Here is a 110,674-nt window from a genome sequence, read left to right on the forward strand (position 1 = left end):
CGATCATCAGCAGCGAGGACAGGCCGCTGGCCAGCGCGCCGCCGATTCCGAAGTGGCTGAACAGGGCGCCCAGGCCCAGGCCAAGCAGCGCGCCGCCAAGCACGTTTTTCCACATGCTCGGACGCGGCTGGGGAATCTGCTGCTGCGGCGCCGGCGCCGGACGGTATTGCGGGCTCTGCTGCGGCGTCTGGGCAGGCGCCGGGGCCGGGGCCGGGCGCGGCATCTGGCGCACCGATTGCGACTGGCGGCCGAACGAGCGGCCACCGCCCATCGGGCGCGCCAGCACATCCGCCATCATCGACAGCGCGGTGATCGCCAACATCAGCGTGACCAAGAATTTTTTCATCGATCTTCCTAGAGTTTGATGCCGGTATGCAGTGCCGCCACACCAGCGGTCAGGTTAAAGTACTGCACGCGTTCCAGCCCCGCCGTTTCCATCATCCCCTTCAGCGTTTCCTGGTCCGGATGCATCCGGATCGATTCGGCCAGGTAGCGATAGCTGTCGGCATCGTCGGCGATCTGCTTGCCCAGCCACGGCAGCACCGAGAACGAATACACGTCATACGGCTTCTGCAGCGGCGCGGCCACCTTCGAGAACTCCAGCACCAGCAACTTGCCGCCCGGCTTCAGCACGCGGCGCATTTCCGCCAGTGCCTGGTCCTTGTGCGTCATGTTGCGCAGGCCAAAGGCCACGCTTACCCGGTCGAAATAGTTGTCAGGGAACGGCAACTTTTCCGCGTCACACAGCAATGTTGGGGTGACAAGGCCCTTGTTCAAGAGGCGGTCGCGGCCAACCCGCAGCATCGACTCGTTGATGTCGGTGAGCCACACTTCGCCGCTGGGGCCGGCCTGCCTGGCGAAGGCCTTGGCCAGGTCGCCGGTGCCGCCGGCGATGTCGAGCACCTTGAAGCCGGGACGAATGCCGGCCTGGGCGATGGTGAACATCTTCCAGACGCGGTGCAGGCCGGCCGACATCAGGTCGTTCATGATGTCGTACTTGGCGGCCACGGAGTGGAAGACCTTGGCGACCTCGTGGACCTTCTGGTCCTCGGAAACGGTCTTGTAGCCGAAATGGGTGGTGTTGGTCATGATGCGGCAAGCCGGATTGATGTTGCCGCATTATACAAGCCGGGCGTCCGCGCTGGCGCGGGCCCGGCCTGTGAGACTTCCTTACAGCATGTCGAGTGCGTCGTACGAGAAGCCCGGGCTCAGGAAAGCCGTCCCGGACGAGCCGGAGATCGCATTGATCGTCAGGGTATTGGTCCCGACGACAAAGGCGGTCGAGGGCACCGGGAAGGTGAAGGTCGTGTTGTTGCCGCGGTAGGTGCCGATGGTCAGGCTGCGCGAACTCGGCTGGGTGGACGCGGCCGGGTTGGACGAGCTCCAGCTGTTGACCTGGATCTGCGGCCGGCCGCTGGCATACGCGGCGGTGATGCCGATGCGGATCGTGTGGGCGGCGATCTGGGCCGCGGTCAGGTTGAAGGTCACCGTGGTCGGGTTGTTGACCCCGGTCTTCCACTGGGCGGCCGGGAAGGTGGTGAAGGCCGAGCCGACGCTGTAGCTGACCGGTCCCCACGCTGCATTGCGCACGTCGGACGGGTGCATGACGTTGATGCTGGTTCCGTTCATGAACTCGAGCGGCGTGCCGTCCCAATCGCCGATGCGCCACAGGGCGGTCGTGGCCGACGGATCGTTATTGATGGCGCGCGACGGCAGCGAAGTGGTCGAGCCGGCGGTCACCGTGACCTGCTCCGTATAGACCGCCAGCTGGCCCTTGTACACGGTCATCGTGTACGTGCCCGCCTTCATGTCCGACAGCGAGAACGCGCCGCTCGACGTGGCCGTGGCCCAGTATTGCGCGGCCGAGTTGGCGAAGCCGACCGTGTAGCTGTAGCTCGCGTCCATGCCGGTCAGCCCGGCGCCGCTGGCGCCGCCGCGGCCAGTCGCATCGACCCAGCCCTGCAGGCCCTGCGTGCTCATCCAGCTCATGTCGGGCACCGCCGGCGTCGTGCTGCCGTCATTGAAGACCAGCGCATACGGGCCGTGGAAGCCGGTGCGGAAGGCTTCGGTCTGGTTGTGGCCGGAATTCATGTAGTTGTAGACGTGGACGTCCCCGCCCGGATTGTTGGTTTCCGGGAAGCCGGTCTGGTTCTGGATGTCGTGGAAGAAGGGGCCGCCGGAACTGCTCTCGCGGTTGCCGTAGGCCATGAAGACGCCGATGCCGCTCCCGGTCACGCCGCGGATGGCCAGGTCCTTGGCTGCCTGGTTGCCGTAGTACTTGGAACGCGTGGTGCCGTCGGCCATGCCATAGATGTCGGTGCTTTCGATGGCGCCGGTGTTGCCGGTCAGGTTGGATTCGGCCGGCACGCCGGTGAAGACCGACTTGGCCAGGCGGGTTACCCAGCGCAGTTCGCCGACCGTGGGCTCGGCCGAAATGTAGGTGCCCATGTAGATGGCGTTGTCGTTCTGGCGCACCAGCATGTAGTGGGTCAGCGTCGAGGTCGGGATGGTGATCTTGGCCACCGTGCCGTTCACCGAGTAGCTGGCCGCCGCGCCGAGGCCGGAACTGATCTGCGAGAACTTGTCCTGGGCCTGCAGTTCCGGTCCGCAGTTGTAGGTGATCGAGGTGATGTCCCCGCTCGACTGGTTCACCTTGAACACCAGCCCCGCGCCGCTCGATACGGTGAGATAACCGCTTGCCGCCGTCACGCCGAACGCGGGCGTCGTACATGATGTTGCGGTGCTCGTTGCCAACAGCTGCGGCGCCGACGACGCGCTCGTCGAGCCGCCGCCTCCGCATGCCGTCAATCCTGCCAAGATCAATGCGCTACCTGAAACAGTCTTCCAAATCGACTTCAACATAGCTCCTCCTGTGGGTGGGACAACAGGAAAAATGTACATATCTGTCAATTACGAAAGACATAACGCCGGCCCGTGCACTGTCAATACTCATCAAATTGAGCGGAGGACGCGACCCAGGACGAAATCGGGCGAAATTAAGTTTCAATCTGTGTAATATTGTTGTCTTTCCGTATCTTCCGGCCTGTCGCCCGATGCGCATTCGCACCCGCCTCCTGATCCTGGTGCTGTCCGTGCTGGTCCCGTCCTTCATCGCGGCGGGGCTGGCGATCCTGTTCGTGTTCGAAGAACAGCGGCAGGCCCAGGCCAGCAGCGTGGCGGAAACCACGCGGGCCTTCGCCCTGCTGGTCGACAGCGAGCTGCAGAGCAAGGCCGCGCTGCTGCGGGCGCTGGCGGCGGCGCCCGCGCTGGCGCGCACCGACCTGGCCGAGTTCTACGTGCACGCGCGCCAGGTCACGCCGACCTCCGACGAAGCCGTCGTGCTGTTCAGCCTGGAGGGCAGGCAGCTGCTCAACACGCGCTTGCCGCTAGGCAGCCCGCTGCCGCTGCGCCACTACTCGAACCTGGCCGACCTGATGCGCGAGAGCGGCGATGAGGACGCGCTGGTGTCCGACCTGTTCCTGGCGCCGGTCACGCACAAGCACGAATTCTCGATCCAGGTGCCGGTGACCGATGGCGTGCAGGTCCGCTATCACCTCGCACTGGGGCTGGATGCAGGCATGATGGAGCGGCTGATCACGCGCCAGCACCTGCGCGACGATCCCGTCATCACGATCCTGGACCGCAACGGCATGGTGGTCGCGCGCTCGGTCAACGGCGCCAGATACACCGGCACGCTGGCGCGCGAACGGACCCGCCGGGCGGTCCGCGCCGCGACTGAAGGCAGCTACGACATCGTCAATATGGAAAACGTGCCGGTGCAGGTGTTCTTCAACACCGTGCCCAGTTCCGGCTGGAAGGTCCTGATCAGCGTGCCCAAGCGCGACATCCAGCGCGCGCCGGCCCATGCGGCCGCGATGCTCGGCGTGGCGATGGCCGTGCTGCTGGCGCTCGGCACGCTGGCGGCGCGCTGGCTGTCAAACCGCGCGCTGGAACCGATCGACTACCTGGGCCGCGCCGCGCGCAAGCTGGGCCAGGGCGAGGAACTGCTGCACGAGCCGCAAGGCCTGCCCGAAATCGACACGGTGGCGCAACAGATGGCCCACGCCAGCACCCTGATCCGCCACGCCAAGCACGACCTGGAACAGCGCGTGGCCGAAGCGGTGGCCGCCACCGAACACGCGCAGGGCGCCCTGCTCAAGAGCCAGAAGCTGGAAGCGCTGGGGCGGCTCACCGGCGGCATCGCGCACGAGTTCAACAACCTGCTGCAAACGCTGACCACGGCGCTGCAGGCGATCGAGCTGATGTCCACGCAGGCGCCGATCAAGAACCTGGTCCAGACCAGCATGCGCACCGTGCGCCGCGCCGCCGCGCTGACCGGCCAGCTCGGCTCCTTCGGCCGGCTGCAGGAGGCGCGGCTGGTCACGATCGACGTGGAGGCGCAGATCGGCAGCGCCGCGCAGCTGATACAAGGGGCGCTCGGTCCGGGCATCCGGCTGGAGGTGGCGTGCGCGCCGGGACTGTGGCCGGTCACCACAGAGCCGCTCCAGTTCGACCTCGCGCTGCTGAACCTGGCCATCAATGCGCGCGACGCGATGCCCGGCGGCGGCCTGCTGCGCATCGAGGCGCAGAATGTCGCACCCTTTGATGGGGCCGGGCGCGGGGAGGTGCGCATCCGCGTGGCGGACAGCGGCGCCGGCATGGCGCCGGAGGTGCTGGCGCGCGCGCTCGATCCCTTCTTCACCACCAAGCCGCAGGGCCAGGGCAGCGGCCTTGGCCTCGCGCAGGCCTATGCTTTCGCGACCCAGTCACAGGGACGGCTGCAGCTCGACAGCGCGCCGGGCGCAGGTACCCGCGTCGACATCTTCCTGCCGCGCGCACTGGACGCCGTGGCGCCGCGCCAGGCCGACGACGCGCACGCGGTGCCGGCCAAGGGCGGCGGCACGGTGCTGTTCGTGGAAGACGACCCGCTGGTGCGCGAAGCGGTCGCGCCGGCCCTGCGCAGTTGCGGCTTCGAGGTGCTGGTGGCGGAGGATGGCGATACGGCGCTGCGCATGCTGGAACAGGGCGCGCGGCCGGATGTGGTGTTCTCGGACATCGTCATGCCGGGCACGGTCGGCGGGATCGAACTGGCCGGCATCGTGCGCGAACGCTTCCCCGGTTTGCGGGTGGTGCTGGCAAGCGGCTACACCGAACGGCAGGCCGCGATCCCCGGCGTGCGGGTGCTGGCCAAGCCGTATGCGATCGAGCAGGTGGTGGAGCTGCTGCGCTAGCCGCTCTTGATCAGTGGTGGTGGCCGCAGCCTTTTGGTGCGGGTGCGCCGGGAAGCACGGTGCCGGTCGCGCGGCCGGTTTCTTCATCAAAGCCGGCGGCCTGCAGGCGGCGCACATAATCCTGCCACAGGGCTTGCTGTTCGCTGCCCAGCTTGTACAGGTAGTCCCAGGTGAAGATGCCGGTGGTGTGGCCGTCGGTGAACAGCGGGCGCACGGCGTAGTTACCGACCGGTTCGATGCCGTCGATGGTGACCTCGCGCTTGCCGACCTGGAGCACTTCCTGGCCGGGGCCGTGGCCCTTCACTTCGGCCGAGGGCGAGTAGACGCGCATCAGTTCGAAGGGGATCGAGAAGGCGGCGCCGTCGTCGAAGGCGATGTCGAGCAGGCGGGATTTCTGGTGGACGGTCAGGGAGGTTGGGTTAGCCATACTGTTTATACCGTTTAGTTTCCCCGTCGTTCCCGCGCAGGCGGGAGCCCATGGACCGCGTGACTGCACGCTCAGCATGGGTCCCCGCCAGCGCGGGGACGACGGTATTGGGGTTAGCGGCTATTCAAGCGCTCTGCGATCAGCTGCGCAAGCCGTGGCAACTTCTCGCGCCGCGGCGCCAGCGACTCCTCGTCCGGCTCGCGCACGGCCGCAGCCCACACCGGATTCGGGAAGTGCACATCATCCACATAGCGCGGAATGACGTGCCAGTGCAGGTGCGGCACCACATTGCCCAGGCTGGCGAGATTGACCTTGTCCGGGTCCATCACTTCGCGCACCGCCATCTCGACCTGGTGCACCGTTTCGTTCAGCAGCGCGCGGTCTTGCGCCGACAAATCGCTCATCTCGCGCACATGCTCGTTCCAGATCACCCGGCAGAAGCCCGGGTAATTCGCATCGTTCACCGCGATCACCGACAGCTTGGCATCGCGGTACAGCGCCGGCCCGGTCAGGCCGCACAGTTCGCACACCGTCATACCAGCACCCTTTCGATGCCGCCGTTGTTGGCGCGCGCCACGTACTCGGGCATCCAGTCCTCGCCCAGCAGGTGCCGCGCAATCTCGACCACGATGTAGTCCGCATCCGTGCCAGCATCTTCATTGTAGCGGTGCAGGCCCTGCAGGCAGGACGGGCAGCTGGTCAGGATCTTGACCTTGCCGTCGAAGCCGTCCTCGCGCAGCTTGTCCGCGCCCTTCTCCATCTCCTGCGCCTTGCGGAACTTGACCTGGGTCGAGATATCCGGGCGCGACACCGCGAAGGTGCCCGACTCGCCGCAGCAGCGGTCATTCTTCTCGATCTTCACGTTGTCGACCGTGGTCACCAGCGCGTTGACGGTCTTGACCGAGTCCTGCAGCTTCATCGGATTGTGGCACGGCTCGTGGTACATGTAACGGGTGCCGGTCACGCCTTCGAGCTTGACGCCCTTCTCGAGCAGGTACTCATGGATGTCCATGATGCGGCAGCCCGGGAAGATCTTTTCGAATTCATAGGTCGCGAGCTGGTCGTAGCAGGTGCCGCAGGAGACCAGCACGGTCTTGATGTCGAGGTAGTTCAGCGTGTTGGCCATGCGGTGGAACAGCACGCGGTTATCCGTCATCATCTTGTCGGCCTTGTCGTACTGGCCGGCGCCGCGTTGCGGATAGCCGCAGCACAGGTAGCCCGGCGGCAGCACGGTCTGCACGCCCACTTCCCACAGCATCGCCTGGGTCGCGAGGCCGACCTGCGAGAACAGGCGCTCGGAGCCGCAGCCCGGGAAGTAGAACACCGCTTCCGTATCGGCGTTGGTGGTCTTCGGGTTGCGGATGATCGGGATGACCTTGTCGTCCTCGATATCCAGCAGCGCGCGCGCCGTTTTCTTGGGCAGGTTGCCCGGCATCTTGCGGTTGATGAAGTGGATCACCTGCTCGCGCACCGGCGCCTTGCCGGTGGTCGGCGGCGGCGCCTTCTTCTGCGGCGCGGCCACTTTCTTGAGCACGCTGGCGCCGAGGCGCTGGGCCTTGAAGCCCCAGTCGATCATCGTCTTGCGCGTCGCGTTGATGGTGGTCGGGTCGGTCGCGTTCAGGAAGAACATGGCGGCGCGGTTGGCCGGCTTGAAGCTGCGCTTGTCCATCTTGCGCAGCAGGTTACGCATGTTCATCGAGACGTCGCCGAAGTCGATGTTGACCGGGCACGGCGTCACGCACTTGTGGCACACGGTGCAGTGGTCGGACACGTCCTCGAACTCTTCCCAGTGGCGGATCGACACGCCGCGGCGGGTCTGCTCTTCGTACAGGAAGGCTTCGATCAGCGCCGAGGTGGCGAGGATCTTGTCGCGCGGCGAGTACAGCAGGTTCGCGCGCGGCACGTGGGTGGTGCACACCGGCTTGCACTTCCCGCAGCGCAGGCAATCCTTGACGCTGTTGGCGATGGCGCCGATGTCGCTCTGCTGCATGATCAGCGATTCGTGGCCCATCAGGCCGAACGACGGCGTATAGGCGTTGCGCAGGTCGGCGTAGGAAGTCTCGCTGTTGAGCAGCTTGCCCTTGTTGAAGCGCCCTTCCGGGTCGATGCGCAGCTTGTATTCGCGGAAATCGCGGATCTCGTCTTCGGTCAGGAATTCGAGCTTGGTGATGCCGATGCCGTGCTCGCCCGAGATCACGCCGTCCAGCGAACGCGCCAGCTTCATGATGCGCTCGACGGCCTTGTGCGCGTCCTGCAGCATCGCGTAGTCGTCCGAGTTCACCGGGATGTTGGTGTGGACGTTGCCGTCGCCGGCGTGCATGTGCAGCGCGACAAACACGCGCGAACGCAGTATCTGCTTGTGGATCTCGGTGCAGGCTTCCAGGATCGGCGTGAACGCGGCGCCGGAGAACAGCTGGCGCAGCGGCGCGCGCAGTTCCTGCTTCCACGAGACGCGCACGGTGTGGTCCTGCACGACGTCGAACAGCTTCGCATCCGGCTGCTTGTCGAGGCGCGCGGCGAAGGCGGCGTCGTGCTGCGCCAGCCCGAATTGTTCGAGCTGGGCGCGGGCGGCGGCCAGCGGCAGGTCCAGGTTGTCGCGCAGCCAGCGCCAGCGCGCGGCCACGCCGGCCAGCAGGTCGAGCGCCTGCGCCGGGCGGTCGCCCAGGATCTCGTCGGCGTCCACGCCTTCGCTGCCGGTGTCGTCGCTCTTCGCGACCGGCAGCGCGCCGGCGGTGAACCAGGCGTGCAGCTCGTCCAGCAGCTGCAGCTTGTTCTTGATCGACAGCTCGATGTTGATGCGCTCGATGCCGTCGGTGTACTCGCCCATGCGGTTCAGCGGGATGACCACGTCCTCGTTGATCTTGAAGGCGTTGGTGTGCTTGGCGATGGCGGCGGTGCGGGCGCGGTCGAGCCAGAACTTCTTGCGCGCTTCGGCCGAGACGGCGATGAAGCCCTCGCCCACGCGGGTGTTCGCGAGGCGCACCACTTCGGAGGCGGCCTGCGCGACCGCGTTCTCGTCGTCGCCGACGATGTCGCCGAACAACGCCATCTTGGGCAGCGTGCCGCGCTTCGATTTGGTGGCGTAGCCGACCGCGCGCAGGTAGCGTTCGTCGAGGTGCTCCAGGCCCGCCAGGCGCAGGGTCTCGAAGCCCGGCTTGCCGCTGGCCGGCAGGCTGTCGAGGTAGTCCTTGATCTCGACGATCGAGGGAATCGCATCGCGCGCCTGGCCGAAGAATTCCAGCGCCACGGTGCGGGTGTGCTTGGGCATCTTGTGCAGGATCCAGCGCGCGGAGGTGATCAGGCCGTCCGTGCCTTCTTTCTGGATGCCCGGCAGGCCGGCCAGGAATTTGTCGGTGACGTCCTTGCCCAGGCCCTCCTTGCGGAAGCGGCGCCCCTCGATGCTCAGGGTCTCGGTGCGGAACGGCGCGTCCTTGGCGGCGCCTTTCGGCGTCGGGTGCGTCCATTCGAGCTGGAACACGGCCACCGGCGTATCGTGGATCTTGCCGAGGTTGTGGTCGATGCGGGTCACTTCGAGCCAGTCGCCGTTCGGGTCGACCATGCGCCACGAGGCCAGGTTGTCGAGCGCGGTGCCCCACAACACGGCCTTCTTGCCGCCGGCGTTCATCGCGATGTTCCCGCCGATGCAGGAGGCGTGCGCCGAGGTCGGGTCGACCGCGAACACGAAGCCGGCTTTTTCGGCGGCCTGCGACACGCGCTGGGTGACCACGCCGGCGCCGGTGAAGATGGTCGCGTAGTCACGCTCCACGCCGGGCAGACGCGACATCTCGACGTCGCCGAGGTCGATCAGCTTTTCGGTGTTGATCACGGCCGACAGCGGCGTGAGCGGGATCGCGCCGCCGGTGTAGCCGGTGCCGCCGCCGCGCGGGATGATGGTCAGCCCAAGCTCGATGCAGCCCTTCACCAGGCCGGCCATTTCGTCCTCGCCGTCCGGCATCAGCACCACGAAGGGATACTCGACGCGCCAGTCGGTGGCGTCGGTCACGTGCGAGGTGCGGTGCATGCCGTCGAAACGGATGTTGTGCTTGTCGGTGTAGCGGCCCAGCACCTTGAGCGCGCGCTTGCGCAGGTCATAGGTCGACTGGAACTCGCGCGCGAAATCGTCGACGGCGCGGCGTGCGGCGGTGAGCAGCTGCTCGACCGCGGCGCTGCGGGCGCTGGCGGCCGCCGGGTCGGCCTCGCCGGCATCGACCATCAGGCGCCGCTTGTCCACTTCGCCGAGGCGGTGGTGCAGGGCGTCGATCAGCTTCTGGCGGCGCTTGGGATTGTCCAGCAGGTCATCCTGCAGGTAGGGATTACGCCGCACCACCCAGATATCGCCCAGCACCTCGTACAGCATGCGCGCGGAGCGGCCGGTCTGGCGTGCGTCGCGCAGTTCGTCGAGCAGGCGCCACGAGGGCTCGCCCAGCAGGCGGATCACGATCTCGCGGTCGGAAAAAGAGGTGTAGTTGTACGGGATCTCGCGCAGACGCGCGGGATTGGCGGTGTCTTCGAGCAGGGCGTTGAGGTTTGCGGGGGCGTTCATGAATGGGAATCGACAGTCGGACAGGCCCGGTGAGACCGTCCATTCTAGCTTATTGCGCTGCACCACGCATGGCTATAGTTATTTCATTGGAAGGGTTGGCGCAATAAAATCATGCAACTGAACGGCCTGAGCGAATACCATTCGACAAGCATGGGTTTATTTCGGCTTTTATCTGGCAGCAAATAGCCACAAGCAAAGACTCTACCGTTAGCCGGTGGCCTGGGAGAGGAACTGGCCGATGCTTTGCCAGATGCCGTCCGGGACGTAGAGCAAGGCCGCCGTCATGGTCACATACCTTGCGAACTTGCCAATCGCCATATACGTGATGCTCGGCCAGAACGGCAGGTGCAGCCAGCCCGCCAGCGTGCACAGCGGATCGCCGATCCCCGGCACCCAGGACAGCAGCATGGTCTTCGGCCCGAAGCGCTCTAGCCAGTGGAACCAGCGGGTCTTGCGTTCCTTGGCGAAGGTGGTCTTGGCGCGGTGCCCCAGCACATAGTCGAAGGCGCCGCCCAGGGTGTTGCCCAGCGTGCCGACCAGGATCACCGGCCAGAACATGGCCGGATTCGCCTTCACCACCGCGAACACGGCCGGCTCCGATCCCAAGGGCAGCAAGGTCGCGGAAACAAAACTGACGATGAACACCGAGGTCAGGCCGACGGCGGGCGCGGCAAGGATCTTCAGGAGCCAGACGATGGCGGTTTCGATCATGGGGAAAGCAATGCAGGCAGAGGCGCGAGGCCTCCATTATAATGATCCAACGCATCAGGCCTCGACACGGTTCAGCTGGCTGCAACCCAGCCCGGCTCTACCGCACTGCACGCCTCGGCCAACAGCCAAGCAGGACAGTCTCGCGTCGTCCCCGCAATCTCTCTGGGCATTTGTCCAGCATACCTTGTTGCAGACCATGACTACCGACTACCTCAAGAAAATCCTGACCGCCCGCGTCTACGACGTGGCCCAGGAAACCCCGCTGGACCTGGCTCCCACCCTGTCGCAACGGATGGACAACCACATCTATTTCAAGCGCGAGGACATGCAAAGCGTGTTCAGCTTCAAGCTGCGCGGGGCCTACAACAAGATGGCGAACCTGTCCCCGGAACAACTGAAGCGCGGCGTGATTTGCGCCTCGGCCGGCAACCACGCGCAAGGCGTCGCGCTGTCCGCGGCCAAGCTCGGCTGCCGGGCGCTGATCGTGATGCCGACCACCACCCCGCTGGTGAAGATCGAGGCGGTCAAGGCGCGCGGCGGCGCGGCGGTGGAAGTGGTGCTGCATGGCGAGTCCTACACCGACGCCTACAACCATGCGCTGACGCTGGAACAGGAACAGCGCCTGACCTTCGTGCATCCCTTCGACGACCCGGACGTGATCGCCGGCCAGGGCACGATCGGCATGGAGATCCTGCGCCAGCATTCGGGCCCGATCCACGCGGTGTTCGTGGCGATCGGCGGCGGCGGCCTGGTGGCCGGCATCGGCGCCTACATCAAGGCGGTGCGCCCGGACATCAAGGTGATCGGCGTGCAGACCGTCGATTCGGACGCGATGGCGAGGAGCCTGAAGGCGGGCGAGCGCGTGGCGCTGTCCGACGTCGGCCTGTTCTCGGACGGCACCGCGGTCAAGCTGGTGGGCGCCGAGACCTTCCGCGTCGCCCAGAAGGTGGTGGACGAGATCGTGATCGTCGACACCGACGCGATCTGCGCCGCGATCCAGGACGTGTTCCAGGACACCCGCAGCATCCTCGAACCGGCTGGCGCGCTGGCGATCGCGGGCGCCAAGGCCTACGTCGAGCGTTCGCAGCTGACGCGCGAGCCGATCAAGGGCGAGACCCTGGTGGCGGTGGCCTGCGGCGCCAACATGAACTTCGACCGCCTGCGCTTCGTGGCCGAGCGCGCCGAAGTGGGCGAATCGCGCGAGGCGGTGCTTGCGGTGACGATCCCCGAGCAGCGCGGCAGCTTCAAGCGCTTCTGCGCGGTGGTCGGCCCGCGCAACGTCACCGAGTTCAACTACCGCGTCAGCGACGAACGCCAGGCCCACGTGTTCGTGGGCGTGCAGGTGGGCAGCCGCGACGAGCCGGTGCAGCTGGTGCGCGAGTTCGAGAGCAATGGCTTCGCCGCGCTCGACCTGACGCATGACGAGCTGGCCAAGCTGCACATCCGCCACCTGGTCGGCGGCAAGAGCACGCTGGCGCATGATGAATTGCTGTATCGTTTCGAGTTCCCCGAGCGCCCGGGCGCTCTGATGCGCTTCCTCGACAGCATGGCGCCAAACTGGAATATCTCCCTGTTCCACTACCGGAACCAGGGCGGCGACGTGGGCCGCATCCTGGTCGGCTTGCAGGTACCGAAGGACGAGATGGACGAGTTCCGCGCCTTCCTCGCGGGGCTGGGCTACCGCCACTGGGATGAGAGCGCGAATCCGGTGTACAAGCTGTTTTTAGGTTAAAGTCCGCCTAACCCCGTCGTCCCCGCGCAGGCGGGGACCCATAGAACGCTTGCAAGTGGCGCTAGCCGCAGTACTGCAAGCTCAGCATGGGTCCCCGCCTGCGCGGGGACGACGTTTTGAAGGGGCGGATATTTTTGATGACGATGATGACCAACACACCTGACCAATCCCCGCTCGGCAAGAGCTCCGCCTACCGCACCGATTACGCGCCAGAGCTGCTGTTCCCGATCCCGCGCCAGCAAAAGCGCGAGGAGCTGGGCATTGCCGGCACCCTGCCCTTTTTCGGCGTCGACCTCTGGAACGCCTACGAAATCTCGTGGCTGAACATGCGCGGCAAGCCGCAGGTGGCGATCGCGACGATGTCGGTGCCGGCCGATTCGCCCAACATCATCGAATCGAAATCCTTCAAGCTCTACCTGAACTCCTTCAACCAGACCCGCCTCGCCAACACCGATGCCCTGCTGGCCCTGCTGCGCGAGGACCTGTCCACCGCGGTCGGCGCGCCGGTGCACATCGCGCTGTCCACGCCGGAAGCCTTCGGCCAGGTGAAAATGGGCGAGCTCGACGGCCTGCTGCTGGACCGCCTCGACATCGAGGTCGACAGCTATACCCCGGCGCCGCAACTGCTGAAGGCCAATTTTGACGAGGCGATAATCGAGGAGACCCTGGTGTCGCACCTGCTCAAGTCGAACTGCCTGGTCACCGGCCAGCCGGACTGGGCCAGCGTGCAGATCCACTACGCCGGTCCCCAGATCGACCAGGAAGGCCTGCTGCGCTACCTGATCGGCTTCCGCGAACACAACGAATTCCACGAGCAATGTGTCGAGCGCATCTTCATGGACGTGCTGCGCCAGTGCAAACCGACCAAGCTCGCCGTCTACGCCCGCTACACCCGCCGCGGCGGCCTTGACATCAATCCCTGGCGCAGCAACTACAGCGGCCCGCCGCCGCGCAACTTGCGCACCGCGCGCCAGTAAGCCTTGATCTCGCGCAAAGCCCGGCCGCGCCGCGCTTGACGGGTGTTTCCATAGGGGAATACTGTGGCGCGGCGCACGATGCCCACCTGCTGCCGAAGCGTGTCGACATCGGTCGCGCGGGCGCGAAAACAACAAGCCGCATCCGTGCGATGATTGACTAAAGTTTTGGCAGAACTGGTGTAAAACATGGCCAAACAGCGCCACTCATGGTCTTTCGTGCGTGGGACATTGATTTATGTGAGGTAAATTGCGTCGGCCGCGACGGGCTCGCCCCCTGGGGGAGTCGAACAGTTTTGTCGGTTCCGAAACACCCGCTCGCCGGCGCGATGCGGGCGCATCGAAATCGAATTACACAGGCGAAAAACCGGCCTATAATTCTGGCTCGCAAGGACCGTTGTGCACCGCACCATCAGTAAAATGACGAACTTAAGCAAAATCCTGGCACCCGAGAACGTACTCCTCGACATCGAGGTGTCCAGCAAGAAGCGCGCCTTCGAACAAGCGGGTCTGATCTTCGAGAACAACTGCGGCATCGCCCGTTCCACGGTCTCGGACAACCTGTTCGCGCGCGAGCGCCTCGGTTCGACCGGCCTCGGTCACGGCGTCGCCGTCCCGCACGGGCGCATCAAGGGCAGCAAGAGCCTGAAAGCGCCGCTGGCCGCCTTCGTGCGCCTGAAGGACCCGATCCCGTTCGAGTCGCCCGACGGCGAGCCGGTCAGCCTGCTGTTCTTCCTGCTGATCCCGGACCACGTCACCCAGCAGCACCTCGAAATCCTGTCCGAGATTGCCGAACTGTTCTCCGACGAAGCGGTCCGCACGGCGTTGGCCACCGACCCGGATCCGAAGTCGGTGCACGAGCGCATCATCAACTGGCAACCCAGCCTGCAGGCCTTGGGATAAACTTGGCAGGCTGCCAAGCCGGCAGCCGCCACCTCCAGACAAACATGCTCCAGACCCCGCTGACGATACAACGCCTGTTCGACGACAACCGCGAGTCCCTGCAACTGGGATGGTTCGCAGGCTTTCCCGGCGGGGAGCGGCTGATTTCCGGCGACGCCGTCTCGGCCGCCGACCAGGTCGGCCACCTGAACCTGATCCACCCGGGCCGCATCCAGGTGTTCGGCCACCAGGAGCTGAACTATTACCACCGGCTCAAGTCGAGCACGCGCAGCCACGTCATCGGCGAGCTGATCGCGGGCGGCCCGCCGGCGCTGATCATCGCGCAGGGGCTGGAGACGCCGCCCGACATCCTCGCCATCTGCGACGAGCAGAACATCCCGCTGTTCTCGACCCCGCTGCCGGCGGCGCAGGTGATCGACTTCCTGCGCGTCTACCTGTCCAAGAAGCTGGCGCAGCGCGTGATCATGCATGGCGTGTTCATGGACGTGCTGGGCGTGGGCGTGCTGATCACCGGCGACTCGGGCCTCGGCAAGAGCGAGCTGGGCCTGGAACTGATCTCGCGCTCGCACGGCCTGGTGGCCGACGACGCCGTCGAATTCTCGCGCATCGCGCCCAACATGATCGAGGGCCGCTGCCCGCCGCTGCTGCAGAACCTGCTCGAAGTGCGCGGCCTGGGCCTGCTGGACATCAAGGCGATCTTCGGCGAGACCGCGGTGCGCCGCAAGATGCGCCTGAAACTGATCGTCCACCTCGTGCGGCGCGGCGCGATGGAAGAGGAAGTGGAGCGCCTGCCCTTCCACGTGCCGACCCAGGAAGTGCTGGGACTGCCGATCCGCAAGGTCGTGATCCCGGTCGCGGCCGGCCGCAACATCGCGGTGCTGCTGGAGGCCGCGGTGCGTAACACCATCCTGCAGCTGCGCGGTATCGACACGCTGCAGGAGTTCACCGAGCGCCAACGTCAGGCAATGTCAGGAGACTAGGCCTGAATCAGGAGTTCGCCCTTGCAAGGCGAACCGTTCCGCAGGCAATGTTTGGAGACTAGGCGTGGCCCCCTGCTCCGCCGGGCGAATCTCCGGTGACTAAAGTTCAATAACGCAGAACAATGAGTGGTAGCTAAGCGACAAATCGCGTATTGATGCGGTATCATCGCCGCATCATGCGCATTGTCCTTATCACCGGCATTTCGGGCTCCGGTAAATCGGTCGCCCTGAACGTCCTGGAAGACGCAGGCTATTACTGCGTCGACAACCTCCCCCCGCCCCTGCTGCCACCGCTGGTCCAGGCCGTCGACCGCGACGGCACCGACAAGCTGGCGGTCGCGGTCGACGCCCGCAGCGCCGAGTCGCTGGTCGACCTGCCGGGCAATATCGCCAAGCTCAAGGAGCAAGGGCACGACGTGCGCGTCATGTTCCTGACGTCGAACACCCATTCGCTGGTGGCGCGTTTTTCGGAGACCCGGCGCAGCCATCCGCTGTCGCACGAGCTGCATCCGGGCGAGAACCCGGCCTCGCGCCGCACCCTGATCGAATGCATCGCGGAAGAACGCGAGCGGCTGTCGGAGATCGAGAACCTCGGGCATCTGATCGACACCTCCGAGCTGTCGGCCAACAAGCTGCGCTCCTGGGTGCGCGAGCTGGCGGAAGTCGAGCGCGCGCCGCTGACCTTGTACTTCGAATCGTTCGCGTTCAAGGTGGGCGTGCCGCTGGATGCGGACTTCGTGTTCGACGTGCGCGCGATTCCGAATCCCTACTACGACCTGACCCTGCGCCCGCTGACGGGCAAGGATGCGCCGGTGATCGCCTTCCTCGAAGCGCAGCCTAGCGCGAACGAGATGCTGCAGGATATCCGCAACTTCATCGCGAAGTGGCTGCCCTCATTCAAGACGGATAACCGGAGTTACCTGACCGTGGCGGTCGGGTGCACGGGCGGGCAGCACCGGTCGGTATATATGGCGGAGCGGCTGGCGTCCTACTTCAGCGCGACGGAGCGGGTGGTGGTGCGGCATCGCGAGCAGGCATAATCCCTTCCAGCATCGCTACCGCCCCTCTTTTACCTTAAGCGAGATGGCGCAGCGGATGCGCGTAGTCCGGCCACACCGGCTCGAAGAAGCGCTCCACCATCTCCGGCGTCACCTCCTCCACGGTCGCCGGATTCCACTTCGGCGCATTGTCCTTGTCGATCACCAGCGCGCGCACGCCCTCCAGCACTTCGCCATTCTCGAAATTGCGCCGCACCACCGAACGCTCCATGCGCAGGCAGTCCGCCACGCCCAGCTTCGCGCCGCGTGCCAGCAGCTCGCCGGTCACGCACATCATCAGGGGCGAACGCTGGCGCATCGCCGACAGCGCCTTCTGCGCGAACACGCTGTCGTCCTTCTCCAGCGATGCCATCACCTCAGCCACGGTGGGTAACACGAAGTGCGTATCGATCGCCTCGCGGTTCTCCGCCAGGTCGCTCTCCCCCACCCGGTCCATGTAGGGCTGCGCGAAACCACGGACCGATTCGTCCAGCGTATCGCCCGGCGAATTGTCGATCACGCGGTTGAGCGCTTCCAGCTGGTCGGCCGGCACGAACACATCGGCCAGTCCCGCGTACAGCGCATCGGCAGCCCCGATGGTCAGCCCGGTCAAGCCGAGGTAGCGGCCCAGCTGCCCCGGCGCGTGCGACAGGAAATGGCTGCCGCCGACGTCCGGGAACAGGCCGATGTTCACCTCCGGCATGGCCATCTTGGTGCGGTCCGTGACGATGCGCAGCCCGCATTCCGGGCCGCCCTGCGCGATGCCCATGCCGCCGCCCATCACCACGCCATCCATCAGCGCGATGTAGGGCTTCGGGTAGAAATGGATCAGGTGGTTGAGCGCGTATTCTTCGGTGAAGAAGTCTTCCAGCAGCGCGCTGCCGCCGGTCGGGGTCGCGCGGCCGACGTCGTAGAAGAAGCGGATGTCGCCGCCTGCGCACAATGCCTTCTCGCTGCTGCTGCGGATGAGCACCGCGGCCACGCCCGCATCGTCGCGCCATGCCAGCAGGGTACGGGTGAGCGTGCGCACCATGTCGAGCGACAGCGAATTGAGGGCCTTGGGACGGTCGAGCGTGATGATGCCGGTGCGGTTCGATACGCGAGTCTGGACGTGGTCGCTCATGATGAAAACGAGTGTAGAAAAGACATCCATTCTACCGCGCCCGCCACCCGGCCCGCCAATTGAAAAGGGCGCCAAAAGCGCCCTCAGCTTGGTCCGGCCTTGCAGCCTTATGCGGTAGCGGTGGCTCCGCCCTCAGGCATTCGCTTGTGGCCTTCGTGCGCGTGACTGCGCACAATCGTCTTGTGTTTCACAACCTGGCGGTCCAGCCGGTCCATCAGTAGGTCGATGGCAGCGTACAGGTCTTGCGCGACACTTTCGAGATGCAAAGTCTTGCCCGGCACCTGAATATTGATTTCAGCTTTCTGCCGTTTCTCTTTTTCTGTGAGGTTGTCGATGGCGAGGATGACGTGGGTGGCAATCACCTGGTCGAAATGGCGGGTAATGCGTTCGAGCTTGTTCTGTACGTAGTCACGGATGGAGGGAGTTACATCGAGATGATGTCCACTGATTGTGAGATTCATACACACTCCTTAAGTCAATTGCGACACGTTCTCACGCAATGCGGAGGGGAACGGTGCTGTTACAAGGATTTGCGGAGGGCGACGGGGGGGATTTTGAGTGCTTCGCGGTATTTCGCAACGGTGCGACGCGCAACAACCATTCCTTGTTCCCCTAGCATTTCCGCGATCTTGCTGTCGGATAATGGATTCTTAGGGTCTTCTGCTCCTGTCAGTTGCGCTATCAGTGCCCGGATCGCCGTCGACGATGCTTCTCCTCCCGCTTCCGTCGCGACGTGGCTACCGAAAAAGTACTTCAGCTCGAACATGCCGTGCGGGGTCAGCATGAACTTCTGCGTTGTAACACGAGAAATTGTGCTCTCGTGTAGACCTAGTGTATCAGCAATCTCGCGCAAAACAAGGGGTCGCATGGCAACCGCGCCGTGGGAGAAAAAATTGCGCTGCCGTTCCACGATGGCCTGGGACACGCGCAGGATGGTGTCGAAGCGCTGGCGCATATTCTTGATGAGCCACTTGGCTTCCTGCAGCTGGCTTCCCATGCCGGCCTCGCCCTTCGACTGCTTCAGCATGGAACTGTATAAACTGTTTATACGAAGCTTGGGGATCACTTCCTGGTTCAGGCTCACGCTCCAGCCGCCCTTGGCGCGCCGCACGATCACGTCCGGCACCACGTAGTCCGACGCGTTGGTGGCGAACGCCGCGCCGGGATGCGGATTGCAGCGCCGGATCGCGGCCTGGGCCTCGCGCAGGTCCTCGTCGTCGCAGTCGAGCGTCTTCTTGAGCTTGTTGAATTCGCGCTGGGCGAACCAGGCCAGGTGGTGCTCGACGATGGTCAGCGCCAGCCGCCGCGTCACCAGCGGCACCCCCGGCAGGCGGCGCAGCTGCAGCGCCAGGCATTCGGAGGCGCTGCGCGCGCCCACGCCGGCCGGCTCCAGGCTCCGTACCAGCGCCAGCGCGCAGCGCATCTCGTCCTCCTCGATCTCCAGCTCTTCCGGCAGGCGCGCGTGGATCTCTTCCAGCGGCTCTTCCAGATAGCCGTTGTCGTCCAGCGCGTCGATCACCAGCTCGGCCAGGGCGCGGTCGCGCGCCGACAGGCTGGTCATGCGCACCTGCTCCATCAGATGCTCGCGCAGGGTGGCGCCGCAGGCTTCCAGCTGCGGACGGCCGTCCTCGCCTTCCTCGCCCTGGCGCGCGCCGCCGCCCTCGCCCCAGTCGGCGTCGGCCTGCACCTCGCCGCGCTCGTCGGCAGGCTCGAACGGTTCCGGCTCGCCGCCCTCTTCCGCGGGCGCGGCGGGCGTCTCCGACGGCTGGCCGGGCGCGCTGTTGATGGCGCCATCGGCCAGCAGCCGCACCGAGCGGTCGAGCGGATCGTCGAGCCGTTCCAGCAGCGGGTTGTCGGTCAGGATCTGCTCCAGCTCCTGATGCAGCTCGAGCGTCGACAGCTGCAGCAGCCGGATCGACTGCTGCAGCTGCGGCGTGAGCGCCAGGTGCTGCGACGTGCGAAGTTGGAGCGATTGCTTCATGGCCGCCGCTTACATGCGGAAGTGTTCACCAAGGTAGACGCGGCGCACCGACTCGTTGGCGATGATGTCGTCCGGGCGGCCGGACGCGAGCACCGCGCCCTGGTTGATGATGTAGGCGCGGTCGCAGATGCCGAGCGTCTCGCGCACATTGTGGTCGGTGATCAGCACGCCGATGCCGCGCTCCTTCAGGAAGCGCACGATGCGCTGGATCTCGATCACCGCGATCGGGTCGACGCCGGCGAAGGGCTCGTCCAGCAGCACGAAGCGCGGGTTGGTGGCCAGCGCGCGCGCGATCTCCACGCGGCGGCGCTCGCCGCCCGACAGCGACAGCGCCGGGTTCTCGCGCAGCTTCTCGATCTGCAGCTCGGCCAGCAGGGTGTCGAGGCGTTCGTTGATCTCGTTCCTGGACAGCGGCTTGCCCTGCTCGTTGTGCTGCAGTTCGAGCACGGCGCGGATGTTCTCTTCCACCGTCAGCTTGCGGAACACCGAGGCTTCCTGCGGCAGGTAGGACAGGCCCAGCACGGCGCGCCGGTGGATCGGCAGGCTGGAGATGTCGGTGCCGTCGATGTCGATCTCGCCCGCGTCCGACGGCACCAGGCCGACGATCATGTAGAACGAGGTGGTCTTGCCGGCGCCGTTGGGGCCGAGCAGGCCGACCACCTCGCCGCAGTCCACGTGCAGCGACACGTCGCGCACCACCAGGCGCTTGCCGTAGCTCTTTTGCAGTCCCTTGACGACCAGGGTGCTGGCGTTTGCGCACACTTCCATTATTGCTTCCCTGCCGGCGCCGGCGCGGCTGCCGCCGCGGTGCGGCGCGGTTCAAAGATCACCGTGGTACGGCCGTTGCCCTGTTTCGATTCGCCGCTGGCGTCATTGCGCAGCGCCGCCACTTCCTTGCGGTTGTCGTAGGAGATGAACTGGCCGTCCATCTCGTTGGTCAGCTTGCCGTTCTCGAGCTGCTTGACCACGGCGTTGTTGAACAGCTTGACGATCTCGGTGCGCTCGTCGTATTCGATGCGCGAGGCCTGCCCCTCGACCCACAGGTCGGGACCGCCGTCGCGCTTCTGGCGGAAGGTGGCGAACTTGCCGGGCGCCGAGGTCAGCACCACGGCCATATAGCCTTCCGGCGTTTGCGACACCACCGCCTTGTCGGACTTGATCAAGAGCGTGCCGCGGGTGATCACCACGTCGCCCACCGCGACGGTGTTGCCGGAGACTTGATCGGAATCGACCGTCACGGCCGACACCTTGGCCTGCTTGAGCGAGTCGGCCCGCTCGGCATGGGCCGCCAGCGCGATCAGCGACAGCATGGCGGCAGCGATAATTGTTTTCATATTTTGCTCGTCCTCTGTGGGTGGCCGTCAGCGCTTGTCGCGCGGCGGGAACTCGATGTACGACTGGCTGGACAGGTGCACCTGCTGCGTCGCGTTGTTGGCGACCATGCCGGTGCCGCGAACCAGCATGCCGCCCAGCTTCATCTCGACCGGCAGGTCGGTCTTCATGATTTCCTCGTCCGGCAGCACGGTCATGCGCTGGGTCTTGAGCGACAGCGCCTTGGTGGTCGCATTGCCGGGCCGCTCGACGTCGACATTGCCGATCAACTCGACCTGGTCCTGCTCGTGCAGGATGCGGGCGCGGTCGGCGTGCATGGTCATGCGCGGATGCTCGGTGGTCATGCCCTGCACCACCGGCTTGTCGACATACGAGACGTCCTCGATCGGCCGGTGCGTCAGGCGGTCGCCCGACACCACGTACTTCGGCTGCCCCGCCTTGTCCATGCGCACAAAGCTGAAGTTGTCGACGATGTAGTCCGGCTCGTTGCTGCGCTCCAGCTGCACCTGCAGGCCCTGTTCGTTCACCAGCTGCAGCAGCCAGAAGCTGCCGGACGCCGCGAACAGGCCGCCCAGCATGATCGCCAGCAGGCGCCAGCGGTGCGCGGTTCGCTTGTAGACGTGAGTGGCCATTGGATCCGTCGATCAGCCGAAGTAAGGCGCGAGCGCCTTTTCGTAAGTGCCCTGCGCGCGCATCACCATATCGCACACCTCGCGCACCGCGCCGCGGCCGCCGGGCGCCTTGGTCACGTAGTGGGCGCGATGCTGCACGTCGGGGTGGCCGCTCGGCACGGTGACCGCGAAGCCGACCTTCATCAGGAGCGGCAGGTCGATGACATCGTCGCCGATGTAGCCGCACTGCTCGATCGTGGCGCCGGTCGCGTCCAGCAGCTTGGCGAAGGCCACGCGCTTGTCGTGGATGCCCTGGTAGACGTGGTTGATGCCCAGGTCGGCCGCGCGCCTGACCACGATCGGCGACTGGCGCGCGCTGATGATCGCGGTCTGCACGCCGGTCTTCTGCAGCAGCTGGATGCCCAGGCCGTCGAGCACGAAGAAGGTCTTGGTGATCTCGCCGTCGGCGCCGTAGGTCAGGCTGCCGTCGGTCAGCACGCCGTCGACGTCGAAGATCATCACCTTCACGCGCGAGGCGCGCTGCATGTGGTCGTAGGGCGTCATCAGATCACCTTGGCGCGGGTCAGGTCGTGGATGTGCAGCGCGCCGACCAGTTTATCGTCGGCGTCGGTCACCAGCATCTGGTTGATGCGGAATTCCTCCATGACGGCGACGGCGTCCACCGCCAGCTGGTCCGGATGCACGCGGCGCGGATTCGGATGCATCACGTCGCTGATGGTCAGCCTGGAGAAGTCCTGCACGCGCTCGATCAGGCGGCGCAGGTCGCCGTCGGTGAACACGCCGACCGGGCGGCGCTCCTCGTCGACCACGGCGGTCATGCCCATGCCCTTCTGGGTGATCTCCAGCAGCGCCTTCGCCAGCGGCACGCCAGGCGACACGGCGGGGATCGCGTCGCCGCTGCGCATCACGTCGCGCACATGGGTCAGCAGGCGGCGGCCGAGCGCCCCGCCCGGGTGCGAGCGCGCGAAGTCTTCCTCGCGGAAGCCGCGCGCATCCAGCAGCGCCACGGCCAGGGCGTCGCCCAGCGCCAGCGTCACGGTGGTGCTGGCGGTCGGCGCCAGGTTCAGCGGGCAGGCTTCCTTGGCCACCGAAATGTCGAGGTGAACGTCGGCCAGCTGGGCCAGGCGCGATTGCGGCTTGCCGGTCATGGCGATCAGCGGCGTGCCCATGCGCTTGACCACCGGCAGGATCTCCAGCAGCTCGGACGACTCGCCCGAGTACGAGATCGCGATGAAGGCGTCCTGCGCCGTCACCATGCCGAGGTCGCCGTGCGCGGCTTCGCCCGGATGCACGAACATGGCCGGGGTGCCGGTCGAGGCCAGCGTGGCCGCGATCTTGCGCGCGATGTGGCCGGACTTGCCCATGCCCGAAACCACCACGCGGCCGGTGCACGCGAACAGGATGGCGGCGGCGCGGGCGACGCTGTCGTCCGATTCCAGCCGGGTGTGCAGCGCGCGGATCGCGTCGGCCTCGATATCGAGGGTCTCGCGGGCCAGCTCCATCACGCGCCGTGCCTGCTTGTCATCGAAAACTTTCAGCATTGATTTTTCATGGGTTACACTCAATGCCGGAAGTATAGCCGAATTGGGAAAGCAAGAAACTTGCCAGACACAGAAACGTATCGACGATAAGGAACTAGCCACACTGCATGGAATCGGGACTTGAGCTGACACTATTACTTCTCGGGAGCGCCGTGCTGGGCGTGGTTGCGTTCCGCCTCCTGCACCTGCCGCCGATGCTGGGCTACCTGGCGGTCGGCGTATTGATCGGCCCGCACGCCCTCGGCCTGGCCGAGGACAGCCCGGCCACCCACTCGCTGGCCGAATTCGGCGTGGTATTCCTGATGTTCTCGATCGGCCTCGAATTCTCGCTGGCCCAGCTCAAGGCGATGCGGCGCATCGTGTTCGGGCTCGGGATGGCGCAGGTGGTGCTGACGGTGGCCGCCACCGTGGCCTTCGGGATGGTGGTCGCGCACGTCGCGCCGAAGCTGCACATCGGCTGGCAGGCCGCGTTCGCGCTGGGCGGCGCGCTGGCCATGTCCTCCACCGCGATCGTGGTCAAGCTGCTCACCGAGCGGCTGGAGCTGGAAAGCGCGCACGGGCGCCTGATCATCGGCATCCTGCTGTTCCAGGACCTGGCGGTGGTGCCGCTGCTGATCCTGATTCCCTCGCTGGCCAATCCCGAGGACCTGGCCGGCAACCTGGCCTGGGCCGGGGTCAAGGCCGCGGCGGTGCTGGTGCTGCTGCTGTTCCTCGGCCAGAAGCTGATGCGCAACTGGTTCAACGTGGTGGCCAAGCGGCGCTCGCAGGAACTGTTCATGCTCAACCTGCTGCTGGTGACGCTGGGCGCGGCCTGGATCACCGAGCGCGCCGGGCTGTCGCTGGCGCTGGGCGCGTTCGTGGCCGGCATGCTGATCTCCGAGACCCAGTACAAGCACCAGGTGGAAGAGGACATCAAGCCCTTCCGCGACGTGCTGCTGGGACTGTTCTTCATCACGGTCGGCATGCTGCTCAACGTGCCGCTGGTGATCGCCAACTGGTGGCTGGTGCTGCTCCTGCTGGTGCTGCCGGTGCTGCTGAAATTCGCGCTGATCGCGCTCCTGGCCAAGGTGTTCGGCTCGTCCGACGGCGTGGCGATGCGCACCGGCCTGGCGCTGGCGCAGGCCGGCGAATTCGGCTTCGTGCTGCTGACGCTGGCCTCGCAATCGAAACTGATCGATCCGTTCCTGATCCAGCTGGTGCTGGCCGCGATGGTGCTGTCGATGCTGGTGGCGCCGTTCGTGATCGCCAAGTCGGACCAGATCGTGATGAAGGTCGCGTCCAACGAATGGATGCAGCAGTCGCTGCAGCTGACCCAGCTGGCCAGCCGCACGATGGCGGCGCAGAAGCACGTGGTGATCGCCGGCTTCGGGCGCAGCGGCCAGAGCCTGGGCACGCTGCTGTCGGACGAGAAGCTGCCGTGGTACGCGCTGGACCTCGATCCGGAGCGGGTGCAGGAGGCGCAGTCGGCCGGCTCCAGCGTGTCGTATGGCGACGCCGGGCGGCGCGAGGCGCTGATCGCGGCCGGCATCAAGCGCGCCAGCGCGCTGGTGATCACGTTTGCCGACACGCGCGCGGCGCTGAAGGTGCTCGCGCTGGTGCACGAGCTGGCGCCGACGCTGCCGGTGATCGTGCGCAGCCACGACGACACCGACCTCGACATCCTCAAGCGGGCCGGCGCGACCGAGGTGGTGCCGGAGGCGCTCGAGAGCAGCCTGATGCTGGCATCGCACGCGCTGGTGGTGGTCGGCGTGCCGCTGCGGCGCGTGGTGCACCGGGTGCAGAGCGCGCGCGACGAGCGCTACGCCTCGCTGCGCGGCTACTTCCCGGGCGCGGGGGATGTGTCGGAGGATCCCGAGCACACCTTCGTGCGGCTGCATTCGGTGACCCTGCGCGAGGATGCGGCCGCCGTCGGCAAGGCGCTGGCGGAGTTTGCGCTGGGCGAGGTCGGGGCCGAGGTGACCATCATCCGGCGCGGGCGCGAGCGGGTGGAAGCGAAGCCGGAGACCGTGATGCAGGCGGGAGATGTGGTGGTGCTCAGGGGGTCGGCGGATGCGGTGGGCAAGGCGGAGGGAAGGCTGGCGTGAAATAATATTTCAAAATTTGCCACATTTTGAAATATTAAAACCGCCGTCGTTCCCGCGCAGGCGGGAACCCATGCTGAGCTAACAGGCTTGCGGCTATCGCTTCGACTGCTCACACGGCCTATGGGTCCCCGCCTGCGCGGGGACGACGGTTTGTAGCTTGGTGGTGGAGTCAAGCTGCGCGCGCAGCGCACACACTTAAGCCGTACACGTCACCACCCGGTTCCGCCCCGCCTGCTTCGCGCGGTACAGTGCGCTGTCGGCCAGCGCCAGCAGCTGCAGGGCGAGGTCCTCGACCGGGCGCTTGACGTCGACGTGCTCCAGCCCCGCCACCCCGATCGACACCGTGACATTCACCGGCGTCCCGTCGGCCAGCTCCACTGCCGTATGCGCCATCCGCGCCCGGATGCGCTCCGCCACCACCGCCGCGCTGCGCTGGTCGGCATCGACCAGCAGCACCACGAATTCCTCGCCGCCGAAGCGGGCCAGCGCGTCCGACAAGCGCAGCTCGGCCTTGATGCGCGCCGCGGCCTCGCGCAGCACCTCGTCGCCGCCCTGGTGCCCGACGCTGTCGTTGACCCGCTTGAAGTGGTCGAGATCGATGAACATCAGCGACAGCGCGCCGCCCGCGCGCCGCGCCCGCGAGATCTCCTCGGCCAGCCGGCGGTCGATGTAGCGCCGGTTGTAGGCGCCGGTCAGGGCGTCGGTCAGGCCGATGTACTTCAGCATCTCGTTGCTGATCACGTTCTCCAGGCAGATCGCGATGATCGAGGCCATGTGCTCGATGAAGTCGGTGCCCATGCCGGCCGTGAAGCGCTGCGGATCGCTGCTCCCGAGGTTCAGGCTGCCGATCAGGCGCCGGTTGCGCAGCAGCGGCACCAGCCCCACGCTGGCCGGCCGCTGCGGCTGGTCGGGGAAGGCGGCGCCGTGGCGCGCAGGGTCGAACGGTCCCAGCACGGGCCGCGGCGGTTCGCCCAGCGCCAGCCCGGCGCCGTCCTCGGTCCAGATCAAATTGGGGAAGCCGCCGAAATCCACGCCCAGCCGCTCCATCACCATGTAGATGTCGGCGCCGGGATCGACCAGGGTCAGGGTGACCACGTCGAGGCCGCAGATGGCGGGCAGCGCGCGGAAGATGGTGCCGACCAGCTGCGCGAAGCTGGACGCGGCCACGATCTCGAGGTCGAAAGCCTGGTGCCGGGACATGATTTCCTGGTTGCGCGAGGCCTGTTCGAGCAAGTCGGCCAGGCGCGCGCGCAAGGCTTCATTCTCGGCAATCAGCTCGCGCTTGGCAGCGCCTTCCATATCATGTTCCCGTTCTGCAATAGACGATACATTACGCCAACTTCGCCCGATTGGAAACAAAAAGACATTACTGTTGGTTAATGTTTAATTTTTTCTTGACCTTTTCGAAGCCTCAAGCGTGGCCGAACTGGCGCTCGAACTCGTCGATGGCGAGCGGCCGCCCGAACAGATAGCCCTGGAACCGGTCGCAGCCCTCGTCGGACAGGAAGCGCCGCTGCGCCTCCTCCTCGACGCCCTCGGCCACCACCTTCAGCCCCAGCTTGCGCGCCAGCGTGATGATCACCTCGACGATGGCGGCGGCGTCGGGATCGATGTGGATGTCGTGCACGAAGGAGCGGTCGATCTTGAGCGTCTCCAGCGGAAAGCGCTTCAGGTAGCTGAGCGAGGAATAGCCGGTGCCGAAATCGTCGATCGAAAACGTGACGCCGCCGCGCCGCAGGCGCTCCATCTTGGCGATCACCTCCTCCAGGTTCTCGGCCATCACGCTTTCGGTCAACTCGAGCGCCAGCAGGTGCGCGTCGGCGCCGGTGTCGCGCACGGCGCCCAGCACCTGCTCGGGAAAATCGGTGCAGCGCAGCTGTTGGGCGCTGACATTGACCGACAGCGGCACCTGCGCCAGGCGCGGATTGTGGCGCCATCCGGCCAGCCGCTTGCAGGTCTCGCGCAGCACCCATCGCCCGAGCGGCAGCACCAGCCCGGTGCCTTCGGCCAGCTCGATGAATTCGTTCGGGCTGACCAGCTCCCCGTCGGGTCGGCGCCAGCGCAGCAGGACTTCGCCGCCGGCGAGCGCGCCATCGGCGTCGAACTGGGGCTGGCAGTACAGCAGGAACTCGTCGCGCAGCAGGCCCTCGCGCAGGTCGTGTTCGAGCGCGTAGCGGCGGTCGATCGCGGCCTGCATTGCCGGGTCGAAGAAGCGCAGCGTGTTGCGCCCGGCGGCCTTGGCCTGGTACATCGCGAGGTCGGCGCGCCGCATCACCACATCGGCCGGGTGGGCGCCGTCGAACATCACCACGCCGATGCTGGGCGTGCTGCGGTACATCCGCGCCGGCAGCACGTAGGGCTCGTCGCACACGGCCAGGATCTTGCTGGCCACCTGCCCCGCCTCGGCTCCCGCCGCGTTGCGGTCCTTGCCCAGGCTGTCGAGCAGGATCACGAATTCGTCGCCGCCCAGGCGCGCGACCACGTCGGTGTCGCGCACCGCATGGCGCAGCCGCCACGCGACCTGGCGCAGCAGCATGTCGCCGATGTCGTGGCCCAGCGTATCGTTGAGCAGCTTGAAGTTGTCGAGGTCGATGAACAGCAGCGCGCCCCACTGGCCGCTGCGGCTGGCGCGGCTGATCTGGCGGTGCAGCTGGTCCATCAGCATGCGCCGGTTGGGCAGCTCGGTCAGGTAATCGAAATAGGCCAGCTGGTGGATGTTCTGTTCGGCGCGCTTGCGCTCGGTGAGGTCGGTGTTGGTGCCGCAGATGCGCACCGGCCGGCCCTGCTCGTCGCGCAGGATCAGGCCGCGCGCCAGCACCGGCACCCAATGCCCTTCCTTGTGGCGCAGCTGGAACTCGACCTCGTAGGAATGGGCGTCGCCGGACAGGGCCTGCTCGAACACTTCGCGTGCCCGCGCCGCGTCGTCCGGATGCGCGAGGCGCAGCCACAGCTCGGCATTGGTCGGCAGCTCGCCCGGTTCCAGCCCGACCATCTCCCACCAGCGCGGCGAATAATACAGCTCGCCAGTGCGCAGGTTCCAGTCCCACGGGGCGTCGGTCGAGCCCTGCAGCACCAGGCGCAGGCGCTCTTCCGACTTCTGCAACGACTGCTGGGCGCGCTTCAGTTCGGAAAAGTCGGTGAAGCAGACCACCGCTTCCGAGATCTCGCCGCCGTCGTCGCACACGAGGTAGGTATTGCACAGCACCCAGGCGGCCTCGCCGCGCTGGCTGCCGACCACGCCGACCACCAGGTTGGACAGGTTGCGCCGCTCCGACAGCGTGCGGCACACCGGGTAGCCGCTGCTGTCCATCGGGCTGCCGTCGTCGTTCAGGAAGCGCCAGCCGCCATGCGCGCCCTTGCCCAGCAGGGCTTCCGGACTGGAGCCGAGCAGCTCGGCCGCGCGCGCGTTGACGGCGATGATGCGCGAGTCGCGGCCATGGACAATCACGCCCGCCGGCAGGTGGTCGAGCAGGCGCTGCAGGCGCTGGGTGGTGGCGTCGAGCAGGGCCTCGACCTCGTCGCCTGGCGCGCGCGGGCGCAGCACGGCGAGGAAATGCTGAAGCACGCCGTGCTCGCTGACCGGGACCACAGCCAGCTCGGCCGGGAAGGCGCCGTCCGGGCCACGCCAGCGCACGCTGCCGGTGAACTCGCGGTGCGCGGCCAAGGCCTCGACCACGCTGCGGGCACAGGCGCTGTCGGCGGATTCGTGTAGGAAGGCAATGATGGGCTGGCCGCTGCCATCGCCCTTGTGCTCGGACAGGTCAAGGAAGGCCTGGTTGGCCGAGCGCAAGGCGAGGTCCGCGCCGATCACGGCCATGCCCAGCGACACCGGCGCGACGGCCGACAGCGCGCTGCCGAGCGCGATGTCGGGAACCACTTGCTGGCTCATGTTGCCTCCCCTGGTGCCGACCCCATTGCGGCACCTGTGAAGGCTCAACTTTGCCCCTGCCGCCGGCCCGTGTCAAACGCGGCCGTCGGCAAGCGAACGCGTCAGAAAGCGATGCTGGTATCGATGGGCTGGCCGCGGCGCAGCACGGCCGGGGCGCCGGCCACCACGATGCAGTTCATGCCGAAACACACCGCGCCATCCATGCGCGGGTTGGCGCGGTAGCTCAGCATGATGTCGAGCGGATCGGGGCCGGCACTGCCGGTGGCCTGGTCGATCGAGGGGATCGGGCAGCGCGCGCATGGCTTCACCGGTTTCAGCACGAGGCCATCGGCCGCCAGCGATGCGAGGAAGTCTTCTTCGTAGGCGTCGATGCCGTCGACCACGAGGTTGGGACGGAAGCGGTCCATCGGCAGCGGCGCACGGCCGGCCGCGGCCAGGCGCCGGTTGAGGTCGGCCAGCGAGGCGGCGCCGATCAGCAGCAGCGGGTAGCCGTCGGCGAAGCGGGTGTCGGCGGGCACGCCGCCGGTCCACTTGGTGCTGGTCGGGCGCACCACGTCGCGGCGGAAGCGCACCAGCCGGCAAGGGCTGTCCAGCACCGCGCTGAACCAGGCCGCGGCCTGGTCGCCGCAATCCGCCGCGGGCACCACGTCGTCCCAGATGCGCACCATGCGCGGCGCGCCGTCTTCGGCGTCCAGCGGCAGCGCGAGCGGCGCCATGCCCGGCCCCTGCACCACCAGCGCCCCGCCTTCCGGACGCGGCACGATGCGCGCCATGCGCGGATGCTCGCGCTGGGTGAGGAACTGGCCGTCCTCCGTCACCAGCATCCATTCGCGGTCATGGATGCCGTGCGCGGATAGGCCGGCGCTGGTCACGGTCGCCGCGTCGACCGGCATGCCGGCGCAGGACTTGATCGGATACAGGACGAGTTCGGTGAGGATGGCCATCTGTGCTGGCGCGCGTCAGCGGCGCTTGGCCTTGTCGGCGCGCTCGGTGGCGATGCGTTTGTCGAGATTGCGGCTGGATTCTTCCGCCAGCGCCTTGCAGCCGCCGGGTTCGACGAAGGTGTTGTGCGACGGCGTGCGCTTTGCGAGCTTGTCGAAGGTGTCGGTGAAACCCGGGTGGGTCGACACGATCACATCGCAGGGCAGCGCCCCCAGCTTAGCCACGCTGGCGCGGAACGAGGCGGTGATGTCGGGATGGGTGGCGTCGCCGGTGAAGTAAAAGCCGTCGCTGGACACCGGCGTCAGGCTGTCGGCGTAGACGATGTTGCGGCAGGCGCCCTGCTCGCACGACTGCCAGGTCCAGGCGGTGGAACCCGGCGTATGGCCCGGCGTCAGGTGCGCGGTGAGCTTGAGCGGGCCGACGCTGACGGTCTCGCCATCGGCCACGATCTTCACCTTGGCGATCTTCTCGACGTGGATGGCGGCGGCCGGATCGTACTGCGGGTCGCCCTCGATGTTGGCGCCGGCCGCCATCTCTTTCGCGCTCCAGGCGCTGGCCGCGACCTGCGCCCCGCTGGCGCGCTGCAGCGCCGGGATACCGCCGGAATGGTCCCAGTGCGAATGCGAGTTGAGGATCAGCTTGACGTCCTCGATGCGAAAGCCGAGCGCTTCGATGTTCTTGCGGATCTGCGGCGCCGATTGGGGCAAGCCGCCGTCGAGCAGGATGTGGCCCTGCGGCCCGGTCACCAGCAGCGCGGACAGGCCGTGCACGCCGACATACCAGGTATTGCCATAGACCTGGAACGGGGCCTGCGGCTTGTTCCAGTCATCGCATGCATCGCAATGCACCGCGCCCTCCTGCGCGTGCGCCGCGCCGGCCGCTGCCGCCATCCCCAGCAAGAATGCCGCCCATCGTTTCATCGCTGCTCCTGCTAATTGTCGAGAGGCTGACATCATAGGCGATGCCGGCCCGGCTTGCCGAGATCGTCGGGAATTTTTTGCGCGCCGGTTTCGACGTCCCACGCCTGGGCCGCGATGCGCCAGGCGCCCTCCTCGCGCGAGTTCCAATGTAACGCGGACGGCCCGCTTCAGGCGGTGGCGCGATCGGTGAAGTCGGACATCGGCAGCATGAAGTCCGGATAGCGCTCGCGCAGGTTGTCCAGCTCTGCCAGGGTACCGGACAGGTGGCGCCGCACCCAGGCCTGGGCGCCGGCCGCGTCGCCTTCGCTGATCGCGCGTGCGATGCCGGCGTGCTCCTCCAGCACCGACTTGGCTTTGCCATTGATCGGCACGTGCAGGCGGCGCAGCCGGTCGAGGTTGCCGCTGGCGCTGCGGATCATGTCCCATACGCCCAGCAGCTGCGCCGCGCCGTACATGGTTTTGTGGAATTCCTGGTCGAACAGGATGAAGCCGCCGAGGTCGCCCGCTGCGAGGCAGGCGCGCTGCTTGGTCAGCGCCGCCTGCAGGGCCTTGGCTACTGCCGGATCGGGCGACGTGGCCAGCCCGTGCACGATTTCCAGCTCGACGGACAGGCGCAGCACGTGCATCTGGCGCGCCGAATCGAGGTCGATGGCGCGCACCCGCGTCAGGTGCTGCGGGAAGATTTCGACCAGCCCTTCCTTCTCCAGCCGCGACAACGCGTCGCGCACCGGCATCGGCGACAGGTCGAGGCATTCGGCGACCTGGGTCCGCGACAGGGTGGCGCCGGGCTCCAGCGCCAGCGTCACGATCAGCTCGCGCAGGAATTCATAGACCTGCGAAGCCGCGCTGCGCGTGCGGTCAAGGCGGAACGAGGCGGACAGGCGCTCCAGACTCATGGGACAAGTGAAAAAGTGACAAGGCGGATTGTTGATTCTAGCATCCATGCCAGGCGCGGAGTTGTCGAACGTTTCCGTCACCATCTTGAGCGGATGTCGATGGCGCATTAGGCCAGGATCGTCTACACTCAACAAAAATACTAGGATCCCAGCGCAAAATGAACTCCTCCCCGATTATTGTTGACATGCAGGTGATCCCCGTTGCGGGCCACGACAGCATGCTGCTGAACCTGTGCGGGGCGCATGCGCCTTATTTCACCCGCATCCTGGTGCTGCTCAAGGACAGCGCCGGCAATACCGGCATGGGCGAGGTGCCCGGCTCGACCGGCATCCTGCGCGCGCTGGAGATGGCGGCGCCGCTCGTGACCGGTACCGGGATCGCGCGCTCCAACCACACGCTCAATGCGATGCGCGCCGCGGTCGCGGGCAAGGACAGCCACCAGGTGACCAATGCCGCCGAGGCGGCGGTGCTCAAGCAGCCGCACGAGATCAACCTGCGCCTGGAAAACGTGGTGACCGCGGTCGAAGCGGCGCTGCTCGACCTGCTCGGCCAGCACCTCGGGGTGCCGGTGTGCGAGCTGCTCGGCGCCGGCCAGCAGCGCAGCCATGTGCCGATGCTCGCCTACCTGTTCTACATCGGCGACCGCAAGCGTACCGACCTGCCCTACCTGGCGTCCGACGGCAAGGACGGCTGGTATCGGCTGCGCCACGAGGAAGCACTGACGCCCGAGGCGATTGCGGAGCTGGCGGCCGCAAGCGTCGAGCGCTACGGCTTCAAGGACTTCAAGCTCAAGGGCGGCGTGATGCGGCCGGAGGAGGAAATCGAGGCGGTGGCGGCGATCAAGGCGCGCTTTCCGGATGCACGCGCGACGCTCGATCCGAACGCCGCGTGGTCGCTGGCGCAGGCCATCGACGCCTGCCGCGGCAAGGGGCACATCCTGGCGTATGCCGAAGATCCGTGCGGGCCGGAGAACGGCTACTCGGGCCGCGAGATCATGGCCGAATTCAAGCGCGCCACCGGCATCCCGACCGCCACCAATATGGTCGCCACCGACTGGCGCCAGATGGGACACTCGCACCTGCTGAACGCGGTCGACATCCCGCTGGCGGACCCGCACTTCTGGACCATGCAGGGCGCGGTTCGCCTGGCCCAGCTGTGCCACGATTGGGGCCTGACCTGGGGCTCGCATTCGAACAACCACTTCGACGTATCGCTGGCGATGTTCACCCACGCCGCGGCGGCAGCGCCGGGCAACATCACGGCGATCGACACGCACTGGATCTGGCAGGAAGGCCAGGAACGCCTGACGCGCGAGCCACTACGGATTGTCGGCGGCCAGGTGGCGGTGCCGGACAGACCGGGCCTGGGCATCGAGCCCGACATGGACCGCATCGCCCAGGCGCACGAGCTGTACAAGCGCGTGGCCGGCGGTGCGCGTGACGACGCCATCGCGATGCGCTACCTGGTGCCGGGCTGGACCTACGATCCGAAGCGGCCGAGCTTGGGTCGATAAACCAGAACAACGTCGTCCGGCCGGCGCCGGGACGACGTTTGATTGGAGTGGATAAAAAAATCCCCGGCTGCTTTCGCAAGCCGGGGCTTCTTTTTTTTTTACTGGCCGAATCAGACGTTGAACAGGAAGTTCAGCACGTCGCCATCCTTGACCACGTATTCCTTGCCTTCGGCGCGCATCTTGCCCGCTTCCTTGGCGCCCGACTCACCCTTGTAGGTGATGTAGTCGTCGAACGAAATCGTCTGCGCGCGAATGAAGCCGCGTTCGAAGTCGGTGTGGATCACGCCGGCCGCTTGCGGCGCGGTGTCGCCGATGTGAATGGTCCAGGCGCGCACTTCCTTGACGCCGGCGGTGAAGTAGGTCTGCAGGCCGAGCAGCTTGTAAGCAGCGCGGATCAGGCGGTCCAGGCCCGGCTCATCCATGCCCATGTCGGCCAGGAAGGCTTCCTTGTCTTCCTCTTCGAGGTCCGCGATTTCCGACTCGATGGCAGCGCAGATCGCGACGATCGGCGCGTTCTGCGACTTCGCGTACTCGCTGAGCTTGTCCAGGTACGGATTATTGGTAAAGCCGTTGTCGGAAACGTTCGCCACGTACATCGCCGGCTTCGAGGTGATCAGGCACAGCGGCTTGATCAGCTCCATCTGTTCCGCGTCGAAGCCCATGGCGCGCACCGGCTTGCCCTCGTCCAGCTGCGGCATGATTTGTTCGAGGATGGCGACCAGCTTGGCCGCGTCCTTGTCGCCGGAACGCGCCTTCTTCTGCTCGCGATGGATCGCCTTCTCGACGGTGCCCATATCGGCCAGCGCCAGCTCGGTCTGGATCACTTCGATGTCGTCGATCGGGCTGACCTTGCCGGCCACGTGGATCACGTTCGGGTCGTCGAAGCAGCGCACCACGTTGACGATCGCGTCCGTCTCGCGGATGTGCGACAGGAACTGGTTGCCCAGGCCCTCGCCCTTCGACGCGCCGGCCACCAGGCCCGCGATGTCGACGAACTCGACGATGGCGGGCACCATGCGCTCCGGCTTGACGATCTCGGCCAGCTTGGCCATGCGCGGATCAGGCACCTCGACCACGCCGACGTTCGGCTCGATCGTGCAGAACGGATAGTTTTCAGCCGGGATGCCGGCCTTGGTCAGGGCGTTGAACAGGGTGGACTTGCCGACGTTGGGCAGGCCGACGATGCCGCATTTGAGACTCATGGGAAGACTTTCAGGTTCGAATGACGAAACCTCGTATTGTAACCCGGTCCGGCGCCAAATGCCGCAAATCCCGCCTCATCCGCCCCGCATCGTCGTTCAAAGCGGGCGGATGCGCGACAGGTCCGGCCGGGCCGCGAATTCGGCCAGGTCGTCGCGCAGGCGTTCGCCTTCGGCCATGGCCTGGCGCCAGGTGCGGATGCGCTCGTCCTGCCTGAGGCCATAGAACTTGAAGTCGCTTCGGTCGGGCAATTTCCCGCGCGGCAGCCTGGCCTTGAATTCGGCCGAAGGCGACGCGATCAGCACGTTGTCGAGCCAGCCACGGTTCGGCCCGCGCGCGGCGCGGCGCCATGGCAGGGCCTTGTCGAGCCAGCCGGGTACGATGTGCTCGTTGAAATGCGGATAAAGGACGATCCCGCCGGCGCGCGAGTACGGCAGCGCCAGCTGGTAATCGATGATGCCGCCGTCCCAATAGCAGCCGGGCGGCAGGCCGGCGATGTCGCACACCGGTTTCATGACCAGCGGCAGCGTGCCGGAGGCGAGCAGCCCGGATGCGAGGTTGTGCGCGGTCAGCGTTGAAAAATGCGTCGTGAAGGTGTCGAAGCGTTCGCGCAGCCAGGGCGCGTCGGCGCGGCTGTCGCCAATGACCACGCGCTCCAGCACCCTGCCCAGCCGTTCGCGCGAGGCCAGGTTGTGCAAGGCCGCTTGCGCGAAGCCGAGCTGCTGCGCGCGCGGCTGGTGCGCGGCGGCGAGCGATCCCTTGCCGCGCACCGTGATCAGGTGCAGCCGATGGTGCGGGTGGTTGACGATGTCGCCTTCGTGCCCCCGGACGAACTCGCGCAGCAGTTCCTGCACCACCTGGTCGATCTCGTCCTGCCCGGGCTTGGCGCTGGAATAGCGCTGGCCGCTGTACAGCTCGCCAAGGCGCGCGCAACCCTTGACCGGATCGCGCTGGCAGGCCGCGGCCATGCGCCAGGCGCCGATGGACGAGCCGATCAGCATGCGCTCGCGCGGCGACTGCGCCAGCCAATCACCGAACAGCCATTGGTCCAGGTGCTGGAAGATCAGTCCCTTCGGCCCGCCGGCGGCGGCCGGGATGATCGCGATGTCTTCGGCCCGCAAGCCGTGGCTGCGCAGCCGGGCCAGCGCCCGCGGTCCGGCGTGAAAGGAAAGTGCACTCATGCGTGAAATTATCGCAGGTGCCGCACGCTTGCGCAGGCTCAAGCGCCAGGCATCCGCGCTGCGTAACATCGTCTGCGCTGTGCTCATCGATTCTGGCTTCGGAGGTCGCCCATGCAGGTTCCTTGCGTCGCGCTGCTGCTGTTCCTGTTCGCGCTGTGCGCGGGCGCGGCGGCGCGCGACACCGGCACCGATACCTCCATGGTCATCAACAAGTCCGTCCAGCATTTCGTGGTCGAGCCGGATGGCGGCTACACGGTCACGGTGGACATCGCGCGCACCATTGCCGAGCCGCGCGCCATCGTCGCCGAAAGCCAGTATTACATCAGCTACAAGCGCACGCTGGACGAGGTACTGGCGGTCGACGCCTACACCCAAAAAACGGATGGGGCGCGCTTCCCGGTCGAGGCGGGCCAGATCAGGGATCAGGAAGAGCTTGCTTCCAGCGACGCGCCGCTGTTCACGGACACGCGCACGAAAGTCGTCGTGTTCCCGCAGGTCGCGGTGGGTGACCGCCTGGTGCTCCACTACGTCATCCACCGGCACACGCCGCTGCTGCCCGGGCAGTTCGACGACCTGTCCGCCAGCGGCTTTTATCAAAACGCGCAATTTGAATTGATCTACGATGTCCCGCCATCCATGACGCTGTATGCGGACGCGGTCGGCTTCCTGCCGCTGCCGGCGGAGGATCCGCCGCACCACAAGCGCTACCACTGGCGCTACGTTGCGGGCGACAACCAGCGCATCGAGGCCAACTCGGTCAGCTACTTCGACTATGGAAAGCGGCTATCGGTGTCCACTTATCCCGACTACGCGGCCTTCGCTAGCGCCTTTCGCGCCGCCGGCAGCGGCGCCACGCAGGGTGACGCGGACATCGCGGCGCTGGCCTACCAGCTGACGGCCGGGCTGGCCGACCCGCGCGCCAAGGCGCTGGCCTTGTCGGAATGGGTGCGGCGCCACATCCGCTACGTGGCGGTGTATATCGGACCGGGCGGGGTCGTTCCGCATCCGGCGGCCACGGTCCTGCGCCAGCGCTACGGTGATTGCAAGGATCACGCGGTGCTGTTGCACGCATTGCTGGCGGCAGCCGGCATCGACAGCACCGAAGTCCTCGTCAACAACGGTAAGGCCTACCGACTGCCGCGCACGCCGACGTTCGGCATCCTGAATCACATGATCAATTTCGTGCCGGCCTTGAACCTGTACCTGGATTCAACGGCGCGCTCAGTATCGGCCGGCTACTTGCCCGCCAGCGAGCTTGGCAAACCGGCGCTGCGGCTGGATAGCGGCAAGCTCGTTACGACGCCGGCGGCGCAGCCCCAGCGTGAGCGCACCAGCGCCTGGTTCGACGTGCAGCCGGATGGCCGAAGTCGCTTTCAGGTCAGCAAGACCATGTCTGGCGCCATCGCGGAACCGTACCGGCAAGCCGTACGCGATACGGGGCCGGCGGACCGCGAACAGTTCGTCGCGCGCATGCTGCAAGGCGTGGGCCAGGCAGGATCCGGTCTCTTCGATCCTGGCAGTACCGATGGCAGCGGGGATGAGTACCACCTGTCGTTTGCCGGAACCAGCGAGAACTTCGCCAGCCTGCCCGGACCGGTGGGACTGGCGACCAGTTACAGCTATTGGGGCGGGCTCAGCGAGATGGTGGCGGAGCTGGCGCAGGAAAAAGAAAGGCGGCAGGACTTTATCTGTCCCGCAGTCGACGTGCAGGACGAGCTGGGCATCCGCTTGCCGCGCAGCGTGCACGTGCTCGCGCTGCCGAAGGACCTTGCGCTCGCCGACCGTCACTTCAGCTACCACGCCGCATACAGCAAGAAAGGCGATACGGTCATGGTGAAACGCACGCTGCGCTTCACGCACGAGGGCGCGGTGTGCGCGGCTGAGGAATACAAGAAAATGGCGCCCCTGCTGGAGCGGATGATGCGTGACCTGCGCAGCCAGCTCGTGATCAGTGGCGCTTGAGCGCCGACCCGCAAAAAGAGAATGTCGTCCTCGACCTCGCCGGCCGCCTTGGCGGGAACCCCATTTCTCAAGCAATGCGCTCACACGAACAGTATCGGCCACGCAAGCAAACCGGGGTTCCCGCTTCCGCGGCAACGACGTTCGAAGTTTGGTCGGCGATTTTTATATCGCTGTTCAGGCCGTATGCAGCTGCATCATCGCCACGTCGAACTTGCCTTCGACCACCTGCGGAATGATGCGCAGGCTTTTGTCGATCGACTCGTCGATCAGCGGCTGCTCTTCCTTGCGCGGACGATGCAGCACGAAGTCCGCCACCGCCTGCTGCGACTGCAGGTTGCGCGGGTGGCCGATGCCGAGGCGCAGGCGCCAGTAGTCCTGGGTGCCGAGCGCGGCCGTGATGTCCTTCAGGCCATTGTGCCCGCCGGAGGAGCCGCCTTTCTTCAGCTTGGCGACGCCGGGCGCGAGGTCCAGCTCGTCGTGCACCACCAGCACCTCCTCCGGCTTGATCTTGAAGAAGCGCGCCAGTGCGCCGACCGACTGGCCGGAGCGGTTCATGAAGGTGAGCGGCTCCAGCAGCCACACTTCCTTGCCGGAGATGGTGGTCTTGGCCAGCATCGCGTTGTATCTGGATTCGCGTTGCAGGCGGCAGCCCGGCAGCGTATTGGCCAGGTTGTCGACCAGCCAGAAGCCGGCGTTGTGGCGGGTTTGTTCGTATTCCGGGCCTGGGTTGCCAAGGCCGACGATCAGGCGGATGGACATGAGTACGGGTGAGTTTGGTAAAAACGGCATTATCGCAAAAGCGGCTCTACAACAAAAAACCCGCCGGGCAAGCCGCGGCGGGTTCTGGCTGCGGGCCGCATCGCTGCGGCGGCAGATTACTTCTTCTCTTCTGCGGCAGCAGCGTCGGCGGCGGCGGCAGCACCAGCCGGCACCGATGCGGTGGCGACGGTCAGGTTCTGGCCGTGGGTCAGCGCTTTCACGCCGGCCGGCAGTTGCAGGTCGTCGGTGTGGATCGAGCCACCGGCTTCCATCTTCGACAGGTCAACGGTGATGAACTCCGGCAGCTGGCCCGGCAGGCATTCGATTTCCAGTTCGTTCAGCACGTGCGACACGATCGCGCCACCGAACTTCACGCCCGGCGAGACTTCGGCGTTGACGAAGTGCAGTGCGACCTTGGTGTGCAGCTTCTGCGAAGCGTCGATGCGCTGGAAGTCAGCGTGCATGACCATGGCCTTGAATGCGTGCATCTGGAAATCGCGCAGCAGGACTTGCTGGACCTTGCCGTCCACTTCCATGTCCAGGATCGAACCGTGGAAAGCTTCTTTCTTGAGCGCGTGGAACAACGCGTTGCCATCCAGGGTGATCAGCTGCGGCTCTTCCTTGCCACCGTAGATGATGCCAGGGGTCTGGCCAGCGTTGCGCAGGCGGCGGCTCGCTCCGGTGCCCTGCTGGGTACGTGCAAATGCGACTACTTTCATGGAAAACTCCAAAAAATATCGGGCTCGACTGCCGGGGACACCGTGTCCCCGGCCCGTGGCCCAGGTTGCAGCAGCCCCCGCGACCAGGGACTGCCAGGCTTGAGCAAGACGCGCTCAAGAAAATCCGGAAACTACAACGGCGCGCAAGGCCAAGCAGCCACAGCGCGCCGTTTACGCGTGGGCGGAAGACCCGCCCACCCTACATTAGTCGGAGAACAGCGACATCACCGAGTCGCCCTTCACGATCCGCTTGAAGGTCTCGGCCAGCAGCGGTGCGCAGGTGAGCTGGCGGATCTTGCTGCAGGCCTGGGCTGCCGAGGTCAGCGGGATGGTGTCCGTGACCACCAGTTCATCCAGCGGCGAATTGGCGATGCGGTCGATTGCCGGCCCCGACAGCACCGGGTGCGTGCAGTACGCCACCACCTTCTTGGCGCCGCGCTCTTTCAGCACTTCGGCGGCCTTGGTCAGGGTGCCGGCGGTGTCGACCATGTCGTCCATGATCACGCAGTTGCGGCCGGCCACTTCACCGATGATGTTCATCACTTCGGAGACGTTGGCTTTCGGACGACGCTTGTCGATGATCGCCAGGTCGCAGCCGAGGCGCTTGGCCAGGGCGCGGGCGCGCACCACGCCGCCGACGTCCGGCGACACGACCAGCAGGTCTTCGTAGTTGCGGCGCTGCAGGTCGCCCAGCAGCAGCGGCGAAGCGTAGATATTGTCGACCGGGATGTCAAAGAAACCCTGGATCTGGTCCGCGTGCAGGTCCATGATCAGGACACGCTCGACGCCGGCTTCCTGCAGCATGTTGGCCACGACTTTGGCGGAGATCGCGACACGCGCCGAACGCGGGCGGCGATCCTGGCGGGCGTAGCCGAAATACGGGATGGCGGCGGTGATGCGGCCTGCCGATGCGCGCTTGAGAGCGTCGACCATCAGCATGATTTCCATCAGGTTGTCATTGGTCGGCGCGCAGGTCGATTGCAGAACGAACACGTCCTTGCCGCGGACGTTCTCGTTGATCTCGACCATCACTTCGCCGTCCGAGAATTTCGACACGACAGCCTTGCCAAGCGGGATACCGAGGTTTTTTGCGACCCCCTCTGCGAGCGCCGGGTTGGCGTTGCCGGTAAAAACCATCAGGTTTTCGTAAGCCATTGGGAGTCCTAAGAGATCTTTATTGAGACTTGAAAAGCCATCAGCCGGCGAACCGGCTGACGCTGTAAAAGGATGGTAACTTTCGCAGCTCCATCATGTTCCGCCTGCTGGACGCTACATGCATCGACAGTCAGGCTAAACGGTGGCAGGGGAACAAGGATTCGAACCTTGGTATGCCGGAATCAAAATCCGGTGCCTTAACCAGCTTGGCGATTCCCCTACGCTAACTTGCTGCTTGCCGTTACAGTCCGCGAGAATCTCGACGGTTGCGACGACAGGCAAAATTTTATTCTACAACAGCACGATTTTGCAAGAGCGATTTCAGCGGATGCCGCGCCAGCGCCTTGGCTTTCCAGGCCTTCCAGGCTGCTGGCACTTGGGCCACCACCTCGTCGGCTTTGCTTTCGCTGGAAACCGCGCAGAACACACACGCCCCCGAGCCAGTCATCCTGGCCTGCCCGTAACTGCCCAGCCATTCGACCGCCTGCGCTACCGGCGGGAACAAGCGGACTGCCACTGCTTGCAAATCGTTTTTTCCGAAACCGCCCAGCTCGTTCTGAGCTGACTGATCTCTGGAAAAGTCCGATATTGTGACCGGTTTCGTATCCCTTGTCAAATCGACGGCGCCAAATATGGCTGGGGTCGGCACTGACACGCCCGGCTCGATCACCACGTACCAGCAATCCGGCCCCGCCACCGGCTGCATGGCTTCGCCCACGCCCTCGACGAAAGCGGTCTGGCCGAAGATGAAGAAGGGAATGTCCGCGCCCAGCGGCAAGCCGAGCGCCATCAGCTCGTCCGCCGACAGGCCGGCCTGCCACAGCTGGTTGGCCGCCATCAGCGCCGTGGCCGCGTCGGAGGAGCCGCCGCCGAGTCCGCCGCCCATCGGCAGGATCTTGTCGACGGCGACGTCGATGCCGGGCACCGCGCGGCCGTGGCGGCGCTGGAATTCATCGGCCAGCAGGCGCAGCGCGCGCACGATCAGGTCCTGCTCTTCGGGCACGCCGGGCACATCGGTGGTGCGCACGATGCGGCCGTCGGCGCGCAGGTCGAAGTGCAGCATGTCGCAGCGGTCGATCAGCTGGAACACGGATTGCAGCAGGTGGTAGCCATCCGGGCGGCGCCCGATGACGTGCAGAAACAGGTTGAGCTTTGCCGGCGCCGGGCAGTGGTGCAGCGAAACGGTCATAGGGTCAGGCCGCCTGGTCGATGATGATCTTGATCGACAGCTCGTCGCTGGTCGGCGTGGCACTGCGCTCGGCGTCGATGCGCTTGGGCACAGGGTGCGCGGCGTTTTCGTCCTGCCAGCTGACGAAACGCAGGCGCCAGCCGTCTTTCGTGGTCACCGTGTTGTTGGCCGGCGAAGCGGCGAAGCGTTTGCCGCCGGCGTCAGTCGCATAGCCCTGCATCCACTCGCGCAGGCCGGACACCGGCAAGGTCCAGCCGAGCGTGCGCGCGGTCAGCGTATCGATGTCGGCAGCGACCACCGGCTGCTGGCCGGCTTGCGTCAGCGTGGCCTGTTGCGGTGTGACGCTGATCCTGGCCATGGTCGTGCCCAGCTGCGACGACAGGCTCACCTCGACCCGGCCCGGTTGCTGCACCCAGTCGAAATTGCCGTTCAGGTTCTGCGGCTGGCCGTCTTTCTGGTAGCTCACGAACAGTCGGCCGCTCAGTTCGATGCTGTCGCGATAGGCCGCGACCGGGGCCTGCGAGAGATTGGCGCTGGTGGTGGCGCAGCCGCCCAGCAAGGCAGCGATGGCGAGGATGGCGAGGAGGCGTTTTGCTTGCATTCGATGGGGTTGTCGCAAATTTTATCTAGGTACGAAACGTCGTTCCCGCGCAGGCGGGAACGACGCTCCTGGTGGACTCACAGCGCGACTTTAAAGCGCTGCAGGGTCTGCTTGAGCGCGTCGTTCTGCGGATCTTTGGCCTTGGCTTCGCGCCACAGCTGCTGGGCATCGTCCTTGCGCCCCTGCTGCCACAGCACTTCGCCCAGGTGCACCGCGATCTCCGGATCGCTGCGCAAGGCGTAGGCCTTGCGCAACTGGGCCTCGGCTTCCTGGAGGTTACCCATGCGATACTGGACCCAGCCCATGCTGTCCATGATGAAGGGGTCGCCCGGCGCGATCTGCAGTGCCTTGTCGACCAGCTGGTAGGCTTCCTGCAAGCGGACGTTGCGCTCGGCGAAGGAATACCCCAGCGCGTTGTAGGCATGCTGGTTGTCCGGCGCCTGCGCGATCACCGCACGCAGTGCCTTTTCCATCACCTCGGTCTGCCCGGCCTTTTCCGCCATCAGCGCGAAGTCGTATAGCAGGTCGGTATTGTTGGGATAGCGCTGCGCCACGCCCTGCATCAGCTGGTAGGCCTCGAGCACGCGGCCCGCGCGCTGCAGGATTTCGGCCTCGGTCATGGCGATCTGCGCCTGCGCGCCCGCATCGTCGGTCTTGAGCGTGGCGAGGAATTTGCGTGCGCCCTCGACGTCGCCCTGCTTGCCCAGCAGCTGGGCGTGGCGCAGCTGGGCGCTCAGCTGGACCTGGGGATCCTCGGTCTGGATCTTGTCGAGCCAGCCCATCGCCGTGTCGAGGTCGCCGCGGTCTTCCGCCAGCTGCGACAGCATCAGCAGCGCGCGCGAGGGATCGCGCTCGTCGTTGGGGTCGTTGCCCAGGACGTCGACGAAACGCGTGAGGTACTGCTCCGCGCCCTTGTTGTCGTTCAGTTGCGTCGACAGGATGCCCAGCGCGTAGAGCGTGGCCGGATTGTCCGGCTGCGCCTTCAAGAGAATCACGAATTGCCCGCGCGCGAGCTCGAACTGTTTCTGGTTGACCAGCACGCGTGCATACGCCATGCGCACGTCCTTGGCGTCCGGATGTTCGGTGAGGAACTGCGCCAGCACGGTCGCCACCTTCTGGTCGTCTTCCAGCACCTGCGCCAGGGTCAGCGCGGCGATCTCGGAATCCGGCTTCATCTTGATCGCGGCATTCGCCTCGGCCAGCGCGCCCGGCTTGTCGCCGCGCGCCATCGCCAGCTGCGCCAGCACGACATGGGCTTCCATGGTGTTGCGGTAAGGCTCGATCAGGCGCTCAAGCATGGCGCCCGCGGCCTCCTTGTCCTGCGCGCGCATCAGCAACTGTTCGGCCTGGAACATCACGAGGCCGCGCGCGGCCGGCGGCGCTTCGGCCAGCTTGCGCTTGAGGATGTCCTCGGCCGGCGCGATGTTGTCGGACATGACCACCAGGCCCAGGTAGTACTGGCTGGCCTCTTCCGACGCGGGATCCAGCTCGCGCCACAGCTTGATCGCGGCCAGCGCGTCATCGGCTTGCTTGGCCGCCACCGCCATCTCGGCGGCGCGCCGGGCCAGGCGCGGATCCTTGGTCTGCTGGGCCAGGCTCAGCATCGTCAGATAGGGCCCCTGGTAGTCGCCACGACGAAAATCAAGCTCGGCCTTCATCAGCTGGTACAGCATCTGGCTCGTCATGTTGACGTTCGGCAGGTGCTCCTCTGGCGCCGCCGCGCTCGCTTCGTCCTGCGCCGGCCTGGCTTGTGCAGCATCGGCCAGTTCCGGCTTGGGAGCGGGTGCCCCGGCCTGCTGCTGCGGTGCCACAGCGCATGCCGACAACAGCCCGGAGAGGGTTACAATGGCGAAAGCGTTTTTCAAGGCTGTTCCAGGTTCTCGGGTGAAGCCCGATTTTACGCTCAAGCCCTTCAGCGCGTACGCCGCTGCAACACCAATTTACAAAAATATCAACATCGATGCCTGAACTGCCGGAAGTCGAAGTCACGCGCCGCGGGGTCGCGCCCCACCTGGAAGGCCGCGTGGTGGAAGAGCTCGTGCTGCGCCGCGAAGGCCTGCGCTGGCCGTTCCCGGAAGGCTTGGCCGAGCGCCTGGTCGGGCAGCGCATCCTCAAGACCGGACGGCGCGGCAAATACCTGCTGCTGGAGTTTGCGCACGGCACCCTGATCATCCATCTCGGCATGTCGGGCCACCTGCGCGTGCTGCCGCCGGGCGTGCCGCTCAAGAAGCACGACCACGTCGACCTGGTGGTCAGCGGGCCGGAGGGCCGCCAGGTCTTGCGCATGCACGACCCGCGCCGCTTTGGCGCCGTGCTGTGGCATGGCGTCGATGACGGTGATTTGCAACAGCACATCCTCCTGCGCGGCCTCGGCGTCGAGCCGCTCGAAGACGCCTTCAACGGCGCCCTGCTGCACCGCGAAACCCGCAAGCGCAGCGCCCCGATCAAGCAGGTGCTGCTGGCCGGCGACATTGTGGTCGGCGTCGGCAACATCTACGCCTGCGAGAGCCTGTTCCGCGCCGGGATCAACCCAAAAACGCCCGCCAGCCGCATCAGCCGCGCCCGTTATGACAAATTGGCAACAGCGATCCGGGAAGTGCTGGCCGCTGCGATTGTGCAAGGTGGCAGCACTTTGCGCGACTTTATTGCAGTAAATGGTCAATCTGGCTATTTCCAACAGACATATTTCGTCTATGATCGTACAGAATTGCCTTGCCGCAACTGCGGCACCCCTATCCGGCAGATCAAACAGGGACAACGCTCGACGTTTTATTGCGTCAAATGCCAGCGCTAAGGCACAGGACAAGGACCGCACATAACCATGGATCACGATTTTCAACATTACGGCGCGTGGCGTACCCGCGTGAACGATGCACTGAAGGCCTACCGCGCGGCGCTGCAAGAAGCCGACCTGCTCGATGCCGCCAGCGAACAACAGCTGACGCGCGCGCTCAACCGGCTGGCCGACGACCGCCTGTCGATCGCCTTCGTGGCTGAATTCTCGCGCGGCAAATCGGAGCTGATCAACTCGATCTTCTTCTCCGACTACGGCCAGCGCATCCTGCCCTCGGCCGCCGGCCGCACCACCATGTGCCCGACCGAGCTGATGTACGACGCCGCCTTCGTGCCGAGCGTGCGCCTGCTGCCGATCGAAACCCGGGCCCAGCACCTGTCCACCAGCGACTTCCGCGACGACCCCAACGCGTGGACCGTGTTCCCGCTCGACCTGTCCGATCCGGGCCGCATGCACGAGACCTTCAGCCAGGTCAGCAAGACGCGCCGGGTGCCGGTCGCCAAGGCCCAGGAATATGGCCTGTACGATCCGGAAGACCCGGCCGTGGCCGCCTCGCCGGAGGAAGACGGCATGATCGAGATCCCGATGTGGCGCCACGCGATCATCAACTTCCCGCACCCGCTGCTCAAGCAGGGCCTGGTGATCCTCGACACCCCGGGCCTGAACGCGATCGGCACCGAGCCCGAGCTGACCCTGAACCTGATCCCGAACGCGCACGCGGTGCTGTTCATCCTGGGCGCCGAGACCGGCGTGACCAAGAGCGACATCGACGTCTGGCGCAACCACATCGGCGCCGGCAGCGGCCGCATCGTGGTGCTCAACAAGATCGACACGATCTGGGATGAGCTCAAGAGCGACGCCGCCAACAACGCCGACATCAAGCGCCAGCAGGCCAGCGTCGCGCGCGACCTCGGGGTCGACGAGAACAAGGTGTTCCCGGTGTCGGCCAAGAAGGCGCTGGTGGCGCGCATCAACAACGACCAGACCCTGCTCGGCAAGAGCCGCATCCCGGCGCTGGAAGCGGCGCTGTACGGCGAACTGATCCCCGAGCGCGCCAGCATCATCCGCAACCAGCTCAGCGGCGAGCTCGAGGTGCTGGCCACGGCACGCCAGACCGGCACCGACAGCCGCCGCAGCCGCCTGAACGAACAGCTCGACGAATTGCTCAGCCTGCGCGGCAAGAACCAGGGCGTGGTCTCGCACATGGTCTCGCGCATCGAGCACGAGAAGCGCGAGTTCGACTCCAGCGTGCAGAAGCTGCAGGGCACGCGCGCCGTGTTCTCGACCCTGTCGGCCGAGCTGCAGACCACCATCGGCATGGAAATGGTGCACGTGCAGATCGAAGACGTGCGCGCATCGATGGAAGCGGTGCGCTTCGGCACCGGCGTGCGCGCCCCGGTGCGCGCCTTCTTCGACCAGGCCCGCGACAACCTGAACCAGGCCAACATCAAGGTCGGCGAGATCGCGGCGATGATGGACACCATGTACAAGCGCTTCGCCGACGAGCACGGGCTGGCGCTGGCGCCGCCGATGACGCTCTCGCTGGACCGCTACCTGGCCGAGATCGACCGCATCGAAGGCATCTACCTGAAGCAGTTCGGCACCGCGACCCTCCTGATCACCAGCCGCGGCGCGCTGCTGCAGCGCTTCTTCGACTCGATCGCCTCGCGCGTGCGGCGCACCTTCCGCGCCGTGAACGCCGACGTCGAAGCCTGGCTGAAGGTGATCATGGCGCCGATCGAGGCCCAGATCCGCCAGCACAAGGACCAGCTCAAGCACCGCCAGGGGTCGATCCAGCGCATCCACGATGCGACCGACACGCTGGAGCAGAAGATCCGCGCGTTCGAGACGCTGCGCAACGAGGTCGACGCGCTCGACGCGGCGCTTGCCAAGATCGCGGGCAGGGTGACGGCGGCGCTGGAAGCCGATCCCGCATCGGTGTGAAGCGCCTGACCGAGTTCGAGGCGCTGGCCGATCCTTCGTTTTCGCAGGCGGTGATCGACTGGCAGCGCGCGCACGGAAGGCACGCGCTGCCGTGGCAGAACACGCGCGATGCCTACCGCGTGTGGCTGTCGGAGATCATGCTGCAGCAGACCCAGGTCGCGGCCGTGCTGGGCTACTACGCACGCTTCCTTGAACGCTTCCCCACCGTGCAGGCGCTGGCCAGCGCGCCATCCGAAGACGTGATGGCGCACTGGAGCGGGCTTGGCTACTACACGCGGGCGCGCAACCTGCACGCCTGTGCCAAACGCGTCGTCGAGGTATACGGCGGCGTGTTCCCCTCCGATCCGGCGCTGCTGGCGGAGCTGCCCGGCATCGGGCGTTCGACCGCGGCCGCCATCGCCGCGTTTTCCTCGGGCGTGCGCGCCGCCATCCTGGACGGGAACGTCAAGCGCGTGTTCGCGCGCGTGTTCGGCATCGATGCCTATCCGGGCGAGAAGAAGACCGAGGACGCACTGTGGCGCCGCGCGGAAGCTTTGCTGCCCGCGGGCGAAGGGATCGAGGCTTATACGCAGGGCTTGATGGACTTGGGCGCGACGCTGTGCACGCGTTCGAGCCCGGACTGCGCGCGCTGCCCGCTGCAGGCGCGCTGCGTGGCATTCGCGACCGGACGCACGGCGGAGCTACCGGTGCGCAAGCCGAAGAAGGCGACGCCCGAAAAGCGCGCGGCGCTGGTGGCCGTGATCGATGGCGGCGAGGTGCTCCTGCAGCAGCGGCCTGCGACCGGGATCTGGGGCGGACTGTGTTCGTTGCCGGAGATCGATGGGCATTTGGCGGCCGATGTGGATGCGCCGGATGCCGACGCAGTGGCCGCGTTTGCGGCGCTGTATGGCGATGTCGAGGAAGTCGAGGCGCTGCTGCCGCTGGTGCATGTGTTCACGCACTACAAGCTACATATCCTGCCGTATCGGGTGGGGCTGGTGAAGCGTGGTGCGCTGCCTGATGGTTGCCAGTGGTGGAAGCTCTCGCAAATTGCCGATGCTCCCCTGCCCGCACCCGTGAAAAAGCTCCTCACAGAGCTCGCAGTACCAAAGCTTTTCTAACATCCCCCCCAAAAAAGCCGTCGTCCCCGCGCAGGCGGGGACGACGGTTTTTGGTGTGGCGGTGCTTAGAGCTCCTCGATCGAATAAATGCGCCGGTGTTCACGGATCGCATACCGATCCGTCATCCCCGCAATGTAATCCGCGATCTTGCGCGCCTGGCGCAGCGTGTCCTGCCCCGCGACCTGGTAATCGGGAGGCAACAGCACCGGATCGGCCATGAAGGCCTCGAACAGCTCGCGTACGATGCGGCTTGCCTTCACCCGCGTGCGGTTCACCTGGAAGTGCCGGTACAGGTTCGCATGCAGGAAGCGCTTCAGCTCCGTGGTCTCGGCCCGCATCGCATCCGAGAACCGGATCAGCGGTGGCGACGTGCGCACCGCGTCGATCGATTCCGGCGCCGCATCGGCGATCAGCTGCGCCGACGTCGCCACCAGATCGGCGGTCATCGAGGTGATCATCATGCGGATCGTCTCGTACAGCGCACGCCGTCCCGCAAGACCCGGATACTGCGCCTCCACCGCCTGCCGGTGGCGCGCGAACAAGGCCACTTGCTCCATCTGCGCCATCGTCAGCAAGCCCGATCTCAGGCCGTCGTCGATGTCGTGGTTGTTGTACGCGATCTCGTCGGCCAGATTGGTCAGCTGGGCCTCCAGGCTGGGCTGGCTGCGGTCGATGAAGCGCTGCCCCAGCTCGCCCAACTGGCGCGCATTCGCCAGCGAGCAGTGCTTGAGGATGCCCTCGCGCGTTTCGAAAGTGAGGTTCAGGCCGTCGAAGGCGCCGTAGTGCTCTTCCAGGTGATCGACCACGCGCAGGCTTTGCAGGTTGTGCTCGAAGCCGCCGTAGTCCTTCATGCATTCGTTGAGCACGTCCTGGCCCACGTGCCCGAACGGCGTGTGACCCAGGTCGTGCGCCAGCGCGGTCGCCTCCACCAGGTCCTCGTTCAGGCGCAGGCTGCGCGCCAGCGTGCGGCCGATCTGCGCCACCTCGATCGAGTGCGTCAGGCGGGTGCGGAACAGGTCGCCCTCGTGGTTGAGGAAGACCTGGGTCTTGTACTCCAGCCGGCGGAAGGCGGTGGAGTGGATGATGCGGTCGCGGTCGCGCTGGAATTCGCTGCGCGAGCCCGGCCCGGGTTCGACGTGGCGGCGTCCGCGCGACTTGGCGGAGTGCGCCGCGTACGGCGCCAGGTGGGCGTCGAAGTCGATCATTCCACGCAGGCGGCCAGCGTGGCCAGCAGCGTTTCATGGGGCACGCTGGTGATCACCGGCGCACCGAGCGGCTTGAGCAGGATGAACTTGATCGCGCCGCCCTCGTTCTTCTTGTCGACTTCCATCAGCTCGATCCAGCGTTCGGCGCCGAGGTCAGGCGCGGCCACCGGCAGCCCGGCTGCCTGCGCCAGCGCGCGCACGCGCTGCACCGTGTGTGCATCGATGTAGCCGAGGCGCTGCGACAGGTCGGCCGCCATCACCATGCCGCAGCCGACGGCCTCGCCATGCAGCCAGTTCCCGTAGCCCATGCCCGCTTCGATCGCGTGGCCGAAGGTGTGGCCGAAATTGAGAACCGCGCGCAGCCCGCCTTCGCGCTCGTCCTTGCGCACCACGTCGGCCTTGATCTCGCAGGAACGCGCCACCGCGTGCGCCAGTGCGTCCTCGTCGCGCGCGACCAGGCTGCCGATGTTCTGCTCGATCCAGTCGAAGAAGTCGGCGTCGAGGATGGCGCCGTGCTTGATCACTTCGGCCAGGCCAGCGGACAGTTCGCGCGAAGGCAGCGTGTCGAGGGTGGCGGTATCGGCCAGCACCGCGAGCGGCTGGTAGAAGGCCCCGATCATGTTCTTGCCACGCGGGTGGTTGATGCCGGTCTTGCCGCCCACCGAAGAGTCGACCTGGGCCAGCAGCGTGGTCGGCAGCTGCACGAAGGGCACGCCGCGCATATAGGTCGCGGCGGCGAAGCCGGTCATGTCGCCGATCACGCCGCCGCCCAGCGCCACCAGGGTGGTCTTGCGGTCGCATTTGTTGGCCAGCAGGGCGTCGTACACGAGGTTGAGCGATTCCCAGTTCTTGTACTCCTCGCCGTCCGGCAGCACGATCTCGACCACCTCGCGCCCGGCCGCGCGCAGCGGCGCCGCGACCCGTTCCAGGTACAGCGGGGCGACCGTGGTGTTGGTGACGATCGCCACCTTGCTGCCTTTGATGTGCTGCTGGAGCAGTCCGGCGTCGTCCAGCACCCCGCGGCCGATCACGATGGGGTAGCTGCGGCTGCCGAGGGAGACGTCGAGGTTGATGCGCTTTTGTTCGTTCATGGGGCTGGCGGGCCGCGTCCGCGCGCGTGCGGCGTCGAGGGCGGCGATCTGGTCGAGGATGGAATTGACCATCGATTGTACGTTAGGCCGGCCGGTGTCGATCACCAGGTGGGCCACTTCGCGGTACAGCGGCTCGCGCTGCGCCGTCAGTTCTTCGAGCTTCCTGCGCGGATCGGGCGTCTGCAGCAGCGGCCGGTTCTTGTCGTGCGCGGTGCGCTGCAGGATGCTGCTGATGCCGGCTCGCAGGTAGACCACCGTGCCGCGTTCGGCCAGCAAGGCCCGGTTGACCGGGTCGAGCACGGCGCCGCCGCCGGTCGCGAGCACGATGCCGTGCTGGCCGGTGAGCTCGCGGATCATGTCCGCCTCGCGCCGCCGGAAGCTGGCCTCGCCCTCGATCTCGAAGATCCACGGGATCGTGGCCCCGGTGCGCGCCTCGATTTCGTGGTCGGTATCGACAAACCGCATGCCGAGCTTGCGCGCGAGCAGGCGGCCGATGGTGGTCTTGCCGGCCCCCATCAGGCCAACCAGGAAGATATTGTGGTTCTTAGCGTCCGGCACTTGCCTGATCCGTTAAAGATGAAAAAACGGCCAGTATGATAACTGGCCGCCGTGTAACTTGCTCAAAAACCCGTTTTATGGGCAGCTGAACGTCAGTTTAAACGGAATGTAGGTCGCGTTGCCGTTTGGCGTGGTGGCGACCACGTTGAAGGTCGCGGTCGCCGGCGCGGTGCACGAGGCCTGCTGGCTGCTCGAGAACGTGAAGGCGTGGATCGAGCCCTGTACCGAGCTGTCCGAGACCGGCGCGATATTCGGTACGGTAGCCGGCAGCGGCGCCTGCGCCGTGGCGTTGACCACGTTTGCCACCGTGATGGTGGTTCCGGTAGGCAAGGGGTTGTGCTGGTAGTCGCTGAGCAGCAGGCTGAACACGAATGGCGTGGCCGAAGGTGTCGAGCCGAGATCATACGGTGTATTGGTGATTTCCTTGCTCGGGTCACCGTTCAGGTAGGCATGCGCGATGGCGTTACCCGAGAAATACAGCTCAGTCTTCTTGAATACCGTGTTGGTGCCGTCGGTGGTGCTGGAGCACACCGTGGCGACGCCGGGACGCGTATTGTCCGGGGTCGCGGCGTTACACGGCGTTGCCGGCTGGCCGGGAATCGCCACGCGCGGGTTCTGCATGCGGAAATCGACCGTGCAGCCGCCGTTGGCGGTCAGGCAGCCACCCTTGGACGACGAGCCGACCGAGCCCATATTGGTCTGGAACACGACCGGCGTGCCGTCCGGCACCGGGTTGCCGAAGGCATCCGCGATCATCACATTGATGTTGGTGGCGGGCGTGGTCGGCGAGCTGTCGGCGCTGGCGTCGAGCTGGAACTTGCCGGCGGAGAGAGAAAACGCCTGCTGCACCGGGAGGCCGCTGGTGACCACGATCGAGTCGGACCAGGTGTACACGTTCGGATTGCTGTGCAGCGCGGCCTTCACGCGGAACGAGGTCGGCGCGCTGCCCGAGTTGACGGTGGTGATCACCTGGCCGTTCTGGTCGGTGGTGTCGCTGGCCTTGTTGACCGTGACCAGGCTAGTCGAGGACGTGAAGTCCACCGCCGCGCCCGGCAGCGGGTTGTTGAAGATGTCGACCACCTTGAAGGTCAAGGCCGCGGTCTCGGTGCGGCCATTGCCGCCCTGGCCCTTGATCACGATCGACTGGTTGGTCGGGGTGGCTAGCGTGAACTGCACCGAGGCTGCGGCCGGCGGCGCGATCGTCAGCGCCACGGTGGCCGGCTTGGCGATGCCGGTGGCGCTGGCCGTGACGGTGTCGTTGTTGCCGCAGCCTTGGTCGCGGTACACGACCTGGGCGGTGCCGCCATTGGTCGCGACGACCGGTGCGAGGGTAGCCTTGCCGGCGGTCACGCAAGCCGAGCTGAAGGCGACGTTGACCTGCTGGTCGGTGTACTTGGTGCTGCCGGCCAGCACGTCGACCGACAGCACGGTCGAGCCATAGGCCTGCAGGCTGGTCGGGTTGGCGCTCAGCGTGCCGAAGGTCAGCGTGGTCGAGCCGACCGAATAGTTGACGCTGCCGGAGGTGGCGGTGCCGGCCACGTTGCTGGTCGCGGTGATCGTGCCGGCGCCGCCCGTGGCCAGGCTGGCCGGGCGCATGGTGACGCTGGCCACGCCGTTGGCGTCGGTCAACGCGGTGCCGGCCGCGGGCGTCAGCAGCGCCAGGTTGTTGTCGGTGGCGAAGGCGACGATGGCGTTCGGGACCGGCTTGCCGGTCTTGTCGAGAACCGTGGCCTTGACCGTCAGCTGGTTGGTGCCGGACAGGCTGTTGGTGGCCTGGCCGCTCGCGTTGACCAGGGACAGCGTCAGCGTCGGTGTGGCCGGCGTCGTGGTGCCGCCGGTGCCGCCCGTGCCGCCGGTATTGCCGCTGGGCGTGCCGGTGCCGACCGTGGCGCCGGGGCTGCCGCCACCGCCGCCGCAGGCCGAGAGAGCCAGCGCCAGGGCCAGCGTGAGCGCGCCTGCTCCGGCGCGCTTCAGGTCATGTGAATGGTGGTTCATAAGTTTTGCAGTCTTGTTGATTTTTAGTGCGCCGTCGCCAGCTTGTCGGTCACGATCTTCGGCGTCAGGAAGATCAGCAGCTCGGTCTTGCTGGTCTCGCGCGTATTGTTCTGGAACAGGTAGCCGAACAGCGGCACGTCGCCCAGCAGCGGCACCTTGTTCTTGGTGCTGTTTTCACTTTGCTGGTAGATGCCGCCCAACACCACCGTGCCACCGTTCTCGATCATCGTGCGGGTGTTCACGTGCTGGTTGTTGATCGCGAAACCGGCCGGCGTCGAGTCGCCCTTGGAATCCTTGCTCACGTCCACATCCAGCACCACATTGCCGTCCGGCGTGATCTGCGGCGTCACTTCCAGGCGCAGGTTGGCCTTCTTGAAGGTGATGGCGGTAGCGCCGCTGGAGGTCGCGGTCTGGTAAGGCAGTTCGATGCCCTGCTCGATCACGGCCACGTGCTTGTCTTCGGTGACCACGCGCGGGCTGGACACGATCTGGCCCTTGCCGTCGGCTTCCAGCGCCGACAGTTCCAGGTTCAGGAAGCGGTTGGCCGCGGCCGAGAACAGCGAGAACGCCAGCGAGGGTGCGGCCACGCCGTTGATCGGCAGCGCCGGCAGGTTCACGAACTGCATGTTGTTGAAGGAATCGGCAGAGTTGGCGAGCTGGCCGGTGACCTGGCCGACGCCGTTGATGTTGCCGGCCACCGCGACCCGGTTGTTGGTATTGCCGATCTGGTAGCCCGAATCGCCGCCGCGGATGGTGCGCATGTCGGAGAAGCCCAGCTTGGCGCCGAGGTTGCGCGAGAAGCCGTCGTTGGCCTCGACGATGCGGGCCTCGACCAGCACCTGCTTGGTGGCCACGTCGACTTTCGCGATCAGCTTGCGAATGTCCTCGATGCGCGACGCGATGTCGGTGACGAACAGCTGGTTGGTGCGGCTGTCGGCGATCGCGCTGCCGCGCTTGGACAGCAGGCTGTTGTTGTTGGCGCCAGCGGCACCGCCCGGGGCCGGCGCGGGGGCAGCCGCCCCACCGGCGCCGCCCGCAGCGCCGGCCGAGGCGCCGCTGATCATGGCGCGCACCAGGTCGACCTTCTGGTAATTCAGCTGGAACACTTCCGAGCGCAGCGGTTCGAGTTCGGCGATCTGCGCGCGCTGCTCGAGTTCGAGCTTCTCCTTGGTCAGGATCTCATCCTTGGGCGCGATCCACATCACGTTGCCGTTCTTGCGCATGTCCAGGCCCTTGTACTGCAGGATCATGTCCAGCGCCTGGTCCCACGGCACTTCCTTCAGGCGCAGGGTGAGCGTGCCGTTGACCGAGTCGCCGGTGATGATGTTGATGCCGGAGATGTCGGCGATCGCCTGCAGCACCGCGCGCACTTCCACGTTCTGGAAATTGAAGCTGACCTTCTCGCCGCGGTAGCCGCCGTTGCCCTGGGCCAGCTTGTTCGGGTCTTCCTTGATCGGGCGCACGTCCACCACCAGCTGGGTGTCGCTCTGGTACACGCTCTGCTCCCAGAGGCCGCTGGCCTCGATGGTCATGTGCACGTTGTCGCCCTGCGGCACCGTGGTCACGCGCGACACCGGTGTGCCGAAGTCGGTCACGTCGAGGCGCTTGCGCAGGGTCGGCGGCAGGCCGGTGTGCAGGAAGTCGACCAGCACCTTGTTGCCGGACTGGCGCACGTCGACCGCGACCTGGCTGTTCGGCAGGTCGACCACGACGCGGCCTTCGCCGTTCGGGCCGCGGCGGAAGTCGAGGTCGCGCAGCAACTGCCGGCCCGCGGCAGGCACTGGGGCGCTGCTCGCGTCGGCCGGCGCGGCCGCACGGGCCACGGGCAGGCCGGAAGCGTTGACCGCCTGGGCTACGCCGCCCGAGCCTTCCACCGTCACGATCACCGACTTGCCGTCGACCGCGGTGGCATAGTTGAGGGCGCGCTTCAGGTTGAGCACCACGCGGGTGCGCTCGTCGGCCTGCACCACGTTGGCGCCGCGCACGTCACCCAGGTTGATGTCCTGGTTGCTCTTGCCGGTGGCATTGCCGGTCTCTGCGAAATCGAGCGCGATGCGGGCCGGATTGGTGATCGAGAAGCCGATCGGAGGCTTGGCCGGGGCGTTTTTCAGCGCGATGTTGATCACCACGTTCGAGCCTTGCTGGCTCGCCGTGATCGACTCGATCGCGTTGCCCTGCGCCAGCGCGGCGCTTGCGCCCAGCAGCATCACCAGCGCCGCGGCCAGCCGTGCCAGCCACGCGGGCAGGCCATAGGTTGCTTGGGTCATTCCCAGTCTCCTCACTTACTTCTCTTGCAGTTCCAGGTGCGACATGCGCGCGGTCCAGTCGCCACCGGCGTCCTGTACCACTTCGCGAATATCGATCACACTGTCGGTCACCCGGGTGACCAGGCCAAAGTTTTGTCCCAGCCGCATGCCGGTCTTCACCTGGTACACGTTCTTGTCGATCGCCACCAGCGCATAGATCACGCCGCCCTTCTGGATTGCGCCCACCATCTTCATCGTGTCGAGCGGGAAGGTCTCCAGCAGTTCCTTGGCGCGGTTGGTGTCCGGGCGGTTGGGATCGTTCGAGGTCTCGGCCACGCGCGCCAGTTCGCCCAGCAGCTTGACCTGGTTGAACGGGTCGATGGCGTCCTTGCCGTCGTAGGCGAAGGGCACGAAATCCTTGGGCGCCGGCAGCGGCTTGACGGTCGGGTGGGTGTCGCGCTGCACCTGGGCCATCCAGTCGCGCACCTCGCGCACGTCGCCGTCGCCGCAGGCCGACAGCAGCAGCGGCAGGGCCAGCATCAAGAGGCGAGCACGGCTCATTTGGCGCCTCCCTTCTTGTTCTTGTCGGCGCGCGATTTGCGCTGCGACGCGGCCTCTTCCGGATCGAGGTAGCGGAAGGTCTTGGCGGTGGCGTCCAGCGTCAGCACATTGTCCTTGCCGGCCGCCAGCGAGATATTGTTGAGCGTGACGATACGCGGCATATGCGCCATGTCGGCCGCGAACGCGCCCAGGTCGTGGTAGCGGCCGGTGAGCTTGAGCGCGATCGGCAGCTCGGCGTAGTAATCCTTGACCACCACCTGGCCCGGCTTGAACGATTCGAACTGCAGCCCGCGGCCGGTGCCGGCATGGGTGATGTCCGACAGCAGCGCGTCCATTTCGGCCTTGCTCGGCAATTGCTTCTCGAGGCGGGCCACGTACTGGTCGACCTGGTTCTTCTGGCGCTTGAGCGCGTCCAGGTTGATCGCCTGCGCCATCTTGCTCTGGTAGTCGGAGCGCAGCTTCTGCTCTTTCTGGGCCAGCGCGTCCTCTTCCTCGAACTGGCCGCTCCAGTACAGGAAATAGCCGGCCACGGCCACGGCGCCGCCGACCGCGAGCGCGCACAACACGCGCGGCGCCAGCGGCCACTGGCCGGGCTGGCGTCCCTTCAGGCCCTGGAACTGGGCCGCCAGGTCGCTAAATATCTGCTTCAGATCGATGTTCATGCTTGTGCCCCCGGCTTCGCCGCGGCGGCGCTTCTCGCCCCCTTGGCGCCCTTGCCCGGCTTGGCCGGGTCTTCTTCCTCACGCGGGCGCTTGATGTTCACCGACAGCGTGAACTCGACCACTTTCTTTCCGACCTTGCTGCTGGTGAGGACCACCGCCTTCACTTCCGACAGGTCGGGACGCTCCAGCCAGGGCGAATTGTTGGACAGGTTGCGCAGCAGCTCGGCGACCCGTTCCTGCGATTGGGCGTAGCCGTCCATCATGACCTTCTGGCCTTCCTGCTTGATGGTCTTCAGGTAGACGCCGTCCGGGGTCTGCTTGACCAGTTCGTCCAGCAGGTAGACCGGCTGGTTGCGGTCGCCCTGCAAGTCCTCGACCGCCTGCTGGCGCGCCTGCAGGGATTCGATTTCCTGCTTGAGGTTGGCGATTTCCTTGATCTTCTTGTCGAGGTCGTTGTTGGCGTTCTGCAGCAGCTGGTTGCGCTGGTTCTGGACCGAGATCCGGGTCGCGTTGTAACCGCCAACCACCAGCACCACCACCACCCCGATGATGCCACCCAGCGCCAGCATGGCGTAGAAGGCGGCCTGTTTCTGCTTGCGTTTGGCTTCCCGGTGGGGAAGCAGGTTAATCCTGATCATCAGCCGAACCTCCGCAATGCCAGGCCGCATGCCACCAGGTAGGCCGGCGCCTCATGGCGCAACTGCGCCTCGCGCACTTCCGGCCCCAGCTGCATGCCGGTGAACGGCGACGCCTGCACGCAGGCGATGCGGGTGCGGTTGGCGATGATGTCGAGCAGCCCGGGCAGCTGGGCGCAGCCGCCGGCCAGGTACAGCTGGTCGATGCGGGTGTACGGGGTCGAGGTATAGAAGAACTGGATCGCGCGCGTCACTTCGAGCGCCGCATTCTCGAGGAAGGGGCCGAGCAGGTCGGCCTGGTAGTTTTCCGGCAGGTCGCCCGAGCGCTTGCGGGTTTCCGCTTCCTCGAACGCCATGCCGTAGGCGCGCACGATGTCCTGGGTCAGCTGGTTGCCACCAAAGGGCTGCTCGCGCTCGTAGATGGTGTCGCCGTCGAGCAGCATCGAAATATGGGTGGCCTGCGAGCCGATCTGGAACAGCGCCACGATCTTATCCTTGCCGGCCTGCGGCAGGCCGGCGACGACGCGTTCGAGGGCGGCGCGGGCGGCATACGACTCGACGTCCATCACGGTGGCGCTCAGGCCGGCGGCCTCGACGATCGCGACCCGGTCCTCGACCTTTTCGCGGCGCGCGGCGGCCAGCATCACCTCGACGTCGTCGGGCGCATTCGGGGCCGCGCCGATGACGTCGAAGTCCAGGCTGACTTCGTCCAGCGCGAACGGGATGTACTGGCTGGCTTCGGATTCGACCTGTACTTCCAGCTGGTCTTCCGACATGCCGGCGGGCAGGATGATCTTCTTGGTGATGACGGCGGCGGGCGGCATGCCCAGCGCCACGTGCTTGGCCTTGCTGCCGGTCTTCTTCCACAGCCGGCGCACGGCCTCGGCAACGGTCTCGATATTATCGATGTTGCCATCGACCACGGCGCCGCGCGGCAGCGGCTCGAAACCGTAGCGCGCCAGCAGCAGCTCGCCCTTCCCGGCTTCGGCCAGCTCGACCAGGCGTACCCCGGACGTGCTGATATCCACCCCGGCCAGGGGCGGATTGGCCTGTCCAAACAAGGAACCTAGATTGATCACGAGCTTTTACCCCTCCAGCTGCTTCAAGTTCTTTTCAGAACGTTATCGTTTTGACCGCCCGGAAGCGGGTTTTTCAAGCGTTGCAAAGTCGGCATTGTTCGTTAAAAAACCGGCATTTAGTACGCATTTGTCAGACATCACATTAGATCCTAGCAACAAGGTTGCATGTGCACAAGAAATTTCTTCTGTGGAACAGTCAGTGTGCGGACTCGGGACAACAGCCGGGGTAACACCTCGTAACAGCTGGGTAGGTGCTCCTGCCGATAAGCGTGACTTATAATCGTCCGCATCTACCTGAAAGAGACTCCCACGCATGAAAGCAAACGATTCGGCCCCGCCGGCGCCAGCGCCGGGCGAACCGAGGCGCGCCAGCCCCAAGCGCATCCTCCTGGCCATCGGCGCCGCCCTGGCCGGCCTGGCCGCGGTCGCCGCGCTGGTGGTGGTGTTCGCGCTGGCGATGGCCTACCCCAACCTGCCGTCGCTGGACACGATCACCGACTACCGGCCCAAGATGCCGCTGCGGATTTTTACAGCTGACAATGTCCTGATCGGCGAGTTCGGCGAAGAACGCCGCACCTTGGTCCGCTTCAAGGACATTCCCGACGTCATGAAGAAGGCCGTGCTGGCGATCGAGGACGATCGCTTCTACGAGCACGGCGGCATCGACTACTGGGGCATCCTGCGCGCCGCGCTGCACAACGCGACCGGCGGCGCGCGCCAGGGCGCCTCCACCATCACCCAGCAGGTGGCGCGCAATTTCTTCCTGTCCTCCGAGCAGACCCTCAAGCGCAAGGCCTACGAGGCGCTCTTGGCGTGGAAGATCGAGAAGAACCTGTCCAAGGACCAGATCCTGGAGCTGTACATGAACCAGATCTACCTCGGCCAGCGCGCCTTCGGCTTCCAGTCGGCGGCCCAGATCTATTTCGGCAAGGACCTGAAGGACATCAGCATCGCCGAGGCCGCGATGCTGGCCGGCCTGCCGAAGGCGCCGTCGGCCTACAACCCGGTGGTCAACCCGACCCGCGCCAAAACCCGCCAGCAGTACATCCTGCAGCGCATGCATTCGCTGAAGTACATCACCGACGCCCAGTACGAGCAGGCGAAGAACGAGCAGCTGCACATCAAGTCCGACAGCAATGCCTTCGGCGTGCACGCCGAGTACGTGGCCGAGATGGCGCGCCAGCTGGTGTACGAGCAGTTCAAGGAAGACACCTACACCCGCGGCCTTAACGTGTTCACCACCATCACCAAGGCCGACCAGGACGCGGCCTACCTGGCGCTGCGGCGCGGCGTGCTGGAATACGAGCGCCGCCACAGCTACCGCGGGCCGGAAGCCTACATCGACATCCCGGGCAACAAGACCGAGGCCGACGAAGCGGTCGAGGCCGAGCTGGCCGAGCATCCGGACAGCGACGACATCCACGCCGCGATGGTGCTGTCGGCCTCGCCCAAGCAGGTGCGCGCCGTGATCGCGTCCGGCGACGAGATCACGATCACCGGGCCGGGCCTGTCGTTCGCCCAGGGCTGGCTGTCGGAGAAGGCGGCGCCCAACCGCCGCATCAAGCGCGGCGCCGTGATCCGCGTGATGCAGGACAGCGATTCGAGCTGGAGCATCACCCAGATGCCGGAAGTGGAATCGGCCTTCGTCTCGGTCGACCCGGCCGACGGCGCGATCCGCTCGCTGGTGGGCGGCTTCGACTACAACCGCAGCAAGTTCAACCACGTGACCCAGGCCTGGCGCCAGCCGGGCTCCTCGTTCAAGCCCTTCATCTACTCCGCCTCGCTGGAACGCGGGCTGTCGCCGGCCACCATCATCAACGACGCCCCGATCTCGTTCGACGCCGGCCAGACCGGCGGCCAGGCCTGGGAGCCGAAGAACTACGACAACAAGTACGACGGCCCGATGACGATGCGCCACGCGCTGATGAAGTCGAAGAACATGGTCTCGATCCGCATCCTGAACAAGATCGGCGCGCGCTACGGCCAGGAATACGCGACCCGCTTCGGCTTCGACGCCGACAAGAACCCGGCCTACCTGACCCTGGCGCTGGGCGCGGGCGCGACCAATCCGCTGCAGATGGCGGGCGCGTACTCGGTGTTCGCCAACGGCGGCTACCGCACCAATCCCTACATCATCGCCAAGGTGACCGATGCCGACGGCAAGGTGCTGTCGGAAGCGCGCCCGGAACGCGCCGGCGTGGAAGGCAACCGCGTCATCGACGAGCGCAATGCCTGGCTGATGGACAGCATGCTGCGCGACGTCGCGCGCGCGGGCACGGCGGCCAAGGCCGACCAGATCCTCAAGCGCACCGACCTGGCCGGCAAGACCGGCACCACCAACGACTCGATCGACGCCTGGTTCGCCGGCTACCAGGCGCACCTGGTGGGCATCGCCTGGATCGGCTACGACCAGCCCAAGAACCTGGGCAACAAGGAAACCGGCGGCGGCCTGGCGCTGCCGATCTGGATCGGCTACATGCAGAAGGCGCTGAAGAACGTGCCGGTGGAAGACCGGCCGCTGCCGGCCGGGCTGGTGCAGGTGGGCGACGAGTACTACTACGCCGAGAACCCGCCGGGATCGGGTGTGCAGACGCTGGATGTGGGGCCGCAGCCGACGCCGGCCGAGCAGAAGTCGAAGGATGCGGTGCGCAACGAGCTGTTCTGAGTGCCCGCAAAAAATGTTGTTAGCTTTAAAACCGTCGTCCCGGCGCAGGCAGGCCGGAACCCATGGAACGCGTCCGAATTCGGAAACTCAGCATGGGTCCCGGCGTGCGCCGGGACGACGTTGTTTGAAGTCCGGTGTTCACCGCCGGCCGTAGCCGCGTCCCCAGCCGCCCCAGCCCCGTCCACCGCGCCCGCGGTAGCCGCCATCGTAGAAGCCGAATCCCAAGTCCAGAGAAATCGGCGGACCGACGTAGGTCGGATAGCCATATGCAGGGTAGTAATACGGGTCGTAACCCGCGTACGGCGGCCCGTAGACCGCGCAACCGCCCAGCCCGCAGCCGAGCAAGATCACGGCGAGCACGCGCCGCAGCATAGCCTGATGTCGAGTGTCCATTGCATTTCCCACACAAGCAATGCTTCCAGTGTAGGCCGGGCACCTGTCTTTGCAATCCGATTTACAAAACCCGCAGACCCGGGGCGCCACCGAGCGCCAGCGGGATGGCCCGCGACCAGCGATTGGCGGACAGTGAAAACGCCAGCGACTGCACCTGGTGATACCAGCCGGCCGGCACATACAGCATGTCGCCGGGCTCAACGACGAATTCGATGATCGAAGCCTGGCGTGCCAGCGGAAAACGCTCGAAATCCGGCGCCGCAGGGTCGAACGGCGAACCGAACAGCAACGCGTTCGCCTCGCGCGGGTAGAGGAATTCATCGTGGTGCGGCGGGGCCAAGAAGATGCGCTTGGCGCCCCACAGCTGGACGAAGATATTGTCGTCATAATCCGCGTGCAGCGGCGTCACCGTTCCCGCCGGGCCAAGCCAGAAGCGCGGCGGACCGGGCCGCGCCAGGTAGGCCGGCCAGTGGCAGAACCGGTTCAAGGCCCGCAGTTCCAGGTTGCCGACGTAGGGCGGCAACCCTTCAGTGTCGGCCTCGACCAGTTCGAGGTAGGCCAGCATCGGCATGTCCCGCATGGCCCGGTCGGGAGCGAATGCGGTATTGACGTAATCGCCGACCCGCGCCCGCACCGGCAGCTCGCTGAAGCGCTCGCGCAGGCTGTGCACGGTGAGCCCGGAGATTGGCCAGCGGCGCGCGAGGCCGGGAATCAGGAAGGGCAGGCCGGCGGCCGCCTGCCGCGCGAAGCCGGCGGCGTCCAGCACCGGCAGGCGCGCAATCGCATCGATGTGGGGAAGATGCCGGGCAGCGTCCTTGATCGCGGCGCGCATGGCGTCAATCGAGCTTACGCCGCGCACGCGGGCGTCGCGCTGTTCGCGCGCCAGCTTGCGCGCGGCCGCGTCGTTGGACATCACACTGCTTGCCAAGGCCGCTCAGGCAATCGAAATCGCCGCCCCGCCCTGCTCGCTGGCCATCTTCGACAGCGAGGCATAGAACTCGGATTCGTCGCGCGTATTGCGCCATTCGCCGCCGACGCGCTTGTAGTGGTAGCCGCCGGAGCGCGCCGCCACCCACATCTCCTGCAGCGGCGCCTGGCTGTTGACGATGATCTTCGAACCATTGTCGAGGAACTCGATCTCAAGCACATTGCCGCTGCGCTTGCACTCGACGTCCAGCACATCGTCGTCGTTGAAACGGTCCATCGCCGCTTCGATCGTGTCCAGGGTCTGGTCGACCAGGTCCAAAAATTCGGTTTCGCTCATGCTACACTCCAAGATCCGCTAATCAAACCGTGATTCTAATCGTGAAGCCCGCATTTGCGCTCCCCGCCGCGGCCATGTTGGCCGCGCTGCTCGCCGGCTGCGGCCAGACCGGCCCCCTGTACATGCCGCCGCCGCTGAAAGGCGCCGCCGCCCAAAAGGCGCCGGCCACCCCGCCCGCCACCACGCCGGCATCCGCCGTGCCGACCAGCGGCCAGCCCGCGCCCGGCAGCCTCGCGACTCCCGTCACCTCGTCCCCCGTCCCGACCCAACCATAACATGTCGCATTTTTCGTACCAAAACGGCGTGCTGCACGCCGAGAACGTCGCCCTGTCCGCCATCGCCGAGGAATTCGGCACCCCGGCCTACGTCTATTCGAAGGCCACCTTGCTCGACAATTTCAACGGCTACGCCAAGGCCTGCGCCGGCCGCGACGCGCTGGTCTGCTACGCGATGAAGGCCAATTCCAACCTGGCCGTGCTGGACCTGCTGGCGCGCCAGGGCGCGGGCTTCGACATCGTCTCCGGCGGAGAGCTGCTGCGCGTGATCGCGGCCGGCGGCGACCCGCGCAAGGTGATTTTCTCCGGCGTCGGCAAGACGGTCGAGGAAATGCGCCTGGCGCTCGACAAGGGCGTGCTGTGCTTTAACGTCGAATCGATCCCCGAGCTGCACCGCCTGAACGAGGTGGCCGGCCAGATGGGCAAGCGCGCGCCGGTCTCGCTGCGCGTGAACCCGAACGTCGACGCCAAGACCCACCCCTACATCGCCACCGGCCTGAAAGCCAACAAGTTCGGCGTGGCCTACGACGACGCGCTCGACACCTACCGCGCCGCGGCCAGCCTGCCGCATCTGGAAGTGGTCGGCATCGATTGCCATATCGGCTCGCAGCTGCTGGACGACGCTCCGCTGCTGGAAGCGCTGGACAAGCTGATCGCCCTGATCGACACCCTGGCCGGCGAAGGCATCGTGCTGCACCACCTCGACATGGGCGGCGGCATCGGCATCAACTACTCGGGCGAGGACGCACCGGTGCAGGTCGGCGACTACCTGGCGCGCGTGTTCGAACGCATCGACGCCTGGCGCGCCGAAAAGTATGAAGGCAAGCCGATCAAGGTCATCTTCGAACCGGGCCGCTCGATCGTCGGCAACGCCGGCGTGCTGCTGATGTCGGTCGAATACCTGAAGCCGGGCGAGGAAAAGAATTTCTGCGTGGTCGACGCCGCGATGAACGACATGATGCGCCCGACCCTGTACGAAGCCTGGATGGCAGTGCAGCCGGTCACGCCGCGCGAGGGCAAGGCGCTCACCTACGACCTGGTCGGACCCGTGTGCGAATCCGGCGACTGGCTGGCCCACGGGCGCGAGCTGGCGGTGCAGCCGGGCGACCTGCTGGCCATGATGACGGCCGGCGCCTACGGCTTCACCATGGCGTCCAACTACAACACCCGTGGCCGCCCGGCCGAGGTGATCGTCGACGGCGACCAGGTGCACCTGGTGCGCCGCCGCGAGCAGCCGCAAGAACTGTTCGCGCTGGAGTCGCTGGTCAAGTAAGCCGGCGCTGGCCGGCAGCGTTGCTCTCCTGTTAATATGCACCGAAAAGGGGCATACACCAGGGGAGCCGCATGGAAATCCAGGACCGCATCGCCGCACCATCACCCGCGCACGGCGCCGCCGTCAATGTCGGCGCGCTGCGCCTTGCCGTCGGCCTGGCGCAGGGCGTCTTCCTCTACTTCCTGCTTGACGCCGCGCAGGCGCAGCGCTGGCCCTCGACCCACCCCCTGCTGTTCACGCCGCTTGTGCTGGTGGGCCTGTTTAAACCAGCGGTGGTGGTCTCCAGCCTTGGCAGCCTCAGCCGCCGCCAGCTGCAGCTGTGGGCCGCCACGGTCGCCGTGACCGTCGCCGCGCTCGGCGTGTACGCGGTGTGGCGCATGGGCGAGCCGGCCGCACCGCCTCCGCAGACGGATTCGGCGCTGCCCTGGGCGCCGCTGGCCGCCGTGCTGGTGCCGTGGTGCTTCATCGCGCACGCGCTGGTGATGGCCGGGGTGGCGGACCGCCGCCGCATCGCCAGCTACCCCAGCTATTTCGAGACCGCCTGGAAGCTCATCGTGCAGCTGGCGTTCAGCGCCGGCTTCGTCGGCGCGCTGTGGCTGATCCTGCTGCTGGGCAGCCAGCTGTTCCTGCTGGTGCAGCTGTCCTTCCTGGCCGAACTGCTGCACAAGCCGTGGTTCGCGCTGCCCGTCACCGTCACCGCCTGGACCTGCGCGATGCACGTCACCGACGTGCGGCCGGCGATCGTACGCGGCATCCGCAACCTGCTGCTGACCTTGCTGTCCTGGATCCTGCCGGTGATGACCTTGCTGGTCGGCGCCTTCCTGCTCACCCTGCCCTTCACCGGACTGGCGCCGCTGTGGGCGACACGCCATGCGAGCGCCGAACTGCTGGCCGCTGCCGGCGCCTTCGTCGTGCTGATCAACGCCGCGTGGCAGGAAGGCGGCATGGCGGTGGTGGAAGCGCCGCTGGCGATCCGCCTGAGCATGCGCATCGCTTCGCTGCTGCTGGTGCCGGTGACCGCGATCGCGGGCTACGCGCTGGCGCTGCGCGTGGGCGCCTACGGCTGGACCAGCGACCGCGTGATCGCCGCGGCCTGCGTGCTGGTCGCCGCCTGCTACAGCCTCGGCTATGCGGGCGCGGCGCTGCGCGATCGCGGGCTCACCGGCATCGCCCGGGTCAATATCGCGACCGCGCTGGTGGTGCTGGCGACCGTGCTGGCCCTGCTGTCGCCGCTGGCCGACCCGGTGCGCCTGGCCGTCAACAGCCAGGTGGCGCGGCTCGAATCGGGCAAGGTCGCGGTCGACCAGTTCGACTTCGCCTGGCTGCGCTTCAGTGGCCAGCGCTACGGACAGGCCGCGCTGGCGCGGCTGGACGCCAACGCCAGCGGCGCCGAAGCGGCGTTGCTGCGTTCGCGGATCGCCGAGGCACGCGCGCTGAAGAACCGCTTCTCCCGTACCGAACCTGCCACGCCAGTCGATGTCGCGGCCAATGTGCGGGTGTGGCCGAAAGGTGCGAAGCTGCCGGACAGCTTCCTGCACGAGAAATGGCAAGACCAGCAGCGCGGGCCCAATTACCCTGTTTGCCTGTGGCAGGCCGGCCAGGCCTGCGACGCAGTCATGCTGGACCTGACCGGCGATGGCAAGGTGGAGATCATGGTGGTGGGCGAAAAGCCGTTCTCGGGCGGCGCCGTGTTCGGCGAAGATGAACAAGGCCACTGGCGCTTGCTGGGCAACGTGCCGATGGAACTGGCCGGTTGTTCGCTGCACGAAGCCCTCAAGGCGGGCCATCTGCAGGTGCTGGCGCCGACGCTGAACGATGTGGAAATCGCGGGGCAGCGCATCCACTTCGAATCGGCGCGCCCGCCCATCATGACATGTCCGCCGCAGCCGGCTGGGAAGTGAACTCGATCCGGGCGATACCGCTTGCGGAAAGCTTGCTGCGCCACGCAACGCGGGCAACTCAATCCGAGAAAACAGCATCGGCGCTGGCTGCATCAATCACCCGGTCAATCCAGCACTCCAGCTCCGCTGAACCGGCTTGGTCGACGTGTGCGGTAAGCGCCTGCGGAATAGCGCCAAAGCGATGCTGCAGTTGCCGTTTCAGCATGTCGCGCAAGGCCTGTACCCTGCCTTGCTCCAGTCCTTTTTTCCGGCCTTGGTCCTCCACATAGTCGTCCCAAGTATCGTACTTGCGCTGTGCAAATCGTTCGCCCATCGCTTCACCCTCCAGAAATTTTTCGATGCTATCGAGGCCTGGACCGCGCGACTCGCGCTTGAGGACTCTCTCAATCCACGCTGCAACACTCCGCCTCAGTGACGCTCGCTCCTCGCCGGCAAGCCATGCCAGCAGCGACGAACGTACTTCAAATTAGACATTGGGAGAATCCGAGAGTTCGACCTTGAACATGATGCTGACGAGATCCCGTGCGTTGGCCAACAGCGCGGGATCGATACGATTCTGGTCGATCAACAAATAGCGCTGATTCGCCTGGTAACTCGCCAGTTCATCGGGGCCTTGGGCAACGAGCGCGCGCAATTCATCGGTGGCGGTCCACGGCGACCTTCCGTTGTAAAACACGACGGGAAAGACCGGAGGCAATCGGCCTGCATTCTCCAGTGCTCCACGTTTCACGAGATCCTGGTACAGCAGCCCAATATAAACCTGCATACGAAGGGCCATCCAGCGCTCGGACCGCGACTGGAACTCCAGCAGGAAATAAACGAAGATCAGCCCGGTGCCGATCTTCACCTTCCAGACCATATCGCCATGTCGCTCAATGAACTGGTCACTGACATAGCTCGCGTTCACGCGCTCGAATGCGGAAGGCGGCAGATTCCGGAAGCATGAAAGATCGGTGAAGCCCGCAAGCAGGTCGCGCACCATTTGCGGGTGCCCGAACATCTCTTTATAAACAAGGTCGTGGTTTGCGCTCATCACCCCACTCTACCGGGGCGCGCGACCACACCTCAGCGCTGCATCAAACGCGCGCGGCCTGCACTTTTGAACGATTCAGGAACACGCGGATCAGCAGCAGGCCCGCGACGATGAAGGCGAACAGCATCGGCGTGCCGGTGTTGTGCTTGCCCGCCTTCATCCACCAGTAGTGCAGCACCGCGAGCGGCGCGATCAGGTAGATCATGCGGTGCAGCCCCTGCCAGCGCTTGCCGCCGAGCCGGCGCACCATCGCGTTGCTGCTGGTGGCGGCCAGCGGCACCAGCAGCAGGAAGGCGGCGAAGCCGACCGTGATGAAGGGCCGCTTGAGCACGTCCTTCCAGATCTCGTGCAGGTCGAAGAAATGGTCGAACCAGATGAAGCAGGTGAAGTGCAGGAAGGCGTAGAAGAAGGTGAACAGGCCCAGCATGCGGCGCAGCCTGACCAGCCAGTTCAGCCCGGTCAGCTTGCGCAGCGGGGTCACCGCCAGCGTGGTGCAGAGCAGGTACAGCGCCCAGTCGCCGGTGCCGTGGGTCAGGAATTCAAGCGGATTGGTCTGCTCGCCCGTTGCCAGCGCGATGCGTGTGATGGGCAGCAGCGCCAGCAGGAAAACGACAACTTTGACGATCGTGAGCTGTTTGGGCGTCGGATTGAATGCCATCGTCAGAAATATTTTTTCAGGTCCATGCCCGCGTACAGGGGCGCGACCTCGTTGTAGCCGTTGAACATCAGCGTCTTGCGCTTGGGCTTGAAGAAGCCGTCCTCGCCGATGCGGCGCTCGCTGGCCTGCGACCAGCGCGGGTGGTCCACGTTCGGGTTCACGTTCGAGTAAAAGCCATACTCGTCCGGGCCGGCCGCCATCCACGAGGTGACTGGCTGGTCCTTGACGAAGCGGATCTTGACGATCGACTTGGCCGACTTGAAGCCGTACTTCCACGGCGCCACCACCCGCACCGGGGCGCCGTTCTGGTTGGGCAGCACCTGGCCGTACATGCCGAAGGTCAGCAAGGCCAGCGGCTGCATCGCCTCGTCCATGCGCAAGCCTTCGCGGTAGGGCCAGTCGAGCACGCCGCTGCGCACGCCCGGCATCTGGCGCGGATCGGCCAAGGTCACGAATTCGACGTACTTGGCGCTGCTCAGCGGCTCGGCCTTCTTGATCAGGTTCGACAGCGGATAGCCGATCCACGGGATCACCATCGACCAGCCTTCGACGCAGCGCAGCCGGTAGATGCGCTCCTCCAGCGGTGCGAGCTTGAGCAGGCTGTCGAGATCGAGCGTGAACGGTTTCTTGACCTCGCCTTCGATCGACACCGTCCACGGCCGCGGGCGCAGCGTGCCTGCGTTGCGGCCGGGGTCGGACTTGTCGGTGCCGAATTCGTAGAAGTTGTTGTACTCGGTCGCGTCCTTGAACGCGGTCTGCTTCTCGTTGGTCGCGTAGGCCGGATTCGGCTTGGCCGCCAGGCGCGCGCCCGTGCCCTGGGCGAAGGCTTCGCGGTTGGCCATTTCCCACAGCGCGCTGCCGGCCACGGCGCCGGCGGCGATGCGGGCGATGAACTGGCGCCGCTGCTCGTACACTTCGCGCGGCGTGATTTCGGAAGGCAGCGGCGCGCTGCCGCTGTGACTACGTTTGATCAGCATGGCTGGCTCCGGCAGAGATGATCAGGGGAACAATGTCCACTTTACACCACTACGCCGGCGCCGGTCAGAGTTTGCCGTAGGAATGCAGGCCCGACAGGAACATGTTCACGCCGAGGAAGGCGAAGGTGGTGACCACCAGGCCGACCAGCGCCCACCACGCCGCCGCGCGGCCGCGCAGGCCCGACATCAGGCGCATGTGCAGCCAGGCCGCGTAGTTGAGCCAGACGATCAGCGCCCAGGTCTCCTTCGGGTCCCACGACCAGTAGCCGCCCCAGGCTTCGGCGGCCCACAGCGCGCCGAGGATGGTGGCCACGGTGAAGAAGGCGAAACCGACCGAGATCGCCTTGTACATCACGTCGTCCAGCACTTCCAGCGAAGGCAGGCGGTCGGCCAGGATCCCGTGCGACTTCAGCAGGTAGGCTGCGCCGACCATCGCGGCCAGCGCGAAGGTGCCGTAGCCGATGAAGTTGGCCGGCACGTGGATCTTCATCCACCAGCTTTGCAGGGCCGGCACCAGCGGCTGGATGTCGGCGGCGTCGCGCGACACCGTGTACCACAGCAGGAAGCCGACCGCGGCCGAGATCACCAGCAGCACGAAGGGGCCCAGCTGGCGGGTGGCGTAGCGCTGTTCGTAGTACAGGTAGAACATGGCCGTGATCATCGAGAACAGGATGAACACTTCGTACAGGTTCGACACCGGGATGTGGCCGACGTCGGCGCCGATCAGGTAGGACTCGTACCAGCGCACCATCATGCCGGTGAAGCCGATCACCACCGCGGCCCAGCACAGCTTGGAGCCGACCGAGAAGCCGAACGGCGAGCGGGTGGCCAGGCCGAGCCAATAGAAGCCGGTCGAGAACACGAAGAAGGCGCTCATCCACAGGATCGCGGACTGGCTCGACAGCATGTATTTGAGGAGGAATTTTTGATTGGCCGCATCGAGCGTGCCGCCGTACTGGCCGATCGCGGCCAGCGCCAGCAGCGCCACCAGCGGGATCAGCCAGCGCACCGGCTTGAAGTGCCAGCCCAGCGCGGCGAAGGTCGGCGCGGCGGCCAGCAGGATGCCTTGCTCGTACACGTCCATATAGGCGCCGAAACGGTTCAGCGCGAACAGCGCCGCCGCCAGCAGCCCGATGCCGTACAGCCAGTCGATCGCCGTCAGGCGCTTGAAATAGCCCGGCTCTTCGATATAAGTTCCTGCTTGGGATTGCGAAATTTCCATCGTTTCCTCCTCGGTTCGCGCCTGAGAGCTTACGCCGATTGCGGCAGCTTTGTCTTCAGTTCGCTGAACTCGCGTTCAAAATCGAGCGTCTTGCGCTGGGTGCTCATCGCCATCATCGCGTGGCTGCCGTCATCCGTGCCGCGCAGCCAGATCCACAGGCGCCGTTCGCGGATGTAGAACATCGAGAACACGCCGGCCACCAGCAGCAGGCAGCCCAGGTAGACGAATTTCTTGCCGGGCGAGCGGGTCAGCTGCAGCACGGACGCCTTCACTTCAAGGAAATCATCGAGCTGCAGGTAGACCGGGGCGCCGTAGAAAAAGCTGTCCGACAGCGCATTGGTGGCGACCTGCAGGAAATGGCCGTGCGCCTCGCTGGGCTCGACCGGCGCCAGGCCGGCGTGCTGGTGCGCCACTTGCCACAGTTCCCACATGGTTCCGTTGAGCATTTTCATGAAGATGGTGGCGGCCTTTTCCTGCTCGGCCGGGGGGATCTTTTCGAGGAAGCGCGAGACCGCCACGAAGCCGCCCTGCTTGCCGTCGCCGGCAAAGATGGCGAGCGAGCGCTGGGCCGATTCCTCCAGCTGTCCCGCCAGCGCCGAGCTGGATTCGCCCTTGGGCATGGCGCGCTGGGCGTAGCGGCGCGCGGCTTCGCTGCTCAGGGCCGGATCGGCCAGCGCGGCGCGCAGCAGCATCCACTCATGCACCGTGTGCTGGTCATCGGCCGGGATGCGCAGGAAGCTGAAGGCGTCGTCCGGGTTGGCGCGCACGCCGGACAGGAACACCTCCGCACCGTCCAGCGTCACCGGCTGCATGTAGTTCATGAATTCGCGCGCCTGGCCGGTGGCGTCGCGCAGCTTGTACTGCACCGACGGACCGACGTTCTTCAGGTCCTTGTTGTTGGCGTTCTTGGCGGCCGAACCGGAATGCTTGTCGAGGCTGGCCGCCAGCTGCTCTTCCAGCGACTTGCCCTTGGCCACGGCGCGGGCATCGTTGCTGCCCATGTTCTCGACGTTGAAGGGCCGGAAGCCCGACCATTCGACGGCATAGGCGCGGTCGCCACGCTTGAGCTCGGTCGAGCTGCCGACTTCGCCATTGATCTGGAAGGGCTTCGCGTCCGGCCCGCTCATCGGGAAGCCGGTCAGCTTGAGCTTGCTGCCGCCATCCTCGAAGCTGGACTGGTAGATGGCGATGCCCTTGTAGATCAGGGGCTGGTTGACCTTGATGGTGCCGGGGAAGGTCTTGCCGGTTTCGTTATCGCGGATCACCACTTCACTGGCGAACAGCTTGGGCATGCCGGTCGAGTAGAAGTCGATGATGAATTTGTTCAGGTGGATGCTGAAGGGCAGGTCCTGGATCAGCACGCCCGATGCCTGCGGCAGGATGGCGGTGGCGCTGGTCTGCCCTTCGGCGATCAGGGTATTGCCGCGGAAGGTAGGATTGCCCAGGCCCAGGCGGTGTTTGGCCGGCACATCGGAAATCAGCACGCCGCTGCCGCTGAAAGGCGTCTTGCCGAAGAGCCATTCCTGCATGCGGATGGGCAGCTCCGAATCGAGCATGCCGCCCAGCAGGATCACGATGATGGCGGTGTGCGCGAAGATATAGCCGAACTTGTTGCCGGCGCCCTTCTTGGCGGCCACCAGCAAGCCCTTCTCCTTCTCGACGATCTTGACGCCGTAGCCCGCATGCTTGAGCCGCGCCGCCAGCACCGGCGCCAGCGCGGCCGGGGCCTGCGCCGCCACGGTCCACTCGGCCTTGTGGTGGAAATTGCGCAGCGATTCCTCGCGCACGTGCTCGCGCCAGCTGCGCATATCTTTCAGCATCTTCGGCGTATTGCGGAAGATGCACAGGCTGGTCGAGACGATCAGCACGCTCAGGATCGCGAGGAACCACCAGGCCGAATACACGGCATACAGGCCGAGCCGGGCGAAGATCTCGTACCAGAAGGGACCGAACTGGTTGATGTAGTTCGGCATCGCCTCGTTCTGCTTCATGACCGTGCCGATGATCGAGGCGATCGCAATGATCACCAGCAGGCTGATCGCGAAGCGCATCGACGACACCAGCTCGACCGCCTCGGCCAGGCCGCGGCGGCGCGTCTTGAGTTCGATGCCGGTGGTCGTTGTTTCTGTGGTGATACTGCTTGTGGTGATGCTCATGGTCGAAACTTCCCGGGCGCGCGGCCTGATCAGCCGAGCATACAACAAAAAGGGCAGCCGCTTGCGCCGCTGCCCCTTGCTTTCTACTGCATGTGCTCCAGCTTACTTGAGGCCAGCGACGTAGTCGGCCACGGCCTTCATCTCGTCGGTGGTGAGGCGCTTGGCCAGCGTGGTCATTTCCACACTGTTGCTGCGCGCGCCGCTCTTGAAGGCTTCGAGCTGGGCCACGGCGTAGTCCTGGTGCTGGCCGGCCAGGCGCGGATACTTGGCCGGGATGCCGCCGCCGGTGGCGCCGTGGCAGCTGGCGCAGGCCGCGACGCCCTTCTCGGCGATGCCGCCGCGATAGATCTTGCGGCCCAGCTCCACGGTGTCCTTGTTGCGCGCGGCACCGGCGCCCGGCTTCTGCGCGGCCAGGTAGGCGGCGATGTTCTTCTTGTCGTCGTCCGACAGGGCCTTGGCGTAGGTGGTCATGATCGGCTGGTTACGCTGCGGGGTGGTAAAGTCCACCAGCTGCTTGTGGATGTAGGCTTCCGCCTGGCCGCCCAGCTTGGGGTTGGTCGCGATGGTCGAGTTGCCCGCCGCGCCGTGGCAGGATGCGCAGGCCGGAACGCCCTTGGCGGCATCGCCCGCATCGTACAGGGTCGCGCCTTTCGCGGGATCGGCCTTGGCGGCCGGGGCCGGTGCCGCCGCGCTCGCGAGGCCGGACACAGCAAACGATGCAACAAGCAGGGATTTCAACAACGATAACGACACACGATTCATTCAAGCACCCTTGTAGAGTCAAATAAACAGAAACTGTTCGATGGGCCTTGCTGTGGCGTCCCGCGGGGGCGTCGCAACAATCGGTAACCCCTTATTGTACAATAGCTTGTTTCCTCATAGCTTCATTTTGTTGCTCCTTCCTCCATGTCCAAGCTCTGGCAAGCCCGCTTCTTTAACACGGTCAATCATTTGCGCGACTTGCCCACCACACAGGTGCCCGAGATCGCCTTCGCCGGCCGCTCGAACGCCGGCAAATCGACCGCAATCAACCTGCTGACCAACCAGAACCGGCTGGCCTTCGCCTCGAAGACGCCGGGCCGGACCCAGCACATCAACTACTTCTCGATCGGCGGCGCCCATGTGGCCCAGCACCGGCACGATCCGGTCAAGGTCGACGAAATCGAGGCGATGCTGGTCGACCTGCCGGGCTATGGCTACGCGGAAGTGTCGGGCACGGCCAAGCTGCACTGGCAGCGCCTGCTGGGCGACTACGTGCAGCAGCGCGAGCAGCTGGCGGCGCTGGTGCTGATCATGGATGCGCGCCGCCCCTTCACCGACCTCGACGTGCAGATGCTGGAATGGTTCGCCCCCACCGGCAAGCCGATCCACTGCCTGCTGACCAAGGCGGACAAGCTCAACCGCAACGACCAGGCCAATGTGCTGCGCCAGGCCCAGAAGATTCTCGACAGCTACGTCGACGAGGAAGGCGAAGGTTTCCCGTTCACCGTCCAGCTGTTCTCCAGCCTGAAGCGCATCGGGCTGGAAGAGGCGGATGCGAAGATTTGCGAACTGCTCGGCCTGCAAGATCAAGAAGACGACGCGCCGGGCGCCGACTGATCCACTTATCCAGGACAAGAACATGCCCATCATCACCCCTGTGCAATTCCCCACCGCCCGCATGCGCCGCATGCGCCGCGATCCCTTCTCGCGCAACCTGATGCGCGAAAACGTCATCACCGCGCACGACCTGATCTATCCGGTGTTCATTCTCGACGGCGTGAACCAGCGCCAGCAGGTGGCCTCGATGCCGGGCGTGGAGCGGGTCTCGGTCGACCTCTTGATGAAGGTGGCCGAGGAATGCGTGGCGCTGGGGATTCCGGTGCTGGCGCTGTTCCCGGTGATCGACCAGTCGCTCAAGACCTACGACGGCGTGGAAGCGACCAATCCCGACGGGCTGGTGCCGCGCGCGGTGCGCGAGCTGAAGCGCCGCTTCCCGGAACTGGGCATCCTGACCGACGTCGCGCTGGACCCCTACACCACCCACGGCCAGGACGGCATTCCGGACGAGGAAACCGGCTACATCGTCAACGAGCGCACGGTCGAGATGCTGACGCGCCAGGCACTGACCCAGGCCGAGGCCAGCGTGGACGTGGTGGCGCCGTCGGACATGATGGACGGCCGCATCGGCACCATCCGCGGCGCGCTGGAAGAGCGCGGCTTCATCCACACCCGCATCATGGCCTACTCGGCCAAGTACGCTTCCGCCTTCTACGGCCCGTTCCGCGACGCGGTGGGATCGAGCGCCAACCTCGGCAAGGCCGACAAGAACACCTACCAGATGGACCCGGCCAATACCGACGAGGCGCTGCGCGAAGTGGCGCTCGACCTGGCCGAAGGCGCGGACATGGTGATGGTCAAGCCGGGCATGCCCTACCTGGACGTGGTGCGCCGCGTGAAGGACGAGTTCCGGGTGCCGACCTTCGCCTACCAGGTCAGCGGCGAGTACGCGATGCTGAAGGCGGCCGCCCAGAATGGCTGGCTGGATCACGACAAGGTGATGATGGAGTCGATGATGGCGTTCAAGCGTGCGGGCGCGGATGGCGTGCTGACTTACTTCGCGCTGGATATTGCGCGCAAGCTGAAGGCTTGAGCCGCTGCTGACGCAAAAGAAAAACCGCGCCACGGCGCTGCGCCGAGGCGCGGTTTTTTATAGTTGGCTCGTCGTCCCGGCGGAGGCCGGGACCCATGCTGAGTTTGCTCCGCCTGCGGCGTCGGCGGCTTTTCGATAGCGCTACCGTTCTATGGGTCCCGGCCTGCGCCGGGACGACGGTCTTGAAGCTGACGATTACGACCGCGGCGGCGTGTAGTCCTTGAACATTTCCTTGTACAGGAAGTCCATCAACTGCTGCGTATCCTCCGGCCGTGCACTCAGGGTAACCACCTTGTTCAGCCGGTGCGATTCCCATTCGAAGTCGCCCTTCTTCTCCTTGCGGATCAGCTCGATCATCTTCTTGACGATCGCGGTCTCGATGTCGCGCTCGCCGCCGAGCTCCACCGTCACCTGGGTCAGCCAGCGGCGCTTGAAGTTCGGGTTCCAGCCGCGGAACTTGACGGTGGCGCTGGAGAAGGTCTTGTCGGTGACCGAGAACACGCCGCCGGTGTCGTTCTTGTCGTCGTTGGCGCTCTTGTTGACCGAGGCCACGTTGGCCAAGGCCTGGCGGTTGGCGCGCGCTTCCTCGCTCTCGCCGGTGTTGTCGACCGGGCTGCGGGCGCCGCGCTGCTTGCGGCGCGCCTCGATATAGGCCTGCATGTCGACTTCCTGCGGCTGCTCCTTCTTCGGCTCGACCTTGGTGGTCTCGACCGGCTTTTCGTTCGGGATCGTGATGGTGTTGGGCAAGCGCTGGACCTGCACCCGTTCCGGCGCGCTCTTCTTGGGCGTATGCACTTTCTTCGGCGCCTGCTCCTGCGGCTTGGGCTTGGCCTTGCCCGGCAGCGGCGCGATATACATGATCTCCGGCTGGCCGCCCCCGGCGACGCGCTTGAGGAAGGTCTTCGGCTGCAGCAGGTAGATGGCGACCAGCAAAAGGTGCAGCACGATCGTGACGACCAGGCCGGTCCGCTTGGAGCCCTTCCTGTCGTAGTGCGGCTCGGGCGCGTGCAACGGCTGGCCGCAGAGGGCGCAGAACTCGCTGTTGTCTACCGAGTGGTGGGAGTGATCGCGCAAGATGGTTACAGTCTGTAAATGGGCATAAAACAAGGTGCCGCAGCCAATGCGGCAGTCTATACGCTTTAGACTGAGTGTGCACGGCTGTGTTGCAGCGCACAGCTTACCGTTTGTCGGTCTTGACGCCTGTTACAGAATGTTTCTCTTCGCTGTTGCTGGGCGGTCCCGTCGCGCTTGACGGGACCGCTGCGTGCCTGCTTACACGACGGCGTGCAGCACCGGACGCGGTTCCGGCTCGCCTTCACGCTCGGCCAGTTGCACATCCGTCATCGGGCCGGTGCCGCTGAATCGGTCGAGCAACAGGTAGATCACCGGCGTGATGTACAGCGTGATCACCTGCGAGAAGATCAGTCCGCCGCATACCGCCAGGCCCAGCGGCTGGCGCAGCTCGGCGCCGGCGCCCAGGCCGAGCGCGATCGGCAGCGCGCCCATCAGCGCGGCCATGGTGGTCATCAGGATCGGGCGGAAGCGCAGGATGCAGGCCTCGCGGATCGCCGCAGCCGGCGTCATGCCGTGCGAGCGCTGGGCCTCCAGCGCGAAGTCGATCATCATGATCGCGTTCTTCTTCACGATACCGATCAGCATCAGGATGCCGATAATGGCGATCATGGTCAGGTCCAGCCCGAACAGGCGCAGCGTCAGCAGCGCGCCCACCGCCGCCGACGGCAGGCCGGCGAGGATGGTGATCGGGTGGATGAAACTCTCGTACAGCACGCCCAGCAGCACGTAGATCACGGCCACCGCGGCGATGATCAGGATCACCTGGCTCGACTGCGAATCCTGGAACACCGCGGCGTCGCCGCCGTACTTGGTGATGATCGAGGCCGGCAGCTTCATGTCCACGCCCATCTGGTCGATGGCCTTGGTGGCTTCGCCCAGCGGCACGCCCGGCGCCAGGTTGAACGACAGCGTGATCGCCTGCAGCTGGCCCTGGTGGTTGACCGCCAGCGGCCCGACCGTGCGCTTGATCGACGCGATCGACGACAGCTGCACCAGCTGGCCGTTCTTCGAGCGCACCGAAATGCGCGCCAGCGCGTCCTCGAACTGGCGGTCGGCGTCGGCCGCTTCCAGGATCACGTAGTAGCTGGCGGCGGTCGAGTAGATAGTCGAGACCTGGCGCTCGCCGAAGGAGCCGTACAGCGCGGTGCGCACGTCGGCCATCGACACGCCCAGGAGGTTGGCCTTGTCGCGGTCGATGTCGAGGCGCGCCTGCAAGCCCTTGTCCTGCGAATCGCTGGTGACGTCGCGGAACAGCGGGTTGGCGCGCATGCGCTCCATGAACTGCTTCGACCAGCCGCTGATGTCGCCGCCGGACACGCTCTGCAGCGTGTACTGGAAGCGGCTCTTGGACTGGCGCCCGCCCAGCTGCAGGTTCTGCACCGGCGACAGGTAGACCGCGATGCCGGGCACCTTGCGCACCGCCTTGCGCAGGCGGTCCAGCACTTCCGGCATCTTGGGCCGCTGGTCGCGCGGCTTGAGCACCAGGAACATGCGGCCGCCGTTGCCGCCGCCGGAGAACGAGGTCACGTCCTGCACCGCGGGGTCGGCCTTGATGATGGCCGCCACCTGCTCCTGCAGCTTGACCATGGCGAACGAGGAGATGTCCTCGGAAGCCTCGGTGGACACGCGGATCTGGCCGATGTCCTCTTCCGGGAAGAAGCCTTTGGGGATGGTGGTGTACAGCACCACGGTGAGCGCGAAGGTGCCCAATGCGATCAGCAGCACGATGTAGCGGTGCGCGAGCGCGACGTCGAGCGTTTTGGCGTAGCCGTTGCGCAGGCGGTGGAAGCCGGCTTCGAACCAGCGCGCCACCACCGACAGCTGCGGCTCGTCGTGGCCGCTGTGCTCCGGCAGCAGGCGCGAGGCCAGCATCGGCACCAGGGTCAGCGACACCGCCGCCGACACCAGGATCGACAGGCCGACGATCACCGCGAATTCGTGGAACAAGAGGCCGATCACGCCCGGCATGAAGAAGATCGGGATGAACACCGCCACCAGCGACACCGAGATCGAGACGATGGTGAAGCCCATCTCGCGCGCGCCTTCCAGCGCGGCGCGCAGCGGTTTCTTGCCCAGCTCGATGTGGCGCACGATGTTTTCGAGGACCACGATGGCGTCGTCCACCACCAGGCCGACCGCCAGCGTGATGCCGAGCAGGGAGATGTTGTCCAGGCTGTAGCCGAGCCAGAACAGCAGCGCCAGCGCGCCCAGCAGCGAGATCGGCATCGTGATCGCCGGGATGAAGGTGGCCGAGGCGCGGTGCAGGAACAGGAAGATCACCAGCACCACCAGCCCCACGGTCAGCGCCAGCGTGGTGTTGACGTCGTGGATCGCCTCGCGGATCGAGACCGAGCGGTCGTTGACCAGGTTGATCTTGATCGAGGCCGGCAGCTGCGACTGGAAGCGCGGCAGCAGTTGGCGCACTTCGTCGACCACCTGCACCGTGTTGGCGTTCGGCTGGCGCTGCACCAGCAGCACGATCGAGCGCTCGCCGTTGTAGGCGCCGTAGGCCTTGACCGACTGGTAGCTGTCCTGCACCTCGGCGACGTCCTTCAGGCGCACCGGCTGGCCGTCGCGGGTGGCGACGATCAGGTCCTGGAAGTCGGCCGCGCGCATCAGCTGGGCATTGCCCTGGATGGTCAGGCTCTGGTCGGGGCCGTCGAGGATGCCGAGCGGCGTGTTCGAGTTGGCCGAGCGCAGCGCGGTGGCCAGCTCGTCCATCGTGATATTGCGCTGGTTCATCAGCTCGATCTTGGCGCGCACCCGCACCGCGAACTTCTTGCCGCCGTTGACCGACACCTGGGCCACGCCAGGCAGGGTCGACAGCGCCGGCGACACCAGGTTCTCGGCGTAGTCGTCGAGCTCCGACAGGTTCATCGACGGCGAGGTCATGGTCATGAACAGCACCGGCGCGTCGGCCGGGTTGACCTTGCGGTAGGACGGCAGGTCGGTCATCTCCTGCGGCAGTTGGCGTTGCGCGCCGAGCAGCGCGGCCTGCACGTCCACCGCGGCGGCGTTGATGTCGATCGACGGATCGAATTCCAGCGTCAGGCTGGTATTGCCCTGGGTGCTGGTGGAGGTGATCAGGTTGATGCCGGCGATGGTCGAGAACTGCTTCTCGAGCGGCAGCGCCACCGACGAGGCCATCGCCTCCGGGCTGGCGCCGGCCAGGTTGGCGTTGACGTTGATGACCGGCGTGTTATAGCTCGGCAGCGCCGCGACCGGGATGTGGGTGTAGGCCAGGATGCCGACCAGGATCAGGCTGATCGACAGCAGGATCACCATCACCGGCCGGCGGATGCACAGTTCGGACAGGTTCATGCCGCGCCGCCCTTCTTCGCTTCCTCGGCCAGCGCGCCGCCGCGCTTGACGCCATCGGCCATGCGCACCTTGCCGCCCGGGCGCAGGTTCTGCTTGCCTTCGGTGATGACCTGCTCGCTGCCGGTGAGGCCGGTGACGGCCGCGTTCACGCCGAAGGAATAGACGGTGGCCACCGGCACCATGCGCGCGGTCTTGTCCTGGTCCACCACGTACACGTAGTTGCCCTTGGCATTGGTGACGATCGCGTTCTGCGGGATCACGGTGGCGTCCTTCAGGGTGCGCACGGTGACGCGGGTGTTGACGTACTGGCCCGGCCACAAGCCGTTGTCGGCGTTGCTGAATTCAGCCTTGACGCGGATCGTGCCCGAGCTGGGGTCGACCATATTGTCGATGAAGGACAGGTAGCCGGTGACCGGCTTGCCGTCGGCGCCGGTGCGCGCCTCGACCTCGACCTTGCCGGCCTTCTGCGCCTGCAGCAGCGAGGCCAGCGACGATTCCGGCAAGGTGAACGCGACCGTGATCGGGTCGAGCTGGGTGATGGTGGTCAGCGAGGTGGCGGGCTGGACCAGGCTGCCCGGGAACACATTGATGCCGCCGACCCGGCCCGGCATCGGGGCGCGGATCTCGTTGTAGCTGGCGGACACGTGGTTGGCGCGCGCGGCGGCGGCATCCGCCTGCAGCAGCGCGCGCGCGGCGTCGACCTGGCTCTTGAGCGTATCGACCGCGCTCTGGGCAATGAATTTCTGCGCGAACAGGTCCTGGCTGCGCTTGTACTGGCGTTCGAGGTCGGCCAGCGTGGCCTGGTCGCGCGCGACCTGGGCCTTGGCCTTGTCGACATTGGCGCGGTCGGCGCGGTCGTCCAGCGAGAACATCAGCTGGCCGGCCTTGACGAACTGGCCTTCCTTGATGTGCACGGTGCGGATGGTGCTGGTGGTCTGCGGGTGCAGGTCGACCGTGCGCAACGGCGTCACGGTGCCATTGGAGCCGACCGTGATGCCCACGTCCTGGCGCCTGACGGCGACCACGTTGACAGTGGTCGGCGGCTGGGCGCCGCCCTTGGCCGCCGGGCCGTTGTTGCCCTGCGCGTGGGCGCCGCCTTCCTGGTTGAAATAGAAACCGGTGAAGGCGACGACCAGCGCTGCGCCGGCGACGAGTGCGAAGTTTTTCTTTTTCATGCCATTCTCTGGCCACCGCTTGCGCGGCGGCGCCATTCTCTCTTGATTATTATATTGAGCGCGCGACACGCTCTCTCCCCCGGCGTATTGTCGCGCACTATGGTGTCATGTGTGTGTCACTTGCCCGGATAGTACTCCGGCAATTGCAGGGTGGCTTCCAGGCCGCCCCCGGGATGGTTGGCGAGCGTGATGCTGCCGCCGTGCTGCTCCGCGATATTGCGGGCGATGGTCAGGCCCAGGCCGGTGCCGCCCGACTCGCGCGAACGCGAGCTTTCGATCCGGTAGAAGGGATCGAATACCTTGGCCAGTTCGGCGCCGGCGATCCCCGGGCCGCGGTCGCGGATGCGGATGCGCGCCGCGCCGCCGACACGGTCGACCATGACGCTGGCCTCGTGTCCGTATTTGACGGCGTTGTCGATCAGGTTGACCAGGCAGCGGCGCAAGTCCATCGGCCGGCCCAGCAGCGCCATGTTGGCGCGCCCGGCCAGTTCCACGTGCTGGCGCGCGTCGACCGCGTCGGCGCACACCGAATCGAGCAGCGAATCGAGGTCCAGCATCTGCATGGTCTCGGTGGTGTCCATGCTGCGCGCCAGGTCCAGGCCCTCGCGCACCATTTCCTGCATCGCCGACAGGTCGCCGATCAGGCGCTCCTGCAACTCGCGGTCGCCGACCTTTTCCAGGCGCAGGCGCATGCGGGTGAGCGGGGTCTGCAGGTCGTGGGTGATCGCGGCCAGCATCTGGGTGCGCTGGAAGATGTACTGGCGGATGCGCGCCTGCATCGCGTTGAAGGCGGCGCTGGCCTGGCGGATCTCGCTGGCCCCGGCCAGTTCCAGCGGCGCGTGGTTGATGTCCTGGCCGAGGTCCTTGGCGGCCTGCGCCAGCCGCTTGAGGGGGCGGGTGGTCATGCGCGCGACCAGGTAGGCGAGGAAGGCGATCAACACCAGGAACAGGATGATGACCCAGCCGAAGCCCGGCTGGGCAGGGCCGGTGTTCGGGCGCGGCGGCAGCATCTGCAGGCGAAGCTCCTCGCCGTCGCGCAGGCGCACGTTGATGGTTTCGCAATACCCGTGCCATTCGAGCCGCAGCACGCCGAAAAGGGCCGCCTGGTGGTGCGGCTGGCCGCAGCTCGGCGGGCGCTCGGCGGTCGATTCGATCCGGTAGCCGGGGCCCAGGCGGCCGGACAGGATGGTCGCGAATTCGCTGCGGGTGGCGACCGCCGGCAGCGGCGCGCCGACGTCCAGCTTCAGGCCCGGGCGGTTGGCGACCGCGAGGTAGGCCGGGCGCGCGGAGGCGGGCACGATCTCCGTGGCCATGATCAATTGTTCGGCGCGTTCCAGCTGGTTGTTGTTGCGGTACTGGTCGATCACGCGCTGGCGCTCATTGTCGGCCGCCAGCTGCGTCAGGGTGGCCGAGATCAGCACGCCCAACAGCAGCGTGATGAAGACCCGGCCCGTCATCGAGCCCAGGAAGGCCCGCAGCTTCACGCAGCCGGCTCCACCGTCACCTGGCCGGCCAGCACGTAGCCACCATTGCGGACGGTCTTGATGATCTGCGGCATGCGCGCGTCCTCGCCCAGCTTCTGGCGCAGGCGGCTGATCTGGATGTCGATCGAACGGTCGAAGGGATCGGCGTCGCGGCCCTGGGTGAGGTTGAGCAGCTGGTCGCGGTTGAGCACGCGGTTGGGATGCTCCAGGAACACGCGCAGCAGGCGGAACTCGGCGCCCGACAGCATGATGATCACGCCCTGCGGGTTGACCAGGTGGCGCGCGGTCAGGTCCAGGGTCCAGCCGGAAAACTTCATCTGCTGGACATTTTCGGCGGCGGCGTTGGGCGGCATCGCGTGCGAGCGGCGCAGCACGCTGCGGATGCGCGCCAGCAGCTCGCGCGGCTCGAAGGGCTTGGGCAGGTAGTCGTCGGCGCCCATCTCGAGGCCGAGAATGCGGTCGAGCGGCTCGTTGCGGGCGGTCAGCATGATCACCGGCAGGGTCGAGTGCGCGCGCAGCTTGCGGCACAGGGTCAGGCCGTCGTCGCCCGGCAGGTTCAGGTCGAGCACGATCAGGTCGGGCCGCGCCTCGTCCAGGATTTTCCACATGGCGCTGCCGTCGCCGGCGGCCAGGGCGCGGTAACCGTTCGACTCCAGGTAGTCGGCCAGGAGCGTGCGGATGTCGCGGTCATCGTCGACGATCAGGATGGTAGAGGGAGTGTCCATGGGTTCAATTATCCTTATTAAACAAGGGCATGAACAGCGGGATTGTATCGCCATGTATATCCACCGGCGGTCGAAACAAATTGATACAAAGAACGGTTCACCAGAAATGCCGTGAAATGTCCGGGATACAGCTTTGGGACATCATGGGAACCGTGCAGCCGGGACGCCGGAGGCGCAACCCACCAGACATCCAGACAAAGGAACAACCATGAGCACCGTACGCAAGCAAGTGATGATCGCCCTTGCCGCCCTGTCGCTGGGTGGCGCAGCGATGGCCGCCCAGGCTGACGCCCAGGCGCCGCAAGCCCAGCAACGCCACCAGTGGACCCAGCAGGAACGCGAGGCCCACCGCGCCGAATTCCAGGCCAAAATGGCCCAGCACATGAAGGAGCGCGCCCAGAAGCTGCACGACGCGCTGCAGCTCTCCGCCGCGCAGGAACCGGCCTGGACCACCTTCGTGGGCGCGATGCACCCGGCCCATCCGGAGGCCAAGCGCGGCGAGTTCCGCGGCCTGGCCCAGCTGCCGGCCCCGCAGCGCATGCAGAAGATGATCGAACTGTCCAAGCAGCGCACCGCGCGGATGGAATCGCGCCTGGCCGCGCTGAACACCTTCTACGCGACCCTCACGCCGCAGCAGAAGAAAGTGTTCGACGAACAGACCAGCCGCGGCATGGGCGGGCACGGCATGGGCGAGCATCGCCAGGGCGGGATGCGCGGCTGATCGGACTGCGCTTGGGGGTAGGAGAAGGGACGCTGCGGCGTCCCTTTTTTTGTCACCTGAAGTGAGCGGCTAAAAAATAGATCGCGCCCACAAGGAAGCTATTGAGGGCGGCAACGAAAGTCATGAATCGCCAGGTTTGTGCGTTCAGTTCACGTTGCAAATCCTCTTTCGTCACGTAATTGGACTTGATCACCGCGACGTCGCGCTCCAGCGCTGCCAGCCGCTCTTCGATCCTTGTGGTTTCGGTGTCCATACCCCATCCTCCGGCGCGCACCGGAGGGTGTCAAGCGGGCCGCTCAGGCGTGGCGCGATCAGTTCAGCCGTTGCAGCGAACCGAGGAATTTGTTGGCGTCCTGGTAGCCGATCACGCGGCCGTCGGGGATTTCCTTGCCGTTGTGGTCGAACAGGATGATGCCCGGCGGACCGAACAGGCCGAAGCGCTTGAGCATGGCCTTGTCGGCATCGTCGTTGGCGGTGACGTCGGCCTGCAGCAGGATGGTGTTGGCGAGCTTGGCCTTTACGGAGGCCACCGGGAAGGTCAGCCGTTCCATTTCCTTGCACGACACGCACCAGTCGGCGTAGAAGTCCAGCAGCACGGTCTTGCCGCCGGTGTTGGCGAGCACGGCGTCGAGCTGATCGACGGTCTTGATGCGGGTGAACGCCAGGCGCTCCGGCGCCGCGCCGCCGCCGCGCAGCTGGCCCAGCGGGTCGAGCGGGTCGCGGCTACCGCTGACCAGGCCGACCACGAGGATCGCGCCCAGCACCGCCAGCACGATGCCGCCGGCCATGCTGATCCAGCCTTTCATGCTGCGCAGCAGGTAGGCGGCGTAGCCGATCAGCAGGGCGATCCACAGCAGCATCTGCACCAGTCCCGGCAACACGGGCGAGACCAGCCACAGCGCCATCGCCAGCATCAGCACGCCGAAGAAGTGCTTGACCGCATCCATCCACACGCCGGCGCGCGGCAGCAGCGAACCGGCCGACACGCCCACCAGCAGCAGCGGCACGCTCATGCCGATTGCCATCGCGAACAGCGCGGCGCCGCCGATGAACACATCACGGGTCTGGCTGATGTAGACCAGCGCGCCGGCCAGCGGCGCGGCCACGCACGGCCCGACGATGAGCGCCGACAGCGCGCCCATCGCGAACACGCCGGCCAGCTTGCCGGACTTCTGGCGGCCCGACGCATCGGCCAGCCTGGTTTGGACCGAGCCGGGCATCTGGAGTTCATAGAAACCAAACATCGACAGCGCCATCAGCACGATCAGCAGCGCGAAGCCGCCCAGCACCCACGGATTCTGCAGCGCGGCCGACAGGCCTTCGCCGATCAGGCCGGCGGCAACGCCGAGCGCGGTGTAGACGATCGCCATGCCCAGCGAGTAGGACAGCGACAGGATGAAGCCGCGCGAGCGGCGCACCTGGCCGCCCTCGCCCACGATGATCGAAGACAGGATCGGGACCATCGGCAGCACGCAGGGGGTGAAGGCGAGGCCCAGGCCAAGCAGCATGAAGGCAGGCACGATCGCCAGCAGGCTGCCGCCCTTGAGGATGGCGGCAATGCCGGACAGGTCGGATTGCGGCGCCGGTGCGGCCGGCGCCGGCGTTGCGGCGGACGGGGCGCTCGTCGTGGCGGCAGGCGCCGGCGCGGGCGCGGCCTTGTCTGCCGGGGGAAGATCAGCCTGCGCTGCGGGCACGACGCTTGCGCCCGGCACCGGGCTCGCGGCCGGGCTGGCGCCCTGCCCGCCCAGCGGAATCGTGGCGACCGGCGCACCGCCGCCCGCGACCAGCTGCGCGCTCGCTTCCTGCGGCGGATAGCACAGGCCCTTGTCGGCGCAGCCCTGGCCCACCGCGGTCAGCGTGAACGGGCCATTGCCCTCGACCGGGATGCGCACCGTCACGCCCTTGTGATAGGTCTCGACGTTCTTGCCGAAGTTCTCGTCGAAGTGCACTTTCCCCGGCGGGAACTGCGGTTCGCCCAGCTTGGCGCCGGTCGCCGTGAACTTGAAGCGCTCGCGGTACATGTAGTAGCCGTCGGCGATCTGGTAGCTGACCACCGCCGTCTTCGGCCCCTCCATGTGCGCGGAGAACTTGAACGCCACTTGCGGGTCGAGGAATTCGTCGTCGGCGCGCGCGGCGTTCGCCGTGAACAGGCAAGCTGCGGCGAGCAGCAGCAACAGCAGGGCTTGTTGCAGGCGCAGAAGCAGTGGGATCGAGCGGGTACGGGAGGACATGATTCCTTATTTTTCAGAGCCGCACCGGCGGGGTGCATCCAGAATCTTACACCACCGCCGGACAACATTCTGCGGCCTGGATTATCCTCACGGCCCTTTCATCAGATAAACATGCCGCCCGAGGCTTCAATCCGCTGGGCATTGATCCAGCGGCCCTGTTCGCTCAGCAGCATGGCGATGGCGTCGCCGATATCGTCCGCCAGGCCGACGCGGCCGAGCGCGGTTTGCGCCGCGATGTGAGCATTGACCTGGGCGTTGTCGCGCACTTCGCCACCGCTGAAATCGGTTTCGATGGCGCCCGGTGCGATCACGTTGACGGCGATGCGGCGCGGTCCAAGCTCCTTGGCGAGGTAGCGCGTCAGCACTTCGACTGCGCCCTTCATCGCCGCGTAGGCCGATTTGCCGGGCAAAGTGAAACGCGCCAGTCCGGACGACACGTTCAGGATGCGGCCGCCATCCTCAAGCAAGGGCAACAGCTCTTGCGTCAGGAAGAACACGCCCTTCAAGTGGATGTTGCACATTTCGTCGAACTGGGCCTCGGTGGTGTCGGCGAAACGGGCGTCGATGCCGGTGCCGGCGTTGTTGAGGAGGTAGTCGAAGCGCTCGCGCTGCCAGTGTTCCTTGAGTGCGGCGCTCACCGCGCCAGCGAACGCGCCGAAGGTGGAAATGGCGCCGGCGTCCAGCTGCAGGGCGATGGCGCGCCCTCCCATCGCGGTGATGGCGGCGACCACGGCCAGTGCCTCGTCGGCGCGGCTGTGGTAGGTCAGGATGATGTCGACGCCTTGCCGCGCCAGCTTGAGCGCCGCGTTCTTGCCAAGGCCGCGGCTGCCGCCGGTGATCAGTGCAATCTTCTGGTTCATGGTGTTGTTCCTCTGGTTGGTGATCGGAGAACAAAGTTTATTGTTGAAGCGGCGCCGGATAAAGATAGAATCCCCGGCAGGACTGTTCACGAGAACCTAACAATGGATAGAACCGATGGCATGCGCATCTTTGTGCGCGTGGCGGAGCTGGCGAGCTTCACGCAGGCGGCGGACAGCCTCGGCCTGTCGAAGGCCAGTGTGTCTTCCGCGATTCGCGAGCTGGAGGCGGGGTTGGGCGCGCGCCTGCTCCAGCGCACCACGCGCAAGGTGCAGATGACGCCGGACGGCTTGCTGTTCTACGAGCGCTGCCGCGACATGCTGGCCGAGCTGGATGAGCTGCAGGCCATGTTCCAGCAGGATGACGCGGCGCTGGCGGGCCGGCTGCGGGTCGACCTGCCGATCGGGGCGGCGCGCAATATCGTCATCCCGGCGCTGCCGGCCTTCCTGCGCGCGCATCCGCGCCTGCAACTGGAGCTGTCCAGCACCGACCGCCGGGTCGACGCGGTGCGCGAAGGTTTCGATTGCGTGCTGCGGGTCGGCACGCTGGAAAACTCGTCGCTGGTGGCGCGGCCGCTCGGGCATTTCGAGCTGGTCAATTGCGCCAGCCCCGACTATCTGGCGCGCCATGGCGTGCCGCACACGCCGGCGGACCTGCACGCGCACTGGCTGGTCGATTACGCGCCGGTGATGGCGGGCCGGCCGGCGCTGTTCGAATACGTGGAGGGTGGTGTGAGGCGGACCTGCGCGGCGCCGGCGGCGATCGCGGTCAACAACAGCGATGCCTACCAGGCCGCCTGTCTCGCCGGGCTGGGCATCATCCAGGCGCCGCGCGCGGGCATGGCCGACCAGCTGGCCGAGGGACGGCTGGTGCAGGTGCTGCCTGAGTTCCAGGCGCCGCCGATGCCGGTCACGCTGCTGTATCCGAGCCGCCGCCACCTGAGCAAGCGGGTGCGCCGCTTCATGGACTGGCTGGCCGATGTGATGCAGCCGCATCTATCCTGAGCCACCGGGCAATTACCAAGAACGAGGTGAAACACCGGACGAAAAAAAACCAGGCACACGGCCTGGTTTCTTTTTAGATCGCTGCGAATTACTCAGCGGTCGGGACTTCTTCTTCGCTGACTTCCGGACGGTCGAGCAGCTCGACGAATGCCATCGGGGCGTTGTCGCCGACGCGGAAACCCATCTTCAGGATGCGCAGGTAGCCGCCGTTACGCTGGGCGTAACGCGGGCCGATTTCGGCGAACAGCTTCTGCACGATTTCGCGGTCGCGCAGGCGCGAGAAGGCCAGGCGCTTGTTGGCCAGGGTGTCGTTCTTGCCCAGGGTGATGATCGGCTCGACGACGCGGCGCAGTTCCTTGGCTTTCGGAACGGTGGTCTTGATCGCTTCGTGACGCAGCAGCGAAACGGTCATGTTGCGCAGCATGGCCAGGCGGTGGGACGAAGTACGGTTCAGCTTGCGAAGGCCGTGACGGTGACGCATGGTATTTCCTTTCGAATGTTTTAATTCCAGTTCTTCGATCGATTATGCAATATTTCGCATAATCGCGGACCGGTTCAACGTTAAAGCTGGCCGGGCAGGATTGCACGGCCAGTTACTGCTTTTACCGCTTGTCCCTCCAAAAAGGCGCTGGCTTTGCCAGTCCTTTTTGGCTGGACCCAAGCGAAAGTAGGGTTGTACTTTCGCTTGTTTATTTTTCCAAACCAGCCGGCGGCCAGTTCTCGAGCTTCATACCCAAGGTCAGGCCACGCGAAGCGAGGACTTCCTTGATTTCGTTGAGCGACTTGCGGCCCAGGTTCGGGGTCTTCAGCAGCTCGTTTTCCGAACGCTGGATCAGGTCGCCGATGTAGTAGATGTTCTCGGCCTTCAGGCAGTTTGCCGAACGGACCGTGAGCTCCAGGTCGTCGACCGGACGCAGCAGGATCGGATCGACCAGCGGTGCGCGCGACGGGGCTTCCGCAGCGGCTTCCGTGCCTTCCAGCGCGGCGAACACGTTCAGCTGGTCAACCAGCACGCGGGCCGATTGGCGAATCGCTTCTTCCGGGGTGATGACGCCGTTGGTCTCGATGTTGATGATCAGCTTGTCCAGGTCGGTACGCTGCTCGACGCGAGCGGACTCGACTGCATAGGACACGCGGCGCACCGGCGAGAACGAAGCGTCCAGGATGATGCGGCCGATGGTCTTGTTGGTGTCTTCCGACAGGCGGCGCACGTTGCCCGGCACATAGCCGCGGCCCTTCTCGACCTTGATCTGCATGTCGAGCTTGCCACCGGCGGTCAGGTGGGCGATCACGTGATCCGGGTTGATCAGTTCCACGTCATGCGGCAGGTCGATGTCCGACGCCAGCACCGGGCCTTCGCCTTCCTTCTTGAGCGACAGGGTGACGGAGTCGCGGTTGTGGACCTTGAACACCACGCCCTTCAGGTTCAGCAGCAGGTCGACCACGTCTTCCTGCACGCCGTCCAGCGACGAGTACTCGTGCACGACACCGGCGATGGTCACTTCGGTCGGGGCGTAGCCCACCATCGACGACAGCAGCACGCGGCGCAGGGCGTTGCCGAGCGTGTGGCCGTAGCCGCGCTCGAACGGCTCCATCACGACTTTGGCGTGGCCGGGAGCGATGGCTTCAACATCGATGATACGGGGCTTCAACAAACTATTTTGCATGAAATGTCCTTTTCAATACCCTCGGCTCGTTACACCGATAAGGCTGATGGCATTAATGTGAAAAGCCCGCCGCGAGGGCAGGCATTACTTCTGCCGCCGCCCCCGCGGACGGGAGCGGCGGTGTACAGCGATTTTTTAACGCGAGTACAGTTCGACGATCAGGGCTTCGTTGACGTCGGCAGCGATCTCGTTACGCTCCGGGAACGACTTGAAGGTGCCTTCCATCTTCTTGGCGTCGACCGAGACCCAGCTCGGGAAGCCAACCTGCTCGGCCAGCGACAGCGCCTCGACGATGCGGGTCTGCTTCTTGGCCTTTTCGCGGACGGCGACGACGTCACCGGTCTTGACCGCGTAGGAAGCGATGTTCACGACCTGGCCGTTCACGGTGAAGGCCTTGTGGCTGACCAGCTGGCGCGCTTCGGCGCGAGTCGAGCCGAAGCCCATGCGGTAGGCGACGTTGTCGAGACGCGCTTCCAGCAGCTTCAGCAGGGTCTCGCCGGTGTTGCCCTTGCGGCGCGATGCTTCTGCGAAGTAGCGGCGGAACTGACGCTCCAGCACGCCGTAGATGCGCTTGACTTTCTGCTTTTCGCGCAGCTGGTTGCCGTAGTCCGAAGTACGGGCGCCCGACTTGACGCCGTGCTGGCCCGGCTTGACGTCCAGTTTGCACTTGGAGTCGAGCGAGCGGCGTGCGCTCTTCAGGAACAGGTCGGTGCCTTCACGGCGAGCCAGCTTTGCTTTTGGTCCGATATAACGTGCCACGTTGATTACCTTTTAAAATGAAATGACGCCCCGGAAGACAGCCGAGCTGTACGACAGGCGCTAGTCCAGTTCTGCTTGAGACCGGACGGTGGCTAACAAAGTCCCCCACGGATGAACCGCAGGCGACAACAGCCGGGCAGTATATCCCATTTCGCAGGGCACTGCACCGGCAATCTCTCACAATTAACCGGCTTCGCGGGGAAACCGGGGTGCATCCACAAGCTGCCGGACGGGCCGGCCAGGCTTGCTTAGATGCGGCGACGCTTCGGCGGACGGCAGCCGTTGTGCGGAACCGGGGTCACGTCCTGGATCTCGGTGATCTTGATGCCCAGGTTGTTCAGTGCGCGCACCGCCGACTCGCGGCCCGGGCCCGGGCCCTTGATCCGCACTTCCAGGTTCTTCACGCCCTGCTCTTGCGCCACCTTGCCGGCTGCTTCAGCAGCGACCTGTGCCGCGAACGGGGTCGATTTACGCGAGCCCTTGAAGCCAGCACCACCCGAGGTCGCCCACGACAGGGCATTGCCCTGGCGGTCGGTGATGGTGATGATGGTGTTGTTGAACGAAGCGTGGACGTGGGCGATGCCCTCAGCCACGTTCTTCTTGACTTTCTTGCGTACGCGAGCTGCTGCTGCGCTGCTTTGTTGCTTGGCCATGTCAGGTTCCTAGATTATTTCTTGAGGGCTTGTGCTGCCTTGCGCGGGCCCTTGCGGGTACGTGCGTTGGTACGGGTGCGCTGGCCACGAACCGGCAGGCCCTTGCGGTGACGCATGCCGCGGTAGCAACCCAGGTCCATCAGGCGCTTGATGTTCATCGACAGCTCACGGCGCAGGTCGCCTTCGACGACGAACTTGCCGATCTCGTCACGCAGCTTCTCGAGTTCGTTGTCGTCCAGGTCCTTGACCTTCTTGTTGGTCGGAACGCCAGCAGCGTCGCAGATCTTCTGCGAGCGCGGACGGCCGATGCCATAGATCTCGGTCAGGCCGATCACGGCGTGCTTGTGGTTGGGGATGTTGACCCCTGCAATACGTGCCATTCGTTATTCCTCGAAATTAACCTTGACGCTGCTTGTGACGCGGTTCCACGCAGATGACGCGGACCACACCCTTGCGCTTGATGATTTTGCAGTTACGGCAAATGCGCTTAACTGAAGCGTTAACTTTCATTTTGCACTCTCTTTCGGTTCGATTACTTAATGTCTTACTTGGTGCGGAACACAATGCGTGCGCGCGACAGGTCGTACGGCGTGAGTTCCACCGTTACCTTGTCGCCCGGGAGAATGCGAATGTAATTCATGCGCATTTTACCCGAGATATGTCCCAACACCACGTGGCCGTTTTCCAGCTTCACGCGAAACGTCGCGTTCGGGAGATTTTCGAGAATCTCCCCTTGCATTTGGATGACGTCGTCTTTTGCCATTCGTTCGCTTCCCCGCCCTAGCGGGTCGGAAGACCGCCCTTGAAGTTTGCCTTGCGCAGCAGCGATTCATATTGCTGCGACATCACGTAGTTCTGCACCTGGGCCATGAAGTCCATCGTCACCACCACGATAATCAGGAGCGACGTGCCGCCGAAGTAGAAAGGCACTTTCCACTGCGATTGCAGGAACTGCGGCAGCAGGCACACCAGCGTGATGTACACCGCGCCGGCCAGGGTCAGGCGCATCAGGATCTTGTCGATGTAGCGCGCGGTCTGCTCGCCCGGACGGATGCCCGGCACGAACGCGCCGCTCTTCTTCAGGTTGTCCGCGGTTTCCCGGCTGTTGAACACCAGGGCCGTGTAGAAGAAGCAGAAGAACACGATGGCCACGGCGTACAGCAGCGCCTGGATCGGCTCGCCCGGGGCCAGCGACGCGGCCAGGTCCTTGAGGAACCGGATGAACGCGTTGTTGGTGTCCTTGCCGCGCGTGAACCAGTCGACGATGGTTGCCGGGAACAGGATGATCGACGAGGCGAAGATCGGCGGGATCACGCCGGCCATGTTCAGCTTCAGGGGCAGGTGGCTCGACTGGCCACCGTACACCTTGTTGCCGACCTGGCGCTTGGCGTAGTTCACGAGGATCTTGCGCTGGCCACGTTCCACGAACACCACCGCATACGTCACCGCGGCCACCAGCGCCACGATGATGATCGCGGCGATGCTGCTGATCGAACCGTTCGACACCAGCGTGAACAAGCCACTCAGTGCGTTCGGCAGACCGGCTGCGATACCGGCGAAGATGATGATCGAAATACCGTTGCCGAGGCCGCGTTCGGTGATCTGCTCGCCCAGCCACATCAGGAACATGGTACCGGTCAGGAGCGTCACCACGGTCACGAAGCGGAAGCCGAAGCCCGGGTTCAAGACCAGGCCCTGCTGCGCTTCGAGTGCGACCGCGATGCCGAACGCCTGGAACAACGCCAGCGCCACCGTGAAATACCGGGTGTACTGGGTGATCTTGCGGCGGCCGGATTCGCCTTCCTTCTTCAGCGCTTCCATTTGCGGCGAGACGATCGACACCAGCTGCATGATGATCGAAGCCGAAATATAGGGCGTGATACCCAGCGCGAACACGGCGAAACGCGACATGGCGCCGCCCGAGAACATGTTGAACATGCCGAGCAGGCCACCCTCGTTCTGCTTGAACAGGGCAGCCAGCCTTGCCGGATCGATCCCGGGGACCGGGATGTGCGCTCCGATGCGGTACACGACCAACGCGCCAAGCAAGAACCACAGCCGGTTCCAGGGGAAGCCGGCGGCGGCGCTTTTGCCAAGTTGTGTATTAGTCGCCAATTTTTGCTCCGATCAGGCAGCTGGCCGCATTACGCGACCGAACCGCCCGCAGCTTCGATCGCCGCTTTCGCGCCCGCGGTCGCCTTGATGCCCTTCAGGTTCACCGCCTTGGTGATGTCGCCCGACAGGATCACGCGCACGTCACGTGCCAGCGTCGACAGCACGCCGGCCTGCTTCAGCACCAGGATGTCGACATCGCCGACGGCCAGGCCGTTCAGGTCCGACAGCCGCACTTCGGCCTTGAAGGTCGCGTTCAGCGACTTGAAGCCACGCTTCGGCAGGCGGCGCTGCAGCGGCATCTGGCCGCCTTCGAAACCGACCTTGTGGAAGCCGCCCGAACGCGACTTCTGGCCTTTGTGACCACGGCCGGCGGTCTTGCCCAGGCCGGAGCCGATGCCACGGCCGACGCGGCGCTTGGCGTGCTTGGCGCCATCTGCCGGTTGAATGGTATTGAGTTCCATTGATTTCTCCTTATGCGCGCGGCTTAGTCGATTACCTTGACCAGGTAGGCGACCTTGTTGATCATGCCACGCACGGACGGGGTGTCCTGCAGCTCGGAAACCGAGTTCACGCGACGCAGGCCCAGACCACGCACGGTGGCGCGGTGGTCTTGGCGGGTGCCGATCAGGCCCTTGACCAGTTTGACTTTAACGGTGTTTGCCATGATGTTTTCCTTAGCCCAGGATCTCTTCGATCGATTTGCCGCGTTTGGCGGCGATCTCGGCCGGAGTGCTCATTTTCGCCAGGCCGTCGAGGGTGGCGCGCACCAGGTTGTACGGGTTCGACGAACCGGTCGACTTGGCGACCACGTCGGTCACGCCCATCACTTCGAAGATCGCGCGCATTGCACCGCCCGCGATCACGCCGGTACCCGGCTTGGCCGGCGACATCAGGACGCGCGAGGCGCCGTGACGGCCGGTGACCGTGTGCTGCAGCGTGCCGTTCTTGAGCGACACCTTGATCATGTTGCGACGGGCTTCTTCCATTGCCTTCTGCACGCCGACCGGAACTTCCTTCGACTTGCCCTTGCCCATGCCGATGCGGCCATCGCCGTCACCGACAACGGTCAGTGCGGCGAAGCCCATGATGCGACCACCCTTGACCACTTTGGTCACGCGGTTGATCGCGATCATCTTTTCGCGCATGCCATCATCCGGCTTGTCGCTTGCCATTTTCGCTTGCATTTTTGCCATGACGATTCTTCCTTAGAACTTCAGACCGGCTTCACGGGCGGCTTCCGCCAGCGCCTTGACACGGCCGTGATAACGGAAACCGGAGCGGTCGAACGCAACTTCGGTGATTCCTGCTTTCAGTGCTTTTTCTGCGACGCGCTTGCCCACCAGGGCCGCGGCGGCAGCGTTGCCGCCGGCGCCCGACTGGCCTGCCAGCTGGGTGCGCACTTCGGCTTCCAGCGTCGAGGCCGACACCAGCACCTTCGCATCCGGGCTGATCAGGTTCGCATAGATGTGCAGGTTGGTGCGGTGCACCTGCAGGCGGTTCACGCCCAGCTGCGCAATCTTGATGCGGGTTTGGCGTCCACGACGCAGACGCGATTCTTTCTTGTCCATCGTCAGCTCCGATTATTTCTTCTTGGTTTCTTTCAGCTTGACCACTTCGTCCGCATAGCGGACGCCCTTGCCCTTGTAGGGCTCCGGCGAGCGGTAAGCACGCACTTCAGCGGCGACCTGGCCGACCTTTTGACGGTCGATCCCCTTGATCACGATCTCGGTCGGAGTCGGGGTCAGGGCGGTCACGCCTTCCGGCATTTCATGCAGCACCGGGTGCGAGAAGCCCAGCGCCAGGTTCAGCGCCTTGCCTTGGACGGCGGCCTTGTAGCCCACGCCGACCAGGGTCAGTTTCTTCTCGAAACCCTTGGTCACGCCGGTCACCATATTGTTGACCAGGGCGCGCAGGGTGCCCGACATCGCATTCGATTCGCGCGACTCGTCGACCACGTCGAACGTCAGCGAACCGTTGTTGTTTTCTACCTTGACCAGGCCGTTCAGCGGCTGGGTCAGCGAGCCCAGCGGGCCCTTGACCGTGATCGCTGCCGCGCTGATCGCCACTTCGGCGCCAGCCGGGACGGCGATTGGCATCTTAGCTACTCGAGACATCGTCTAACTCCTTAAGCCACGTAGCACAGCACTTCGCCACCGACACCGGTTGCGCGTGCTTTGCGGTCGGTCATCACGCCCTGCGGGGTCGAGACGATGGCAACGCCGAGGCCGTTCATGACCTGGGGGATGTCATCCTTGCCCTTGTAGATGCGCAGGCCCGGACGGGACACGCGCTCGAGGCGCTCGATCACCGGACGGCCGGTGTAGTACTTCAGACCGATTTTCAGTTCCGACTTGCCCGACTCGCTGGTCACGGCGAAGTCCTCGATATAACCCTCGTCCTTCAGGACATTGGCAATCGCGACTTTCAGCTTCGACGACGGCATCGACACGGCGGTCTTCTGCACGCCTTGCGCGTTGCGGATACGGGTCAGCATATCGGCGATAGGATCGCTCATACTCATTGCTTGTTCTCCTATTACCAGCTGGCTTTGGTCATGCCCGGGATCTCGCCACGCATGGCGAATTCACGGAGTTTGATACGGCCCAGACCGAATTTACGGAAAGTGCCACGGGGACGGCCGGTGATCGCGCAGCGGTTGCGCTGGCGGGTCGGGTTGCTGTTACGCGGCAGCGCCTGCAGCTTCAGGCGGGCTTCGTAACGCTCTTCATCCGACTTGGTCTGGTCGTCGATGATCGCTTTCAGGGCGGCACGCTTTGCGGCGAATTTCTCCACCAGGTCTGCACGCTTCTGTTCGCGGTTAATCAGGGAAAGTTTTGCCATGTTCTTAGTTCCGGAACGGGAATTTGAATGCGGCGAGCAGCGCTTTGGCTTCTTCGTCGGTCTTGGCGGTGGTGGTGATCGAGATGTTCAGGCCACGCAGCGCATCGATCTTGTCGTAATCGATTTCCGGGAAAATGATCTGCTCTTTCACGCCGATGTTGTAGTTGCCGCGGCCATCGAAGGAACGGCCGTTGACACCGCGGAAGTCACGCACGCGCGGCAGGGCCACGGTGATGAAGCGGTCCAGGAACTCGTACATGCGGTTGCCACGCAGGGTCACCATGGCGCCGATCGGGTAGCCTTCGCGGATCTTGAAACCGGCGATTGCCTTGCGGGCCTTGGTGGTGACCGGCTTCTGGCCGGCGATCTTGGTCAGGTCGCCAGTAGCGTGCTCGATGATCTTCTTGTCCGCCACGGCTTCACCCAGACCCATGTTCAGGGTGATCTTGGTCAGGCGCGGCACTTCCATCACCGACTTGTAACCGAACTTCTCGGTCAGCTCGCCGACGACTTTGTCTTTATAGAGTTGTTGGAGACGGGCCATGTTGTATTACCCTTTCACTGCTTCGCCGTTCGACTTGAAGACGCGAACCTTCTTGCCGTCGACAGTCTTGAAGCCCACGCGGTCGGCCTTGCCGCTCGCTGCATTGAACAGCGCGACGTTCGACACGTGGATCGGCATGGTCTTGTCGACGATGCCACCAGTCACACCGGTCATCGGGTTCGGCTTGACGGCCTTCTTGGCCACGTTCACGCCTTCGACGACCACGTGCTCGGCATCGACGCGGGCGGTCACGACACCGCGCTTGCCCTTGTCCTTGCCAGTCAGGACGACGACTTCGTCGTTTTTACGAATCTTATCCATTGCGATCCTCTTACAGAACTTCCGGTGCCAGGGACACGATCTTCATGAACTTCTCGGTGCGCAGTTCGCGCGTCACCGGCCCGAAGATGCGGGTACCGATCGGCTCCAGCTTGGCGTTCAGCAGGACAGCGGCGTTGCCGTCGAACTTCACCAGGGAACCGTCCTGGCGGCGCACACCCTTGGCGGTACGCACAACCACGGCGTTGTAGATTTCACCTTTCTTGACGCGGCCGCGCGGGGCAGCCTGCTTTACGGTGACCTTGATCACGTCGCCAATGCTGGCATAACGGCGCTTGGAACCGCCCAACACCTTGATGCACAAGACTTCCTTGGCACCGGTGTTGTCGGCCACTTCGAGCCGGCTTTCAGTTTGAATCATGATATTTTCTTTCCCAACTTAAGCCGAAGAAACCCCACGAACACTCGTGGGCCTGCGGTCAGTCTTGGTCCCGCCGCCCGCCTCCATTGCAGAAGCGAACGTTTGGGTGATTGGACTTTCCAATACTTCGTTGCAGGCCGCGGCGGACGCGGGGACCACTGCGGCAACACATGAACGAAGCCCGCTAGTATTACACATACCAGCGGGCCCCGCAAGACTAATTTGTCAGCGCTTTACAGAACCTGTGCGACTTGCACAACACGGGTCACGGTCCACGCCTTCGTCTTCGAGATCGGGCGACCTTCCTGGATCTCGACCGTGTCGCCGGTCTTGGCCTGGTTGGTCTCGTCGTGCGCGTGATACTTGTTCGAACGCACGATGATCTTGCCGTACAGCGGGTGCTTGACGTGACGCTCAATCAGCACGGTCACCGTCTTGTCCATTTTGTCGGACACGACTTTGCCGACCAGCGTGCGCTTCAGCGCCGTTTTAGTGGTGTCGTTCATTTGGCTTCCTTCTGGTTGATCACGGTCTTCACACGCGCGATGTCGCGGCGAACCTTCTTGAGCTGCGCGGTATTGGTCAGCTGCTGGGTCGCGATCTGCATGCGCAGGCCGAACTGGGCCTTCAGCAGGTCGGACAGTTCCTTTTGCAGCTCGTCTGCACCTTTGCCGCGGAGTTCACTAGCTTTCATATTCAACTCCTGTTATTGGCCAACCTGGCGCACCACGAAGGTGGTAGCCAGCGGCAGTTTGGCAGCGGCCAGGCGGAATGCTTCGCGCGCCAGTTCTTCGGCGACACCGTCCATCTCGTACAGGACCTTGCCTGGCTGGATTTCGGCGACGTAGTACTCCGGGTTACCTTTACCGTTACCCATACGGACTTCGGCCGGCTTGTTCGAGATCGGCTTGTCCGGGAAGATACGGATCCAGATACGGCCGCCACGCTTGATGTGACGGGTCATGGCGCGACGGGCAGCTTCGATCTGGCGGGCGGTGATGCGGCCGCGGACGGTCGCCTTCAGGCCGAACTCACCGAACGACACCGCGGTGCCACGGTCGTGCGAAATGCCGGTGTTACGGCCTTTCTGCTCTTTACGATACTTTCTGCGGGATGGCTGCAGCATCTTTATTCTCCTGCTTTGTCAGCAACCGGCTTGGCGGCACGGCGGCCAGCGGGTGCGGTACCTGGCTTGGCGCCCGGGCGGCCACGGCCGGCCGGCTTGCCGTCTTCACGACGCGGGCCGCGCGGCTTCTTCTCTTCGGCCGGGGTCTCGATTACCGGAGCTTCGCCCGTTGCCGAACGGTCGCCCTTGTAGACCCAGACCTTGACACCGATGATGCCGTAGGTGGTTTCCGCTTCGCTGGTGCCGTAGTCGATATCGGCGCGCAGGGTGTGCAGCGGCACACGGCCTTCGCGGTACCATTCGGTACGGGCGATCTCGATGCCGTTCAGGCGGCCCGACGACATGATCTTGATGCCGAGCGCGCCCAGGCGCATCGCGTTCTGCATGGCGCGCTTCATGGCGCGGCGGAACATGATGCGTTTTTCGAGCTGCTGCGAGATCGAGTCGGCGATCAGCTGGGCATCGATTTCCGGCTTGCGGATTTCTTCGATGTTCACGTGCACCGGCACGCCCATGATCTTGGTCAGCGACGACTTCAGCACTTCGATGTCTTCGCCCTTCTTGCCGATCACGACGCCCGGACGCGAGCTGTACACGGTGAAGCGCGCGTTCTTGGCCGGACGCTCGATGACGATGCGGCCCACCGAAGCGTTCTTCAGCTTCTTCTTGAGGAAGGCGCGTGCCTTCAGGTCTTCGGCGAGCATCTCGGCGAAGTTGCTGTTGCCAGCGTACCAGCGCGAGGCCCAGTTACGGGTTACTGCCAGGCGAAAGCCGGTCGGATGAATCTTCTGTCCCATCGTGTGACTCCTTAGTTACCGACAGTCACGAAGATGTGACAGGATTGTTTCGAAATGCGATCACCGCGGCCTTTGGCACGTGCCGTAAAGCGCTTCAGGATCGGGCCCTTTTCGACGTAGATCTGGGTGACTTTCAGCTCGTCGATGTCGGCGCCGTCGTTGTGCTCGGCGTTCGCGATCGCGGACTCCAGCACTTTCTTGACGATGGCGGCGCCTTTCTTCGGGCTGAACGCGAGGATGTTCAGCGCGGCGTCGACTTTCTTGCCACGGATCAGGTCTGCAACCAGGCGGCCCTTCTGTTCCGACAGGCGCACGCCTTTGAGGATAGCTTTAGTTTCCATTATTTCTTCGCCTTCTTGTCAGCGGCGTGGCCCTTGAACGTGCGGGTCAGCGCGAACTCGCCGAGCTTGTGACCGACCATGTTCTCGGAGACGTACACGGGCACGTGCACCTTGCCGTTGTGGACAGCGATCGTCAGGCCAATGAAGTCCGGCATGACGGTCGAACGACGCGACCAGGTCTTGATGGGCTTCTTGTCCTTGGTGGCCTGTGCTGCTTCGACCTTCTTCATCAGGTGGGCGTCGCAGAACGGCCCTTTTTTCAGTGAACGAGTCATCTAGTTCCCCTTATTTCTTGCCACGGCGCGAGACGATCATCGAAGAAGTGCGCTTGTTCGAACGCGTCTTCTTACCCTTCGTCTGTTGACCCCAAGGCGACACCGGATGACGACCGGCAGCCGTACGACCCTCACCACCACCGTGCGGGTGGTCGATCGGGTTCATCACCACACCGCGAACGGTCGGGCGGACACCGCGCCAGCGCATCGCACCAGCCTTACCAATCTTGCGCAGGTTGTGCTCGCCGTTGCCGACTTCGCCAACCGTGGCGCGGCACTCGATGTGCACGCGGCGCACTTCACCCGAACGCAGGCGGACCTGGGCGTAGGTGCCTTCACGTGCCATCAGCACGACGCCGGCGCCGGCGGTACGCGCCATCTGCGCGCCCTTGCCAGGCAGCATCTCGACGCAGTGCATCGTGGTGCCGACCGGGATGTTGCGGATCGGCAGGCAGTTGCCCGACTTGATCGGCGCTTCCGCGCCGTTCATCACGCTGTCACCGACGGCCATGCCCTTGGTGGCGATGATGTACTTGCGCTCGCCGTCGGCGTAGCACAGCAGGGCGATGTGCGCGCTGCGGTTCGGGTCGTACTCGATGCGCTCGACCTTGGCGGCGATGCCGTCCTTGTTGCGCTTGAAGTCGACCACGCGGTAGTGGTGCTTGTGGCCACCGCCGATATGGCGGGTGGTGATGTGGCCGTTGTTGTTACGGCCAGCAGTTTTCGATTTCTTCTCGACCAGGGCGGCGAACGGACGACCCTTGTACAGGTCGGCGTTGACCACCTTGACCATGCCGCGGCGGCCTGGCGAGGTCGGCTTCATCTTAACGAGTGCCATTATTTAGCCTCCTCGACGAAATTGATTTCCTGGCCCGGCTTCAGGCAGACGAAGGCGCGCTTGGTGTGGTTGCGGCGACCGATGAAACGGCCTGCGCGCTTGACCTTGCCTTCGCGGTTGACGGTCTGCACCGATTCCACTTCGACCTTGAACAGCAGTTCGACGGCCGCCTTGATTTCCGGCTTGGTTGCGTCCGGCAGGACCTTGAACACGATTTGCTCGTTCTTTTCCGCGACGAAGGTCGCTTTTTCGGAAATGACCGGAGCCACCAGCACCTTCATCAGGCGCTCTTCGCTAAATTTGATTGCGGCGCTCATGCGTACATCTCCTCGATCTTGGCCAGTGCAGCTTTGGTGACCAGGACTTTCTTGTAGAACACCAGCGACATCGGATCAGCCGCCTTCGGCTCGACCACCAGCACGTTCGGCAGGTTGCGCGAGGCCAGCAGCAGGTTCTCGTCGAGGGCGTCGGTGATCACCAGGACCGAGTCCAGACCCATGCCCTGCAGCTTTTGCGACAGCAGCTTGGTCTTCGGTGCTTCGACCGAGATGTTTTCCACCACGCTCAGGCGGCCTTCGCGGGCCAGCTGCGAGAAGATCGAGCAGATACCTGCGCGATACATCTTCTTGTTGACCTTGTGCGAGAAGTTTTCTTCCGGCGAGTTCGGGAAGATGCGGCCGCCGCCACGCCACAGCGGCGACGACGACATACCGGCACGTGCACGGCCGGTGCCCTTCTGGCGCCACGGCTTCTTGGTGGTGTGCGAGACTTCTTCGCGATCCTTCTGCTTGCGGTTGCCGCTACGTGCGTTGGCAGCGTAGGCGACCACCACCTGGTGGATCAGCGCTTCGTTGTAATCACGGCCGAACACGGTATCGGCGGCAGCAACAGCTGCGCCGGCCTGGCCTTGCTCATTCAGGAGCTTCAGTTCCATTCTTTACGCTCCCTTCTTGGCTTTGACCTTGACGGCCGGCGACACGACCACTTGGCCGTTCTTGGCGCCAGGCACGGCACCCTTGACCAGCAGCAGCTGGCGGTCGGCGTCGATGCGGGCGATTTCCAGGTTCTGGGTGGTCACGGTGACGTCACCCATGTGGCCGGTCATGCGCTTACCCGGGAACACGCGGCCCGGATCCTGCGCCATACCGATCGAGCCCGGCACATTGTGCGAGCGCGAGTTACCGTGGGTGGCACGGCCGGACGAGAAGTTGTAACGCTTGATGGTACCGGCGTAGCCTTTACCGATCGAGGTGCCTTGCACGTCGATTTTCTGGCCGACTTCGAACATCGAGACGTTGATGGCGTCGCCGGTTTTGAATTCGGCGGCTTTGGCTGCATCGATGCGGAATTCCTTCAGCATCGTGCCGGCTTCGACGCCAGCTTTGGCGAAGTGACCGGCAGCGGCCTTGTTCACGCGCGAGGCGCGACGCTGACCGAATGCGACCTGAACAGCGGCATAGCCGTCAGTTTCAGGAGTTTTGATTTGCGCAACACGGTTGTTCGACACGTCCAGCACGGTGACCGGGATCGAATCCCCGTCATCCGTGAAGATGCGCATCATGCCAACCTTGCGACCGAGAAGGCCAAGGCTCATTTTTTCTCCATTCCCACCTACGATTGGGCGGGGCTAGTTCAACTACTAAAAACGTATGGGTTCAAAAAAGACGAATCCATACCGAAGCCGGCTAGTATAGCCCGCTCAGGGGCTTGACGCAACAAGTAATTTGGGGGTATGTCGGGTTCCCGCACGGCGGCGGCGGGAATGCCCCCACCGGGGTGGGGAGTGTTGCTCCACGGGTCACGGTGATGACTGGAAGATATTGTTTCGATGTTAGATTGCGCAGGCGCCCAACCTGAATCGAACGGACTTCACCATGAGAGCTTCCCTCTTCCCGCTGCTCGCCGCCTGCGCCTGCGTGCCGGCGCTGGCCCAGGACCAGCAGCAGGCCGCCGCCAGCTACAAGCAGATGTGCGTGCAGGCGGCCGCCATGCCCAAGCCCTACGGCGAATACGACCTCAAGGGCAATGCCCGGCTGGACGAGTACTGCGGCTGCTTCGGCGCCGCCTTCGCGGCCCAGGCGATCAACGCCGACCCCAAGGCCAAGCCGCCGACGCCGGACCAGGCTGCCCAGCGCGAACTGGCGATGCGCAACCGCTGCCGCCAGAAGATGGGGCTGCCGGCGGCGAAATAGGCCGGTCGGTCACGGGGATGCGGACCAAGGCTAATCACGCAGGTCAACATCACGCGCGATCTCGCCGCTGCTTAATTCTTCAACCACGGCGAGATACTCTTTGATCGCGCTTCTGATGTTCTCCAAAGCCTCTATCCCTGTCGCGCCTTGAGAAACGCAACCGGGCAAGCCGGGGACGGATACGTCGAACCCTTCTTCAGAACGATGCAACAGGACGCGGTATCGCATGGCAGCCTCCGTGCGGAAGTCGAAGCCCATTGTAGACCCGAAAGAGGCGCGGTGCGTGAGCCGCCGCAGCAGGCAAAACAAAAGCCGGCACGAGGCCGGCTTTGAGGAATTCTGGTGGGCGGTGCAGGATTCGAACCTGCGACCCCTTGGATGTCGACCAAGTATTCTAACCAGCTGAACTAACCGCCCGGGGACCGGCATTATATATAGGGATCCCTAGAATTTGCAACTGCCGGCCGAGAAATTGTTAGCGCTAAGTAGTAATGTCCCCTCTCCGCTAAATAGAAATGTCCCCTAGGATGCTTTCCAAGGGGGGACGGGAGAGTGCTCGAGATGACGACGAAGGATGTGCTGCGCGCCCAAGTGATGGCGCAGGTGCTGGAAGGGAAGCTGGGGCAAGCCTACCAGGCGCAGCGGCGCCGGGACGCGCAAGCGGGCGAGCCGCCCGCCTCGCTCCGCTACTGCGGCAGCCCGTTGTAGCCCTCGGCGGCGGCCTGCAGTTTCAGGAAGGCCGCAGTGGCCGACAGGCGCTCGCCGCCTGGCCTGCGGGGTCAGGTCGTCCAATGAATCAAAATTTCGTCCGAACAATCGCTTAGCTTGAAACAAGCGTTCCTGTACCGCACTTTTGATTCTTTGGACGACCTGACCCCGTTTTGCCAAGCGTTCCTGACCCCACTTTTGATTCTTTGGACGACCTGACCCCGTTTTGCGCTGACCCCGTTTTGCGCTGACCTGTTTGCGCCTGTTGAAACTCCTGCGCTACTGCGGCAGGCCGTTGTAGCCCTCGGCGGCGGCCTGCAGTTTCAGGAAGGCCGCGGTGGCCGGCAGGCGCTCGCCGGCCTGGAAGCCGGTGCGCGGGTCGTCCATCACCGGCGTCAGGAACAGCTGCCCTTCGATGCGCTCGGCGACAAGCCAGGACTTGAGCGCCGGCACGTGGACGAGGAAGTCGTCCGGGCCGTGGCGATAACGCGCGACCAGCTGGGCCACTGCTGCATTGCCCAGTTCGTTCGCGCGCCAGCCGTCATGCGCGTGGCCCACAAAGATCGAGGTCGCGACCCGCGTTCCGACACTGACCGGATACAGCTTGCGGCGGGCGTCGACCAGCAGCTTGTCCGGGCTGGCCTTGTCCGTGAACTTGCGAAGCGCGTCGAGGCGGACACTGAAAATCTGCAGCGGCTCGCCGAGCGTGGCCTGGCGCACCTCCTCCACCGAGGTGAAGCCGAGGGCCGCATAGTTGTTGGCGTTGACGACCACCTTCAGCGTCGCCAGCCCTTCTTGCGCGGCCGCGGCGGGCTTGCTGTTCGCCGGCGGCTGGGTGCGCGCGGTCTGGCAGCCACTCAAGAGGTAGGCCATCGCGGCGATCAAGACGAATGCAAACTTGCGCATGTTATTCACCTTTGAACGTGATGTTGTAGTAGTCGTTCCAGTGCGTATGGTCGGTGTCGCTGACGTAACGGCTGTAGGTCATGATCGTTTCCGTGCCGCCCGTGATCGTCGCGAGATTGGTGAAGGGCTCGGGATCGTTGACATCCACGTACTGGACACCGCCGACAGTCACGTAGCCCTTCACCACCATCATGTGGCCGCCGCCACCCGGCCAATGCCAGCTGAAGGCGAACGGCTTCCTGGCGCAATAGATCTGCGAACGCACCTGTGCCCAAGTCAGCGCCGCGTTGGAGGTCTGGTCTGCGGTGAAGCCGTATTTCTCGTACTCGGGCCAGCCACCGTTATTGCAGCTGCCGGAGTTGTCGCGGCAACAGGTGCTCAAGCCAAAGCGGTTGTTGGCTTCGGTGCACTGGGCGACATCGTGGCCGAAGTAGCGCATCGTCATCTGGCCGCTCGCGGCCCAGCACCAGTTCGACGCCTGCTGCGGCAAGGTCCCGACGTCAACCGTCGCCACCAGCGGTGGATTGCAGCAGGCGGACAGGGCCACTGGCAAGAGCAGCCCGCAGAGCATGTGCAGTTTCTTCATTGCAGCGATCCTCCAACAAGGTCCATCGATTTGGCGCCCGAGGCGGTCCCGGGCTGCTGACTATCGTGCTGAAAGATAGATGCCGCGCTCGCCTGATGCCAGCCGCATAGCGCGCGCGCCTGATCCCGATCAGCTATCTGAGTGGAACTACGCGGCTCGACAACGAACATTTCCTGCGTGCTAAGATCAGCCGACCTTCATTGCGCGGATGACCCATGAGAAAAAGTCTGGTTCGAGCAGTTCTGTTCCTTGCCGCTCTTCACCTTGGTGCGGCCCATGCCGAAGTCCTCGGCAACGATGCCTGCAAGGCGCTGGTGGCCGAGGGCCAATCGCTCTACGGCCAAGGGAAATTCCGCGAGGCGTGGGATGCCTACAACCGCGCGCGCCAGGCCGACCCCAGCGCATCGATGCCGATCTCGTCGATGGCCCATATGCTGCAGGTCGCGGCGGGCCAGGCGCCGGCCGACAAGGCGGCGGCGATGCTGAAGCAGGCCGAATCGATGGCGCGCGATGCGTTGCGTATCGACGCCCAGGACCCGCTGGCGCAGGAGATCTTGCGGATGCTGGTCGATACGCAGCCGGTGCCGCTGCACAAGCCAACGCCGGAGGCAATCGCGGCGCTGGAAGAAGGCGAAGCGCTGTTCATGCAGAAGCGCTACCCGGAAGCGCTGGCGAAATATGAACTGGCGGCCCAGCGCGATCCGCTGTACTCGGCGGCCTGGGTCAACGCCGGCGATTGCTATTTCTCGCAGAAGCAATGGCACGAGGCCGAAGCGCGCTTTCGCAAAGCCACCGAGATCGAGCCGTTGAATGGACAGGCCTGGCGCTTCCTGGCCGATTCGCTGATCCTGCAAGGCAACCGCCGCGGCGCCGAGGCGGCGCTGTACGGCGGCATCGCGGCGCAGCCGAGCCAAGGACCGAACTGGGACAAGCTGGAATTGATGATGCGGCAGGATGGCCTGGCGCTGAAGCGGCTGGCACTGGTGCGCAAGGCGCGCTACATCCCCGCCGGAAAGGATGGCAAGCCGACTGTCGAGGTGCAGCAAGACCTGCAGCAGACGCCGGACCTCGCGTTCTGGATGATGCAGGCGGCGGCGGTCGGCAATGCGACCGCGGCGGGCAAGGCCTCGCCTTTCGAGATCGAGCTGCGGTCGTGGCAGGCGGCGCTGAACATGGTGGCGCAGATGAAGGAGAAAGGCGAGGCAGTGCCGGCCGATCCCGCGCTGGTCTCGCTGCAAAGGCTGGCGCAGGCGGGGCAGCTGGAGCCGGCGATCCTGCTGCTGATGTACCGCGAAGCCTATCGGCCCGAGCTCGAAGCGTGGAAGAAGGCGCATCCGGACGGGATCCGGGCCTTCGTGGTCAGCAACGGGCTGCGGCCCTGATATTTCCCGTCGTTTCCGGCACTGCCGGAAACGACGGACAGGCATAATGAAAAAGCCGGAGCACCCATCGGCGGCTCCGGCTTTTTGCTTGAACGCGGAACGAGTTCCGCGGCCAGGAATTACTGCAGCTTGATTTCGACGTCGACGCCAGCCGGCAGGTCCAGCTTCATCAGTGCGTCAACGGTCTTGTCGGTCGGATCCACGATGTCCATCAGACGCTGGTGCGTACGGATTTCGAACTGGTCGCGCGAGGTCTTGTTGACGTGCGGCGAACGCAGGACGTCGTAACGCTCGATGCGGGTCGGCAGCGGGACCGGGCCCTTGACCACTGCGCCGGTGCGCTTCGCGGTGTCGACGATTTCCAGTGCGGACTGGTCGATCAGCTTGTAGTCGAAGGCTTTCAGGCGAATGCGGATTTTTTGATTCGGAGCGGACATGCTATTTCCTTAAAAAAGAGCGAACCGGCACCTGGCCGGCAATGAGTGTCTGGTACTTCGGTACAGCAAAGAAGCGGGAGTATAGCACTGTTCCCGCTCAAAACGCGGGGCAGGACCGCAGTCCCGCCCCGTTTTGTTGCTAAGGCAGGACGTTCGCCCTGCCCGTCGATCACGCTAATTAGGCGATGATCTTGGCAACCACGCCGGCGCCGACGGTACGGCCGCCTTCGCGGATTGCGAAGCGCAGGCCTTCTTCCATCGCGATCGGGGCGATCAGCTTGACGGTGATCGACACGTTGTCGCCCGGCATGACCATTTCTTTGTCGGCCGGCAGCACGATCGAACCGGTCACGTCAGTGGTACGGAAGTAGAACTGCGGACGGTAGTTGTTGAAGAACGGGGTGTGACGGCCGCCTTCTTCCTTCGACAGGACGTACACTTCGCCGGTGAACTCGGTGTGCGGCTTGATCGAGCCCGGCTTGGCCAGGACCTGGCCGCGCTGGACGTCTTCACGCTTGGTGCCGCGCAGCAGCAGACCGACGTTGTCGCCAGCCTGGCCCTGGTCCAGCAGCTTGCGGAACATTTCGACGCCGGTGACGGTGGTCTTGACGGTGTCGACGATGCCGACGATTTCGATCTCTTCGCCGACCTTGATGATGCCGCGCTCGACACGACCGGTCACCACGGTACCGCGGCCCGAGATCGAGAACACGTCTTCCACCGGCATCAGGAAGGCGCCGTCAACGGCACGCTCCGGGGTCGGGATATAGGTGTCCAGCGCGTCGGCCAGGCGCATGATCGCGTCTTCGCCCATTTCGCCAGCCTGGCCTTCCAGCGCCATACGTGCCGAACCCTTGATGATCGGCAGGTCGTCGCCCGGGAACTCGTACTTCGACAGGAGTTCGCGCACTTCCATTTCGACCAGTTCCAGCAGTTCCGCGTCGTCGACCAGGTCGCACTTGTTCAGGAACACGATGATGTACGGGACACCCACCTGGCGAGCCAGCAGGATGTGCTCGCGGGTCTGCGGCATCGGGCCGTCGGCAGCGGAGCACACCAGGATCGCGCCGTCCATCTGGGCGGCACCGGTGATCATGTTCTTGATGTAGTCGGCGTGGCCCGGGCAGTCAACGTGAGCGTAGTGACGGTTGGCGGTCTCGTACTCGACGTGCGCGGTGTTGATGGTGATGCCGCGTGCCTTTTCTTCCGGCGCTGCGTCGATCTGGTCGTAGGCTTTGGCTTCGCCGCCGAATTTCTTCGACAGGACGGTGGCGATTGCAGCGGTCAGGGTGGTCTTGCCGTGGTCGACGTGGCCGATGGTACCGACGTTGACGTGCGGCTTGGTCCGCTCGAATTTCTCTTTTGCCATTTTGAATCTTCCTTTGAGAGTGTTTTCAAGGGAGGCAGGGATCGCCTGCCTCCCGATCAATAATTACTTGGCTTTCGCGGTGACGATCGCGTCGATCACGTGCTTCGGAGCCTCGGAGTAGTGCTTGAACTCCATGGTGTAGGTTGCGCGACCCTGGGTTGCCGAACGCAGCGAGGTCGAGTAACCGAACATTTCCGACAGCGGGACTTCGGCCTTGATGATCTTGCCGCCGCCGCCCGGGATCTCGTCCATGCCCTGCACCATGCCGCGGCGGGACGACAGGTCGCCCATCACGGTACCGGCGTAGTCTTCCGGCGTCTCCACTTCCACGGCCATCATCGGCTCGAGGATGACCGGGCTGGCTTTACGGCAGCCTTCCTTGAACGCCATCGAACCTGCCATGCGGAACGCGTTCTCGTTCGAGTCCACGTCGTGGTAGGAACCGAAGGTCAGCGTGACTTTCACGTCGACCACCGGGTAGCCTGCCAGCACGCCGGTCGACAGGGTCTCGCGCACACCCTTCTCGACTGCCGGGATGTACTCGCGCGGAACCACGCCGCCCTTGATGGCGTCGACGAACTCGAAGCCCTTGCCCGGCTCCTGCGGCTCGATCGACAGCACGGCGTGGCCGTACTGGCCGCGACCACCGGACTGCTTGACGAACTTGCCTTCGACGTCGGTGACGGCCTTGCGGATGGTCTCGCGGTACGCCACCTGCGGCTTGCCGACGGTCGCTTCCACGCCGAATTCACGCTTCATGCGGTCGACGATGATCTCCAGGTGCAGCTCGCCCATACCACCGATGATGGTCTGGCCCGACTCTTCGTCGGTGCGCACGCGGAACGACGGGTCTTCCTGTGCCAGGCGGTTCAGCGCCAGGCCCATTTTTTCCTGGTCGGCCTTGGTCTTCGGCTCGACGGCCTGCTGGATCACCGGCTCCGGGAACACCATCTTTTCCAGGATGATCGGGGCGGCCGGGTCGCACAGGGTTTCACCGGTGGTCGCTTCCTTCAGGCCGACGGCTGCGGCGATGTCGCCCGCGCGCACTTCCTTGATCTCTTCGCGCTGGTTGGCGTGCATCTGCAGGATACGGCCGACGCGTTCCTTCTTGCCCTTGATCGGGTTGTACACGGTGTCGCCCGAGTTGATGACGCCCGAATACACGCGGAAGAAGATCAGCTGGCCGACGAACGGGTCGGTCATGATCTTGAATGCCAGCGCGGCGAACTTCTCGTCGTCCGATGCCTTGCGGGTGACCGGCTGGTCGTCCTCGTCATGGCCACCGACCGGCGGGATGTCGACCGGCGACGGCAGGTACTCGATGACCGCGTCCAGCATGGCCTGCACGCCCTTGTTCTTGAAGGCGGTGCCGCACATCATCGGCACGATTTCGCCGTTGATGGTGCGCGCGCGCAGCGCTTTCTTGATCTCTTCTTCGGACAGGTCGCCTTCTTCGAGATACTTGTTCATCAGGTCTTCGGTCGCCTCGGCGGCGGTCTCGACCAGCTTCTCGCGCCATTCCTTGGCTTGCTCGAGCAGCTCGGCCGGCACGTCGCGGTAGTCGAACTTCATGCCCTGCGACGCGTCGTCCCAGTAGATCGCCTTCATCTTGACGAGGTCGACCACGCCCTGGAAGTTGTCTTCGGCGCCGATCGGGATCTGCAGCGGGATCGGGTTGGCCTTCAGGCGCGCGCGCATCTGCTCGTACACCTTGAAGAAGTTCGCGCCGGTACGGTCCATCTTGTTGACGAACGCGAGACGGGGCACCTTGTACTTGTTAGCCTGGCGCCACACGGTTTCCGACTGCGGCTGCACGCCGCCGACTGCACAGTACACCATGCAGGCGCCGTCCAGCACGCGCATCGAACGCTCCACCTCGATGGTGAAGTCGACGTGGCCCGGGGTGTCGATGATGTTGAAGCGGTGCGGCTGGAAGTTGTTGGCCATGCCCTTCCAGAAGCAGGTCGTCGCTGCCGAGGTAATGGTGATGCCGCGCTCTTGCTCCTGCTCCATCCAGTCCATGGTGGCGGCGCCGTCGTGCACTTCACCGATCTTGTGGTTCACACCGGTGTAGAACAGGATGCGCTCGGTGGTGGTCGTCTTACCGGCGTCAATGTGAGCGGAAATACCGATATTACGGTAGCGCTCGATGGGGGTAGTGCGTGCCATAAATTTTCCTAAATCTTTGAATGGACAAAACCGAGCAGCATTTTGAGAGCCAAAATGTGCCCGGCTTAATCAACGGATACTGCTGGACCGCTCCTGGGGGAACGGTCGAATGCTTAGAAGCGGAAGTGCGAGAACGCCTTGTTCGCTTCAGCCATGCGGTGGACTTCGTCACGGCGCTTCATGGCGCCGCCACGGCCTTCCGCGGCTTCCATCAGCTCGCCACCGAGGCGCTGCGGCATGGATTTTTCGCTGCGCTTGTTTGCGGCTTCGCGCAACCAACGCATGGACAGCGCCATACGACGGACCGGACGAACTTCCACTGGCACCTGGTAGTTGGCGCCGCCGACGCGGCGGGATTTCACCTCGACCATCGGCTTGGCGTTGTTGATCGCGGCCGTGAACACTTCCAGCGGGTCCTTGCCCGACTTGCTCTGGATGTGATCGAACGCACCATAGATGATGTTCTCTGCGACCGACTTCTTGCCGGACAGCATCAGAACGTTGACGAACTTAGCGACATCAGTGCTGCCGAACTTCGGATCCGGCAGAATCTCGCGCTTGGGGACTTCACGACGACGTGGCATTTCAATTCCTTCCTGTCTTCAGTTGAGTGCTGGTTGCGCACTCGCGAACGGCCATCATGGCCCTTCACTTACTCGGCCTCGCGGCCGGCTCAACTCAATTAAGCCAAAATTGGCAGATTACTTCTTGGCAGCCTTAGCGCGCTTGGCACCGTACTTCGAACGGGCCTGCTTACGGTCTTTCACGCCCTGGGTATCCAGCGCGCCGCGGACCATGTGGTAACGCACACCCGGGAGGTCTTTGACACGACCGCCGCGGATCAGCACGACCGAGTGTTCCTGCAGGTTGTGGCCTTCGCCGCCGATGTACGAAATGACTTCGAAACCGTTGGTCAGGCGCACCTTGGCGACCTTACGCAGTGCCGAGTTCGGCTTCTTCGGGGTCGTCGTGTAGACACGGGTGCACACGCCGCGCTTCTGCGGGCAGTTCTCCAGTGCCGGCGACTTGCTCTTCACAACCGCGGCAACGCGCGGCTTGCGAATCAGTTGATTGATGGTTGGCATCGTTCTTTATCCAACAAAATTACTGCTACATGAATGACCCGGGCCGGTAACCCGGGGACTGAAACCTAGTCCCGTTTCGATTAAGTACCGTAGAGGCGACGAAAGCCGCCCTCC

The 110,674-nt window shown here is 65.0% G+C and carries 115 protein-coding genes and 2 tRNA genes (1 of these 117 cut by a window edge); 24 read left to right on the top strand and 93 right to left on the bottom strand.

Annotated elements, in window-relative coordinates; translation table 11 throughout:
* The 3 genes from NX778_RS11140 to NX778_RS11150 all read right to left on the bottom strand — a co-directional run.
* Nucleotides 1–346, bottom strand: the 5' portion of a protein-coding gene (locus NX778_RS11140; RefSeq protein ID WP_258811815.1) for a Tim44 domain-containing protein. It extends 620 nt beyond the left edge of the window; the window shows 346 of its 966 coding nt (coding positions 1–346); the start codon lies at nt 344–346; the stop codon falls past the left edge of the window.
* 8 nt (nt 347–354) lie between these two features.
* Nucleotides 355–1,089 (bottom strand): bifunctional demethylmenaquinone methyltransferase/2-methoxy-6-polyprenyl-1,4-benzoquinol methylase UbiE, encoded by a 735-nt coding sequence (gene ubiE / locus NX778_RS11145; RefSeq protein ID WP_258811816.1) that lies wholly within the window; start codon nt 1,087–1,089, stop codon nt 355–357.
* 81 nt (nt 1,090–1,170) lie between these two features.
* Nucleotides 1,171–2,754 carry a rhamnogalacturonan lyase B N-terminal domain-containing protein gene (locus NX778_RS11150; RefSeq protein WP_258811817.1) on the bottom strand — a complete coding sequence of 528 codons (1,584 nt, stop codon included), beginning with the start codon at nt 2,752–2,754 and terminating at the stop codon, nt 1,171–1,173.
* Nucleotides 2,755–3,053: 299 nt separating this feature from the next.
* Here NX778_RS11150 and NX778_RS11155 point away from each other — a divergent pair, with 299 nt between their 5' ends.
* The gene (locus NX778_RS11155; protein ID WP_258811818.1) at nt 3,054–5,231 is read left to right on the top strand and encodes a hybrid sensor histidine kinase/response regulator; all 2,178 of its coding nucleotides are present in this window, start codon (nt 3,054–3,056) and stop codon (nt 5,229–5,231) included.
* Nucleotides 5,232–5,241: 10 nt separating this feature from the next.
* On the opposite strand, the gene NX778_RS11160 is transcribed toward NX778_RS11155, so the two are convergent.
* From NX778_RS11160 to NX778_RS11175, 4 genes are all read right to left on the bottom strand, one after another.
* Nucleotides 5,242–5,658 carry a gamma-butyrobetaine hydroxylase family protein gene (locus NX778_RS11160; protein ID WP_258811819.1) on the bottom strand — a complete coding sequence of 139 codons (417 nt, stop codon included), beginning with the start codon at nt 5,656–5,658 and terminating at the stop codon, nt 5,242–5,244.
* Between the two features lie 113 nt (nt 5,659–5,771).
* Entirely contained in the window at nt 5,772–6,194 is a 423-nt protein-coding gene (locus tag NX778_RS11165; protein ID WP_258811820.1) for an HIT family protein, read from the bottom strand.
* A complete protein-coding gene (locus NX778_RS11170; RefSeq protein ID WP_258811821.1) occupies nt 6,191–10,201 on the bottom strand; it encodes a DUF3683 domain-containing protein in 4,011 nt (1,336 codons plus the stop codon). Before NX778_RS11170 ends, NX778_RS11165 begins: the two co-directional genes overlap by 4 nt.
* Nucleotides 10,202–10,408: 207 nt before the next feature.
* Nucleotides 10,409–10,912, bottom strand: coding sequence for a YqaA family protein (locus NX778_RS11175; protein ID WP_258811822.1), 504 nt, complete (start codon nt 10,910–10,912; stop codon nt 10,409–10,411).
* Nucleotides 10,913–11,108: 196 nt separating this feature from the next.
* On the opposite strand from NX778_RS11175, the gene ilvA reads away from it, so the two are divergent.
* Both ilvA and queF read left to right on the top strand, forming a co-directional pair.
* Nucleotides 11,109–12,644 carry a threonine ammonia-lyase, biosynthetic gene (gene ilvA / locus NX778_RS11180; RefSeq protein ID WP_258811823.1) on the top strand — a complete coding sequence of 512 codons (1,536 nt, stop codon included), beginning with the start codon at nt 11,109–11,111 and terminating at the stop codon, nt 12,642–12,644.
* A 146-nt stretch (nt 12,645–12,790) separates the two neighbouring features.
* On the top strand, nt 12,791–13,621 hold the full coding sequence (gene queF / locus NX778_RS11185; protein WP_258812170.1) for an NADPH-dependent 7-cyano-7-deazaguanine reductase QueF: 831 nt from the start codon (nt 12,791–12,793) through the stop codon (nt 13,619–13,621).
* On the opposite strand, the gene NX778_RS11190 is transcribed toward queF, so the two are convergent.
* The gene (locus NX778_RS11190; protein WP_258811824.1) at nt 13,576–13,809 is read right to left on the bottom strand and encodes a hypothetical protein; all 234 of its coding nucleotides are present in this window, start codon (nt 13,807–13,809) and stop codon (nt 13,576–13,578) included. The two genes, queF and NX778_RS11190, sit on opposite strands and share 46 nt — an antisense overlap.
* A gap of 229 nt (nt 13,810–14,038) precedes the next feature.
* Between NX778_RS11190 and NX778_RS11195 the strand changes: the two genes are divergently transcribed.
* From NX778_RS11195 to rapZ, 3 genes are all read left to right on the top strand, one after another.
* Nucleotides 14,039–14,521 carry a PTS sugar transporter subunit IIA gene (locus NX778_RS11195; RefSeq protein ID WP_258811825.1) on the top strand — a complete coding sequence of 161 codons (483 nt, stop codon included), beginning with the start codon at nt 14,039–14,041 and terminating at the stop codon, nt 14,519–14,521.
* Nucleotides 14,522–14,565: 44 nt separating this feature from the next.
* A complete protein-coding gene (hprK, locus tag NX778_RS11200; protein WP_258811826.1) occupies nt 14,566–15,501 on the top strand; it encodes an HPr(Ser) kinase/phosphatase in 936 nt (311 codons plus the stop codon).
* A 176-nt stretch (nt 15,502–15,677) separates the two neighbouring features.
* Nucleotides 15,678–16,541, top strand: a complete 864-nt coding sequence (rapZ, locus tag NX778_RS11205; protein ID WP_258811827.1) for an RNase adapter RapZ — start codon at nt 15,678–15,680, stop codon at nt 16,539–16,541.
* A gap of 34 nt (nt 16,542–16,575) precedes the next feature.
* Here the strand turns inward: rapZ and NX778_RS11210 are convergent, their stop codons facing one another.
* The 8 genes from NX778_RS11210 to NX778_RS11245 form a co-directional block, all read right to left on the bottom strand.
* Entirely contained in the window at nt 16,576–17,661 is a 1,086-nt protein-coding gene (locus NX778_RS11210; RefSeq protein ID WP_258811828.1) for an enoyl-CoA hydratase/isomerase family protein, read from the bottom strand.
* A gap of 107 nt (nt 17,662–17,768) precedes the next feature.
* Nucleotides 17,769–18,122 (bottom strand): ribosome hibernation-promoting factor, HPF/YfiA family, encoded by a 354-nt coding sequence (gene hpf / locus NX778_RS11215; protein WP_258811829.1) that lies wholly within the window; start codon nt 18,120–18,122, stop codon nt 17,769–17,771.
* 59 nt (nt 18,123–18,181) lie between these two features.
* Nucleotides 18,182–19,642: an RNA polymerase factor sigma-54 gene (locus NX778_RS11220; protein ID WP_258811830.1), complete on the bottom strand. Its 1,461-nt coding sequence runs from the start codon at nt 19,640–19,642 to the stop codon at nt 18,182–18,184.
* A gap of 9 nt (nt 19,643–19,651) precedes the next feature.
* Nucleotides 19,652–20,410: an LPS export ABC transporter ATP-binding protein gene (gene lptB / locus NX778_RS11225; RefSeq protein ID WP_258811831.1), complete on the bottom strand. Its 759-nt coding sequence runs from the start codon at nt 20,408–20,410 to the stop codon at nt 19,652–19,654.
* Nucleotides 20,410–20,976 (bottom strand): lipopolysaccharide transport periplasmic protein LptA, encoded by a 567-nt coding sequence (gene lptA, locus NX778_RS11230; protein ID WP_258811832.1) that lies wholly within the window; start codon nt 20,974–20,976, stop codon nt 20,410–20,412. Before lptA ends, lptB begins: the two co-directional genes overlap by 1 nt.
* A 27-nt stretch (nt 20,977–21,003) precedes the next feature.
* Entirely contained in the window at nt 21,004–21,606 is a 603-nt protein-coding gene (gene lptC / locus NX778_RS11235) for an LPS export ABC transporter periplasmic protein LptC (protein ID WP_258811833.1), read from the bottom strand.
* Between the two features lie 12 nt (nt 21,607–21,618).
* Nucleotides 21,619–22,149 carry a KdsC family phosphatase gene (locus tag NX778_RS11240; RefSeq protein WP_258811834.1) on the bottom strand — a complete coding sequence of 177 codons (531 nt, stop codon included), beginning with the start codon at nt 22,147–22,149 and terminating at the stop codon, nt 21,619–21,621.
* Complete coding sequence (locus tag NX778_RS11245) at nt 22,149–23,147, bottom strand: KpsF/GutQ family sugar-phosphate isomerase (protein ID WP_258811835.1); 999 nt, start codon at nt 23,145–23,147, stop codon at nt 22,149–22,151. Before NX778_RS11245 ends, NX778_RS11240 begins: the two co-directional genes overlap by 1 nt.
* 107 nt (nt 23,148–23,254) lie before the next feature.
* On the opposite strand from NX778_RS11245, the gene NX778_RS11250 reads away from it, so the two are divergent.
* Nucleotides 23,255–25,231: a monovalent cation:proton antiporter family protein gene (locus tag NX778_RS11250; RefSeq protein ID WP_258811836.1), complete on the top strand. Its 1,977-nt coding sequence runs from the start codon at nt 23,255–23,257 to the stop codon at nt 25,229–25,231.
* Nucleotides 25,232–25,426: 195 nt separating this feature from the next.
* On the opposite strand, the gene NX778_RS11255 is transcribed toward NX778_RS11250, so the two are convergent.
* The 5 genes from NX778_RS11255 to NX778_RS11275 all read right to left on the bottom strand — a co-directional run bounded on the left by NX778_RS11255 (nt 25,427) and on the right by NX778_RS11275 (nt 31,878).
* On the bottom strand, nt 25,427–26,530 hold the full coding sequence (locus tag NX778_RS11255; RefSeq protein ID WP_258811837.1) for a GGDEF domain-containing protein: 1,104 nt from the start codon (nt 26,528–26,530) through the stop codon (nt 25,427–25,429).
* 112 nt (nt 26,531–26,642) lie between these two features.
* Nucleotides 26,643–29,120 carry a sensor domain-containing protein gene (locus tag NX778_RS11260; RefSeq protein ID WP_258811838.1) on the bottom strand — a complete coding sequence of 826 codons (2,478 nt, stop codon included), beginning with the start codon at nt 29,118–29,120 and terminating at the stop codon, nt 26,643–26,645.
* Between the two features lie 101 nt (nt 29,121–29,221).
* A complete protein-coding gene (locus NX778_RS11265) occupies nt 29,222–30,064 on the bottom strand; it encodes an MOSC domain-containing protein (RefSeq protein ID WP_258811839.1) in 843 nt (280 codons plus the stop codon).
* Nucleotides 30,065–30,079: 15 nt separating this feature from the next.
* Nucleotides 30,080–30,982, bottom strand: a complete 903-nt coding sequence (bla, locus tag NX778_RS11270) for a subclass B3 metallo-beta-lactamase (protein ID WP_258811840.1) — start codon at nt 30,980–30,982, stop codon at nt 30,080–30,082.
* Nucleotides 30,983–31,149: 167 nt separating this feature from the next.
* Nucleotides 31,150–31,878: a GntR family transcriptional regulator gene (locus NX778_RS11275; RefSeq protein ID WP_258811841.1), complete on the bottom strand. Its 729-nt coding sequence runs from the start codon at nt 31,876–31,878 to the stop codon at nt 31,150–31,152.
* Between the two features lie 158 nt (nt 31,879–32,036).
* Here NX778_RS11275 and NX778_RS11280 point away from each other — a divergent pair, with 158 nt between their 5' ends.
* Nucleotides 32,037–33,392 (top strand): enolase C-terminal domain-like protein, encoded by a 1,356-nt coding sequence (locus NX778_RS11280; protein WP_258811842.1) that lies wholly within the window; start codon nt 32,037–32,039, stop codon nt 33,390–33,392.
* A 110-nt stretch (nt 33,393–33,502) separates the two neighbouring features.
* Here the strand turns inward: NX778_RS11280 and ychF are convergent, their stop codons facing one another.
* Nucleotides 33,503–34,594 carry a redox-regulated ATPase YchF gene (gene ychF / locus NX778_RS11285; protein WP_258811843.1) on the bottom strand — a complete coding sequence of 364 codons (1,092 nt, stop codon included), beginning with the start codon at nt 34,592–34,594 and terminating at the stop codon, nt 33,503–33,505.
* Nucleotides 34,595–34,690: 96 nt separating this feature from the next.
* Nucleotides 34,691–35,773 (bottom strand): patatin-like phospholipase family protein, encoded by a 1,083-nt coding sequence (locus tag NX778_RS11290; RefSeq protein WP_258811844.1) that lies wholly within the window; start codon nt 35,771–35,773, stop codon nt 34,691–34,693.
* Between the two features lie 111 nt (nt 35,774–35,884).
* Here NX778_RS11290 and NX778_RS11295 point away from each other — a divergent pair, with 111 nt between their 5' ends.
* Nucleotides 35,885–37,735 carry a DUF3857 domain-containing transglutaminase family protein gene (locus tag NX778_RS11295; protein ID WP_258811845.1) on the top strand — a complete coding sequence of 617 codons (1,851 nt, stop codon included), beginning with the start codon at nt 35,885–35,887 and terminating at the stop codon, nt 37,733–37,735.
* A 174-nt stretch (nt 37,736–37,909) separates the two neighbouring features.
* On the opposite strand, the gene pth is transcribed toward NX778_RS11295, so the two are convergent.
* The 7 genes from pth to NX778_RS11330 form a co-directional block, all read right to left on the bottom strand.
* Nucleotides 37,910–38,494, bottom strand: a complete 585-nt coding sequence (gene pth / locus NX778_RS11300) for an aminoacyl-tRNA hydrolase (protein WP_258811846.1) — start codon at nt 38,492–38,494, stop codon at nt 37,910–37,912.
* A gap of 116 nt (nt 38,495–38,610) precedes the next feature.
* Nucleotides 38,611–39,213, bottom strand: a complete 603-nt coding sequence (locus NX778_RS11305) for a 50S ribosomal protein L25/general stress protein Ctc (RefSeq protein ID WP_258811847.1) — start codon at nt 39,211–39,213, stop codon at nt 38,611–38,613.
* Between the two features lie 204 nt (nt 39,214–39,417).
* Entirely contained in the window at nt 39,418–40,368 is a 951-nt protein-coding gene (locus NX778_RS11310) for a ribose-phosphate pyrophosphokinase (RefSeq protein WP_258811848.1), read from the bottom strand.
* A gap of 143 nt (nt 40,369–40,511) precedes the next feature.
* Nucleotides 40,512–40,588, bottom strand: a tRNA-Gln gene (locus NX778_RS11315).
* A gap of 66 nt (nt 40,589–40,654) precedes the next feature.
* Nucleotides 40,655–41,557 carry a 4-(cytidine 5'-diphospho)-2-C-methyl-D-erythritol kinase gene (gene ispE, locus NX778_RS11320; protein ID WP_258811849.1) on the bottom strand — a complete coding sequence of 301 codons (903 nt, stop codon included), beginning with the start codon at nt 41,555–41,557 and terminating at the stop codon, nt 40,655–40,657.
* 4 nt (nt 41,558–41,561) lie between these two features.
* Nucleotides 41,562–42,158 carry a lipoprotein insertase outer membrane protein LolB gene (gene lolB / locus NX778_RS11325; RefSeq protein WP_258811850.1) on the bottom strand — a complete coding sequence of 199 codons (597 nt, stop codon included), beginning with the start codon at nt 42,156–42,158 and terminating at the stop codon, nt 41,562–41,564.
* A gap of 77 nt (nt 42,159–42,235) precedes the next feature.
* The gene (locus NX778_RS11330) at nt 42,236–43,969 is read right to left on the bottom strand and encodes a tetratricopeptide repeat protein (protein WP_258811851.1); all 1,734 of its coding nucleotides are present in this window, start codon (nt 43,967–43,969) and stop codon (nt 42,236–42,238) included.
* 34 nt (nt 43,970–44,003) lie between these two features.
* Here NX778_RS11330 and NX778_RS11335 point away from each other — a divergent pair, with 34 nt between their 5' ends.
* Genes NX778_RS11335 through mutY form a run of 4 tightly spaced genes read left to right on the top strand, consistent with a single transcriptional unit; the run spans nt 44,004 to nt 47,996 of the window.
* The gene (locus tag NX778_RS11335) at nt 44,004–44,126 is read left to right on the top strand and encodes a hypothetical protein (RefSeq protein WP_258811852.1); all 123 of its coding nucleotides are present in this window, start codon (nt 44,004–44,006) and stop codon (nt 44,124–44,126) included.
* Entirely contained in the window at nt 44,119–44,952 is an 834-nt protein-coding gene (mutM, locus tag NX778_RS11340; protein WP_258811853.1) for a bifunctional DNA-formamidopyrimidine glycosylase/DNA-(apurinic or apyrimidinic site) lyase, read from the top strand. Before NX778_RS11335 ends, mutM begins: the two co-directional genes overlap by 8 nt.
* Nucleotides 44,953–44,979: 27 nt before the next feature.
* A complete protein-coding gene (locus NX778_RS11345) occupies nt 44,980–46,896 on the top strand; it encodes a dynamin family protein (protein ID WP_258811854.1) in 1,917 nt (638 codons plus the stop codon).
* Nucleotides 46,893–47,996, top strand: coding sequence for an A/G-specific adenine glycosylase (gene mutY, locus NX778_RS11350; RefSeq protein WP_258811855.1), 1,104 nt, complete (start codon nt 46,893–46,895; stop codon nt 47,994–47,996). The genes NX778_RS11345 and mutY overlap by 4 nt, the downstream gene beginning before the upstream one ends.
* 65 nt (nt 47,997–48,061) lie before the next feature.
* Here the strand turns inward: mutY and NX778_RS11355 are convergent, their stop codons facing one another.
* From NX778_RS11355 to NX778_RS11390, 8 genes are all read right to left on the bottom strand, one after another.
* Nucleotides 48,062–49,201: a deoxyguanosinetriphosphate triphosphohydrolase gene (locus NX778_RS11355; RefSeq protein ID WP_258811856.1), complete on the bottom strand. Its 1,140-nt coding sequence runs from the start codon at nt 49,199–49,201 to the stop codon at nt 48,062–48,064.
* Nucleotides 49,198–50,808: a bifunctional shikimate kinase/3-dehydroquinate synthase AroKB gene (aroKB, locus tag NX778_RS11360; RefSeq protein ID WP_370661334.1), complete on the bottom strand. Its 1,611-nt coding sequence runs from the start codon at nt 50,806–50,808 to the stop codon at nt 49,198–49,200. Before aroKB ends, NX778_RS11355 begins: the two co-directional genes overlap by 4 nt.
* 117 nt (nt 50,809–50,925) lie before the next feature.
* On the bottom strand, nt 50,926–52,845 hold the full coding sequence (locus NX778_RS11365) for an Ig-like domain-containing protein (protein ID WP_258811858.1): 1,920 nt from the start codon (nt 52,843–52,845) through the stop codon (nt 50,926–50,928).
* A gap of 23 nt (nt 52,846–52,868) precedes the next feature.
* Entirely contained in the window at nt 52,869–55,112 is a 2,244-nt protein-coding gene (locus NX778_RS11370; protein WP_258811859.1) for a type IV pilus secretin PilQ, read from the bottom strand.
* Nucleotides 55,113–55,127: 15 nt separating this feature from the next.
* The gene (locus NX778_RS11375) at nt 55,128–55,652 is read right to left on the bottom strand and encodes a pilus assembly protein PilP (protein WP_258811860.1); all 525 of its coding nucleotides are present in this window, start codon (nt 55,650–55,652) and stop codon (nt 55,128–55,130) included.
* Nucleotides 55,649–56,314, bottom strand: coding sequence for a type IV pilus inner membrane component PilO (locus NX778_RS11380; RefSeq protein ID WP_258811861.1), 666 nt, complete (start codon nt 56,312–56,314; stop codon nt 55,649–55,651). Before NX778_RS11380 ends, NX778_RS11375 begins: the two co-directional genes overlap by 4 nt.
* Nucleotides 56,311–56,952, bottom strand: coding sequence for a PilN domain-containing protein (locus tag NX778_RS11385; RefSeq protein WP_258811862.1), 642 nt, complete (start codon nt 56,950–56,952; stop codon nt 56,311–56,313). The genes NX778_RS11380 and NX778_RS11385 overlap by 4 nt, the downstream gene beginning before the upstream one ends.
* On the bottom strand, nt 56,952–58,028 hold the full coding sequence (locus NX778_RS11390) for a pilus assembly protein PilM (RefSeq protein ID WP_258811863.1): 1,077 nt from the start codon (nt 58,026–58,028) through the stop codon (nt 56,952–56,954). The genes NX778_RS11385 and NX778_RS11390 overlap by 1 nt, the downstream gene beginning before the upstream one ends.
* Nucleotides 58,029–58,341: 313 nt before the next feature.
* Here NX778_RS11390 and NX778_RS11395 point away from each other — a divergent pair, with 313 nt between their 5' ends.
* Nucleotides 58,342–60,693 carry a penicillin-binding protein 1A gene (locus NX778_RS11395; RefSeq protein WP_258811864.1) on the top strand — a complete coding sequence of 784 codons (2,352 nt, stop codon included), beginning with the start codon at nt 58,342–58,344 and terminating at the stop codon, nt 60,691–60,693.
* A 138-nt stretch (nt 60,694–60,831) separates the two neighbouring features.
* Here NX778_RS11395 and NX778_RS11400 read toward each other — a convergent pair whose 3' ends face one another.
* The 3 genes from NX778_RS11400 to cyaY all read right to left on the bottom strand — a co-directional run bounded on the left by NX778_RS11400 (nt 60,832) and on the right by cyaY (nt 62,350).
* Nucleotides 60,832–61,086: a hypothetical protein gene (locus tag NX778_RS11400; RefSeq protein WP_258811865.1), complete on the bottom strand. Its 255-nt coding sequence runs from the start codon at nt 61,084–61,086 to the stop codon at nt 60,832–60,834.
* A 61-nt stretch (nt 61,087–61,147) separates the two neighbouring features.
* A complete protein-coding gene (locus tag NX778_RS11405) occupies nt 61,148–61,999 on the bottom strand; it encodes a cupin-like domain-containing protein (protein WP_258811866.1) in 852 nt (283 codons plus the stop codon).
* A gap of 21 nt (nt 62,000–62,020) precedes the next feature.
* Nucleotides 62,021–62,350 carry an iron donor protein CyaY gene (cyaY, locus tag NX778_RS11410; protein WP_258811867.1) on the bottom strand — a complete coding sequence of 110 codons (330 nt, stop codon included), beginning with the start codon at nt 62,348–62,350 and terminating at the stop codon, nt 62,021–62,023.
* A 41-nt stretch (nt 62,351–62,391) separates the two neighbouring features.
* On the opposite strand from cyaY, the gene lptM reads away from it, so the two are divergent.
* The 3 genes from lptM (at nt 62,392) to NX778_RS11425 (ending at nt 65,799) form a co-directional block, all read left to right on the top strand.
* Complete coding sequence (gene lptM / locus NX778_RS11415; RefSeq protein ID WP_258811868.1) at nt 62,392–62,625, top strand: LPS translocon maturation chaperone LptM; 234 nt, start codon at nt 62,392–62,394, stop codon at nt 62,623–62,625.
* 1 nt (nt 62,626) lies between these two features.
* A complete protein-coding gene (lysA, locus tag NX778_RS11420) occupies nt 62,627–63,898 on the top strand; it encodes a diaminopimelate decarboxylase (protein WP_258811869.1) in 1,272 nt (423 codons plus the stop codon).
* A gap of 71 nt (nt 63,899–63,969) precedes the next feature.
* On the top strand, nt 63,970–65,799 hold the full coding sequence (locus NX778_RS11425) for a DUF4153 domain-containing protein (RefSeq protein WP_258811870.1): 1,830 nt from the start codon (nt 63,970–63,972) through the stop codon (nt 65,797–65,799).
* A gap of 58 nt (nt 65,800–65,857) precedes the next feature.
* Here NX778_RS11425 and NX778_RS11430 read toward each other — a convergent pair whose 3' ends face one another.
* From NX778_RS11430 to NX778_RS11460, 7 genes are all read right to left on the bottom strand, one after another.
* Entirely contained in the window at nt 65,858–66,112 is a 255-nt protein-coding gene (locus NX778_RS11430) for a DUF4351 domain-containing protein (RefSeq protein WP_258811871.1), read from the bottom strand.
* A gap of 153 nt (nt 66,113–66,265) precedes the next feature.
* Entirely contained in the window at nt 66,266–66,832 is a 567-nt protein-coding gene (locus NX778_RS11435; protein ID WP_258811872.1) for an Rpn family recombination-promoting nuclease/putative transposase, read from the bottom strand.
* A gap of 43 nt (nt 66,833–66,875) precedes the next feature.
* On the bottom strand, nt 66,876–67,490 hold the full coding sequence (gene msrQ, locus NX778_RS11440; RefSeq protein ID WP_258811873.1) for a protein-methionine-sulfoxide reductase heme-binding subunit MsrQ: 615 nt from the start codon (nt 67,488–67,490) through the stop codon (nt 66,876–66,878).
* Between the two features lie 2 nt (nt 67,491–67,492).
* Nucleotides 67,493–68,467, bottom strand: a complete 975-nt coding sequence (gene msrP / locus NX778_RS11445) for a protein-methionine-sulfoxide reductase catalytic subunit MsrP (RefSeq protein WP_258811874.1) — start codon at nt 68,465–68,467, stop codon at nt 67,493–67,495.
* A gap of 64 nt (nt 68,468–68,531) precedes the next feature.
* A complete protein-coding gene (gene ccsB, locus NX778_RS11450) occupies nt 68,532–69,689 on the bottom strand; it encodes a c-type cytochrome biogenesis protein CcsB (RefSeq protein ID WP_258811875.1) in 1,158 nt (385 codons plus the stop codon).
* A gap of 29 nt (nt 69,690–69,718) precedes the next feature.
* Nucleotides 69,719–71,845, bottom strand: coding sequence for a cytochrome c biogenesis protein ResB (locus tag NX778_RS11455; protein WP_258811876.1), 2,127 nt, complete (start codon nt 71,843–71,845; stop codon nt 69,719–69,721).
* A 102-nt stretch (nt 71,846–71,947) separates the two neighbouring features.
* Nucleotides 71,948–72,607 (bottom strand): c-type cytochrome, encoded by a 660-nt coding sequence (locus NX778_RS11460; protein WP_258811877.1) that lies wholly within the window; start codon nt 72,605–72,607, stop codon nt 71,948–71,950.
* A 144-nt stretch (nt 72,608–72,751) separates the two neighbouring features.
* On the opposite strand from NX778_RS11460, the gene yihA reads away from it, so the two are divergent.
* Together yihA and hemB are read left to right on the top strand one after the other, a co-directional pair.
* Nucleotides 72,752–73,444, top strand: a complete 693-nt coding sequence (gene yihA, locus NX778_RS11465; RefSeq protein ID WP_258811878.1) for a ribosome biogenesis GTP-binding protein YihA/YsxC — start codon at nt 72,752–72,754, stop codon at nt 73,442–73,444.
* Nucleotides 73,445–73,466: 22 nt separating this feature from the next.
* Nucleotides 73,467–74,477, top strand: coding sequence for a porphobilinogen synthase (gene hemB, locus NX778_RS11470; RefSeq protein ID WP_258811879.1), 1,011 nt, complete (start codon nt 73,467–73,469; stop codon nt 74,475–74,477).
* A gap of 195 nt (nt 74,478–74,672) precedes the next feature.
* Here the strand turns inward: hemB and NX778_RS11475 are convergent, their stop codons facing one another.
* From NX778_RS11475 to NX778_RS11495, 5 genes are all read right to left on the bottom strand, one after another.
* A complete protein-coding gene (locus NX778_RS11475; RefSeq protein WP_258811880.1) occupies nt 74,673–75,551 on the bottom strand; it encodes a cell envelope integrity TolA family protein in 879 nt (292 codons plus the stop codon).
* Nucleotides 75,552–75,749: 198 nt separating this feature from the next.
* Entirely contained in the window at nt 75,750–78,872 is a 3,123-nt protein-coding gene (locus NX778_RS11480) for an efflux RND transporter permease subunit (RefSeq protein WP_258811881.1), read from the bottom strand.
* Nucleotides 78,869–80,047 carry an efflux RND transporter periplasmic adaptor subunit gene (locus NX778_RS11485; RefSeq protein WP_258811882.1) on the bottom strand — a complete coding sequence of 393 codons (1,179 nt, stop codon included), beginning with the start codon at nt 80,045–80,047 and terminating at the stop codon, nt 78,869–78,871. The genes NX778_RS11480 and NX778_RS11485 overlap by 4 nt, the downstream gene beginning before the upstream one ends.
* 116 nt (nt 80,048–80,163) lie before the next feature.
* Nucleotides 80,164–81,525 (bottom strand): ATP-binding protein, encoded by a 1,362-nt coding sequence (locus NX778_RS11490; RefSeq protein ID WP_258812171.1) that lies wholly within the window; start codon nt 81,523–81,525, stop codon nt 80,164–80,166.
* A 2-nt stretch (nt 81,526–81,527) separates the two neighbouring features.
* The gene (locus NX778_RS11495) at nt 81,528–82,256 is read right to left on the bottom strand and encodes a response regulator (RefSeq protein WP_258811883.1); all 729 of its coding nucleotides are present in this window, start codon (nt 82,254–82,256) and stop codon (nt 81,528–81,530) included.
* Between the two features lie 208 nt (nt 82,257–82,464).
* Between NX778_RS11495 and NX778_RS11500 the strand changes: the two genes are divergently transcribed.
* A complete protein-coding gene (locus NX778_RS11500; protein ID WP_258811884.1) occupies nt 82,465–82,977 on the top strand; it encodes a Spy/CpxP family protein refolding chaperone in 513 nt (170 codons plus the stop codon).
* 52 nt (nt 82,978–83,029) lie between these two features.
* Here the strand turns inward: NX778_RS11500 and NX778_RS11505 are convergent, their stop codons facing one another.
* The 3 genes from NX778_RS11505 to NX778_RS11515 form a co-directional block, all read right to left on the bottom strand.
* Entirely contained in the window at nt 83,030–83,230 is a 201-nt protein-coding gene (locus NX778_RS11505; protein WP_258811885.1) for a hypothetical protein, read from the bottom strand.
* 58 nt (nt 83,231–83,288) lie between these two features.
* Nucleotides 83,289–85,208, bottom strand: coding sequence for a protein-disulfide reductase DsbD (gene dsbD, locus NX778_RS11510; RefSeq protein WP_258811886.1), 1,920 nt, complete (start codon nt 85,206–85,208; stop codon nt 83,289–83,291).
* Nucleotides 85,209–85,309: 101 nt separating this feature from the next.
* The gene (locus tag NX778_RS11515; protein WP_258811887.1) at nt 85,310–86,068 is read right to left on the bottom strand and encodes an SDR family NAD(P)-dependent oxidoreductase; all 759 of its coding nucleotides are present in this window, start codon (nt 86,066–86,068) and stop codon (nt 85,310–85,312) included.
* 102 nt (nt 86,069–86,170) lie between these two features.
* Between NX778_RS11515 and NX778_RS11520 the strand changes: the two genes are divergently transcribed.
* Entirely contained in the window at nt 86,171–87,070 is a 900-nt protein-coding gene (locus tag NX778_RS11520) for a LysR family transcriptional regulator (RefSeq protein ID WP_258811888.1), read from the top strand.
* A gap of 88 nt (nt 87,071–87,158) precedes the next feature.
* Here NX778_RS11520 and rplQ read toward each other — a convergent pair whose 3' ends face one another.
* The 28 genes from rplQ to rplC form a co-directional block, all read right to left on the bottom strand.
* Entirely contained in the window at nt 87,159–87,551 is a 393-nt protein-coding gene (gene rplQ / locus NX778_RS11525; RefSeq protein ID WP_258811889.1) for a 50S ribosomal protein L17, read from the bottom strand.
* Between the two features lie 208 nt (nt 87,552–87,759).
* On the bottom strand, nt 87,760–88,737 hold the full coding sequence (locus tag NX778_RS11530; RefSeq protein ID WP_258811890.1) for a DNA-directed RNA polymerase subunit alpha: 978 nt from the start codon (nt 88,735–88,737) through the stop codon (nt 87,760–87,762).
* 135 nt (nt 88,738–88,872) lie between these two features.
* Entirely contained in the window at nt 88,873–89,496 is a 624-nt protein-coding gene (gene rpsD / locus NX778_RS11535) for a 30S ribosomal protein S4 (RefSeq protein ID WP_258811891.1), read from the bottom strand.
* Between the two features lie 248 nt (nt 89,497–89,744).
* Nucleotides 89,745–90,149, bottom strand: a complete 405-nt coding sequence (gene rpsK / locus NX778_RS11540) for a 30S ribosomal protein S11 (protein WP_258811892.1) — start codon at nt 90,147–90,149, stop codon at nt 89,745–89,747.
* Between the two features lie 14 nt (nt 90,150–90,163).
* Nucleotides 90,164–90,529: a 30S ribosomal protein S13 gene (gene rpsM / locus NX778_RS11545; protein WP_258811893.1), complete on the bottom strand. Its 366-nt coding sequence runs from the start codon at nt 90,527–90,529 to the stop codon at nt 90,164–90,166.
* Nucleotides 90,530–90,545: 16 nt separating this feature from the next.
* Nucleotides 90,546–90,659: a 50S ribosomal protein L36 gene (gene rpmJ, locus NX778_RS11550; protein WP_005663407.1), complete on the bottom strand. Its 114-nt coding sequence runs from the start codon at nt 90,657–90,659 to the stop codon at nt 90,546–90,548.
* A gap of 34 nt (nt 90,660–90,693) precedes the next feature.
* Nucleotides 90,694–90,912 (bottom strand): translation initiation factor IF-1, encoded by a 219-nt coding sequence (infA, locus tag NX778_RS11555; RefSeq protein WP_005663428.1) that lies wholly within the window; start codon nt 90,910–90,912, stop codon nt 90,694–90,696.
* 17 nt (nt 90,913–90,929) lie between these two features.
* Nucleotides 90,930–92,264, bottom strand: coding sequence for a preprotein translocase subunit SecY (gene secY / locus NX778_RS11560; protein WP_258811894.1), 1,335 nt, complete (start codon nt 92,262–92,264; stop codon nt 90,930–90,932).
* A gap of 29 nt (nt 92,265–92,293) precedes the next feature.
* Nucleotides 92,294–92,725: a 50S ribosomal protein L15 gene (rplO, locus tag NX778_RS11565; protein WP_258811895.1), complete on the bottom strand. Its 432-nt coding sequence runs from the start codon at nt 92,723–92,725 to the stop codon at nt 92,294–92,296.
* Between the two features lie 23 nt (nt 92,726–92,748).
* On the bottom strand, nt 92,749–92,928 hold the full coding sequence (gene rpmD, locus NX778_RS11570; protein WP_258811896.1) for a 50S ribosomal protein L30: 180 nt from the start codon (nt 92,926–92,928) through the stop codon (nt 92,749–92,751).
* Between the two features lie 10 nt (nt 92,929–92,938).
* A complete protein-coding gene (gene rpsE, locus NX778_RS11575; RefSeq protein ID WP_258811897.1) occupies nt 92,939–93,457 on the bottom strand; it encodes a 30S ribosomal protein S5 in 519 nt (172 codons plus the stop codon).
* 12 nt (nt 93,458–93,469) lie between these two features.
* The gene (rplR, locus tag NX778_RS11580; RefSeq protein WP_258811898.1) at nt 93,470–93,832 is read right to left on the bottom strand and encodes a 50S ribosomal protein L18; all 363 of its coding nucleotides are present in this window, start codon (nt 93,830–93,832) and stop codon (nt 93,470–93,472) included.
* Nucleotides 93,833–93,844: 12 nt separating this feature from the next.
* Nucleotides 93,845–94,378 carry a 50S ribosomal protein L6 gene (gene rplF, locus NX778_RS11585; protein WP_258811899.1) on the bottom strand — a complete coding sequence of 178 codons (534 nt, stop codon included), beginning with the start codon at nt 94,376–94,378 and terminating at the stop codon, nt 93,845–93,847.
* Nucleotides 94,379–94,389: 11 nt separating this feature from the next.
* Nucleotides 94,390–94,785 carry a 30S ribosomal protein S8 gene (rpsH, locus tag NX778_RS11590; RefSeq protein WP_258811900.1) on the bottom strand — a complete coding sequence of 132 codons (396 nt, stop codon included), beginning with the start codon at nt 94,783–94,785 and terminating at the stop codon, nt 94,390–94,392.
* A 14-nt stretch (nt 94,786–94,799) separates the two neighbouring features.
* A complete protein-coding gene (gene rpsN / locus NX778_RS11595) occupies nt 94,800–95,105 on the bottom strand; it encodes a 30S ribosomal protein S14 (protein WP_258811901.1) in 306 nt (101 codons plus the stop codon).
* A gap of 4 nt (nt 95,106–95,109) precedes the next feature.
* The gene (gene rplE, locus NX778_RS11600; RefSeq protein ID WP_258811902.1) at nt 95,110–95,649 is read right to left on the bottom strand and encodes a 50S ribosomal protein L5; all 540 of its coding nucleotides are present in this window, start codon (nt 95,647–95,649) and stop codon (nt 95,110–95,112) included.
* A 6-nt stretch (nt 95,650–95,655) separates the two neighbouring features.
* Nucleotides 95,656–95,970, bottom strand: a complete 315-nt coding sequence (rplX, locus tag NX778_RS11605) for a 50S ribosomal protein L24 (protein ID WP_258811903.1) — start codon at nt 95,968–95,970, stop codon at nt 95,656–95,658.
* A gap of 10 nt (nt 95,971–95,980) precedes the next feature.
* Complete coding sequence (gene rplN / locus NX778_RS11610; protein ID WP_036172202.1) at nt 95,981–96,349, bottom strand: 50S ribosomal protein L14; 369 nt, start codon at nt 96,347–96,349, stop codon at nt 95,981–95,983.
* Nucleotides 96,350–96,582: 233 nt separating this feature from the next.
* Complete coding sequence (rpsQ, locus tag NX778_RS11615) at nt 96,583–96,855, bottom strand: 30S ribosomal protein S17 (protein ID WP_135191947.1); 273 nt, start codon at nt 96,853–96,855, stop codon at nt 96,583–96,585.
* Nucleotides 96,852–97,043, bottom strand: coding sequence for a 50S ribosomal protein L29 (rpmC, locus tag NX778_RS11620; RefSeq protein WP_258811904.1), 192 nt, complete (start codon nt 97,041–97,043; stop codon nt 96,852–96,854). Before rpmC ends, rpsQ begins: the two co-directional genes overlap by 4 nt.
* Before the next feature lie 12 nt (nt 97,044–97,055).
* Nucleotides 97,056–97,475 (bottom strand): 50S ribosomal protein L16, encoded by a 420-nt coding sequence (rplP, locus tag NX778_RS11625; protein WP_258811905.1) that lies wholly within the window; start codon nt 97,473–97,475, stop codon nt 97,056–97,058.
* 2 nt (nt 97,476–97,477) lie between these two features.
* Nucleotides 97,478–98,272, bottom strand: coding sequence for a 30S ribosomal protein S3 (rpsC, locus tag NX778_RS11630; protein WP_258811906.1), 795 nt, complete (start codon nt 98,270–98,272; stop codon nt 97,478–97,480).
* A gap of 11 nt (nt 98,273–98,283) precedes the next feature.
* Nucleotides 98,284–98,616: a 50S ribosomal protein L22 gene (gene rplV, locus NX778_RS11635; protein ID WP_258812172.1), complete on the bottom strand. Its 333-nt coding sequence runs from the start codon at nt 98,614–98,616 to the stop codon at nt 98,284–98,286.
* Nucleotides 98,613–98,888, bottom strand: a complete 276-nt coding sequence (gene rpsS / locus NX778_RS11640) for a 30S ribosomal protein S19 (protein WP_258811907.1) — start codon at nt 98,886–98,888, stop codon at nt 98,613–98,615. Before rpsS ends, rplV begins: the two co-directional genes overlap by 4 nt.
* Before the next feature lie 10 nt (nt 98,889–98,898).
* On the bottom strand, nt 98,899–99,726 hold the full coding sequence (gene rplB / locus NX778_RS11645) for a 50S ribosomal protein L2 (RefSeq protein WP_258811908.1): 828 nt from the start codon (nt 99,724–99,726) through the stop codon (nt 98,899–98,901).
* Nucleotides 99,726–100,043, bottom strand: a complete 318-nt coding sequence (gene rplW, locus NX778_RS11650) for a 50S ribosomal protein L23 (RefSeq protein WP_258811909.1) — start codon at nt 100,041–100,043, stop codon at nt 99,726–99,728. The genes rplB and rplW overlap by 1 nt, the downstream gene beginning before the upstream one ends.
* Nucleotides 100,040–100,660, bottom strand: coding sequence for a 50S ribosomal protein L4 (gene rplD / locus NX778_RS11655; RefSeq protein WP_258811910.1), 621 nt, complete (start codon nt 100,658–100,660; stop codon nt 100,040–100,042). The genes rplW and rplD overlap by 4 nt, the downstream gene beginning before the upstream one ends.
* Nucleotides 100,661–100,663: 3 nt before the next feature.
* Nucleotides 100,664–101,320 carry a 50S ribosomal protein L3 gene (gene rplC, locus NX778_RS11660; RefSeq protein ID WP_258811911.1) on the bottom strand — a complete coding sequence of 219 codons (657 nt, stop codon included), beginning with the start codon at nt 101,318–101,320 and terminating at the stop codon, nt 100,664–100,666.
* A 280-nt stretch (nt 101,321–101,600) separates the two neighbouring features.
* Here rplC and NX778_RS11665 point away from each other — a divergent pair, with 280 nt between their 5' ends.
* Complete coding sequence (locus NX778_RS11665) at nt 101,601–101,918, top strand: hypothetical protein (protein ID WP_258811912.1); 318 nt, start codon at nt 101,601–101,603, stop codon at nt 101,916–101,918.
* Between the two features lie 30 nt (nt 101,919–101,948).
* Here NX778_RS11665 and NX778_RS11670 read toward each other — a convergent pair whose 3' ends face one another.
* Both NX778_RS11670 and NX778_RS11675 read right to left on the bottom strand, forming a co-directional pair.
* Nucleotides 101,949–102,146: a type II toxin-antitoxin system HicB family antitoxin gene (locus NX778_RS11670; protein WP_258811913.1), complete on the bottom strand. Its 198-nt coding sequence runs from the start codon at nt 102,144–102,146 to the stop codon at nt 101,949–101,951.
* A 112-nt stretch (nt 102,147–102,258) separates the two neighbouring features.
* Nucleotides 102,259–102,335, bottom strand: a tRNA-Val gene (locus NX778_RS11675).
* Nucleotides 102,336–102,479: 144 nt separating this feature from the next.
* On the opposite strand from NX778_RS11675, the gene NX778_RS11680 reads away from it, so the two are divergent.
* Nucleotides 102,480–102,626 (top strand): hypothetical protein, encoded by a 147-nt coding sequence (locus NX778_RS11680; protein WP_258811914.1) that lies wholly within the window; start codon nt 102,480–102,482, stop codon nt 102,624–102,626.
* Nucleotides 102,627–102,905: 279 nt separating this feature from the next.
* Here the strand turns inward: NX778_RS11680 and NX778_RS11685 are convergent, their stop codons facing one another.
* On the bottom strand, nt 102,906–103,532 hold the full coding sequence (locus tag NX778_RS11685; RefSeq protein ID WP_258811915.1) for a hypothetical protein: 627 nt from the start codon (nt 103,530–103,532) through the stop codon (nt 102,906–102,908).
* 1 nt (nt 103,533) lies between these two features.
* A complete protein-coding gene (locus tag NX778_RS11690; protein WP_258811916.1) occupies nt 103,534–104,118 on the bottom strand; it encodes a papain-like cysteine protease family protein in 585 nt (194 codons plus the stop codon).
* A 215-nt stretch (nt 104,119–104,333) separates the two neighbouring features.
* Here NX778_RS11690 and NX778_RS11695 point away from each other — a divergent pair, with 215 nt between their 5' ends.
* On the top strand, nt 104,334–105,500 hold the full coding sequence (locus NX778_RS11695; RefSeq protein ID WP_258811917.1) for a tetratricopeptide repeat protein: 1,167 nt from the start codon (nt 104,334–104,336) through the stop codon (nt 105,498–105,500).
* 119 nt (nt 105,501–105,619) lie between these two features.
* Here NX778_RS11695 and rpsJ read toward each other — a convergent pair whose 3' ends face one another.
* From rpsJ to rpsL, 5 genes are all read right to left on the bottom strand, one after another.
* Nucleotides 105,620–105,937 (bottom strand): 30S ribosomal protein S10, encoded by a 318-nt coding sequence (gene rpsJ / locus NX778_RS11700; RefSeq protein ID WP_258811918.1) that lies wholly within the window; start codon nt 105,935–105,937, stop codon nt 105,620–105,622.
* A 178-nt stretch (nt 105,938–106,115) separates the two neighbouring features.
* Nucleotides 106,116–107,306, bottom strand: coding sequence for an elongation factor Tu (tuf, locus tag NX778_RS11705; RefSeq protein WP_258811919.1), 1,191 nt, complete (start codon nt 107,304–107,306; stop codon nt 106,116–106,118).
* 63 nt (nt 107,307–107,369) lie between these two features.
* The gene (gene fusA / locus NX778_RS11710) at nt 107,370–109,475 is read right to left on the bottom strand and encodes an elongation factor G (RefSeq protein WP_258811920.1); all 2,106 of its coding nucleotides are present in this window, start codon (nt 109,473–109,475) and stop codon (nt 107,370–107,372) included.
* Nucleotides 109,476–109,588: 113 nt separating this feature from the next.
* Nucleotides 109,589–110,059 carry a 30S ribosomal protein S7 gene (gene rpsG / locus NX778_RS11715; protein ID WP_258811921.1) on the bottom strand — a complete coding sequence of 157 codons (471 nt, stop codon included), beginning with the start codon at nt 110,057–110,059 and terminating at the stop codon, nt 109,589–109,591.
* 117 nt (nt 110,060–110,176) lie between these two features.
* Nucleotides 110,177–110,560: a 30S ribosomal protein S12 gene (rpsL, locus tag NX778_RS11720; protein WP_258811922.1), complete on the bottom strand. Its 384-nt coding sequence runs from the start codon at nt 110,558–110,560 to the stop codon at nt 110,177–110,179.
* Nucleotides 110,561–110,674: the final 114 nt, after the last annotated feature.

It is taken from the genome of Massilia terrae (assembly GCF_024753145.1).
Lineage (GTDB): Bacteria > Pseudomonadota > Gammaproteobacteria > Burkholderiales > Burkholderiaceae_D > Telluria > Telluria terrae.

Coding starts and splice junctions, on each gene's coding strand:
- hprK (WP_258811826.1), top strand. CDS start 14,566: ATGCTCCAGACCCCGCTGACGATACAACGCCTGTTCGACGACAACCGC.
- NX778_RS11455 (WP_258811876.1), bottom strand. CDS start 71,845: ATGAGCATCACCACAAGCAGTATCACCACAGAAACAACGACCACCGGC.
- NX778_RS11530 (WP_258811890.1), bottom strand. CDS start 88,737: ATGCAAAATAGTTTGTTGAAGCCCCGTATCATCGATGTTGAAGCCATC.
- lptA (WP_258811832.1), bottom strand. CDS start 20,976: ATGAAAACAATTATCGCTGCCGCCATGCTGTCGCTGATCGCGCTGGCG.
- ilvA (WP_258811823.1), top strand. CDS start 11,109: ATGACTACCGACTACCTCAAGAAAATCCTGACCGCCCGCGTCTACGAC.
- rpsH (WP_258811900.1), bottom strand. CDS start 94,785: ATGAGTATGAGCGATCCTATCGCCGATATGCTGACCCGTATCCGCAAC.
- lptC (WP_258811833.1), bottom strand. CDS start 21,606: ATGGCCACTCACGTCTACAAGCGAACCGCGCACCGCTGGCGCCTGCTG.
- rplD (WP_258811910.1), bottom strand. CDS start 100,660: ATGGAACTGAAGCTCCTGAATGAGCAAGGCCAGGCCGGCGCAGCTGTT.
- rplP (WP_258811905.1), bottom strand. CDS start 97,475: ATGCTGCAGCCATCCCGCAGAAAGTATCGTAAAGAGCAGAAAGGCCGT.
- fusA (WP_258811920.1), bottom strand. CDS start 109,475: ATGGCACGCACTACCCCCATCGAGCGCTACCGTAATATCGGTATTTCC.
- rplB (WP_258811908.1), bottom strand. CDS start 99,726: ATGGCACTCGTTAAGATGAAGCCGACCTCGCCAGGCCGCCGCGGCATG.
- rplC (WP_258811911.1), bottom strand. CDS start 101,320: ATGAGCCTTGGCCTTCTCGGTCGCAAGGTTGGCATGATGCGCATCTTC.
- infA (WP_005663428.1), bottom strand. CDS start 90,912: ATGGCAAAAGACGACGTCATCCAAATGCAAGGGGAGATTCTCGAAAAT.
- rpsJ (WP_258811918.1), bottom strand. CDS start 105,937: ATGTCCGCTCCGAATCAAAAAATCCGCATTCGCCTGAAAGCCTTCGAC.
- NX778_RS11460 (WP_258811877.1), bottom strand. CDS start 72,607: ATGAATCGTGTGTCGTTATCGTTGTTGAAATCCCTGCTTGTTGCATCG.
- lptB (WP_258811831.1), bottom strand. CDS start 20,410: ATGGAAGTGTGCGCAAACGCCAGCACCCTGGTCGTCAAGGGACTGCAA.
- NX778_RS11290 (WP_258811844.1), bottom strand. CDS start 35,773: ATGAGTGCACTTTCCTTTCACGCCGGACCGCGGGCGCTGGCCCGGCTG.
- NX778_RS11160 (WP_258811819.1), bottom strand. CDS start 5,658: ATGGCTAACCCAACCTCCCTGACCGTCCACCAGAAATCCCGCCTGCTC.
- NX778_RS11275 (WP_258811841.1), bottom strand. CDS start 31,878: ATGAGTCTGGAGCGCCTGTCCGCCTCGTTCCGCCTTGACCGCACGCGC.
- NX778_RS11250 (WP_258811836.1), top strand. CDS start 23,255: ATGGAATCGGGACTTGAGCTGACACTATTACTTCTCGGGAGCGCCGTG.
- ccsB (WP_258811875.1), bottom strand. CDS start 69,689: ATGGAAATTTCGCAATCCCAAGCAGGAACTTATATCGAAGAGCCGGGC.
- NX778_RS11430 (WP_258811871.1), bottom strand. CDS start 66,112: ATGGGCGAACGATTTGCACAGCGCAAGTACGATACTTGGGACGACTAT.
- NX778_RS11260 (WP_258811838.1), bottom strand. CDS start 29,120: ATGAGCCAGCAAGTGGTTCCCGACATCGCGCTCGGCAGCGCGCTGTCG.
- rplW (WP_258811909.1), bottom strand. CDS start 100,043: ATGAGCGCCGCAATCAAATTTAGCGAAGAGCGCCTGATGAAGGTGCTG.
- hpf (WP_258811829.1), bottom strand. CDS start 18,122: ATGAATCTCACAATCAGTGGACATCATCTCGATGTAACTCCCTCCATC.
- rapZ (WP_258811827.1), top strand. CDS start 15,678: ATGCGCATTGTCCTTATCACCGGCATTTCGGGCTCCGGTAAATCGGTC.
- rpmD (WP_258811896.1), bottom strand. CDS start 92,928: ATGGCAAACACCGTTAAAGTCAAACTGGTCAAGGGCCTGATCGGCACC.
- rpsN (WP_258811901.1), bottom strand. CDS start 95,105: ATGGCAAAACTTTCCCTGATTAACCGCGAACAGAAGCGTGCAGACCTG.
- yihA (WP_258811878.1), top strand. CDS start 72,752: ATGTCCAAGCTCTGGCAAGCCCGCTTCTTTAACACGGTCAATCATTTG.
- NX778_RS11155 (WP_258811818.1), top strand. CDS start 3,054: ATGCGCATTCGCACCCGCCTCCTGATCCTGGTGCTGTCCGTGCTGGTC.
- NX778_RS11265 (WP_258811839.1), bottom strand. CDS start 30,064: ATGGCCATCCTCACCGAACTCGTCCTGTATCCGATCAAGTCCTGCGCC.
- cyaY (WP_258811867.1), bottom strand. CDS start 62,350: ATGAGCGAAACCGAATTTTTGGACCTGGTCGACCAGACCCTGGACACG.
- ispE (WP_258811849.1), bottom strand. CDS start 41,557: ATGACCGTTTCGCTGCACCACTGCCCGGCGCCGGCAAAGCTCAACCTG.
- ychF (WP_258811843.1), bottom strand. CDS start 34,594: ATGAGTCTCAAATGCGGCATCGTCGGCCTGCCCAACGTCGGCAAGTCC.
- rplQ (WP_258811889.1), bottom strand. CDS start 87,551: ATGCGTCACCGTCACGGCCTTCGCAAGCTGAACCGTACTTCGTCCCAC.
- rpsC (WP_258811906.1), bottom strand. CDS start 98,272: ATGGGACAGAAGATTCATCCGACCGGCTTTCGCCTGGCAGTAACCCGT.
- rpmC (WP_258811904.1), bottom strand. CDS start 97,043: ATGAAAGCTAGTGAACTCCGCGGCAAAGGTGCAGACGAGCTGCAAAAG.
- pth (WP_258811846.1), bottom strand. CDS start 38,494: ATGTCCATCCGCCTGATCGTCGGCCTTGGCAACCCAGGCCCGGAATAC.
- NX778_RS11520 (WP_258811888.1), top strand. CDS start 86,171: ATGGATAGAACCGATGGCATGCGCATCTTTGTGCGCGTGGCGGAGCTG.
- rpsK (WP_258811892.1), bottom strand. CDS start 90,149: ATGGCCAAGCAACAAAGCAGCGCAGCAGCAGCTCGCGTACGCAAGAAA.
- NX778_RS11480 (WP_258811881.1), bottom strand. CDS start 78,872: ATGAACCTGTCCGAACTGTGCATCCGCCGGCCGGTGATGGTGATCCTG.
- NX778_RS11515 (WP_258811887.1), bottom strand. CDS start 86,068: ATGAACCAGAAGATTGCACTGATCACCGGCGGCAGCCGCGGCCTTGGC.
- rplO (WP_258811895.1), bottom strand. CDS start 92,725: ATGGAACTCAATACCATTCAACCGGCAGATGGCGCCAAGCACGCCAAG.
- rpsE (WP_258811897.1), bottom strand. CDS start 93,457: ATGGCAAAAATGCAAGCGAAAATGGCAAGCGACAAGCCGGATGATGGC.
- NX778_RS11170 (WP_258811821.1), bottom strand. CDS start 10,201: ATGAACGCCCCCGCAAACCTCAACGCCCTGCTCGAAGACACCGCCAAT.
- NX778_RS11380 (WP_258811861.1), bottom strand. CDS start 56,314: ATGAACATCGATCTGAAGCAGATATTTAGCGACCTGGCGGCCCAGTTC.
- NX778_RS11505 (WP_258811885.1), bottom strand. CDS start 83,230: ATGGACACCGAAACCACAAGGATCGAAGAGCGGCTGGCAGCGCTGGAG.
- NX778_RS11295 (WP_258811845.1), top strand. CDS start 35,885: ATGCAGGTTCCTTGCGTCGCGCTGCTGCTGTTCCTGTTCGCGCTGTGC.
- rplE (WP_258811902.1), bottom strand. CDS start 95,649: ATGGCCCGTCTCCAACAACTCTATAAAGACAAAGTCGTCGGCGAGCTG.
- NX778_RS11165 (WP_258811820.1), bottom strand. CDS start 6,194: ATGACGGTGTGCGAACTGTGCGGCCTGACCGGGCCGGCGCTGTACCGC.
- NX778_RS11310 (WP_258811848.1), bottom strand. CDS start 40,368: ATGGCTTACGAAAACCTGATGGTTTTTACCGGCAACGCCAACCCGGCG.
- NX778_RS11485 (WP_258811882.1), bottom strand. CDS start 80,047: ATGAAAAAGAAAAACTTCGCACTCGTCGCCGGCGCAGCGCTGGTCGTC.
- hemB (WP_258811879.1), top strand. CDS start 73,467: ATGCCCATCATCACCCCTGTGCAATTCCCCACCGCCCGCATGCGCCGC.
- mutM (WP_258811853.1), top strand. CDS start 44,119: ATGCCTGAACTGCCGGAAGTCGAAGTCACGCGCCGCGGGGTCGCGCCC.
- NX778_RS11280 (WP_258811842.1), top strand. CDS start 32,037: ATGAACTCCTCCCCGATTATTGTTGACATGCAGGTGATCCCCGTTGCG.
- rpsS (WP_258811907.1), bottom strand. CDS start 98,888: ATGACTCGTTCACTGAAAAAAGGGCCGTTCTGCGACGCCCACCTGATG.
- rplX (WP_258811903.1), bottom strand. CDS start 95,970: ATGGATAAGATTCGTAAAAACGACGAAGTCGTCGTCCTGACTGGCAAG.
- rpsQ (WP_135191947.1), bottom strand. CDS start 96,855: ATGAACGACACCACTAAAACGGCGCTGAAGCGCACGCTGGTCGGCAAA.
- aroKB (WP_370661334.1), bottom strand. CDS start 50,808: ATGGGGGCCGGCAAGACCACCATCGGCCGCCTGCTCGCGCGCAAGCTC.
- NX778_RS11435 (WP_258811872.1), bottom strand. CDS start 66,832: ATGAGCGCAAACCACGACCTTGTTTATAAAGAGATGTTCGGGCACCCG.
- NX778_RS11500 (WP_258811884.1), top strand. CDS start 82,465: ATGAGCACCGTACGCAAGCAAGTGATGATCGCCCTTGCCGCCCTGTCG.
- lysA (WP_258811869.1), top strand. CDS start 62,627: ATGTCGCATTTTTCGTACCAAAACGGCGTGCTGCACGCCGAGAACGTC.
- NX778_RS11680 (WP_258811914.1), top strand. CDS start 102,480: ATGACGACGAAGGATGTGCTGCGCGCCCAAGTGATGGCGCAGGTGCTG.
- NX778_RS11175 (WP_258811822.1), bottom strand. CDS start 10,912: ATGATCGAAACCGCCATCGTCTGGCTCCTGAAGATCCTTGCCGCGCCC.
- NX778_RS11395 (WP_258811864.1), top strand. CDS start 58,342: ATGAAAGCAAACGATTCGGCCCCGCCGGCGCCAGCGCCGGGCGAACCG.
- NX778_RS11495 (WP_258811883.1), bottom strand. CDS start 82,256: ATGGACACTCCCTCTACCATCCTGATCGTCGACGATGACCGCGACATC.
- NX778_RS11690 (WP_258811916.1), bottom strand. CDS start 104,118: ATGAAGAAACTGCACATGCTCTGCGGGCTGCTCTTGCCAGTGGCCCTG.
- NX778_RS11375 (WP_258811860.1), bottom strand. CDS start 55,652: ATGAGCCGTGCTCGCCTCTTGATGCTGGCCCTGCCGCTGCTGCTGTCG.
- tuf (WP_258811919.1), bottom strand. CDS start 107,306: ATGGCAAAAGAGAAATTCGAGCGGACCAAGCCGCACGTCAACGTCGGT.
- rpsL (WP_258811922.1), bottom strand. CDS start 110,560: ATGCCAACCATCAATCAACTGATTCGCAAGCCGCGCGTTGCCGCGGTT.
- NX778_RS11685 (WP_258811915.1), bottom strand. CDS start 103,532: ATGCGCAAGTTTGCATTCGTCTTGATCGCCGCGATGGCCTACCTCTTG.
- rpsM (WP_258811893.1), bottom strand. CDS start 90,529: ATGGCACGTATTGCAGGGGTCAACATCCCCAACCACAAGCACGCCGTG.
- NX778_RS11305 (WP_258811847.1), bottom strand. CDS start 39,213: ATGAAAGTAGTCGCATTTGCACGTACCCAGCAGGGCACCGGAGCGAGC.
- NX778_RS11335 (WP_258811852.1), top strand. CDS start 44,004: ATGGCGAAAGCGTTTTTCAAGGCTGTTCCAGGTTCTCGGGTGAAGCCC.
- NX778_RS11210 (WP_258811828.1), bottom strand. CDS start 17,661: ATGAGCGACCACGTCCAGACTCGCGTATCGAACCGCACCGGCATCATC.
- NX778_RS11195 (WP_258811825.1), top strand. CDS start 14,039: ATGACGAACTTAAGCAAAATCCTGGCACCCGAGAACGTACTCCTCGAC.
- NX778_RS11670 (WP_258811913.1), bottom strand. CDS start 102,146: ATGCGATACCGCGTCCTGTTGCATCGTTCTGAAGAAGGGTTCGACGTA.
- rplN (WP_036172202.1), bottom strand. CDS start 96,349: ATGATTCAAACTGAAAGCCGGCTCGAAGTGGCCGACAACACCGGTGCC.
- NX778_RS11695 (WP_258811917.1), top strand. CDS start 104,334: ATGAGAAAAAGTCTGGTTCGAGCAGTTCTGTTCCTTGCCGCTCTTCAC.
- dsbD (WP_258811886.1), bottom strand. CDS start 85,208: ATGTCCTCCCGTACCCGCTCGATCCCACTGCTTCTGCGCCTGCAACAA.
- ubiE (WP_258811816.1), bottom strand. CDS start 1,089: ATGACCAACACCACCCATTTCGGCTACAAGACCGTTTCCGAGGACCAG.
- rpsG (WP_258811921.1), bottom strand. CDS start 110,059: ATGCCACGTCGTCGTGAAGTCCCCAAGCGCGAGATTCTGCCGGATCCG.
- msrP (WP_258811874.1), bottom strand. CDS start 68,467: ATGCTGATCAAACGTAGTCACAGCGGCAGCGCGCCGCTGCCTTCCGAA.
- NX778_RS11355 (WP_258811856.1), bottom strand. CDS start 49,201: ATGATCGACTTCGACGCCCACCTGGCGCCGTACGCGGCGCACTCCGCC.
- rpmJ (WP_005663407.1), bottom strand. CDS start 90,659: ATGAAAGTTAACGCTTCAGTTAAGCGCATTTGCCGTAACTGCAAAATC.
- NX778_RS11665 (WP_258811912.1), top strand. CDS start 101,601: ATGAGAGCTTCCCTCTTCCCGCTGCTCGCCGCCTGCGCCTGCGTGCCG.
- queF (WP_258812170.1), top strand. CDS start 12,791: ATGACCAACACACCTGACCAATCCCCGCTCGGCAAGAGCTCCGCCTAC.
- NX778_RS11405 (WP_258811866.1), bottom strand. CDS start 61,999: ATGTCCAACGACGCGGCCGCGCGCAAGCTGGCGCGCGAACAGCGCGAC.
- NX778_RS11425 (WP_258811870.1), top strand. CDS start 63,970: ATGGAAATCCAGGACCGCATCGCCGCACCATCACCCGCGCACGGCGCC.
- rplR (WP_258811898.1), bottom strand. CDS start 93,832: ATGGACAAGAAAGAATCGCGTCTGCGTCGTGGACGCCAAACCCGCATC.
- msrQ (WP_258811873.1), bottom strand. CDS start 67,490: ATGGCATTCAATCCGACGCCCAAACAGCTCACGATCGTCAAAGTTGTC.
- NX778_RS11220 (WP_258811830.1), bottom strand. CDS start 19,642: ATGAAGCAATCGCTCCAACTTCGCACGTCGCAGCACCTGGCGCTCACG.
- NX778_RS11190 (WP_258811824.1), bottom strand. CDS start 13,809: ATGTTTTACACCAGTTCTGCCAAAACTTTAGTCAATCATCGCACGGAT.
- NX778_RS11240 (WP_258811834.1), bottom strand. CDS start 22,149: ATGACGCCCTACGACCACATGCAGCGCGCCTCGCGCGTGAAGGTGATG.
- NX778_RS11385 (WP_258811862.1), bottom strand. CDS start 56,952: ATGATCAGGATTAACCTGCTTCCCCACCGGGAAGCCAAACGCAAGCAG.
- bla (WP_258811840.1), bottom strand. CDS start 30,982: ATGAAACGATGGGCGGCATTCTTGCTGGGGATGGCGGCAGCGGCCGGC.
- rplF (WP_258811899.1), bottom strand. CDS start 94,378: ATGTCTCGAGTAGCTAAGATGCCAATCGCCGTCCCGGCTGGCGCCGAA.
- lolB (WP_258811850.1), bottom strand. CDS start 42,158: ATGCAAGCAAAACGCCTCCTCGCCATCCTCGCCATCGCTGCCTTGCTG.
- NX778_RS11345 (WP_258811854.1), top strand. CDS start 44,980: ATGGATCACGATTTTCAACATTACGGCGCGTGGCGTACCCGCGTGAAC.
- NX778_RS11370 (WP_258811859.1), bottom strand. CDS start 55,112: ATGACCCAAGCAACCTATGGCCTGCCCGCGTGGCTGGCACGGCTGGCC.
- NX778_RS11245 (WP_258811835.1), bottom strand. CDS start 23,147: ATGCTGAAAGTTTTCGATGACAAGCAGGCACGGCGCGTGATGGAGCTG.
- NX778_RS11255 (WP_258811837.1), bottom strand. CDS start 26,530: ATGGAAGGCGCTGCCAAGCGCGAGCTGATTGCCGAGAATGAAGCCTTG.
- NX778_RS11365 (WP_258811858.1), bottom strand. CDS start 52,845: ATGAACCACCATTCACATGACCTGAAGCGCGCCGGAGCAGGCGCGCTC.
- NX778_RS11400 (WP_258811865.1), bottom strand. CDS start 61,086: ATGGACACTCGACATCAGGCTATGCTGCGGCGCGTGCTCGCCGTGATC.